This is a genomic window from Polaromonas sp. (assembly GCF_039932935.1).
In the GTDB taxonomy this organism is placed as follows: domain Bacteria; phylum Pseudomonadota; class Gammaproteobacteria; order Burkholderiales; family Burkholderiaceae_C; genus Polaromonas.
The window spans coordinates 55,802-169,480 of the sequence record NZ_JBDTPB010000145.1 but is presented as its reverse complement, the minus strand read 5'-3'; the positions used below and the strand labels follow the sequence as shown (position 1 = coordinate 169,480).

At 61.7% G+C, this 113,679-nt stretch carries 107 protein-coding genes, 1 other RNA gene and 2 pseudogenes (2 of these 110 only partly in view); 52 read left to right on the top strand and 58 right to left on the bottom strand.

The features are described 5' to 3' along the window. The 3 genes from ABI546_RS22510 to pssA form a co-directional block, all read right to left on the bottom strand. A protein-coding gene (locus ABI546_RS22510) for a 2-isopropylmalate synthase (protein WP_348050427.1) crosses the window boundary here: on the bottom strand, positions 1-1,265 show its 5' portion. Its footprint begins 274 nt before the window's first position; 1,265 of the gene's 1,539 nt are visible here — the first part of the coding sequence; its start codon is at positions 1,263-1,265; its stop codon lies off the left edge, out of view. A 20-nt stretch (positions 1,266-1,285) separates the two neighbouring features. Then, positions 1,286-2,986 (bottom strand): 2-isopropylmalate synthase, encoded by a 1,701-nt coding sequence (gene leuA / locus ABI546_RS22505; RefSeq protein WP_348050425.1) that lies wholly within the window; start codon positions 2,984-2,986, stop codon positions 1,286-1,288. A gap of 161 nt (positions 2,987-3,147) precedes the next feature. Further along, complete coding sequence (gene pssA / locus ABI546_RS22500) at positions 3,148-3,960, bottom strand: CDP-diacylglycerol--serine O-phosphatidyltransferase (protein ID WP_348050424.1); 813 nt, start codon at positions 3,958-3,960, stop codon at positions 3,148-3,150. Between the two features lie 57 nt (positions 3,961-4,017). Here pssA and ABI546_RS22495 point away from each other — a divergent pair, with 57 nt between their 5' ends. Further along, the gene (locus ABI546_RS22495; protein WP_348050423.1) at positions 4,018-4,218 is read left to right on the top strand and encodes a hypothetical protein; all 201 of its coding nucleotides are present in this window, start codon (positions 4,018-4,020) and stop codon (positions 4,216-4,218) included. Here the strand turns inward: ABI546_RS22495 and ilvC are convergent. The 3 genes from ilvC to ABI546_RS22480 form a co-directional block, all read right to left on the bottom strand. After that, positions 4,203-5,219, bottom strand: a complete 1,017-nt coding sequence (gene ilvC, locus ABI546_RS22490; RefSeq protein WP_348050421.1) for a ketol-acid reductoisomerase — start codon at positions 5,217-5,219, stop codon at positions 4,203-4,205. The genes ABI546_RS22495 and ilvC overlap by 16 nt on opposite strands. A 127-nt stretch (positions 5,220-5,346) precedes the next feature. Beyond that, entirely contained in the window at positions 5,347-5,838 is a 492-nt protein-coding gene (ilvN, locus tag ABI546_RS22485) for an acetolactate synthase small subunit (RefSeq protein ID WP_011483239.1), read from the bottom strand. A gap of 110 nt (positions 5,839-5,948) precedes the next feature. Further along, the gene (locus ABI546_RS22480) at positions 5,949-7,733 is read right to left on the bottom strand and encodes an acetolactate synthase 3 catalytic subunit (protein ID WP_348050418.1); all 1,785 of its coding nucleotides are present in this window, start codon (positions 7,731-7,733) and stop codon (positions 5,949-5,951) included. Between the two features lie 336 nt (positions 7,734-8,069). On the opposite strand from ABI546_RS22480, the gene ABI546_RS22475 reads away from it, so the two are divergent. The 6 genes from ABI546_RS22475 (at position 8,070) to ABI546_RS22450 (ending at position 11,544) form a co-directional block, all read left to right on the top strand. Then, positions 8,070-8,636 carry an RNA polymerase sigma factor gene (locus ABI546_RS22475; protein WP_348050416.1) on the top strand — a complete coding sequence of 189 codons (567 nt, stop codon included), beginning with the start codon at positions 8,070-8,072 and terminating at the stop codon, positions 8,634-8,636. After that, positions 8,633-9,079: a DUF3619 family protein gene (locus tag ABI546_RS22470; protein WP_348050414.1), complete on the top strand. Its 447-nt coding sequence runs from the start codon at positions 8,633-8,635 to the stop codon at positions 9,077-9,079. Before ABI546_RS22475 ends, ABI546_RS22470 begins: the two co-directional genes overlap by 4 nt. 53 nt (positions 9,080-9,132) lie before the next feature. Next, positions 9,133-9,816, top strand: a complete 684-nt coding sequence (locus tag ABI546_RS22465; RefSeq protein ID WP_348050678.1) for a DUF3106 domain-containing protein — start codon at positions 9,133-9,135, stop codon at positions 9,814-9,816. A gap of 108 nt (positions 9,817-9,924) precedes the next feature. After that, positions 9,925-10,440 (top strand): RDD family protein, encoded by a 516-nt coding sequence (locus ABI546_RS22460; RefSeq protein ID WP_348050676.1) that lies wholly within the window; start codon positions 9,925-9,927, stop codon positions 10,438-10,440. Between the two features lie 46 nt (positions 10,441-10,486). Beyond that, positions 10,487-10,927 (top strand): diacylglycerol kinase, encoded by a 441-nt coding sequence (locus ABI546_RS22455; protein WP_348050412.1) that lies wholly within the window; start codon positions 10,487-10,489, stop codon positions 10,925-10,927. Continuing rightward, positions 10,924-11,544, top strand: coding sequence for a TIGR00730 family Rossman fold protein (locus tag ABI546_RS22450; protein ID WP_348050410.1), 621 nt, complete (start codon positions 10,924-10,926; stop codon positions 11,542-11,544). The genes ABI546_RS22455 and ABI546_RS22450 overlap by 4 nt, the downstream gene beginning before the upstream one ends. A gap of 158 nt (positions 11,545-11,702) precedes the next feature. On the opposite strand, the gene ABI546_RS22445 is transcribed toward ABI546_RS22450, so the two are convergent. Both ABI546_RS22445 and ABI546_RS22440 read right to left on the bottom strand, forming a co-directional pair. Further along, complete coding sequence (locus ABI546_RS22445) at positions 11,703-12,041, bottom strand: P-II family nitrogen regulator (protein ID WP_007869659.1); 339 nt, start codon at positions 12,039-12,041, stop codon at positions 11,703-11,705. A gap of 157 nt (positions 12,042-12,198) precedes the next feature. Further along, a complete protein-coding gene (locus ABI546_RS22440) occupies positions 12,199-13,887 on the bottom strand; it encodes an NAD+ synthase (RefSeq protein WP_348050408.1) in 1,689 nt (562 codons plus the stop codon). A gap of 24 nt (positions 13,888-13,911) precedes the next feature. Here ABI546_RS22440 and ABI546_RS22435 point away from each other — a divergent pair, with 24 nt between their 5' ends. The 3 genes from ABI546_RS22435 to ABI546_RS22425 all read left to right on the top strand — a co-directional run bounded on the left by ABI546_RS22435 (position 13,912) and on the right by ABI546_RS22425 (position 16,829). Further along, positions 13,912-15,246: a GNAT family N-acetyltransferase gene (locus ABI546_RS22435; protein ID WP_348050406.1), complete on the top strand. Its 1,335-nt coding sequence runs from the start codon at positions 13,912-13,914 to the stop codon at positions 15,244-15,246. Positions 15,247-15,442: 196 nt separating this feature from the next. Then, the gene (locus tag ABI546_RS22430; RefSeq protein WP_348050404.1) at positions 15,443-15,784 is read left to right on the top strand and encodes a hypothetical protein; all 342 of its coding nucleotides are present in this window, start codon (positions 15,443-15,445) and stop codon (positions 15,782-15,784) included. 238 nt (positions 15,785-16,022) lie between these two features. Beyond that, positions 16,023-16,829 carry a hypothetical protein gene (locus tag ABI546_RS22425; protein WP_348050402.1) on the top strand — a complete coding sequence of 269 codons (807 nt, stop codon included), beginning with the start codon at positions 16,023-16,025 and terminating at the stop codon, positions 16,827-16,829. Between the two features lie 24 nt (positions 16,830-16,853). Here the strand turns inward: ABI546_RS22425 and ABI546_RS22420 are convergent, their stop codons facing one another. After that, positions 16,854-17,282 (bottom strand): hypothetical protein, encoded by a 429-nt coding sequence (locus ABI546_RS22420; protein WP_348050400.1) that lies wholly within the window; start codon positions 17,280-17,282, stop codon positions 16,854-16,856. A gap of 243 nt (positions 17,283-17,525) precedes the next feature. Between ABI546_RS22420 and ABI546_RS22415 the strand changes: the two genes are divergently transcribed. Both ABI546_RS22415 and ABI546_RS22410 read left to right on the top strand, forming a co-directional pair. Beyond that, positions 17,526-19,166: a wax ester/triacylglycerol synthase family O-acyltransferase gene (locus tag ABI546_RS22415; RefSeq protein ID WP_348050398.1), complete on the top strand. Its 1,641-nt coding sequence runs from the start codon at positions 17,526-17,528 to the stop codon at positions 19,164-19,166. An 83-nt stretch (positions 19,167-19,249) separates the two neighbouring features. Continuing rightward, on the top strand, positions 19,250-20,080 hold the full coding sequence (locus tag ABI546_RS22410) for an alpha/beta hydrolase (protein WP_348050396.1): 831 nt from the start codon (positions 19,250-19,252) through the stop codon (positions 20,078-20,080). Positions 20,081-20,258: 178 nt separating this feature from the next. Here ABI546_RS22410 and ppa read toward each other — a convergent pair whose 3' ends face one another. After that, positions 20,259-20,807 (bottom strand): inorganic diphosphatase, encoded by a 549-nt coding sequence (gene ppa, locus ABI546_RS22405; protein ID WP_348050394.1) that lies wholly within the window; start codon positions 20,805-20,807, stop codon positions 20,259-20,261. A gap of 312 nt (positions 20,808-21,119) precedes the next feature. Between ppa and ABI546_RS22400 the strand changes: the two genes are divergently transcribed. Beyond that, positions 21,120-23,342, top strand: coding sequence for a sodium-translocating pyrophosphatase (locus ABI546_RS22400; protein WP_348050674.1), 2,223 nt, complete (start codon positions 21,120-21,122; stop codon positions 23,340-23,342). A 101-nt stretch (positions 23,343-23,443) separates the two neighbouring features. On the opposite strand, the gene ABI546_RS22395 is transcribed toward ABI546_RS22400, so the two are convergent. Beyond that, positions 23,444-25,594 carry an AAA family ATPase gene (locus ABI546_RS22395; RefSeq protein ID WP_348050392.1) on the bottom strand — a complete coding sequence of 717 codons (2,151 nt, stop codon included), beginning with the start codon at positions 25,592-25,594 and terminating at the stop codon, positions 23,444-23,446. A gap of 328 nt (positions 25,595-25,922) precedes the next feature. Here ABI546_RS22395 and ABI546_RS22390 point away from each other — a divergent pair, with 328 nt between their 5' ends. From ABI546_RS22390 to ABI546_RS22370, 5 genes are all read left to right on the top strand, one after another. Further along, positions 25,923-27,356: an aldehyde dehydrogenase family protein gene (locus ABI546_RS22390; RefSeq protein WP_348050390.1), complete on the top strand. Its 1,434-nt coding sequence runs from the start codon at positions 25,923-25,925 to the stop codon at positions 27,354-27,356. 80 nt (positions 27,357-27,436) lie between these two features. Further along, positions 27,437-28,198 (top strand): SDR family oxidoreductase, encoded by a 762-nt coding sequence (locus ABI546_RS22385; protein WP_348050388.1) that lies wholly within the window; start codon positions 27,437-27,439, stop codon positions 28,196-28,198. Positions 28,199-28,504: 306 nt separating this feature from the next. Continuing rightward, positions 28,505-29,632 (top strand): GTP 3',8-cyclase MoaA, encoded by a 1,128-nt coding sequence (gene moaA, locus ABI546_RS22380; RefSeq protein WP_348050386.1) that lies wholly within the window; start codon positions 28,505-28,507, stop codon positions 29,630-29,632. Positions 29,633-29,879: 247 nt separating this feature from the next. Then, on the top strand, positions 29,880-30,512 hold the full coding sequence (gene mobA, locus ABI546_RS22375) for a molybdenum cofactor guanylyltransferase MobA (protein ID WP_348050384.1): 633 nt from the start codon (positions 29,880-29,882) through the stop codon (positions 30,510-30,512). Continuing rightward, on the top strand, positions 30,509-31,918 hold the full coding sequence (locus ABI546_RS22370) for a molybdopterin molybdotransferase MoeA (protein WP_348050382.1): 1,410 nt from the start codon (positions 30,509-30,511) through the stop codon (positions 31,916-31,918). Before mobA ends, ABI546_RS22370 begins: the two co-directional genes overlap by 4 nt. A 29-nt stretch (positions 31,919-31,947) precedes the next feature. Here the strand turns inward: ABI546_RS22370 and ABI546_RS22365 are convergent, their stop codons facing one another. The 5 genes from ABI546_RS22365 to ABI546_RS22345 all read right to left on the bottom strand — a co-directional run bounded on the left by ABI546_RS22365 (position 31,948) and on the right by ABI546_RS22345 (position 39,451). Then, complete coding sequence (locus ABI546_RS22365; RefSeq protein ID WP_348050380.1) at positions 31,948-33,117, bottom strand: hypothetical protein; 1,170 nt, start codon at positions 33,115-33,117, stop codon at positions 31,948-31,950. Between the two features lie 132 nt (positions 33,118-33,249). Continuing rightward, positions 33,250-36,432: an efflux RND transporter permease subunit gene (locus tag ABI546_RS22360; RefSeq protein WP_348050378.1), complete on the bottom strand. Its 3,183-nt coding sequence runs from the start codon at positions 36,430-36,432 to the stop codon at positions 33,250-33,252. Between the two features lie 57 nt (positions 36,433-36,489). After that, positions 36,490-37,884: an efflux RND transporter periplasmic adaptor subunit gene (locus ABI546_RS22355; RefSeq protein WP_348050376.1), complete on the bottom strand. Its 1,395-nt coding sequence runs from the start codon at positions 37,882-37,884 to the stop codon at positions 36,490-36,492. Positions 37,885-38,078: 194 nt separating this feature from the next. Further along, on the bottom strand, positions 38,079-38,561 hold the full coding sequence (rnhA, locus tag ABI546_RS22350) for a ribonuclease HI (RefSeq protein WP_348050374.1): 483 nt from the start codon (positions 38,559-38,561) through the stop codon (positions 38,079-38,081). A 50-nt stretch (positions 38,562-38,611) separates the two neighbouring features. Next, on the bottom strand, positions 38,612-39,451 hold the full coding sequence (locus ABI546_RS22345) for a methyltransferase domain-containing protein (RefSeq protein WP_348050372.1): 840 nt from the start codon (positions 39,449-39,451) through the stop codon (positions 38,612-38,614). Between the two features lie 12 nt (positions 39,452-39,463). Between ABI546_RS22345 and gloB the strand changes: the two genes are divergently transcribed. Beyond that, positions 39,464-40,234: a hydroxyacylglutathione hydrolase gene (gene gloB, locus ABI546_RS22340; protein WP_348050370.1), complete on the top strand. Its 771-nt coding sequence runs from the start codon at positions 39,464-39,466 to the stop codon at positions 40,232-40,234. A gap of 122 nt (positions 40,235-40,356) precedes the next feature. Continuing rightward, entirely contained in the window at positions 40,357-41,787 is a 1,431-nt protein-coding gene (locus ABI546_RS22335) for a transglycosylase SLT domain-containing protein (RefSeq protein WP_348050673.1), read from the top strand. Between the two features lie 95 nt (positions 41,788-41,882). On the opposite strand, the gene ABI546_RS22330 is transcribed toward ABI546_RS22335, so the two are convergent. The 8 genes from ABI546_RS22330 to dnaX all read right to left on the bottom strand — a co-directional run bounded on the left by ABI546_RS22330 (position 41,883) and on the right by dnaX (position 49,004). Continuing rightward, entirely contained in the window at positions 41,883-42,035 is a 153-nt protein-coding gene (locus ABI546_RS22330; RefSeq protein ID WP_348050368.1) for a DUF3096 domain-containing protein, read from the bottom strand. A gap of 176 nt (positions 42,036-42,211) precedes the next feature. Then, positions 42,212-43,051, bottom strand: a complete 840-nt coding sequence (locus ABI546_RS22325; RefSeq protein WP_348050366.1) for an ABC transporter permease — start codon at positions 43,049-43,051, stop codon at positions 42,212-42,214. 136 nt (positions 43,052-43,187) lie between these two features. Continuing rightward, complete coding sequence (locus tag ABI546_RS22320; protein WP_348050364.1) at positions 43,188-44,015, bottom strand: ABC transporter ATP-binding protein; 828 nt, start codon at positions 44,013-44,015, stop codon at positions 43,188-43,190. A gap of 219 nt (positions 44,016-44,234) precedes the next feature. Next, the gene (locus ABI546_RS22315) at positions 44,235-45,284 is read right to left on the bottom strand and encodes an ABC transporter substrate-binding protein (protein ID WP_348050362.1); all 1,050 of its coding nucleotides are present in this window, start codon (positions 45,282-45,284) and stop codon (positions 44,235-44,237) included. A 130-nt stretch (positions 45,285-45,414) separates the two neighbouring features. Then, entirely contained in the window at positions 45,415-45,828 is a 414-nt protein-coding gene (locus tag ABI546_RS22310; RefSeq protein WP_348050360.1) for an MAPEG family protein, read from the bottom strand. Positions 45,829-45,941: 113 nt separating this feature from the next. Next, a complete protein-coding gene (gene recR / locus ABI546_RS22305) occupies positions 45,942-46,568 on the bottom strand; it encodes a recombination mediator RecR (protein WP_348050358.1) in 627 nt (208 codons plus the stop codon). A gap of 155 nt (positions 46,569-46,723) precedes the next feature. After that, positions 46,724-47,056, bottom strand: a complete 333-nt coding sequence (locus ABI546_RS22300) for a YbaB/EbfC family nucleoid-associated protein (RefSeq protein WP_348050356.1) — start codon at positions 47,054-47,056, stop codon at positions 46,724-46,726. Between the two features lie 94 nt (positions 47,057-47,150). After that, positions 47,151-49,004, bottom strand: coding sequence for a DNA polymerase III subunit gamma/tau (gene dnaX / locus ABI546_RS22295; RefSeq protein WP_348050354.1), 1,854 nt, complete (start codon positions 49,002-49,004; stop codon positions 47,151-47,153). A gap of 201 nt (positions 49,005-49,205) precedes the next feature. Between dnaX and ffs the strand changes: the two genes are divergently transcribed. The 3 genes from ffs to ABI546_RS22280 all read left to right on the top strand — a co-directional run bounded on the left by ffs (position 49,206) and on the right by ABI546_RS22280 (position 51,209). After that, an RNA gene (gene ffs, locus ABI546_RS22290) (signal recognition particle sRNA small type) lies at positions 49,206-49,302 on the top strand. Positions 49,303-49,632: 330 nt separating this feature from the next. Further along, positions 49,633-50,376 (top strand): Abi-alpha family protein, encoded by a 744-nt coding sequence (locus tag ABI546_RS22285; protein ID WP_348050352.1) that lies wholly within the window; start codon positions 49,633-49,635, stop codon positions 50,374-50,376. Further along, a complete protein-coding gene (locus tag ABI546_RS22280; RefSeq protein ID WP_348050350.1) occupies positions 50,373-51,209 on the top strand; it encodes a hypothetical protein in 837 nt (278 codons plus the stop codon). The genes ABI546_RS22285 and ABI546_RS22280 overlap by 4 nt, the downstream gene beginning before the upstream one ends. Before the next feature lie 132 nt (positions 51,210-51,341). On the opposite strand, the gene ABI546_RS22275 is transcribed toward ABI546_RS22280, so the two are convergent. From ABI546_RS22275 to ABI546_RS22250, 6 genes are all read right to left on the bottom strand, one after another. Further along, the gene (locus ABI546_RS22275; protein ID WP_348050348.1) at positions 51,342-51,818 is read right to left on the bottom strand and encodes a low molecular weight protein-tyrosine-phosphatase; all 477 of its coding nucleotides are present in this window, start codon (positions 51,816-51,818) and stop codon (positions 51,342-51,344) included. Positions 51,819-51,826: 8 nt separating this feature from the next. Then, positions 51,827-52,111, bottom strand: a complete 285-nt coding sequence (locus ABI546_RS22270) for a hypothetical protein (protein ID WP_348050346.1) — start codon at positions 52,109-52,111, stop codon at positions 51,827-51,829. Positions 52,112-52,193: 82 nt separating this feature from the next. Then, entirely contained in the window at positions 52,194-53,576 is a 1,383-nt protein-coding gene (locus ABI546_RS22265) for a TIGR03862 family flavoprotein (RefSeq protein ID WP_348050345.1), read from the bottom strand. Between the two features lie 331 nt (positions 53,577-53,907). After that, a complete protein-coding gene (locus ABI546_RS22260; protein ID WP_348050344.1) occupies positions 53,908-54,540 on the bottom strand; it encodes a hypothetical protein in 633 nt (210 codons plus the stop codon). Positions 54,541-54,593: 53 nt separating this feature from the next. After that, positions 54,594-57,875 carry a UvrD-helicase domain-containing protein gene (locus tag ABI546_RS22255; RefSeq protein ID WP_348050343.1) on the bottom strand — a complete coding sequence of 1,094 codons (3,282 nt, stop codon included), beginning with the start codon at positions 57,873-57,875 and terminating at the stop codon, positions 54,594-54,596. 231 nt (positions 57,876-58,106) lie between these two features. After that, on the bottom strand, positions 58,107-60,770 hold the full coding sequence (locus tag ABI546_RS22250; RefSeq protein WP_348050342.1) for a PD-(D/E)XK nuclease family protein: 2,664 nt from the start codon (positions 60,768-60,770) through the stop codon (positions 58,107-58,109). 213 nt (positions 60,771-60,983) lie between these two features. Between ABI546_RS22250 and trxA the strand changes: the two genes are divergently transcribed. The 5 genes from trxA (at position 60,984) to ABI546_RS22225 (ending at position 66,641) form a co-directional block, all read left to right on the top strand. Further along, on the top strand, positions 60,984-61,316 hold the full coding sequence (trxA, locus tag ABI546_RS22245; protein WP_077594529.1) for a thioredoxin TrxA: 333 nt from the start codon (positions 60,984-60,986) through the stop codon (positions 61,314-61,316). 259 nt (positions 61,317-61,575) lie between these two features. Continuing rightward, on the top strand, positions 61,576-62,838 hold the full coding sequence (gene rho / locus ABI546_RS22240) for a transcription termination factor Rho (protein ID WP_348050341.1): 1,263 nt from the start codon (positions 61,576-61,578) through the stop codon (positions 62,836-62,838). 214 nt (positions 62,839-63,052) lie between these two features. Next, positions 63,053-63,334 carry a type B 50S ribosomal protein L31 gene (locus tag ABI546_RS22235; RefSeq protein ID WP_348050339.1) on the top strand — a complete coding sequence of 94 codons (282 nt, stop codon included), beginning with the start codon at positions 63,053-63,055 and terminating at the stop codon, positions 63,332-63,334. A gap of 203 nt (positions 63,335-63,537) precedes the next feature. Continuing rightward, entirely contained in the window at positions 63,538-65,289 is a 1,752-nt protein-coding gene (locus tag ABI546_RS22230; RefSeq protein WP_348050337.1) for a hypothetical protein, read from the top strand. Further along, positions 65,286-66,641, top strand: coding sequence for an MATE family efflux transporter (locus ABI546_RS22225; RefSeq protein ID WP_348050336.1), 1,356 nt, complete (start codon positions 65,286-65,288; stop codon positions 66,639-66,641). The genes ABI546_RS22230 and ABI546_RS22225 overlap by 4 nt, the downstream gene beginning before the upstream one ends. On the opposite strand, the gene phoR is transcribed toward ABI546_RS22225, so the two are convergent. The 7 genes from phoR to pstS form a co-directional block, all read right to left on the bottom strand. After that, positions 66,629-67,951 (bottom strand): phosphate regulon sensor histidine kinase PhoR, encoded by a 1,323-nt coding sequence (gene phoR, locus ABI546_RS22220; RefSeq protein WP_348050672.1) that lies wholly within the window; start codon positions 67,949-67,951, stop codon positions 66,629-66,631. The two genes, ABI546_RS22225 and phoR, sit on opposite strands and share 13 nt — an antisense overlap. A 268-nt stretch (positions 67,952-68,219) precedes the next feature. Beyond that, positions 68,220-68,945 (bottom strand): phosphate regulon transcriptional regulator PhoB, encoded by a 726-nt coding sequence (gene phoB / locus ABI546_RS22215; protein WP_348050335.1) that lies wholly within the window; start codon positions 68,943-68,945, stop codon positions 68,220-68,222. 175 nt (positions 68,946-69,120) lie between these two features. Continuing rightward, positions 69,121-69,822, bottom strand: a complete 702-nt coding sequence (gene phoU, locus ABI546_RS22210; protein WP_348050333.1) for a phosphate signaling complex protein PhoU — start codon at positions 69,820-69,822, stop codon at positions 69,121-69,123. Between the two features lie 143 nt (positions 69,823-69,965). Next, a complete protein-coding gene (gene pstB, locus ABI546_RS22205) occupies positions 69,966-70,748 on the bottom strand; it encodes a phosphate ABC transporter ATP-binding protein PstB (RefSeq protein WP_348050331.1) in 783 nt (260 codons plus the stop codon). A gap of 147 nt (positions 70,749-70,895) precedes the next feature. Beyond that, the gene (gene pstA, locus ABI546_RS22200; RefSeq protein ID WP_348050329.1) at positions 70,896-71,756 is read right to left on the bottom strand and encodes a phosphate ABC transporter permease PstA; all 861 of its coding nucleotides are present in this window, start codon (positions 71,754-71,756) and stop codon (positions 70,896-70,898) included. Beyond that, a complete protein-coding gene (gene pstC, locus ABI546_RS22195; RefSeq protein WP_348050327.1) occupies positions 71,753-72,718 on the bottom strand; it encodes a phosphate ABC transporter permease subunit PstC in 966 nt (321 codons plus the stop codon). The genes pstA and pstC overlap by 4 nt, the downstream gene beginning before the upstream one ends. A 117-nt stretch (positions 72,719-72,835) precedes the next feature. Next, the gene (gene pstS, locus ABI546_RS22190) at positions 72,836-73,843 is read right to left on the bottom strand and encodes a phosphate ABC transporter substrate-binding protein PstS (RefSeq protein ID WP_348050670.1); all 1,008 of its coding nucleotides are present in this window, start codon (positions 73,841-73,843) and stop codon (positions 72,836-72,838) included. Positions 73,844-74,108: 265 nt separating this feature from the next. Here pstS and ABI546_RS22185 point away from each other — a divergent pair, with 265 nt between their 5' ends. The 4 genes from ABI546_RS22185 (at position 74,109) to ABI546_RS22170 (ending at position 78,060) form a co-directional block, all read left to right on the top strand. Further along, positions 74,109-74,591: a fasciclin domain-containing protein gene (locus ABI546_RS22185; protein WP_348050325.1), complete on the top strand. Its 483-nt coding sequence runs from the start codon at positions 74,109-74,111 to the stop codon at positions 74,589-74,591. A gap of 158 nt (positions 74,592-74,749) precedes the next feature. Further along, a complete protein-coding gene (locus tag ABI546_RS22180; protein WP_348050323.1) occupies positions 74,750-75,907 on the top strand; it encodes an ABC transporter substrate-binding protein in 1,158 nt (385 codons plus the stop codon). A 68-nt stretch (positions 75,908-75,975) separates the two neighbouring features. Further along, entirely contained in the window at positions 75,976-77,475 is a 1,500-nt protein-coding gene (gene ppx / locus ABI546_RS22175; protein ID WP_348050321.1) for an exopolyphosphatase, read from the top strand. Positions 77,476-77,595: 120 nt separating this feature from the next. Continuing rightward, positions 77,596-78,060 (top strand): hypothetical protein, encoded by a 465-nt coding sequence (locus tag ABI546_RS22170; protein ID WP_348050319.1) that lies wholly within the window; start codon positions 77,596-77,598, stop codon positions 78,058-78,060. Between the two features lie 94 nt (positions 78,061-78,154). Here the strand turns inward: ABI546_RS22170 and ABI546_RS22165 are convergent, their stop codons facing one another. The 3 genes from ABI546_RS22165 to ABI546_RS22155 all read right to left on the bottom strand — a co-directional run bounded on the left by ABI546_RS22165 (position 78,155) and on the right by ABI546_RS22155 (position 79,288). Then, complete coding sequence (locus ABI546_RS22165; protein ID WP_348050317.1) at positions 78,155-78,421, bottom strand: hypothetical protein; 267 nt, start codon at positions 78,419-78,421, stop codon at positions 78,155-78,157. Beyond that, the gene (locus tag ABI546_RS22160; RefSeq protein ID WP_348050315.1) at positions 78,418-78,900 is read right to left on the bottom strand and encodes a hypothetical protein; all 483 of its coding nucleotides are present in this window, start codon (positions 78,898-78,900) and stop codon (positions 78,418-78,420) included. Before ABI546_RS22160 ends, ABI546_RS22165 begins: the two co-directional genes overlap by 4 nt. 127 nt (positions 78,901-79,027) lie before the next feature. Next, positions 79,028-79,288, bottom strand: coding sequence for a hypothetical protein (locus ABI546_RS22155; protein ID WP_348050313.1), 261 nt, complete (start codon positions 79,286-79,288; stop codon positions 79,028-79,030). 178 nt (positions 79,289-79,466) lie between these two features. Between ABI546_RS22155 and ABI546_RS22150 the strand changes: the two are divergent. Then, a pseudogene (locus tag ABI546_RS22150) lies at positions 79,467-79,624 on the top strand (IS110 family transposase); the annotation flags it as partial. Between the two features lie 113 nt (positions 79,625-79,737). Here ABI546_RS22150 and ABI546_RS22145 read toward each other — a convergent pair. From ABI546_RS22145 to ABI546_RS22115, 7 genes are all read right to left on the bottom strand, one after another. Further along, the gene (locus ABI546_RS22145; protein ID WP_348050311.1) at positions 79,738-80,211 is read right to left on the bottom strand and encodes a histidine phosphatase family protein; all 474 of its coding nucleotides are present in this window, start codon (positions 80,209-80,211) and stop codon (positions 79,738-79,740) included. 1 nt (position 80,212) lies between these two features. After that, on the bottom strand, positions 80,213-82,306 hold the full coding sequence (ppk1, locus tag ABI546_RS22140; RefSeq protein WP_348050309.1) for a polyphosphate kinase 1: 2,094 nt from the start codon (positions 82,304-82,306) through the stop codon (positions 80,213-80,215). A gap of 50 nt (positions 82,307-82,356) precedes the next feature. Next, entirely contained in the window at positions 82,357-83,484 is a 1,128-nt protein-coding gene (locus tag ABI546_RS22135) for a glycosyltransferase family 1 protein (RefSeq protein WP_348050307.1), read from the bottom strand. Continuing rightward, positions 83,481-84,467, bottom strand: a complete 987-nt coding sequence (locus ABI546_RS22130) for a UDP-2,3-diacylglucosamine diphosphatase (RefSeq protein WP_348050305.1) — start codon at positions 84,465-84,467, stop codon at positions 83,481-83,483. The genes ABI546_RS22135 and ABI546_RS22130 overlap by 4 nt, the downstream gene beginning before the upstream one ends. Further along, positions 84,467-85,333, bottom strand: coding sequence for a GNAT family N-acyltransferase (locus ABI546_RS22125; protein WP_348050303.1), 867 nt, complete (start codon positions 85,331-85,333; stop codon positions 84,467-84,469). The genes ABI546_RS22130 and ABI546_RS22125 overlap by 1 nt, the downstream gene beginning before the upstream one ends. Before the next feature lie 85 nt (positions 85,334-85,418). Continuing rightward, positions 85,419-85,679: a hypothetical protein gene (locus ABI546_RS22120; RefSeq protein WP_348050301.1), complete on the bottom strand. Its 261-nt coding sequence runs from the start codon at positions 85,677-85,679 to the stop codon at positions 85,419-85,421. A gap of 147 nt (positions 85,680-85,826) precedes the next feature. Next, complete coding sequence (locus ABI546_RS22115; RefSeq protein WP_348050299.1) at positions 85,827-86,681, bottom strand: LysR family transcriptional regulator; 855 nt, start codon at positions 86,679-86,681, stop codon at positions 85,827-85,829. A 103-nt stretch (positions 86,682-86,784) separates the two neighbouring features. Here ABI546_RS22115 and ABI546_RS22110 point away from each other — a divergent pair, with 103 nt between their 5' ends. Continuing rightward, positions 86,785-87,828, top strand: coding sequence for a zinc-dependent alcohol dehydrogenase family protein (locus ABI546_RS22110; protein ID WP_348050297.1), 1,044 nt, complete (start codon positions 86,785-86,787; stop codon positions 87,826-87,828). A 117-nt stretch (positions 87,829-87,945) separates the two neighbouring features. Then, entirely contained in the window at positions 87,946-88,266 is a 321-nt protein-coding gene (locus ABI546_RS22105) for a plasmid stabilization protein (RefSeq protein WP_348050295.1), read from the top strand. A gap of 403 nt (positions 88,267-88,669) precedes the next feature. Here the strand turns inward: ABI546_RS22105 and ABI546_RS22100 are convergent, their stop codons facing one another. Together ABI546_RS22100 and arsC are read right to left on the bottom strand one after the other, a co-directional pair. Further along, complete coding sequence (locus ABI546_RS22100) at positions 88,670-89,206, bottom strand: hypothetical protein (protein ID WP_348050293.1); 537 nt, start codon at positions 89,204-89,206, stop codon at positions 88,670-88,672. Between the two features lie 4 nt (positions 89,207-89,210). Next, a complete protein-coding gene (arsC, locus tag ABI546_RS22095) occupies positions 89,211-89,645 on the bottom strand; it encodes an arsenate reductase (glutaredoxin) (protein ID WP_348050291.1) in 435 nt (144 codons plus the stop codon). Between the two features lie 64 nt (positions 89,646-89,709). Here arsC and ABI546_RS22090 point away from each other — a divergent pair, with 64 nt between their 5' ends. The 7 genes and pseudogenes from ABI546_RS22090 to ABI546_RS22060 all read left to right on the top strand — a co-directional run bounded on the left by ABI546_RS22090 (position 89,710) and on the right by ABI546_RS22060 (position 94,790). Beyond that, a complete protein-coding gene (locus ABI546_RS22090; protein WP_348050289.1) occupies positions 89,710-90,072 on the top strand; it encodes a metalloregulator ArsR/SmtB family transcription factor in 363 nt (120 codons plus the stop codon). Positions 90,073-90,130: 58 nt separating this feature from the next. Further along, positions 90,131-90,544: pseudogene (locus ABI546_RS22085) on the top strand (ArsI/CadI family heavy metal resistance metalloenzyme); the annotation flags it as partial. A gap of 301 nt (positions 90,545-90,845) precedes the next feature. Further along, the gene (locus ABI546_RS22080) at positions 90,846-91,559 is read left to right on the top strand and encodes an MIP/aquaporin family protein (RefSeq protein ID WP_348050287.1); all 714 of its coding nucleotides are present in this window, start codon (positions 90,846-90,848) and stop codon (positions 91,557-91,559) included. Positions 91,560-91,608: 49 nt separating this feature from the next. Then, positions 91,609-92,844, top strand: coding sequence for an MFS transporter (locus ABI546_RS22075; RefSeq protein WP_348050285.1), 1,236 nt, complete (start codon positions 91,609-91,611; stop codon positions 92,842-92,844). 57 nt (positions 92,845-92,901) lie between these two features. Beyond that, complete coding sequence (locus ABI546_RS22070; RefSeq protein WP_348050283.1) at positions 92,902-93,153, top strand: hypothetical protein; 252 nt, start codon at positions 92,902-92,904, stop codon at positions 93,151-93,153. A gap of 68 nt (positions 93,154-93,221) precedes the next feature. After that, positions 93,222-93,839, top strand: coding sequence for a hypothetical protein (locus ABI546_RS22065; protein WP_348050281.1), 618 nt, complete (start codon positions 93,222-93,224; stop codon positions 93,837-93,839). Between the two features lie 42 nt (positions 93,840-93,881). After that, positions 93,882-94,790, top strand: coding sequence for a trypsin-like serine protease (locus ABI546_RS22060; RefSeq protein WP_348050279.1), 909 nt, complete (start codon positions 93,882-93,884; stop codon positions 94,788-94,790). A 47-nt stretch (positions 94,791-94,837) separates the two neighbouring features. On the opposite strand, the gene ABI546_RS22055 is transcribed toward ABI546_RS22060, so the two are convergent. The 9 genes from ABI546_RS22055 to ABI546_RS22015 form a co-directional block, all read right to left on the bottom strand. After that, entirely contained in the window at positions 94,838-95,023 is a 186-nt protein-coding gene (locus tag ABI546_RS22055) for a GNAT family N-acetyltransferase (protein WP_348050276.1), read from the bottom strand. A gap of 326 nt (positions 95,024-95,349) precedes the next feature. Next, positions 95,350-95,580: a hypothetical protein gene (locus ABI546_RS22050; RefSeq protein ID WP_348050274.1), complete on the bottom strand. Its 231-nt coding sequence runs from the start codon at positions 95,578-95,580 to the stop codon at positions 95,350-95,352. Between the two features lie 423 nt (positions 95,581-96,003). Next, positions 96,004-96,462 carry a hypothetical protein gene (locus ABI546_RS22045; RefSeq protein WP_348050272.1) on the bottom strand — a complete coding sequence of 153 codons (459 nt, stop codon included), beginning with the start codon at positions 96,460-96,462 and terminating at the stop codon, positions 96,004-96,006. Positions 96,463-96,537: 75 nt separating this feature from the next. Beyond that, complete coding sequence (locus tag ABI546_RS22040; protein WP_348050270.1) at positions 96,538-97,050, bottom strand: GNAT family N-acetyltransferase; 513 nt, start codon at positions 97,048-97,050, stop codon at positions 96,538-96,540. 76 nt (positions 97,051-97,126) lie between these two features. After that, positions 97,127-97,963, bottom strand: coding sequence for an amidohydrolase family protein (locus ABI546_RS22035; protein WP_348050268.1), 837 nt, complete (start codon positions 97,961-97,963; stop codon positions 97,127-97,129). Next, positions 97,960-98,970, bottom strand: coding sequence for an aldo/keto reductase (locus tag ABI546_RS22030; protein WP_348050266.1), 1,011 nt, complete (start codon positions 98,968-98,970; stop codon positions 97,960-97,962). The genes ABI546_RS22035 and ABI546_RS22030 overlap by 4 nt, the downstream gene beginning before the upstream one ends. Continuing rightward, complete coding sequence (locus ABI546_RS22025; protein WP_348050264.1) at positions 98,967-100,244, bottom strand: TRAP transporter large permease; 1,278 nt, start codon at positions 100,242-100,244, stop codon at positions 98,967-98,969. The genes ABI546_RS22030 and ABI546_RS22025 overlap by 4 nt, the downstream gene beginning before the upstream one ends. Then, positions 100,241-100,732, bottom strand: a complete 492-nt coding sequence (locus ABI546_RS22020) for a TRAP transporter small permease (protein ID WP_348050262.1) — start codon at positions 100,730-100,732, stop codon at positions 100,241-100,243. The genes ABI546_RS22025 and ABI546_RS22020 overlap by 4 nt, the downstream gene beginning before the upstream one ends. Positions 100,733-100,741: 9 nt before the next feature. Further along, positions 100,742-101,731, bottom strand: coding sequence for a sialic acid TRAP transporter substrate-binding protein SiaP (locus ABI546_RS22015; protein WP_348050260.1), 990 nt, complete (start codon positions 101,729-101,731; stop codon positions 100,742-100,744). 218 nt (positions 101,732-101,949) lie between these two features. Here ABI546_RS22015 and ABI546_RS22010 point away from each other — a divergent pair, with 218 nt between their 5' ends. The 10 genes from ABI546_RS22010 to ABI546_RS21965 all read left to right on the top strand — a co-directional run. Continuing rightward, positions 101,950-102,396, top strand: coding sequence for an RbsD/FucU domain-containing protein (locus ABI546_RS22010; protein ID WP_348050258.1), 447 nt, complete (start codon positions 101,950-101,952; stop codon positions 102,394-102,396). Between the two features lie 7 nt (positions 102,397-102,403). Further along, complete coding sequence (locus tag ABI546_RS22005; RefSeq protein WP_348050256.1) at positions 102,404-103,120, top strand: GntR family transcriptional regulator; 717 nt, start codon at positions 102,404-102,406, stop codon at positions 103,118-103,120. After that, positions 103,117-104,052 carry a dihydrodipicolinate synthase family protein gene (locus tag ABI546_RS22000; protein WP_348050254.1) on the top strand — a complete coding sequence of 312 codons (936 nt, stop codon included), beginning with the start codon at positions 103,117-103,119 and terminating at the stop codon, positions 104,050-104,052. Before ABI546_RS22005 ends, ABI546_RS22000 begins: the two co-directional genes overlap by 4 nt. A 69-nt stretch (positions 104,053-104,121) precedes the next feature. Further along, on the top strand, positions 104,122-105,138 hold the full coding sequence (locus ABI546_RS21995) for a sialic acid TRAP transporter substrate-binding protein SiaP (protein ID WP_348050252.1): 1,017 nt from the start codon (positions 104,122-104,124) through the stop codon (positions 105,136-105,138). Positions 105,139-105,171: 33 nt separating this feature from the next. Then, positions 105,172-105,651 (top strand): TRAP transporter small permease, encoded by a 480-nt coding sequence (locus tag ABI546_RS21990; protein ID WP_348050250.1) that lies wholly within the window; start codon positions 105,172-105,174, stop codon positions 105,649-105,651. Next, complete coding sequence (locus ABI546_RS21985) at positions 105,648-106,940, top strand: TRAP transporter large permease (protein ID WP_348050248.1); 1,293 nt, start codon at positions 105,648-105,650, stop codon at positions 106,938-106,940. Before ABI546_RS21990 ends, ABI546_RS21985 begins: the two co-directional genes overlap by 4 nt. Before the next feature lie 193 nt (positions 106,941-107,133). Beyond that, positions 107,134-108,057, top strand: coding sequence for a ribokinase (locus ABI546_RS21980; RefSeq protein WP_348050246.1), 924 nt, complete (start codon positions 107,134-107,136; stop codon positions 108,055-108,057). Between the two features lie 321 nt (positions 108,058-108,378). Beyond that, positions 108,379-109,968: an efflux RND transporter periplasmic adaptor subunit gene (locus ABI546_RS21975; RefSeq protein ID WP_348050244.1), complete on the top strand. Its 1,590-nt coding sequence runs from the start codon at positions 108,379-108,381 to the stop codon at positions 109,966-109,968. Between the two features lie 146 nt (positions 109,969-110,114). Beyond that, positions 110,115-113,288: an efflux RND transporter permease subunit gene (locus ABI546_RS21970; protein ID WP_348050242.1), complete on the top strand. Its 3,174-nt coding sequence runs from the start codon at positions 110,115-110,117 to the stop codon at positions 113,286-113,288. 379 nt (positions 113,289-113,667) lie between these two features. Further along, positions 113,668-113,679, top strand: partial view of an efflux RND transporter permease subunit gene (locus ABI546_RS21965; protein ID WP_348050240.1) — the 5' end (the start) only. Its footprint extends 3,291 nt past the window's final position; the window shows 12 of its 3,303 coding nt (coding positions 1-12); its start codon is at positions 113,668-113,670; its stop codon lies off the right edge, out of view.

Sequence of the window (113,679 nt, the reverse complement as noted above, 5' to 3'; positions counted from 1 at the left end):
TTGACCTCCTTGCCTGCCACGGTAAAAACAATGTGGGCCTGGGGTCGTTCACCGGTTTCGCTGTGCTGCGACAACGAGACAAAACCGTACTGGTCATTGCTGTGCGAAGCGCTTTCGTCGCTCACCAGCGCCAGAATGTCTTCGTCAAAAATTTCGCTCTTGCGGTCTGCGAGTTCCTTGAACTTGGCGAACGCATTGTTGGTGTCGGCCTCGCTTTCCATGGAAACGCCCAGCTCCTGCAGACGCTGCTTGAATGCATTGCGTCCGCTAAGTTTTCCCAGCACGATCTTGTTGGCGCTCCAGCCCACGTCTTCAGCACGCATGATTTCATAGGTGTCGCGCGCCTTGAGCACGCCGTCCTGGTGAATGCCCGAAGCATGCGCAAACGCATTGGCGCCGACCACGGCCTTGTTCGGTTGCACGACAAATCCGGTGGTCTGACTCACCATGCGGCTGGTGGCAAGAATGTGTTTTGCGTCAATCCCCAGGTCAAGACCAAAATAGTCTTTACGGGTTTTGACCGCCATCACGATTTCTTCCAGCGAGCAATTGCCGGCGCGTTCACCCAAACCATTGATGGTGCACTCGACCTGCCGCGCGCCGCCGATCTTCACACCAGCCAGGGAGTTCGCCACGGCCATGCCCAGGTCGTTGTGGCAGTGCACGGACCAAACCGCCTTGTCGCTGTTGGGAATGCGCTCGCGCAGGTCCTTGATGAAATTGCCGTAGAGCTCCGGAATCGCATAACCCACGGTGTCGGGCACGTTGATGGTCGTGGCGCCCTCATTGATCACCGCCTCCAGTACACGGCACAAAAAGTCCGGGTCGGAGCGATAGCCGTCCTCGGGGCTGAACTCGATGTCGGCCATCAGGTTGCGCGCAAAGCGCACCGAAAGCTTGGCCTGTTCGAACACCTGGTCCGGTGTCATGCGCAGCTTCTTTTCCATGTGCAGCGCACTGGTGGCTAAAAAGAGATGCAGGCGGCCCGACTTGGCAGGTTTCAGGGCTTCCGCGGCGCGCGAGATGTCGCGGTCGTTGGCACGTGCCAGGGAGCAAATGGTCGAGTCCTTGACGACCTCCGCAATCGCTTTAACGCATTCAAAATCGCCATTGGAACTGGCGGCGAAGCCGGCTTCAATCACGTCGACCTTGAGGCGCTCCAGCTGGCGGGCAATTCGCAGCTTTTCGTCTTTGGTCATGGAGGCACCGGGCGATTGTTCGCCATCGCGCAAAGTGGTGTCGAAAATGATGAGTTTGTCGGTCATGGGGAACTCCTGAAAAATTCTTAGGTAGACGATGCCAAGGCGGTGCAAGCCGTATTTTCGCCTGAAGCCTTGCGCACCCGGGCGCGCTGCCATCCGGACAGAATGGCCTTCAGCGAAGCGGAGACGATATTCGCGTCCATCCCGACGCCGAACACCGTGTAGCGCTCGTCGATGCGAAGCTCCAGATAAGCCACCGCGCGCGCGTCGGCGCCAGAGCCAAGCGCATGCTCATGGTAGTCCAGCACGCGCACCGTGCAGCCCAGCGCGGCATTCAGGCCGTTCACAAAGGCCTCAATCGGCCCGGCCCCCTGCCCGGCGATCTCGCGCGTCTGGCCACCCAGTTGCACCTGCGCAGTCAAGGCCACACAGCCGCCGGATACGGTTTGCTGCACCTGGGGTGCGGCGATTCCGGCCACCGCGTACTCGGCTTCAAACAGCTGCCACAAATCCTGCGCAGTCAGCTCCTTGCCGGCGCTGTCCATCACGGCCTGCACCGCCTGGCTGAATTCGATCTGCAGGCGGCGCGGCAATTCGAGGCCATATTCGCTTTCGAGCAGATACGCGATGCCGCCCTTGCCCGACTGACTGTTGACGCGAATCACCGCTTCATAGCTGCGCCCCAGATCTTTGGGGTCGATGGGCAAGTAGGGAACAGCCCAGGCGGCGCCTTCTTTTTGTACCGCGAAGGCTTTTTTGATGGCGTCCTGGTGGGTACCGGAAAACGAGGTGTACACCAGCTCGCCGACATAGGGGTGACGCGGATGCACCGGCAACTGGTTGCAGTGCTCCACGGTCCGGCGGATCTCATCGATGCTGGAGAAGTCAAGCTCAGGCGGCACGCCCTGGGTATACAGATTCAGCGCCACGTTGACGATGTCAAGATTGCCGGTGCGCTCGCCGTTGCCAAACAGACAGCCTTCAACCCGCTGCGCACCGGCCATCAACGCCAGTTCGGCGGCCGCAACGCCGGTGCCCCGATCATTGTGCGGGTGCACCGACAGCACCACTGCGTCGCGCCGTGCAATGTGCCGATGCATCCATTCGATCATGTCGGCAAAAACGTTAGGCGTCGAATGCTCTACCGTGGTGGGCAGGTTGATGATGCACGGGTGCTCGGCCGTAGGCTTCCAGACCTCGGTGACGGCATCGACCACACGCCGCGAAAACGCCAGCTCGGTCCCTGAAAAATGCTCCGGCGAATACTGGAAAGTCCAGCGCGTCGTGGGCTGGGCGCGGGCCAGGTCCTGGATCAGCCGCGCATGGCTGGTGGCCAATTCCACAATCTGGTCCGGGCTCATGCCCAGGACGACCTCACGCATCACTGGAGAGGTGGCGTTATACAGGTGCACGATCACTCGTTTAGCGCCGGCCACGGCTTCCATCGTGCGGCGTATCAACGGCTCTTTGGCCGGCGTCATGACCTGCAAGGTGACATCGTCGGGAACCAGGTCGTTGTCAATCAGGTGACGCACAAAATCAAATTCGACTTGCGACGCAGCGGGAAAACCGACCTCGATCTCCTTGAAGCCAATCCGCAGCAATTGCCCGTACATCCGCAGTTTGCGAGCCATGTCCATAGGCTCAATCAGCGCCTGGTTGCCGTCACGCAGGTCGGTGCTGAGCCAGACAGGCGCTTGCGTCAGAACGGCGTCGGGCCAGGTCCGGTCGCGCAAGGCAATGGGTGCGAAGGCGGGATACTTGCTGGCGGGTTGCTTCAACATGGTTTTCCTCTCAATCAAAAACCAGCAACCCAAAGAAAAACGGCCCGTTGCTGGTGCAAACGGGCCGTTGAATCAGGTGTACGCGTGCGCTACCGTCTCCGCCCGTTGGCAGATAGCAGTAGTGCTAGCGAAATTTTTTTCATCGGGTCAATGTACCACAATTACTTGTGGAGTCCGCGTTCATCAGGTTCGTCGGTCGACGTGGAGATGACGCTGGTCTGCTGGCCCTTGGCCTTGCGCCAGCCGTACAGCACGTAACCGGAGAGGCCATAGAGCACAAACAACCCGAACATCACGGTGGGCGGATGAATGTTGATGACGGCAATGCCCAATGCGATCAGCACAATCGCCGCAAACGGCACGCTGCGCTTCATTTGCACGTCCTTAAAGCTGTAGAACGGCACATTGGTGACCATGGTCAAACCTGCATACAAAGTCAGGCCGAAGGTAATCCACCGCACTTCAAGTCCGCTGATACCCGCATCCGTCATCAGCCAGATAAATCCCGCCACCAGGGCAGCTGCTGCCGGCGATGGCAGACCCTGGAAGAAACGCTTGTCGACCACCGCGGTGTTCACATTGAAGCGCGCCAACCGCAGCGCCGCGCATGCGCAATACACGAAAGCACCTATCCAGCCCCAGCGGCCCAGGCTGGTCAAGGCCCAGACGTAGGCAATCAAGGCAGGTGCAGCACCGAAAGACACCATGTCAGAGAGCGAATCCATCTGCTCGCCAAACGCACTTTGGGTGTTGGTCATGCGGGCGACGCGGCCGTCCAGGCTATCGAGAATCATGGCGCAAAACACGCCTATGGCGGCTTGGTCAAAGCGCCCGTTCATGGCCATCACGATGGCGTAAAAGCCACCAAACAAGGCGGCCAGCGTGAATAAATTGGGCAATATATAAATGCCCTTGCGACGCTTGCGTATCACCACCGCTTCGGTGGGCAACGCCGAATCTTCACCATCATGCATAAAACACTCCTGAGGCACAACTGGTGCGCGCAAACAGCTATCAATTTCATAGCACCCATGGATGCCATCCAAAAGCCGGACTTTCCTCTGCGGAGCAAAGCCATCGACTCGAGCCCCAAGGATACCAAGGTCAGTCTGCTCAACCCTCAACATCCGACCTGTCCAGCATGCACTGAACAGAAAAAAAGCCGCGCAGGACCTTTGCGCGGCTTTTTGCAGGACAAAGCCCTGACGGGCTTCGATCAGTTGCGGGTCTGATCGACCAGCTTGTTTTTGGCGATCCAGGGCATCATGGCGCGCAGCTTTTCGCCCACGATCTCGATCTGGTGCTCCGAATTCAGGCGGCGGCGGCTCAACAGGGTTGGCGCGCCGGCCTGGTTTTCGAGCAAGAAGCTCTTGGCGTATTCGCCGGTCTGAATGTCTTTCAGGCACTTGCGCATCGCGTCCTTCGTGGCCGAAGTCACGATGTTCGGGCCCGTCACGTATTCGCCGTACTCAGCGTTGTTCGAGATCGAGTAGTTCATGTTGGCGATGCCGCCTTCATAAATCAGGTCGACGATCAGCTTGAGCTCGTGCAGGCATTCGAAGTAAGCCATTTCAGGGGCGTAACCGGCCTCCACCAGCGTTTCGAAGCCGGCCTTGATCAGCTCGACAGTGCCGCCGCACAGAACGGCCTGTTCGCCGAACAGGTCGGTTTCGGTTTCTTCGCGGAAGTTGGTTTCAATGATGCCGGCCTTGCCGCCACCGTTGGCCATGGCATAGCTCAGGGCCAGGTCCCGGGCCTTGCCGGACTTGTCCTGGTGCACGGCGACCAGGTGAGGCACACCGCCACCCTGGGCGTAGGTGTTGCGCACCGTGTGGCCAGGGGCCTTCGGGGCGACCATCCAGACGTCGAGGTCGGCGCGTGGAATCACGGCTCCGTAGTGCACGTTGAAACCGTGGGCAAACACCAGGGAAGCGCCCTGCTTGATATGGGGAGCTACGTCGTTCTTGTAGACCGCACCGATTTGTTCGTCGGGCAACAGAATCATGACCACGTCAGCGGCTTTGACCGCGTCGGCGACTTCAGCGACCTTGAGGCCGGCTTTTTCGACCTTGGGCCACGAAGCGCCGCCTTTGCGCAGGCCGACAACCACTTTCACGCCGCTGTCGTTCAGATTTTGCGCGTGGGCATGGCCCTGGCTGCCGTAGCCGATGATGGCGACTGTCTTGCCCTTGATCAGGCTCAAATCACAATCTTTGTCGTAAAAAACTTTCATTTTTCTCTCCAGAATAGGTATTGGCGAAAATGCCCTTCGACAGGCTCAGGGCGAACGGTAAACGCATATCGCCACTCAAAATCCGTTCGCGTTGAGCCTGTCGAAACGCGCGCACGGACAACTTAAATCAAACCCGCAAGATTCGCTCACCGCGGCCGATGCCGCTGGAGCCGGTTCGCACCGTCTCCAGGATCGCACTGCGGTCTATGGCTTCCAGGAAAGCATCGTTTTTGGACTGGTCGCCGGTCAGCTCGATGGTGTAGCTTTTCTCCGTCACGTCGATGATTCGCCCGCGAAATATATCAGCCATGCGCTTCATCTCTTCGCGCTCCTTGCCGACCGCGCGCACCTTGACCATCATGAGCTCGCGCTCGGTGTAGGACCCTTCGGTCAGGTCCACGACCTTGACGACTTCAATCAGGCGGTTCAGGTGTTTGGTGATCTGCTCGATGACGTCGTCGGAGCCGGTGGTCTGGATCGTCATGCGTGAAAGACTGGGGTCTTCCGTCGGAGCGACGGTGAGGCTTTCGATGTTGTAGCCGCGCGCCGAGAACAGGCCGACCACGCGGGAAAGAGCGCCCGGCTCGTTTTCCAGCAAAACTGCAATGATGTGTTTCATAAGAAGATTCCTCTTTTCGCTGCCCTCCCCTGCGCACGGTAATGCGCAGGCTCGGCAGACAATAGATTCGTCAGGGTGACGGTGAATGAATAGGTGTGGTGGCGTGAAGCTTAGAGGTCTTCCGACCCCAGCAGCATCTCGGTAATGCCCTTGCCGGCCTGCACCATCGGGAACACGTTTTCGGTGGGGTCCGTGCGGAAGTCCATGAACACCGTGCGGTCCTTGAGCTTGCGGGCTTCGCGAAGCGCCGGCTCCACGTCCTGCGGCTTTTCGATCAGCATGCCAACGTGGCCGTAGGCTTCGGCAAGCTTCACAAAATTGGGAAGTGCGTCCATGTAGCTGCTGCTGTAACGGCCCTCGTAGTCAATTTCCTGCCACTGGCGAACCATGCCCAAATAGCGGTTGTTCAGCGACACGATCTTGATCGGCGTGTTGTATTGCAGGCAGGTCGACAACTCCTGGATGCACATCTGCACCGAGCCTTCGCCCGTGATACAGAACACTTCCGAATCAGGTTTGGCCAGCTTGATGCCCATGGCATAGGGAATGCCAACGCCCATGGTGCCCAGGCCGCCCGAGTTGATCCAGCGGCGCGGCTCGTCGAACTTGTAGTACTGCGCAGCCCACATCTGGTGCTGGCCCACATCCGACGTGATATAGGTGTCCGCATCCTTGGTCAGCTTCCACAGTGTTTCAACCACGTGCTGGGGCTTGATGACGTCGCCCTTGCCCATGCTGTACTTCATGCAGTCGCGCTTGCGCCAGCCTTCAATGGTGTCCCACCAGCCGCCCAGCGCGTTGGCGTCAGGCTTGAGGCCGGACTCCTTGATCATGGCAATCAATTCGGTCAGCACATCTTTCACGTCGCCCACGATCGGGATGTCGACCTTCACGCGCTTCGAAATGCTGGATGGGTCAATGTCAATGTGGATGATCTTGCGTTCGTTCTGCGCAAAATGCTTTGGGTTGCCAATCACCCGGTCATCAAACCGGGCGCCGACCGCCAGCAACACGTCGCAATGCTGCATCGCGTTGTTGGCTTCAATCGTGCCGTGCATCCCCAGCATGCCGAGGAATTTTTTGTCGCTGGCCGGGTAGGCGCCCAGGCCCATCAAGGTGTTGGTGCAGGGATAACCCAGCATGTCGACCAGCGTGCGCAGCTCCTGTGAGGCGTTGCTGAGCAGCACGCCGCCACCGGTGTAGATGTAGGGCCGCTTGGCCGCCAGCAACAGCTGCAGGGCCTTGCGGATCTGCCCGCCATGGCCTTTGCGAACCGGGTTGTACGAGCGCATCTCAACGGTCTGCGGATAGCCGTTGTAAGGCACCTTGTTGAAGGACACGTCCTTGGGGATGTCAACGACCACGGGGCCAGGCCGGCCGCTGCGGGCGATGTGAAACGCCTTTTTCAGGGTTTCGGCCATGTGCCGCGCGTCCTTGACCAGGAAGTTGTGCTTCACGATGGGCCGGGTTATGCCGACGGTGTCGCACTCCTGGAAGGCATCCAGGCCGATCGCATGGGTAGGGACCTGTCCCGTGATGATGACCATCGGGATGCTGTCCATGTACGCCGTCGCGATACCGGTCACGGCGTTGGTGACGCCCGGGCCGGAAGTGACCAGTGCCACTCCCACTTCGCCGGTGGCGCGGGCATAGCCGTCCGCTGCGTGCACGGCCGCCTGCTCGTGGCGCACGAGGATGTGCTGGATCGAGTCCTGTTTGTAGACAGCGTCGTAAATGTGCAAGACTGCGCCGCCCGGATAACCCCACATGTACTTGACGCCTTCGGCATGAAGGGACTTCATGAGGATTTCCGCGCCGCGGAGCTCTTGGGAATTCGAATTGGTGTGTGCAGACGCAGCTGCTGCGGAAGCGATTTCCGCCTTGGAGATTTCCATGATGAACCTTTGTGAATTTCTCTAACGAAATACCTTGGGTGCCTCTTCGCCCACTCTTGTGAAGCGGCGTTGAGACTTGAGGCCAGAACCATAAGCGGAAACATAAACCGCCGAGCCGTGACCCGTTTGCCTTTTGAATTGCAAGCCGTATTATGGCATTTCGTGTTGCGCGATAACTGCACACGCTGAAAAATCACACCCGCCCAGGCCGGGATGCGATAATTTTCCAGCTGTATCCTTGGGTGACTGCCTTATTGGCCTTTCTAGAGCCACAAACCCTGCGGACACCCCCGCAAATCACCCCTGCAGCGCTGGACGAACCGGAACCCCACACCGTTGGCAACTGAACAAGAACTCTCGGATTTCCTGAAAAGCGTTGAAAAACGGGCTTTCAAGCGCAGCATCTACCACGTGCGGGATGAAGAGGCTGCCCTCGACATCGTCCAGGACAGCATGATGAAACTGGCGCAGCACTACGGCGACAAGCCTGCGGCCGAGCTGCCCATGCTGTTTCAGCGCATCCTGTCCAACACCACGCTGGACTGGTTCCGCCGGCGCAAGACCCGCAACGCGCTTTTCTCCAACATGAGCGACTTTGAATCGCAGGGAGAAGACGGAGATTTCGATCTTCTGGAAACTTTAGAGAGCCTGACCACCTCAGAGGGAACAGAGAGCGCTCAAGACGCCACGGAACGGGCTCAGATATTGCATGAGATCGAACTGCAGGTAAAGGAGTTGCCTGGCCGTCAACGGGAAGCGTTTCTGATGCGTTACTGGGAGGAAATGGATGTCGCTGAAACAGCAGCCGCCATGGGCTGTTCGGAGGGTAGTGTCAAAACACATTGTTCCCGCGCAGTTCACGCTCTCAGTAAAGCCCTGAGTGCCAAAGGTATAAAACTATGACTAACTCACTACAAAAACGCGCCGATATCCTGCAGGACCGCTTTGGTCTGAAGACTGTGTCCTACCTGTCAGCGGGTGCAGCAGACCTGCCATACGATATCTCCGAGCGCCTTCGCGCGGCACGCTTTCAAGCCTTGTCAAAACGGAAAGTAGCCAAAACACAAACCGCCACCAGCGTCATCGGTCTTGGTGCAAGCGCCGCCCTTTCCTGGGGCTCCGATGACGGCTTGAGCTGGTGGGCGCGAATTGGTTCGGTGCTGCCCCTTGTTGCGCTGGTGGTGGGCTTGCTGGCCATCAATTCCATTCAAAACGACAACCGCGCCCAGGAGCTGGCCGAAGTTGATGTGGCTTTGCTCACAGATGAGCTCCCACCTGCCGCTTTTGCCGATCCGGGTTTCGTCCAGTACCTCAAAACCACACGCCAAGCTCCTACGGCCCAATGACCGTCCCCGCAGCTTTCCGACTCCGCCCCCCTTTCGACAGCCGCTCATTGCGGGTGCGACTGCAATACCTGTCGTTCGGGCTGATGGTGGCCAGCCTGCTGGTCTGGCCCGCACTTTGCCCGGCCCAGACCACGCCCAAGCCCGCGGCCCCTGCCAGTGCAGCCGCCAAACCCCCTGCAGCGCCCCTGGCCAAAGCCGTTGTTTCCGAACCAACCTGGGCAAAACTCACGCCCATGCAGCAGCAAGCGCTCAAACCCCTGGCCTCAAGCTGGAACACCACCATCAGCGAACCGCAAAAACGCAAATGGCTTGAGATCTCAAAAAACTACGCTTCGCTTTCAACCGGAGAGCAGGCCACCATGCACAGCCGCATGAACGAATGGGTCACGCTGAGCCCCCAGCAACGGGCTCAGGCACGGCTGAACTTCGCCAGGACCAAGGAACTCTCCAAACAACTGACGCCTGAGGAAAAAAAGGCCAAGTGGGAGACTTACCAGGCCCTGAGCCCCGAAGAAAAACAGAAGCTGGCCGCCAAAGCCAGCCCCAAGCCCACCGGAGCGGCCACGGCCGTAAAACCCGTGGCGCCGCAGAAGCTGGCACCCGTTCCACCACATCAGGCCAAGGCAGCCAGCAAACCTGCCTTTAAAATCGCTCCTTCGCCCCCGGTAGTAGCCGTTCCCGCAGCCTTGCCTGCAAGCGGCGCCGCCGGCGGTCCGGGCGCCACGCCACAGCGTTAAGCGCCGTCGGCGCGCTGCCGGGCCCAACTCATTGGCCCGCTCTGCTGCAGCCCCCTGCCAGCGAGCATTTATAGCGACACACACGTGACAGCCACCGACACCCCTCAAATACCATCCATTCCCCGGCGCATGGCTTGCTGGATGTACGAAGGCATGTTGATGTTCGGCGTGGTTTTTCTGGCCGGCTACCTTTTCAGCACGCTGAGCCAAACCCGCAATGCGCTGGACAACCGCCATGCGCTCCAGGCGTTTGTGTTTGTGATTTTTGGCATCTACTTCGTCTGGTTCTGGGCCAAAGGCCAGACCCTGGCCATGAAAACCTGGAACATCCGTGTGGTTGACGTCCACGGTGCAGCGATTACCCAAAAACGCGCGCTTCTGCGTTACGCGTTGAGCTGGTGCTGGTTTCTGCCGCCCCTGGCCATAAGCTGGGCATTGGCGCTGTCGGGTCGCGAAGGCGCCGTGCTGACGCTGGGATGGGTTGCCATCTGGGCCATCCTCGCGCGCTTTCATCCGCAGAAGCAGTTCTGGCATGACGCGTGGGCGGGCACCCGCTTGATCACCTGGGTAGCCCCCGAAAAACCGGGCCGCAAGGGCAAACGCAAGGCTCTTGCCAGCGACTGATCAGCCCCAACATCAATGTGCCATAAAGCTGCGCGACAATCGCTTCATGTCCGAACAAGTTCCGTTTCCCGCGTCCGTGTCAGCCCCAGACGCCACAGCTGACAATGAGCCCGTCAACCCACAAAAAAACCGCAAAGGCCTGAGCCGCGTCTGGCACGCCACCGGTTACTCCATGGCCGGCCTGCGTGCGGGATGGCATGAGACCGCTTTCCGCCAGGAGGCAATCGCATCAATTGTGCTGGTCCCAGCGGCTTTCTGGCTTGGCCGCAGCTGGGTCGAAACGGTGCTCCTGGCCGGCACCGTCATCCTCATCCTGATCGTCGAACTGCTCAACACCGGTATCGAAACAGCCATCGACCGCATCGGGCCTGAGTGGCACGACCTGTCCAAACGCGCCAAAGACATGGGCAGCGCCGCAGTCCTGCTCAGCCTGCTGCTGTGCGCCGGCACCTGGGCGCTGGCGCTGTTTCAACGATTTTCCGCATGAACGCCGCCATCAACACCGTGACCCCTACTCCGAAACCCGCCTTCTCCCTCTGCGTTTACTGTGGATCCCGCCCCGGCAAGCAGCCTGAATTTGCAGCCATTGCCGCCCTCGTAGGGGCCTGGATTGGCAAGCGCGGCGGTCAACTGGTCTATGGCGGCGGCCGTAACGGCCTGATGGGCATCATGGCCGACGCCACATTGGCAGCGGGTGGCCGGGTTGTGGGGGTGATCCCCAAGGCACTGGTCGAAAAAGAATGGGCGCACACCGGATGCACTGAGCTCCACATCGTCGAAAACATGCATGAGCGCAAACGCATCATGGCCGAGCAAGCGGACGCGTTTTTGGCCTTGCCGGGCGGCATCGGCACGCTCGAAGAGTTCTTTGAAGTCTGGACGTGGCGCCAGCTGGGCTATCACGACAAGCCAGTGGGCCTGCTCAACATGAACGGCTACTACGACGCCCTGCTGGCGTTTCTGGCGTCATCGGTGAAAACCGGCTTTATGGATGAATGGCTGATGGACCTGATCCGCACCGGCAGCGACGCCGAATCACTGCTGGAAACGCTGGTGCAAACCGCCGGCATGGCACCCGCAGCCACCCGGCTGGATCAGATTTAATCACCCAAGAACCGTCGCGCCGCGACGGTTCCCTGCGAGCCAAGGAGGCCCCTCTCTTCTCAAGCAGGGGCCGCGGGACTGGCTCTGCCAGACCGCAGGCGCAGCGGCCCCCTCGGGGGGCAGGGAGCTACACGAAGTGAGCGACCGTGGGGGCTCTATCAGACCGCCGCTTCGTCCTCTTCCCCGGTGCGGATGCGCACCACACGCTCGACGCTCGTGATGAAAATCTTGCCGTCACCGATCTTGCCGGTGCGCGCTGCACGCACGATGGCGTCGACGCAGCGCTCGACGTCTTCGGTTTTCACCACGACCTCGACCTTGACCTTGGGCAGGAAATCAACAACGTACTCGGCGCCGCGGTACAGCTCGGTGTGCCCCTTCTGGCGGCCAAAGCCCTTGACTTCAGTGACGGTCAGGCCAGTCACGCCGCATTCGGCCAAGGCCTCACGGACTTCTTCGAGTTTGAAGGGCTTGAGAACGGCGGTAATTTGTTTCACTGAATATCTCCGTAAGTTCTAAATATCGTCAAAGCGTTGGGGAAGGCCCCTTCCCCTCTCAACCCAGCAGGGGCCGCGGGACTAGCTTAGCCAGACCGCTGGCGCAGCAGCCCCTCGGGGGGCAGCGACCCACACGCAGTGGGGGAGCGTGGGGGCCCTACTGATTAAATTTGCTGGTAATAGGATAGCGCCAATCCTTGCCAAAGCTCCTGTGGGTGACCCTGATACCCACCGGCGCCTGCCGGCGTTTGTACTCGTTGACGCGGATCAGGCGCGCCACGCGCTCGACCACCGCGCGGTCAAAGCCGGCGGCGATGATGCCCTCGGCGCTCTCGTCGTTTTCCATGTAGCGCGACAGGATGGCATCCAGGATTTCGTACGGCGGCAGGCTGTCCTGGTCGGTCTGGTCGGGCCGCAGCTCGGCGCTGGGCGGGCGCGTGATGATGCGGTCGGGAATCGGATTGAGCCCGGTGCCGTAGGGGTCGTTGGCATTGCGCCAGTGCGCCAGGCGAAACACCGTGGTTTTCAGCAAGTCCTTGATGACCGCAAAGCCCCCGGCCATATCGCCGTAGAGCGTGCAGTAGCCGGTTGCCATTTCGCTCTTGTTGCCGGTCGTCAGCACGATGGAGCCGAACTTGTTGGACAGCGCCATCAAAAACACCCCGCGAATGCGTGCCTGGATGTTTTCCTCGGTCGTGTCTTCCGGCAGGCCCTTGAACTCGCCGGCCAGCGAGGCCTTGAAGGCCTCGAACTCGGGCACGATGGAGATTTCGTCGTAGCGCACTTTGACACGCTCGGCCATCTCTCTCGCGTCAATCCACGAGATGTCTGCCGTATAGGGCGACGGCATCATCACTGCGCGCACCTTGTCAGCACCCAGCGCATCCACCGCCACCGCCAGAACCAGGGCCGAATCGATACCGCCCGAAAGGCCCAAAAGAGCGCCCGGAAAACCGTTTTTACCCAGGTAGTCGCGTACGCCCAGCACCAGCGCATCCCACAGGTCAGCCTCGTGGCTGCGCTGCGGCACCGTAGTTGCTATTAAATTAATAGCTGCTTGCGCACGTTCTGCCTGGGCTGTGAACAGATTTTCCTTAAAATTTTCGGCCCGGCCAGCCAGCGTGCCGTCGGCTTGCAGCGCAAAAGACCCGCCTTCAAACACGATCTCGTCCTGCCCGCCCACCAGGTGGGCGTAAATCAGCGGCAGCCCGGTTGCCTGCGCCCGGACCTGCATCATCTGCTCGCGTTCGCCGCCTTTGCCGACGTGAAACGGCGAGGCATTGATGACCGCCAGCAGCTCGGCACCCGCTTCTTTGGCCAGGCGCGCCGGCTCTTCAAACCAGGCGTCTTCGCAAATCAGCAGCCCTATGTTGACGGCGTCATCACCTTCCCCGGCCGGGAAGACGCAGGTGCCCTGCCCCGGCGTGAAATAGCGGCGCTCGTCAAACACCTGGTAGTTGGGCAGCTCGCGTTTGGCATAGGTCTCGATGACGCGGCCCTCGCGCAGCACCCTGGCCGCGTTGTGGCGCTGCTGCACTTCCACGCTTTTGGTGCGCAGGCCCTTGCCGTTGTCGCCGTGGGTGGGCGTGCCCACCACCACCGTCAGGCCTTTTAACCCGGCCAGCTCGCGGGCCACCCGATTCACGGCATCATCACAGGCCTGGATGAACGATGGGCGCAAAAAAAGGTCTTCGGCGGCATAGCCGCAGATGGCCAGCTCGGGCGTCAGCAGCAGCCGGGCGCCGCCCTCATAGGCCGTGCGGGCTGCGTCGATGATCTTTTGCGCATTACCCGGCATATCGCCAACGCAGTAGTTCAATTGGGCAACGCAGATTTTGAGTGGCATGTTGAAGTAAAACCCCGAAAACACGTGAAAAAGAACTCAAACGATTATGTCATTCGCGTGCTGAATTCGCCGCTGGAGGTGAACGCGGCCGAGTGGAACGCCCTGCTGCTGGCGCAACGCCCCGGCGAGCCCGCGAACCCTTTCATGCGCCACGAATACCTGTCTGCGCTGCACGAAAGCGGCAGCGCCATTCCCGCAACTGGCTGGACGCCGCGCTTTGTCACCCTCTGGCAGGGCAAGGCACTTGCAGGCGCCTGCGCGCTCTACCTCAAGGAGCATTCCTACGGTGAATACGTGTTCGACCATGCCTGGGCCAACGCCTACCAGCAGCACGGACTGGCGTACTACCCCAAGGCCGTGGTCGCCGTGCCTTTCACGCCTGTACCCGGCGCCCGCCTGCTGGCCCGCACGACTGAAGAACGCACCCTGCTGGTAAAGGCCCTGCTGGCCTGGTGCGCGGAAGAGGAGCTCTCGTCCCTGCACCTGCTATTTACCGCCGATGAAGACGTCGCCGCCTGCGAAGAAGCCGGCCTCATGCTGCGCCACACGGTCCAGTTCCATTGGACTGGAAATAAGGCCCCCACGCTCCCCACTTCGTGCGGTTCGCTGCCCCCCGAGGGGGCGCATTTCGCCTTGGGGCGGCCCGGCGGCGAAACGGGCCCAGCCACAGGCTACCGCGATTTCGACGACTTCCTGATGTCGCTCAGCCAGGAGAAGCGCAAAAAGATTCGCCAGGAGCGCCGCAAGGTCGCCGAGGCGGACATTACTTTCCGCTGGTCGCTGGGCAAAGACATCAGCAACGCCGACTGGGATTTTTTCTACCGTTGCTATGAGCGCACCTACTACGAGCATGGCAATGCGCCCTATCTCAGCCGTGACTTCTTCCAGCGCATGCAGGACACCATGCCGGAGAACTGGCTGCTGTTTGTGGCGGAGCATGGCGCCGAAGGCCAGCGCCAGCCCATTGCTACAAGTTTGATAGCTGTCAGCGCTCGTTCTGAAAGGACTGCAGGCCTGTTGGCCGAAAAAAACCAGGCTCTGGTCGCTTACGGCCGTTACTGGGGCGCGCTTGCCCGGGTGGACTGCCTGCACTTTGAAGCCTGCTACTACCAGCCGCTGCAGTGGTGCATTGAGCACGGCTACCAGCGCTTTGAAGGTGGCGCGCAGGGCGAGCACAAAATGGCCCGCGCCCTGCTGCCCGTCAAAACCACCAGTGCCCACTGGCTGGCGCATCCTTCGTTTGCCGATGCGGTCGAGCGCTTCCTGGAGCGCGAAGGCGCCGGCATCAACAACTACCTGGAAGACCTGGAGCGCCGCAGCCCGTTCAGGCAGGCTGCTGCACCACCAGCCGAGGCTTAGGCTGCGCTGATTTTGCTACTGTATTGATAGCTGTTCGCGCTCATCCAGATTGGACTGCAAGGTCTTTTCTCGTAAATTTACGATGAAGGTCACGCACAAAGAAGACCTTGTGCGGCCTGCTGCGCAGGTTGCCGCATCCCCACATCCGTTACCAACACCCGGTCTATTTGCTATAAAGCCGTTCAAAGGAATTGTCATGAGCAACAACAACAGCAGCAGCAGCGCAACCGCACGTCCCTATACCGTTAGCCTGGTCGAATGCCCGACCCTGAACGCCGACCAACGTTCTGCCGCCGAGCTGCGCTTTCGCATGGCGCTTGAATTCGCATTGGGCGGCCCTGAGTACGTGCTGCCCTCCCTGCAGGCCTACATGTTGACGCAAACGCTGCACGAAGGCCTCCCGCTGGAAAATGCCTCCGAAGCCGAAGAGCAGGTCATTGCGCTGTGGCAGCACGCCGAAACCGACGCCATTCTGGCGGCGATGCGGCCCTTGGGCGACAACCTGGACAACGCCCGCTTCGAAATCCTCCCGCTCTGACCCCGTAAGCCGCCGCCCGGCGCCCCGCTCCGCTCCGCGCCACACCTCCCAGTGCGCAAGGCGGGCATCCGCTATCGTATTGATAGCTGCTTGCGCCCGCCAGTATTGCGCAAGCAGCCTGTTTCTCTTAAGCCCCGGCTTGATTTAAGCTCTGTCTTTCAAGCCTCTTTTCCAACCGTTTCTCAACCGTTTTTAGGGCTTGCCGCCAACCTGCCTCCGGCCCAGGCCGCTAACTCCCATGAACGCCATCGCGACCGCCACACCCTCAACACCCGCTACACACACCGCAGATCCGACGCCCCCGCTGGGCCGCCCCCATGCCCGGCGCCTGCGGGAGGTCTATCGCTCTGCCGGTTGGCCCTGTCAGGACCTGCTGGAAATCGAACTGCTCGCCACCGGCATGCTGCAGCGCATCGCCGGCCCCGCCGGCCACGAAACCCTGCGCGTGACCGATGCCGGTGTGGCCTATCTGGCCGCCGTGCTGGTGCGCAACCGATCGGCGCTGTCAAAGCATGAGGCGCTGGTCGAGCAGGTTGCCTGCGAAATGGTGCGCGCCGGCCGCATCACCTGGCGGGCCTTAAGCCTGCGCGCCCAGCTGCCGCCAGAAGCAGAAGGCGGCAAGATCCGCTGGTGCATTGCCCGCCCCGACGTGTTCTCCATCCGCAACACCACCGTGCAGGAATACGTCGACCCCATCGTCCATGAGATCAAGGTACACCGCTCCGACCTGCTGGGCGACCTTCGCCGCCCCGAAAAACGCGCCGCCTACCTCGACCTGGGCGGCGAGTGCTGGTACGTACTGGGTTGCGACGCCAAAGGAAAGCCCGTCGGCGACGCCAGCGAAGTTCCGCTGGAATGCGGCGTGATGGTTTCCGAAAATGGCCGCCTCACCGTCGCCCGGGCGGCACCGCGGCGTACCCGGCAGTCACTGCCGCTGGGCGTTTGGATGGCGCTTGCCAAGGCAACGCCGGTGGCGGGGCTCGTCGATGACGAGCAGGGAATGCTAGGAGAGTGTGAGCCGCTTGATGGATCGGTTGGCGATTGAGCTAATTGCGGAAGGCTGATATCGCTATTCAGTCTCAGGTAGAAAGCGCTGCACAACCGTACGAAATGAATTTCCATCGGTTTGAACACGATAGAAATATTTCTTTCCTGGCTTTAGGTCTTGGTCAATGCTGTTGAGCGCATGGGTGTTAAAGGCGTCTGTCGGTATCACACCGAAGATATGCTCTCCGGGCGAAAGAACAAATTCAACTCTCTCCCCCGGATTAAGAGAAGCGGCTTTTTTTCCATCTATAAAAATATGGTGATATACCCCAGAACCCACAAAGCCAACGTCACGAATAAAAACAACGGTTGAATTATTTGACGCGAGTAGATCGCTTTTCAGGAAGACTCGATCAAGCTGAACCGGTTGAGCGTCTTTGTGTGAAATCGAAGAAGTTGCGCATCCTGAAATCATTGTCAAAATCACAAATAAGCAGGCAAGCAATTTCATGGAGTGGTAGAAATTTTCAGATGAGTAGCGGCCAGCAAGGGTCTGAAATCAGTTCTAGCAGCTGTCGGGGAATTTACGGGCATACAGGCATCGTCGCAGTTAAATAAAAATACGTCAAACCGCAACTGATTCAACCCAGCGTTTGGCCGAAATGCTGCAGAAGGCCAAGTGTCCCCGCCCCGGCAAACCCTAGTGCCGCAACCCTCCCCGCTCGGTTAATGTCTGCCTCACGGAGACATAACAATGAAATCCCTGACCGGACTGGACGCGACCTTTCTTTACCTTGAAACCCCCGAGATGCCCATGCATGTGGGCTCGCTCAACCTGTGTGAGCTGCCGGCCGGCTTCAAGGGCAGCTTTCACAAGGCGGTTAAAGAGCACATCGCCAAACGTATGCACCTGGCACCGGTGTTCAGCCGCAAGCTGGTGTTCATGCCGCTGGACCTGGGCCATCCGCTCTGGGTTGAGGCTGATTCGGTCGACATCAGCTTTCACATCCGCCGCGCGGACTCCGCCAGAAAAGGCGCAGCACCGATGACGCTGGCCGAGGTGCACAAGCTGTGCGCGCAGCTGCACAGCGAGGTGATAGACCGCAACTTCCCACTCTGGGAGTTTTATATTTTTGACCGCATCCAGTTGCCTGCATCGCAAGGCGGCAAGGTGGTGGCCGGGTTTTTCTCGAAGATTCACCATGCGGCGCTGGACGGTAAAGGCGGCGTGATGCTGGCCAATGCCCTGCTTGATTTCAGCCCGGTGCCGCGCGAGGTGCCGCCGCCCGACCCGACCCGCCGCCGCAAGACCGAAGCCGACCTGAAGCTGGGCAAGATGATCGGTTCGGTGTTTTCGAGTTCGCTGGGCCAGCTGGCCAAGCTGGCCAAAGCACTGCCGTCTGCAGCCAGCACCTTTGGCAGCACGCTGGCAAGGCAATCCACTGCCAGCTCGGCCACGGGTGTAAAGCCCAAGATGCCGATGAAGCTGGCACCGCAAACGCCATTTAACACAGGCATCACCACGGATCGCGTATTTGTGACGGCCACCTTGCCGCTGGCCGAATGCAAGGCCATGGGCAAAGCCGTGGGCGGCTCATTCAACGACATCGTGCTGTGGATCTGCTCAACTGCGCTGCGCAACTACCTGACGCAGCACCACAGCCTGCCCAAAAAATCCCTGGTGGCGGCCATGCCGGTGTCGCTGCGCGAAGCCGGCGCCACGGATGCCGCCAACCTGGGTAACCAGGTGAGCATGAGCCTGGTTGAGCTCGGCACTCAGCTGGCACACCCGCTCAAACGCATGAACGCCATCATGGCGTCTACCGCCAAGGTCAAGACGTCGATGCAAAGCTTGAAGGGGCTGCTGCCGACCGACTACCCTTCGCTGCTGGCGCCGTGGCTGGTGGGCGGCGCGGCAAAAATGGCGCTGAACGCCTATGGCAAAAGCGGCATGGCCAGCCGCCTGCCCATGGTGGCCAACCTGGCAATTTCCAACGTACCGGGCCCGCCGGTGCCGCTGTACCTGGCGGGCGCAAAGTTTCTGACGTTTCACCCGCTGTCCATCATCCTGCACGGCCTGGCGCTCAACATCACCATCCAGACCTACGCCGGTCACGTGGACTTCGGCATCGTTGCCGACAAGAAAGCCCTGCCGCATGCCAAAGACCTGGCCAAGGCCATTGAGGACGCCTTCACCGAAGCGCAGGCACTGATGGCCAGCGCACCTGCAGTTGCTGCGCCTGCACCGCCCAAGACGGCCAAGACGGCCAACGTCGCGGCAAAGAAAACTACGCGCAAAACCACCAAAGAGCCTGCGGTGAAGAAGCTCCCGGTAAAAACCCGCAAAGCTGCTGTCACGAAAGTGACGAAAACTGCTGTGAAGCGGCCACGTTAGAGGCGCCTCTCTCTGTAAAAAACCGTAGGCGCCCCCATACTCGTTTCTATCGGCACTCTCAAAAGACATTAATGCTCCAAGCCATGGCAAGCCCGTCATCCAAGCGAAATCCTCCCCCGTCACAAGCCTCCGAAAAGCCATCCCTGCATGATGTTCCGCCCAGCGCCTGGCTGCTGGCGCTGGAGTTACGCGCATTCTGGGAGTTTGGCGCCCTGCTCCCTGCCTGGCCCTTGCTGGCGCGCGCGCCGCGCGGCGACGGCCATGCCGTCATGGTGTTTCCAGGCCTCTCTGCCAATGACGCCAGCACCGTGCCGCTGCGCCACTACCTGCAGTCGCTGAACTACAAAACCTGGGGTTGGGATCAAGGCTTTAATTTTGGCCCGCGTGCCGGCGTGCTGGAAGAAGCCCGCGACAAGCTGGTGCGCACGTTTGAAGCCACCGGCCGCAAGGTCAGCCTGATCGGCTGGAGCCTGGGCGGTGTGTATGCGCGTGAGTTGGCCAAAGAACTTCCAGACATGGTCAGGGGCGTCATCACGCTAGGCACGCCCTTCGCGGGTTCGCACAAGGCCACCAATGCCTGGCGTATTTACGAACTCACCAGCGGCCGCAATGTCGAGCGCGAATCGGAAAACTACGACCTGCCGGCCGCGCCGCCCGTGCCGACCACCAGCATCTATTCGCGCAGCGACGGCGTGGTGGCCTGGCAGGCCAGCATCCAGGCGCCGAGCGCGGCCAACCCCAAAACGGAAAACATTGAAGTGCTGGCCAGCCATATCGGCCTGGGGGTCAACCCCAGCGCCTGGTGGGCCGTGGCGGACCGGCTGGCCCAGCCCGAAGGGGGCTGGAGGCCGTTTCCGCGCGAAGACAGGGGACGGCTGCACGGGCTGGTCTACCCTGACCCTGCTCGGTCCTAGCCTCACCGGCGGCGAAAACAAAAAGTAAAAAGCAAAAAGCAAAAAACGCCTGAAGGATTAGTCCTTCAGGCGCTTTTTTAATGCTTCTTCGCCACAAGGTTTGCTATGTTTTCAATAGCTGGTGGCGCACGATCAGCAAGGGCTACAACCCTTAATTGCTTGAAATCTCGGGCCCTGTTCAGGCTTTCGCGTCTTTGGCGTCTTTGGCGTAGTTGGCAATGCCGTCGGTGATTTCTTTTTTGGCCGCTTCCGGTCCTTCCCAGCCCTGCACCTTGACCCACTTGCCGTCTTCCAGGTCTTTGTAGTGCTCAAAGAAGTGCGCAATCGTCTTCAGGCGCAGTGGGTTCATGTCTTCCGGTTTTTGCCACTGCGTGTACAGCGAGCATTTCTTGTCGATGGGCACCGCCAGCACCTTGCCGTCTTCACCGGCTTCGTCGGTCATTTTCAGGATGCCGATGGCGCGGCAGGTCACCACCACGCCGGGGATCAGCGGCACCGGGGTGATCACCAGCACGTCAACCGGGTCGCCATCACCGCTGATGGTTTTCGGCACATAGCCGTAGTTAGTCGGGTAGTGCATGGACGTGCTCATGAAGCGGTCCACAAAAATCGCGCCGGACTCCTTGTCCACTTCGTACTTCACCGGGTCGGCGTTCATCGGGATTTCGATGATGACGTTAAAAGATTCGGGGACGTTTTTACCAGGGGAAACTTTATCGAGGGACATGGTCGCTGGAGTCTTTATTGAAGGAGAAAGGAAGGAAAGAAAAAAAGGGAGGGAAAAATTCTTAAAACACATGGGCTACCTGCGCAGCCATGATGCAGGCCAACTGCTCGGTATTTACCCTCATTTTACTGATTCACACCTTACGGTTCTTCAAGTTGTCATGTTTTGGCGTTAAATTTCGCCAGTTGGCCAATCGTCTCTGCGCATGTTGAAGAGCAACGAGGAAGCAACGCAGCGGGGGTCAGACACCATTTGCTAGCGTTGAAACCCCCTCCAAGCGAAAAACAACGTAGGAGATTTCACATGTCATCCATGACAGGCAACTCAGCGCTCATTCTTGCGCTGGTCTGCGGACTGATCGCCGTGGGGTACGGCATCTGGGCACGCAGCTGGATTCTTTCCCAGGACGCAGGCAATGCGCGAATGCAGGAAATTGCAGCCGCCATACAGACCGGCGCCGCCGCTTACCTTGCGCGGCAATACAAAACCATCGCCATCGTCGGTGTCATCCTCGCGGTGCTCATCGGCTTCTTTCTTGACGGCAAAACCGCCATCGGCTTCGTGGTCGGCGCAGTGCTCTCGGGCGCTTGCGGCTTTATCGGCATGAATGTGTCGGTACGCGCCAATGTGCGCACCGCGCAGGCCGCCACCAAGGGCATTGGCCCCGCCCTGGACGTCGCCTTCCGCGGCGGCGCCATCACCGGCATGCTGGTCGTGGGCCTGGGCCTGCTGGGCGTGACCGGCTTTTACTGGTTCCTGGTGGGCAACGGCAATTACACGCCCGACCTGAAACTGGCCAATCTGCTCAACCCGCTGATCGGCTTTGCCTTCGGCTCTTCGCTGATTTCCATCTTCGCCCGTCTGGGCGGGGGCATCTTCACCAAGGGCGCCGACGTCGGCGCCGACCTGGTGGGCAAGGTCGAAGCCGGCATTCCCGAAGACGACCCGCGCAACCCCGCCGTGATTGCCGACAACGTCGGCGACAACGTGGGCGACTGCGCCGGCATGGCCGCCGACCTGTTTGAAACCTATGCGGTGACCTTGATCGCCACCATGGTGCTGGGTGCCTTGCTTCTGTCCGGAGCGGGCGCCACCGCCGCGGTGTATCCGCTGGCGCTGGGTGGCGTGTCCATCATCGCGTCGATCATCGGCTGCTTCTTCGTCAAGGCCTCGCCCGGCATGAAGAACGTGATGCCGGCCCTGTACAAAGGGCTGGCCATTGCGGGCGTGCTGTCGCTGATCGCGTTTTACTTCGTCACGATGTGGCTGATGCCCGACAACGCCGTGACGGCCACGGGCACGCAGATGCGCCTTTTCGGCGCCTGCGCGGTCGGCCTGGTGTTGACCGGCGCGCTCTGCTGGGTCACCGAGTACTACACCGGCACGCAATACAAGCCCGTGCAGCACATTGCTCAAGCTTCCACCACCGGCCACGGCACCAACATCATTGCCGGCCTGGGCGTCTCCATGCGCTCTACTGCCTGGCCAGTGATCTTTGTCTGCATCGCCATCCTGGTGGCCTTCAAGCTGGCCGGCCTGTATGGCATCGCGATTGCAGCGACGTCCATGCTGAGCATGGCCGGCATCGTCGTCGCGCTGGACGCCTACGGCCCCATCACCGACAACGCCGGGGGCATTGCCGAGATGGCCGACATGCCACCCGAGGTGCGTGCCGTGACCGACCCGCTGGACGCCGTGGGCAACACGACCAAGGCGGTGACCAAGGGCTATGCCATCGGCTCGGCAGGCCTGGCAGCGCTGGTGCTGTTTGCCGACTACACGCACAAGCTCGACGCCTATGGCACCGCCATCAGCTTCGACCTGAGCAACCCGCTCGTCATCGTCGGCCTCTTCATCGGCGGTCTGATTCCCTACTTGTTCGGCGCCATGGCCATGGAAGCCGTAGGCCGCGCAGCCGGGGCCGTGGTGGTTGAAGTGCGCCGCCAGTTCCGCGACATCAAGGGCATCATGGACGGCACGGGCAAGCCCGAATACGACACCGCGGTGGACATGCTGACCACAGCCGCCATCAAGGAAATGATGATTCCGTCGCTGCTGCCCGTGGTCGTGCCCATCGTGGTCGGCCTGGCACTGGGCCCCCAGGCCCTGGGCGGTCTGCTGATGGGCACCATCGTGACCGGCCTCTTCGTCGCCATCTCGATGTGCACGGGCGGCGGCGCATGGGACAACGCCAAAAAGTACATTGAAGACGGCAACCATGGCGGCAAAGGCTCAGAGGCGCACAAAGCCGCCGTGACCGGCGACACCGTAGGCGACCCCTACAAGGACACCGCCGGCCCGGCTGTCAACCCGCTGATCAAGATCATCAACATCGTGGCATTGCTGATCGTGCCGCTGGTGATGAAGTTCCATGGCGGGACTGCGCAAGCGGCGCCCAGCATGCCTGTAGCAGAGCCCGCCGCTATCAGCGCACCGGCCGCTACCCCCACGGCGCCGGCCATGCCGGCCCCCGCGCCTACGCAGGCCCCTAATGCGGCCGCGACTCCAACACCGGCCGCACCTGCCTCACGGTAAGCCAGCCATCCATGCAAAAAGCCCTGCACTGCAGGGCTTTTTTGTTTGTGCGTGAAAGCGCGGGTCGCCGCGGTTGGCCCGCGCCTGCATGACCGTCAATATCAGGCAGACGCCAGCCGGTCAAAGCCCTGCCCTGGCAACGCCAGCGTCAACGCCGACACCACTGGCTGGTTTTCAAAGCGTCGAATCTCATCAAGCGCTTGGCTCAACGTCATTTCACCAGCCTGTAACAGGCAGCCCGTCAGGTGCTCCGTCAAGGCGGTGTACTGCGCCAGGGTGGCCTTGGTTTCGCTGTAAAGCCGCTCGCTCTGGGCCTCCATGATGCTGCGGGTTTCTTCGTCCGGCGGTGCGCTGCTGCCGTCCTTGATAAGCGCGGCATAGTTCAATCGGGTCTTGCGGTACATGCCCATCTCGGCCACGGCGTGGTGCAGCAGCCGCGTGACGCGGGTGATGTCGTTGTGGGCGCCACCGGTGGTACCGTCCTCGCCGAAGAAGAGTTCTTCGTTCGCCATCCCGCCCAGCAGCACTCGCACCTCGTGCTCCATGTCGCCTTTGGTCTTGAGGAGGTTGCCGTCCTGCTTGTGCAGCACAAAGCCGAGCGCGTTGTTGCGCGGATTGGCTTTCAACGAAATTTTGATGGTGGTCATGTCGGCCAGTAACGCGTCCCAGTTGTTACCGGCCAGCTTGCGCCGGTGCTGAAAATCCATCAGGAAATGACCCCACTCATGCACGGCGATGATGCGGCGGTCCCGGTCGCGTTCCTTGGTGGTGTTGTCGTTGACATTGCCCACCAGCACGCGCTCGGCGGCCTGCATCAGGGTGTGCGCACCAATCATCTGGCCTGATTGCACCGCAAGGATGCCGGCCTGGTTCACCATGGTCTCGAGGTCCGCCGGGCTACAGCCTTCAGTGAGCTCGACAAAATGACGCAGGTCCATGCCGGGCAGCACCTTGTCGGCACGTTGGCTGAGGTAGTGGCCCGTGATGGCCAGACGCTCTTGCTGGTTGGGCATGCGGAAGTCGACCTTCATCTGGAAACGGCGCAGCATGGCCTCATCCATCTGCAGGTTGGCCGAGTTGAAGTTGGACGCCACGATCCAGATGATTTCTGCATCCGACTTGGTCCGCACGCCATCGAGTATGGCCAGCAGCATGTTCTGGGTGTCGTCGTCGTACTTGCGATTGCCGCCGCGCCGCATGAAAAGGTCTTGCGCCTCGTCCAGGAACACAATGCAACGCTTGCGCCGCTTGGCCAACGCAAGAATGCGCGACAAGGTATTGGAGCCGCCGGCCACATAGCCGGTTTCAAGATTGGCGGCCGAATGGAAAAGAATGGGCAAATTCAGCTCTTTGGCGAGGTAGCTGGCCAGCTTGGTCTTGCCCGTACCCGCCGGGCCGCTGAACATCACGTTAAAGGGCTTGTTCACGCCGTAAGCGGCGTATTCGAGGCGGCGCTCGTACTGGTCGCGAATTTGCGCCACTTCGGCCTTGATGTCGTCCATGCCGACCAGGTCGTCCAGGCCTCCACTGATCTGCGTTGGAGAAATGAACTTGAGGGACTTGCGCTGGCCGCCCGTCTGGTACCAGAGAAAAGCAATGAGCCCCAGCGTCAGGGTGGCTGAGACCAGTGCGCTGGCGCCGCCCTTCCAGGCGTCCTGTTCGGACTGGGGGCGTGCCTCGCCGAACCGTTGCTCAAGACGGGCCAGCATGTCATTGCTGGCGCCGTCAAGCGCGCCGCGCGGCACAAACATGAGCTTGCCGCCCCACGGTGCCGTGACAGCCTTGTCGGCCAGTATTTTGGTTTCCATGTCGGAGGGGTAATAGGCGTATTGCCGGCCCTCGGATTCCACCAGCACAAAGCGCTCGGAGACGGTCCAGAGAATGGGCCGATAGATGATGGTGATGCGCGCAACCGGATGGGCTTCGAGAAAGCTCAGCACGGACCCGTTCCCAAAGACCACGGGCAACGCGGTGTTGTAGGTCCAGGCGGCTTCAACACCCTGCCCCGCTGCGGCCATGGCTTTGACCTCCAAAGCCATTTTTTCCTGGCGTTCCAGGGTCGCCCAGGCGTAGTAGCCGCTGGCCGGAATCATCAATGCCACCAGAAGCACCACGAACCGCATGCCAAACGTCTGGATCGACAGCCAGTCGCGCAAGCGCGCAAGCGAGGCTTTGACCCAGACAAACAAGTTGGCGGCGGGCGCGTCGTCGCCGGAAGGAATATCGGCGGGGCTTTTGGTGGGTTCAGTCATTGCGGTTTGCGTAAAGAATGCGCCCCGCAGTTGCCGGCTGCTTGCGCTGTTATCACGCCCCAAACGGCCAGGCCGATGTGCGTAACGCGGTGCACCGTTCCCTTGTAGGAATTGGCGAGGTGCTGACGTAGGCTTAATCCTACAGAGGAATAATTCCGTGTGCTGTGAGGGTTTTGCCAATTACCCGGCCCGCAACACCCGAGGCGTGAAAAACGCACGTTTTCCCGTGTCGTTACTTTTAGGGGCGCTGCGCTGCGCCGTTTCTCCGCGCTGGCGCGATCGTAACCAGCCTCGGCACCCCCAACACCAAATTCAGCACAATAGCGCCATGCAACTCAACTACATCGCCAATACGTCCGTCGCCTCGTCATCGGGCAAAACCATCCCGGTCATTGACCCGTCGGACGGCCAGGTATTCGATGAAATCCAGCGCAGCAATGCGCACGACATCGATGCCGCCGTGCGCAGCGCCCAGGAATGCCTGGGACTGGTGTGGAGCCGCTTCAACGCAGCCGAACGCGGGCGCCTTCTGATGCGGCTTTCCGTCAAGGTGTCCGAGCATGCCGAAGAGCTGGCCATGATCGAGCAGCGCGATTGCGGCAAGCCCACCAAACAGGCGCGCGCCGACGCGGCGGCCCTGGCGCGGTACTTTGAGTTTTATGCCGGCGCCTGCGACAAATTGCATGGCGACACCATTCCCTACCTGGACGGCTACAGCGTGATGACCTGGCGCGAACCGCACGGCGTGACCGGCCATGTCATCCCCTGGAACTACCCGATGCAGATATTCGGCCGCAGCGTGGGCGGCGCGCTGGCCGCGGGCAATGTCTGCGTCGTCAAGCCAGCCGAAGACGCCTGCCTGTCCTTGATCCGCGTGGCACAGCTGGCCGCCGAGGTCGGCTTTCCTGCCGGCGCCATCAACATCGTGACCGGCTACGGCCACGAGGTGGGCGATGCGCTGGCCCGCCACAAGGGCATAGACCACATCAGTTTTACCGGCAGCCCCACGGTGGGCACACTGATCCAGCAGGTGGCGGCGGAACGCCACTGCCCCGTCACGCTGGAGCTGGGCGGCAAAAGCCCGCAGATCGTATTTGCCGATGCTGATCTGGATGCCGCGATTCCCGCCATCATCAACGCCATCGTGCAAAACGCCGGCCAAACCTGTTCGGCGGGTTCCCGCCTGTTGGTGGAGCAGGCGATTTACGAGCCACTGCTGCAGCGCCTGGGCGAGGCATTCGAGAATCTGCGCGTGGGCCCTGCCGCCATGGACCTGGATGTAGGCCCGCTGATCCGCCAAAGCCAGCAGCAGCGCGTATGGGACTTTTTAAGCGACGCCCAGGTTGCCAACATTGCCATGGTGGCCCAGGGACAGATCGTGGATGAGGCGCCCGACACCGGCTTCTACCAGGCTCCTACACTGCTACGCGACGTGCCCGTGACGCACCGGCTGGCGCAGGACGAAGTGTTCGGGCCCGTGCTGTGCGCCATGAGCTTCAAGAACGAAGACCACGCGGTCGAACTGGCCAACGCCACGCAGTTCGGCCTGGTAGCAGGCATCTGGACGCGCGACGGCGCGCGCCAGTTCCGCATGGCCAAACGCGTCAAAAGCGGCCAGGTGTTCATCAACAACTACGGCGCTGGCGGCGGCGTGGAGCTACCCTTCGGCGGCGTGAAGTCTTCTGGCTACGGGCGCGAAAAAGGCTTTGAGGCGCTGTATGGTTTTACGACGCTGAAGACGGTCGCGGTTCGCCACGGCTGAGGGCCGCCGGCCGGCCGGGGCCGAAGATGTAATAAGCTCACGTAGTAGTTTCAAAACCCAAAATAACTGGAGACAAGCCCATGCGGGTCCAAGACAAATCCATCATCGTCACCGGCTCGGGCGGCGGGATTGGTGAAGGCATCGCCAAACGGCTGGCGGCCGAAGGCGCCAAGGTCATCGTCAACGACATCAATGTGGTCTTGGGCGAAAAAGTCGTAGCCGCCATCGTCAAAGCCGGCGGTACGGCCTCATTCTTCGCAGCTGACGTGACGAAGTCCGCAGAGGTCAAGGCCTTGGTCGACGCCGCCGTGCAGCGTTACGGCCGGCTGGACGTGATGGTGAACAACGCCGGCTGGACGCACCGCAACCAGCCCGCGCTTGCCGTGAGCGAAGACGACTTCGACAAGTGCTACGCCATCAACGTCAAAAGCATCTACCTCGCCACCATTCACGCCACCCCTGTGTTTCGCAGTCTGGGCGGCGGCAGCTTTATCAACATTGCCTCCACCGCCGGCGTGCGCCCTCGCCCGGGTTTGACCTGGTACAACGGCTCCAAAGGGGCCGTTATCACCACGTCCAAGTCGCTGGCAGCCGAGCTTGGCCCCGACAACATCCGGGTCAACTGCATCAACCCGGTGTTCAACCCCGACACGGGCCTGTCAGCCGAATTTGCCGGTGGGCCGCTGGACGAGGAACGCAAGGCCCGGTTCCGCGCCAGCATCCCGTTGGGACGGTTTTCCACCGCTCTGGACGTGGCCAACGCGGCGCTTTACCTGGCCAGCGACGAAGCCGATTTCATCAGCGGGGTCTGCATTGAGGTTGATGGCGCTAGGTGTGTCTGAATAAGGCCCCCACGGTCGCTCACTTCGTGTAGCTCCCTGCCCCCCGAGGGGGCCGCTGTGCCTGCGGCCCGGCAAAGCCGGTTCCGCGGCCCCGGCTTGGTTTAAGAGCCCCACGCTCGTCACTTCGTGTACTTCGCTGCCCCCCGAGGGGGTGCTGCGCCTGCGAACTGGCGAAGCCAGTTCCGCGGCCCCGACTGGTGGGGAGAGTCCTGCTATTGAGGCAATAACGCGCTGCGTCTGGGGATAAGGCCGCCAATTTGCCGTCCAGGCGAGCCAATGGAGTAAATTCTCCCTCTGGGCCCCACGATGACCATAGACAAAGTAATTCCACTCGCAGACATTCGCTACGCAAGCCGCGTGCCGCATATCCCTGCGCGGTTGACGGCGCCGACGGGCCTTTTGAGTGACACCTTGGGCCGGCCGCTGCGGGATTTGCGCATCAGCGTGACGGACCGCTGCAATTTCCGGTGCAGCTACTGCATGCCGCGTGAGGTGTTCGACAAGGACTACGCCTTCCTGCCGCAAACCTCGTTGCTGAGTTTTGAGGAAATTACCCGGCTGGCGAAGGTTTTCGTGGCGCATGGGGTCGAAAAGATTCGGTTGACCGGCGGCGAGCCGCTGCTGCGCAAGCACCTTGAAGTGCTGATCGAGATGCTGGCGAAGCTGCAAACGCCGCAAGGCAAGCCGCTGGACATCACGCTCACCACCAACGCGTCGCTGCTGGCCAAAAAGGCCCAGTCACTCAAGGATGCCGGCCTGCAGCGCGTCACTGTGAGCCTCGATGCTTTGGACGATGCCATCTTCCGCCGCATGAACGATGTGGACTTTCCGGTGGCCGATGTGCTCAAGGGCATCGAAGTGGCGCAGAAAGTAGGCCTGGCGCCGCTGAAGGTCAACATGGTGGTCAAGCGCGGTACCAACGACGCCGAGATCGTGCCCATGGCCCGGCATTTCCGCCACAGCGGAGCGGTGCTGCGCTTTATTGAATACATGGATGTGGGCGCCACCAATGGCTGGCGCATGGACGAGGTGCTGCCTTCCGCCCAGGTGGTGGAGCGCCTGGGTGCCGAATTCCCCCTCGTGGCCATAGACCCGAACTACAGCGGCGAAACCGCCGAGCGCTGGCGCTATGCCGACGGTGCGGGCGAGATCGGCGTGATCAGCAGCGTGACCCAGGCTTTTTGCAGCGACTGCAACCGGGCACGGCTGTCGACTGAAGGCAAGCTGTTCTTGTGCCTTTTTGCCAGCCAGGGCCAGGATTTGCGCGCCCTGCTGCGCGGCGGCTACGCCGACGACCAGATCGCGGCGGCCGTGGCCCATATCTGGCAGGGGCGTGATGACCGCTACTCGGAGCTGCGCGCTGCGATACCGGCTGACACCAGCGCACCCGATTCAAACGCCAAGCGCGTTGAGATGAGCTATATCGGGGGATGAGTATGACCCCCACGCTTTTCACTGCGTGTAATGCGCTGCCCCCCGAGGGGGCTAATTTTTCTTGGGGCGGCCCGGCGAAAAATATGGCCCCCACGTTCGCCCACTGCGTGTGGCTCTCTGCCCCCCGAGGGGGCGCTGCGCCTGCGGTCTGGCCAAGCCAGTCCCGCGGCCCCGGCTGGCGTGGGAACCGCACTACCCCTGAGTTAGCCAAGAGTGAGCCCAGGAACCTGTTTTGAAAGACTCTCACATGCCGATCCTCATCCATGCCGAAGCCATCACCGGCGTCATTCTTGCCGGAGGCCGTGGTTCGCGCATGGGTGGGGTCGACAAAGGCCTGCAGAACTTCAACGGTATTCCGCTGGCGCTGCATACGTTGATGCGCTTGTCGCCGCAGGTCGGCGAGGTGATGATCAATGCCAACCGCAACCTGGCGGCCTATGAGTCGTTTGGCGTGCCGGTCTGGCCCGACAGTACGGGCTTGGGGGAGTTTGCCGGGCCTCTGGCGGGATTCCTGACAGGCCTTGAGCGCTGCGAAACCCCGTATCTGCTGACCGTGCCGTGCGACACGCCGCTCTTTCCGCAAGATCTGGTGGCCCGTCTTGCCGAAGCCCTGGCGCGCGGCGATGTCGACTTTGCCGTCGCGGCCGCACCTGAAGAAGATGGGCAGCTCAGGCCACAGCCGGTGTTCTGCCTCATGGGCACGCACATGCTGGAAAGCCTGGTGCAATTTACTCACGGCGGCGGCCGCAAGATAGACGCCTGGACCGCGCAGCACCGCACCGTCACGGTTCCGTTTGACAAACCCGACGACGACGGCCGGAGCTTTTTCAACGCCAACACGCTGGCCGAACTGCACCAACTGGAATCCCGCCTGCCGTGAAAACACTCGACCAGATTGCGGCGGAACTGCAGGGCTACGACCCGCAGGCCTTGTCAGCAGACCAGGTACTGGATTTCCTGTCCAGGCTCGTCACTCCGGTGCAAGACACGCTCGAACTGCCCTTGATGCAGGCCTTGGGACGGGTGCTGGCCCAGGATGTGGTCTCGCCTTTTGACGTGCCGCCTCACGACAACTCGGCCATGGACGGCTATGCCTTCGACGGCGCGCAGCTGGTGGCCGGCAAGGTGCTTGAACTGCGCGTGGCGGACGGCACAGCGCTGGCGGGCAAGGCCTGGCAAGGCAGCGCCGGGCCCGGCCAATGCGTCAAGATCATGACCGGCGCCATCATGCCGATGGGGCTGGACACCGTGGTGCCGCAGGAGTTTGTCACGGTGCAGCCTGATGGCCAGGGCACACGCATCAGCATCCCGGCCGGTTTGCTCAGGCCCGGCGACAACCGCCGCCTGCGTGGTGAAGACCTCATGCAAGGTCGGCCTGCGCTCCTAAAAGGAGAGCTGGTTACGCCCGCCAGGCTTGGCCTGGCAGCCTCTTTGGGGCTTAAAACGCTGTCGACCTGGCGGCCGTTGCGGGTGGCCTACTTCTCCACCGGTGACGAAATTCTTTCGCTGGGCGAAGCGCCGCGCGAAGGCGCGGTGTACGACAGCAACCGCTACACCGTCTTTGGCATGCTCAGCCGCCTGGGCTGCGAAGTGATTGACATGGGCGTGGTGCGCGATGACCCGCCGCTTTTGGAGGCTGCATTCAAACGCGCGGCAGCAGAGGCCGATGCCATCATCACCTCTGGCGGTGTCAGCGTCGGCGAAGCGGACTTCACCAAGGCCATGATGAAAAAACTGGGCGACGTGGCCTTCTGGCGCATCGCGATGCGGCCGGGCCGGCCCATGGCCGTGGGGCGCATTTCAACGGACAAATCGGGCTCTAGCCAAATCGGGACGAGCGCAAGCAGCTATGAAAACAATAGCGCACCGGGAGACGGCGGCCGTTTCACCGCCGGGCCGCCCCAAGGCGAAACAGCCCCTTCGGGGAGCGCGGGAGCTGTCCTTTTTGGCTTGCCCGGCAATCCCGTCGCAGTGATGGTGACTTTCCTGGCCTTTGTGCGCCCCGCCCTGTTGCAAATGATGGGGGCCAAGCCGGTGCGCGCGCCCCTGCTCAAGGCCCAAAGCCTGGAGCCCATCCGCAAGAAACCGGGCCGTACCGAATACCAGCGCGGCTGGGTGTCCACCGCGGCCGATGGCTCGCTGCAAGTTAAAACCACCGGTAACCAGGGTTCAGGCGTGCTGCGCTCCATGGCCGAAGCCAACGGCCTGATGGTGCTTCACCACGCCCAAGGCAATGTCGCCGCAGGGGACCTTGTTGACGTCCTCATGTTTGAGGGCGCCCTGTAGCGCCAGTGAATGCGCGGCGACGACAAGCCCTAATCGTTGCGGGGCCCTGGTAGCGCAGGCAGGTCTTCATAGCCGAAAAAATAGGGCATGACGCGAAAGCCCATCAGCAAGCCGCCTTGTTCGGGCGTGGCATTCAGGCGCTCATAGTCGTGCGCGGCCAGGTGCTGTATTTTGTCGGCGTCGCGCTGCCGGCTGAAAACATCATGACGCCACTGATAGACCTCACTGAGTTTTTCGCCGTAGGTGTAGTGATGGCGGTTCTCGTTGTCGTTGTAATAGTCGTCAAACCGGTTGCCGCCCAGGTAGATGGCGTTCGAGCCTTCATACCCCGTCTTCTGGCTGGTGCGCACGTCGGTGTTCAGCAAATACGCCCAATCGCCCGGAACAAAGTTGCCGGCGGCAACACCGCCCACCATGCGCAAGACCTTGCCTGGCCGATCAAGCTCAAGCGGATCAAAATCAGTTTCAAAGCTCCACATGCGGCCGGGTTCCAGGTCGACCAGCGGCTCTCCGCCGGACAGCAAGCGCTGCTCCACACTGCGTGCCTTGCCGGCATCCCGTTTGACGCGGCGAAAGTAATCAAGCGCACCTTGGGCGAACACCACCTTGGTCGCGGCGTAGCAGCCTATGTGGTATTTCCCCTGGTCAAAAAACATGTCATTGAGGGCCGTATGCAAGGGGGTGCGGAGTTTGGGCGTTCCCTTGACCCAATAACGGTTATTCCATTTTGAGGGGCCGCCCTCAGGCCAACCCCATTCCAGAACTTCGGCCCAGACAACGGTGTTCTGGCGAATACCCACATGGTCGGCCAGGGCCTCTACATCGCAGGCCTTGCCCTTGAATTCAGTCAAGCGGCCCGGGTGCAGCAAGGCCAGCAGGATTTCTTTTTTTGAAACAGTCTTGAGCTTGCGCGTCTTGTTGTTTTTCACAGGCACAAGCACCACCTCGTCCTTGATCGCCAGCTCCGGGCGTTGCGCCAAAAACAGGGTGCTCACGACCGCGCCTGAACCCAGCAGGGAATACGTCACGGCGCCCCGGGGCTTGTCGAAGGTTTCCTGAACCAGGCGGGCTGGAATGCCGAGCCGCAGGAGATAGCGAAACATGTCGGGACTGAGCTGCGCCAGCTGGGATGACGAACAGACGAACTGCACACCATAGGTGCCAACGGCGGGTGTTTCCTGGGGTTGCGCAGAAGCCATATGGGCCACTGCAAACAGGAACGGAATCAGAGAAGAAGCTGCTGTACGGATTCGGCCCGCAGGGTTTGCGGTCAAAACAGCTTTCTCAGCAGCATGCCAAGGGCCTTGCCCGACATGCAGGGGGCCTCTTTGTCACTTGGCCACGTACTCTGGATGCTCAAGGTGTTCATCGGGCTGCTCCCTGGCAATGGCCTTGTTGGCGCCAGGGACTGCCTTGCGGGCAAACAGCGTGTACATGGTGGGCACCACGAACACGGTGAGCAAGGTGCCCAGCGACATGCCACCCACAATAACCCAGCCGATCTGCGCGCGGCTTTCCGCGCCCGCACCGTGGGCCAGCGCCAGGGGCAAAGCCCCCAGCACCATGGCGCCCGTTGTCATCATGATCGGGCGAAGGCGCTGCGATGCCGCCTTGACCAGTGCGTCGATCATTTCCATGCCTTGCCCGCGAAGCTGATTGGTGAACTCCACAATCAGGATGCCGTGCTTGGTGATCAGGCCGACCAGCGTGATCAGGCCGATTTGCGAATAGACATTGAGCGAGCCGCCGCTCCACTTCAGCGCCAGCAGCGCACCAATCATCGACAACGGCACCGACAGCATGATGACCAACGGGTCCACAAAACTTTCAAACTGCGCAGCCAGCACCAGGAAAATAAACACCAGGGCCAGCACAAACACGATGGCCAGCGCGCCCTGGGAGTTCTTGAACTCGCGCGAGGTGCCGTTCAGGTCGGTGCTGTAACCGGTTTTGAGAACCTTGGCAGCCGTGCGGTCCATGAAGCGCAAGGCCTCACCCAATGAGTAGTCACCGGCCAGGCTCGCCGTGATGGATACGGAACGGCGCTGCCCGAAATGGTTCAGTTCGCGCGGAGAAACGCTTTCACGCACCTTGACCAGCGCCGACAGCGGAATCATCGCGTCGTTGCGGCCCCGCACATAGATGCGGTCAATGTCGTCGGGCGTGGTGCGGCCACTGGCCGCCGTCTGCACGATCACATCGTATTGTTCGGCATCGCGCTTGTAACGGGTCACGTTTCGGCCACCCAGCAGCGTCTCGATCGCCTTGGCCACCACCTCAACACTGACGCCGAGGTCGGCGGCCTTGTCGCGCTCCACCTCGATGCGCAGCTCAGGCTTGTTCAAACGCAAGTCGACATCGGGCGAGACGATGCCGGGATTCTTGGCAATCTCGTCCAGTATCTGGCGCACCACTGTATTGAGGTTCTGGTAGCTGTCGGACGTCTGGATCACGAAGTTGAGCGGGCGTTCCCGAAAGCCCTGGCCCAGCGAAGGCGGCGTGATGGGAAATGCCGTGACGCCCGGCAAGGCGTTGAATTTGGGCTGCAGCTCCCGCGCCATGTCCATGGTGGACCGCTTTCGTTCATCCCAATCGACGGTGCGGTACACCACACTGGCCTGCGCCACCGTCGGGTTGCCCACATTGGCAAAAATACGGTCGAATTCCTTGTACGGTTCGCCCATCGTTTCGAGGGCCTTGGCGTAGCGATTGGTGTAGTCCAGCGTGGCGCCATCCGGTGCATTGACGTTGGCAAGAATAACCCCCCGGTCTTCCATGGGGGACAGCTCCTGCTTCATCGACGGAAATACCAGAGCGATGGCCAGGGCGCTGAGCACCATGACGCCAATCACGATCCAGCGGGCCTGAAGAATCAGCCCCTTGAACCGCTGACCGGCGCTGCTCCGCGGCGCCGTCGCGTCACCGGAAACCGGCGCCGTATAGCGTGCCGTGACCACCCAGCGCAGGGCGGTGCCGTATCGGTCGGACGCCGATGTCAGCAGCCGCTCCATGAAACGGTCGAAGCGATTGGGCTTGGGATTGTGCTTGAGGAGCTTCGTGCACATCATGGGCGTCAGGGTCAAAGCGACAAAGCCCGAGACCACCACCGCCCCGGCCAGCGCCAGGGCAAATTCGACAAAAAGACGCCCTGTGCGGCCCGGCGTGAACGCCAGCGGCGCGTACACCGCCACCAGCGTGGCGGTCATGGTGACCACTGCAAACCCGATTTCACGCGCCCCCTTGATGCCCGCGGAAAACGGGTCCATGCCCTCTTCAATGTGCCGGAAGATGTTCTCCAGCATCACGATGGCGTCGTCCACCACCAGGCCAATGGCCAGCACCAGGGCCAGCAGGGTCAGCGTGTTGATGGTGAAACCTGCCAGCGCCATCATGGCGAACGTGCCGATCAGGCTGACGGGAATCGTGATGATCGGAATGATGGATGCGCGCAGCGTGCGCAAAAACACAAAAATCACCAGTGCCACCAGCAGGATTGCCTCCGCAATGGTGCGGTAAACGTTCTTGACGGAGCGATCAATGAACACCGAGTTGTCATTGGCAATATCGATCAGGACATCAGGCGGCAGGTCGGCCTTGAGCTTGGGAAGCACATCGCGCACCCCCTTGGACAGGTCCAACGGGTTGGCCGTGGCCTGGCGGATCACGCCCACAGCGACGGCAGACCGGCCATTGAGCCGCACGGCAGTACGCTCGTCGGCGGCCCCTTCCTGCACGCGGGCGACGTCCTTGACCTTGACGCTGAACCCGTTCACGTTCTTGATGACGATCTCGCCGAACTGGGCCGGCCGGACCAGATCGGTTTGCGACGTCACGCTGAATTCACGCTGCTGCGACTCAATGCGCCCGGCAGGCAGCTCCAGGTTGCTGCGGCGAATGGCATCTTCCACGTCCTGCGTGGTCAAGCGGTAAGAGGCGAGCCGGTCGGTGTCCAGCCACACCCGCATGGCATATTTGCGCTCACCGAAGATACGGACGTCCGCCACGCCGGTCACGGTTTGCAGGCGGGGCTTGACGATGCGATTGACCAGGTCGTTGATCTGCAGGGGCGTCAGTGATTCGCTGGAAAAGGCAATCTGGATCACAGGGAAGGCATCGGCTTCGACCTTGGCGATCACCGGTTCTTCAATGGCCTGAGGCAGCCTGTTGCGCACGCGCGAGGTCCTGTCGCGAACCTCGGCGGCGGCGGAATCGGCGTCCTTTTCAAGCCTGAAACGCACGCTGATCTGCGCCTGGTCGGCGCGGCTGATGGAAGTGATCACGTCGACGGCATCAATGCCTGCGATGGAATCCTCCAGCGGTTTGGTTACCTGCGTTTCAATGACTTCTGCCGACGCGCCGGCATAGCGCACGCTCACCGTGACCACAGGCTCATCGATTTTGGGATATTCGCGCACCGCCAGGCGGTTAAAGCTCACGGCCCCCACCAGAATGATGAGCAGGGAGAGCACGGTGGCAAAGACCGGGCGGCGTATGGAGACTTCAGCGAGTTGCATGAGCGGCGTTTACTTCACTGTTGACGTCAATCCGGTCCGTGAGCTGCAGGGCCTTTGTCACGCCGGGTCGCGCACTGCCGGAGCAGCACGGTGTTCGGGGGCGATGGCACCCTTGGCCGGAACCATTGCCGGGCTTGCTTCCGACACCACCACACCGCACGGGTTAGGCCCCGACGATGCGGCGGATGCCTGCGGCGCCACCTTTGCCGGAGCGGATTCCGTCTTCACGCTGGCCCCGCCGGCCACCGGTGCGGCCTCGGTTTTCCCCGCGGAGGCAGCAGGCGCAGACGCCGCGGCAGATCGCTCCGCAGGCGCCCGCCCAGCGCGCGCCGCCGTCAGGTCCACCACGGTGGCCAGGGTGCCGTCGCGCTGAACGCGTTGCTGGCCGGTGGTGACTACCGTCTCGCCCGGCTCAAGCCCTTCGAGGATCTCGACCTTGCCCGGCGTGCGCAAGCCAACTTTGACCTCGACGCGTTTGCTGGTTTTGGTTTGTTCATCAGGGCCGTCAAGCAGCTTGATCACAAATTGCTTGCCCCCCTGCGGGACGATGGCCTCTTCCGGGATGACGCGTGCGTTGTCGCGCGAGCCAAACACCGTGTTGACGCGGGCAAACATACCGGGCCGAAGCTGTAACAGCCGGTTGTCGATGCAGCCCCGGATACCAACGGAGCGGCCGTTCGCGTCGATCAGAGGGTCAATAGCCTGGATTTGCGCGGCGTATTGGCGTCCCGGCAGCGCGTCTATGTCGAGCGTGGCGGTTTGCCCGCGCCTGACCTTGTTTTGAAAGCGCTCCGGCAGGCGAAAGTCGACAAAAATGGCCTCGATGTCTTCGATATTGACAATGTCGGCCCCGTCCTTGAGGTAGTCGCCCACGTTGACCTGCCGGATACCCACAATGCCGTCAAACGGCGCAAGGATCTTCAGGCGTGCGGCCGTGGCTTTGGCGAGCGAGAGCTTGGCCTGGGCCACCTGAAGATTGGCGGCGCTTTCGTCCAGCGATCGCTGGCTGATGAAGTTCTGCGCGACCAGTTCCTGGTTACGCTTCTGGTTGGCCTGGGCGATGGAGAGTTCGGCCTGGCTTTGCTGCACTTGTGCCTGAGGCAACTGATCATCAAACTGAACCAGCACCTGCCCTTTACGGACGCGCTGGCCATCGGTGAAATTAAGCTGGGTAATGCGTCCGCTGATCTCCGGACGCAACACCACGCCACGGCGTGAACGCAGGCTGCCCACCGCCTGTGTGCCGTCCGTGATCTTTGCCACTTCCACTTTTGCAGCTTCAACCGTTGGGGGTTTTCCGCTGGCGGCTGCGTTGCCGCCTGACGTGGAGGCAGCCGCGGTGCTCGCGGTAGCAGCGTCATTGCCCTTGGGTTTCTGGAGCCACCAAGCCGCGCCCGAAGCTGCGGAGATACCCGCTATGGCCACCACCGTATAAATTACTTTTGAAGCCATGAAAGAAGTGGGGGAAGAACTTGTTAGAAAACGAAACAAAGTTCCAATGTAGCAGGACAGCCCGGCCCACGCACTGCTTTTAGGGCGTCGTCGTGGGGGCTCTTCATCAGCTTTACAACGGCTTTACCAAACCTGTTGGAAAAGCCGTCCAACAGCGACGCTATGTACGCTTATGGTGCGGCTCACGCCGGTTGTTACAGACGACCCAGCGCGCGTTCCACGCCCTTGTTGGCCAGCGCGTCAGCCCGCTCGTTACCAGGGTCGCCCGCGTGGCCCTTGACCCAGCGCCAGTCAATTTTGTGACCGCTGGACACGATCAGTGCGTCGAGGCGCTGCCAGAGGTCCACATTCTTGACGGGTGCTTTCGCCGCTGTGCGCCAGCCGCGGGCTTTCCAGCCATGGATCCACTCGGTAATGCCCTTGCGCACGTATTCGCTGTCCAGGTAAAGCGTCACGCTGCAGGGTCGCTTCAGCGCCGCCAACGCCTCGATGACCGCCGTCATTTCCATGCGGTTGTTGGTGGTGCCGAGCTCGCCGCCAAATAGCTCTTTTTCGGTGCCCCCCATGGCCAGCAGCGCCCCCCAGCCTCCGGGGCCGGGGTTTCCCTTGCATGCTCCGTCGGTATAGATCACGACGTGTTGTGGTTGTTGGGGTGTGTCTGTCAGTGGGTCGGTCATGAAGGATGAATGCTTCCAGGGCCTTGACGGCCGCTGGTGGTTAAAGAAAATCAGGTGGGCGGATGCAGGCGCGATGACCGGGTGAGCGGCTCTTTGTTCGCGATGGCGGCAGGCGCCGTTGCAGGCGCCCTTCTCGCTTTCCAGGCGGGCTCCAGCAGGCGGACACCCCGCACGCGCTTGACTGCCGCCACAAAATAAACCGCCCCAAAAATAGGCCACCAGCGTTCACCTGCCGCGTCCATCCACTCAAAACGGTCCAGCCAGGCTTGACTCGTGAGCGCCGGCCGGTAACAGCCGAAGCGCCCCGACTCTACCTCAAAGTCGAGCAGCCTCAACCAGTCGCGAAGGCGCCAGTAGCCAATGAACTCGCCTGTTTTGGGCAGAAAAAGATTGTCGTATCCCCAGCGCTGGTAAAGATGCGCGCGGCGCTGGCGCAAACCCCACAAACTGGTCGGATTGAAGCCGCTGATGACCACCCGTCCCTCGGGAACGAGTACACGGCTGACCTCACGCAGAGTCGCGTGTGGGTCGCTGCTGAGTTCAAGCGTATGCGGCAGTACCACGAGGTCCAGGCTGTTTTCGGGAAACGGAAGCGCGCCCGCATCGGTCACAAGCGCTGCACGCGGGGAACTTGCTGGCGGCCGAACGCTCGTATCGTGAGTCGGGGCCTTGTTCGGCGCAGGCGGCAACGGAAGCGAATCCAGCGCCAGCCATTTGTGCGGCATGCGATTGGCTTGGAGGGCGTCGAGCTCCGGCAGGCCCAATTGCAGCGCGTGGTAGCCAAAGACGTCGCTGACGGCCTGGTCAAATTGCGTGCGTTCCCAATCCAGAAGATAGCCGCCGGGTGGGGTCTTCAACCAGTCCGTCAAACCTATAATTTCAGAGCTCATTGAGACCACTGTATGTATTTGCTTCCCATTCCTGCCTTCGACGACAACTACCTCTGGTTGTTGCATGACGGCAGGCGCGCCCTGGTCGTGGACCCGGGAGATGCCGGGCCGGTGCAACACGCCCTGGAAAAGCACGCATTGCAACTGGAGTCGATTCTAGTCACGCATCATCATGCAGACCATACCGGTGGCGTGGCGGCGCTGCGCGAGACCTGGGGAGCTACAGTCTACGGCCCCGCCACGGAATCCATTCCACAGCCCTACACCCCACTCAGGGGCGGCGACAGCGTCACGGCGCTCGGCCTCGATTTTCAGGTGATCGACGTACCCGGTCACACTGCGGGTCACATCGCCTTCTACACACCCGAGCTTGACAACAGGCCCTTGCTGTTTTGCGGCGACACCTTGTTTTCCGGCGGGTGCGGCCGGCTTTTTGAAGGGACCCCGGCGCAAATGCTGACCTCGCTCGACAAGCTGGCGGCGCTGCCAGGCAATACCGTGGTGTGCTGCACCCACGAATACACGCTGAGCAACCTGCGCTTTGCCATGGCCGTTGAGCCGGCCAACGCCAAGCTCGCGGCATACCAGGCGCAATGCGTTGCGCTTCGCGCCCAAGACAAACCGACCTTGCCGACCTCCATAGCCCAGGAGCTGCAGGTCAACCCCTTTCTGCGAACCCGCCAACCCACTATCATGGCTGCTGCCCGCCGCTTTGACGCGTCGGCCCATGACGACAACACCGTATTTGCCGCCATCAGGCAGTGGAAAAACCAATTCAAATGACGCCACACGACCAAACCACTGCAGCGACTTCACTCTCCAACCTCACCCGCTTTCGCATCCTTCTACCGGCGTTCGTGCTTGTTACGGCATTCCTTGCAGGCTGCGCCACACAGCCACCAGGCATGCCGGGTGATCCGGTTCTGGTGGCCAATCCAGGCTCCGCCGCCAAATCGCAAGTACCGGGAGGCCCGCTTCAGGCGATCACGCCGGGCCAGATCAACTCGCACACCATCGCTTCGACAGAGCCCCCCAAAGAATTGTGGGACCGCATTCGGCGTGGCTTCGCCATGCCCGACCTGCAAAACGAGCTCGTGACTGATCGTGAGCAGTGGTACGCAAGCCGGCCAGACTACATCCAGCGCATGACCGAGCGCTCCAGCAAATACCTTTTCCACATCGTCGAAGAACTCGAACGCCGGCAGATGCCGACCGAGCTGGCCCTGCTGCCGTTCATCGAAAGCGCCTTCAATCCGCAGGCCGTGTCGAGCGCCAAGGCCGCCGGCATGTGGCAGTTCATGCCGGCCACCGGCAAGTACTTCGACCTGAAGCAAAACGCTTTCCGCGACGACCGGCGCGACGTACTTGCCTCAACCCGCGCCGCGCTGGACTATCTGCAAAAACTCTACGGCATGTTTGGCGACTGGCACCTGGCGCTGGCCGCCTATAACTGGGGCGAAGGCAGCGTAGGCCGTGCCATTGCCAAAAACCGGAAAGCGGGGCTCGGCACCAGCTACGCCGACCTGAACATGCCAGCAGAAACCCGGCTCTACGTGCCCAAGCTGCAAGCAGTCAAGAACATTGTGGCCAACCCGCAAGCCTTTCGCACCGAGCTGCCGCTGATCGAAAACCACCCGTATTTTCAGCAGGTCTTGATCACACGCGACATTGATGTCGCCCTGGCTGCGCGCCTGGCCGACGTCAAGATTGAAGATTTCAAGGCACTCAACCCCTCGGCGCATCGCCCGGTCATCATCGCGGCCGGCACGCCGCTGATTCTGCTGCCCTGGGACAACGCCACGGTGTTCCAGCGCAACTTTGAGGCCTATACGCAAGGGCAATATGCCAGCTGGACGGCCTGGACTGCGCCCAGCACCATGAACCCCGCCGAAGCGGCGCGACGCACTGGCATGAACGAAGCCGACCTGCGCGGCGTCAACAGCATACCGCCGCGCATGCTCATCAAGGCCGGCTCCACCCTGCTGGTGCCGCGTTCAGCCAAGGTTGAAGACGACGTCACCAGCCACGTTGCAGACACTGCCCAGATCTCGTTTTCCCCCGAAGTCGTGACGCGCCGCACCACCGTCAAGGCCCGCAAGGGCGAGTCGGTCGCAACGATTGCCAAGCGCTACGGCCTGAGCGCCGCGAGCGTTGCCGAATGGAATAACGTCAGCACCTCAAGCCCGTTCAAGCCAGGGCACCAGGTGGTGGTGTTTCTTCCGGTCAAAAATGCTCCCAAGGCTTCCAGCCGGAGCCACGGCCGCAGCAGCGCCGCGACCAAAGCCGTCAAGCGCAGCAGCGCAAAAAAACCGGTCGCCAAATCCAAAAAGCGCTAGAGGGTTTTTGATCGGAGCCCGGAGGGAATCGACCCAGCCTTTTTTTGCCTCTTTCCCCGCGCGTTTGATTGCTCCGGGGATCGCAGCGACAGCGGCTACAGCTTGAACGAACCGCTGCCGAACAAACCGATCAGGCCGATCACGATCAGGTAAATTGCCACGATGTAATTGAGCAGTCGCGGTATCAGCAAAATGAGAATGCCCGCGATCAGGGACACGATAGGGCCGATGCTGAGTGAAAGATTCATGATGCGTCCTTGGAGTTGAAGCGGCCACCGCGCGGCGCCGGGGGCGAAGCGGGGCTGACCAGCCATGACTGTAAAGAGACGCTCGGCTAAAAGCTGTAGGACGACAGGTGAATTGCCGGGAGGGCTAGGGCCTGTTGATGCAGTGGGTGCTGTAGATGCTGTGTTGCACAACCAACCTAGAGCTTTTCCGTTTCGCCGGTGCGCGGTTGCCACTTCATGAGCCGCTTTTCGAGCTTGCCCACGATGCCGTCAAGCACCAGGGCGAACGCCGTCAGCACCACGATGCCGGCAAACACCGTGTTGACGTCAAACGTCCCCTCAGCCTGGAGGATCAGGTAGCCCACACCGCGCGCCGAGCCCAGGTATTCGCCCACGACCGCCCCGACAAAAGCCAGCCCCACGGATGTATGCAAACTGGAAAACACCCAGCTCGTTGCGCTGGGCAGGTAAACCGTGCGCAGCAGCTGCCGCTGGTTGGCGCCCAGCATGCGCGCATTGGCCAGCACCACCGGGCTGACCTCTTTGACGCCCTGGTACACATTGAAGAACACAATGAAGAACACCAGCGTGACCGCAAGCGCCACCTTGCTCCAGATGCCCAGGCCCAGCCACAGCGAAAAGATAGGCGCCAGGATCACGCGTGGCATCGAGTTGGCGGCCTTGATGTACGGGTCCAGGATGGCGCTGGCCGTGGGCGCCAATGCCAGCCACAGGCCGAAAGCCAGGCCCAGCACGGTGCCTATGCCGAAGGCCAGCACGGTCTCCAGCAGCGTGGTGCCCAGGTGGATATAAATGTCGGCATTACCCGCAAGCCCATCGGGAAACAGGCGGCTCGGGCCGAAGCCGAACGGCATGAACCAGCTCCAGACACGGCCAGCCACCTTGATGGGCTCACCCAGAAAGAAAGCGATCTGCTGGTCGCGCGAAACCAGATGCCAACCCAGCAAAATGAACACCAGCAGGCCGACTTGCCATGCGCGTAAATTGTTTTCAGACGGTTTGATATGGCGCCACATGTCAGGCACTCTTTCTGAAGGACCCGAGGAACTCGCACAACGCATAGACGCGCAGCGAAGGGCCGCCCCGAGCAAGCGACGGCCCCCTAGGGGGGCAGAGCGCTACACGCAGTGAGCGAACGTGGGGGCCCATATTTCAAGCGGCCTTCTTCAATTGCTGCGCGTAGCCTTTAAGCACTTCGTCGCGCAGCACATTCCATATCTGCGTATGCAACTCGACAAACCGCGGCTGGCTGCGCACTTCGGCCACATCGCGCGGGCGCGGCAGGTCAATCGAAAATTCACCGATGGGGTGCGTTCCGGGGCCTGCCGACAGCACCACCACCCTGTCGCTCATGGCGATGGCCTCATCCAGGTCGTGCGTGATGAACAGCACCGCCTTCTTTTTGGCGGCCCAAAGATCCAGCACTTCGTTTTCCATGAGCTGGCGCGTCTGGATATCGAGTGCGCTGAATGGCTCGTCCATCAGGATGATGTCGGGGTCCAGTGCCAGCACCTGGGCCAGCGCGGTGCGCTTGCGCATGCCGCCAGAAAGTTGGTGCGGATAACGGTCGCCGAACTCGCCCAACCCCACGCGCTCCAGCCAGGCCTGTGCCTGGCGGCGCGCCTCGGTATCCGGAACACCTCGGTATTGCAAACCCATCATGACGTTGGCGATGGCGCTACGCCAGGGCATGAGCGCTTCGGTCTGGAACATGTAGCCGGCGCGGGTGTTGATGCCGCTCAGAGGCTGGCCAAATACCCGCACTTGACCTGAGGAAGGCTCCAGCAGGCCGGCGCCTATGTTGAGCAAGGTGGACTTGCCGCAGCCCGTGGGCCCCACGACCGACACGAACTCACCTGCGTTGATGCGCAACGTGGTGTTGCTGACGGCTGTGTAGCGTTGGCCCGCATCGTCGCGAGAGCGAAACGTGCAGCTGATGTCGATCAGCTCCAGGGCATGAGCGTTGTCAGGTTCAGGCATGGCGGGAGCTTACAGCAAGCTGCTTGCGCGGAGATAGGCCCCCACGCTTTTCACTTCGCCTTCGGCTTCGTGTAATGCGCTGCCCCCGAGGGGGCGCTGCGCCTGCGGTCTGGCAAAGCCAGTCCCGCGGCCCCTGCTGGCGAAGACAGGCCCCGAGCTTTTCGCTTCGTGTATTTTCGACAGAAGCCCGGGCGGCCTCTACCACCAGCAAGGGCGGGGCTAGGCCTTGAAGCGATCCTTCGCGCGCCGCGCAAACTCGTTGGTGTAGGTTTTGGCAATATCAATTTTGTCGGACTTGATGCTCGGGTCAAAACTGGCAAGAGCCTTGAGCGCCGTGCGTGCGCCGTCGTCCGGAATGATGCCGTCAAGGGAAATAGACTCGCGCACCTTGTTGAACGACGCCAGGTACAGCGCGCGGTCACCCAGAAGGTAACTTTCGGGCACGGTCTTGATGATGTCGCCCGGGCCCGCCGTTTGCAGCCATTTGAGGCCATGCACGATGGCGTTGGCCAGCGCCTGACAGGTGTTGGGGTTTTTCTGGACGAATTCCAGGGGTGCATACAGGCAGGCCGCCGGCATGGCGCCACCAAAAACCTCGATCGTGCCCTTGAGGGTGCGCGTGTCGCTGATGATTTTCACCTCGCCCTTTTGTTCGAGCATGGTCATGACCGGGTCGGTATTGCTCATGGCGTCGATCTGGCCCGACCGCAACGCGGTGAGTGCACCTGCCGCCGTGCCGACGCCGATAAAGCTCACATCGCTGGGCTTGAGGCCTGCGCGCGACAGCACCAGGTTGGCCATCATGTTGGTGGATGAACCCGGCGCCGACACACCGATCCTCTTGCCCTTGAGGTCGGCAACTGTCTTGTAGTTCGGCATGTTTTTGGTCGAAACGCCGAAAGCGATTTGCGGCGCCCTGCCCTGCAGCACGAAGGCCTGGAACATCTGGTTCTTGGACTGCAAGTTGATGGTGTGCTCGAAAGCACCCGAACACACATCGGCGGACCCACCAACGACAGCCTGCAGCGCACGCGCACCGCCGGCGAAGTCGCTGATTTCAATATCAAGGCCTTCCGCCTTGAAATAGCCAAGTTGCTCGGAAATGGTCAGCGGCAGGTAATAAAACGCGGCCTTGCCGCCCACAGACAGCGCAATTTTTGTTTTCTCGAGCTTGGACTGCGCGCGAAGCGCCGGCAATGCCAGCGTGGCCGCAGCCAGTGCGGTGCCGCTGGCAAAAGTACGGCGGGAAATCAGGGGTTGGCGAATCATGCAGGCCTCTCTTTTTTTGATGTCACAAGCTTATCGAGGCGTAAAAAAACCCGCATCGGGGTCATCCCGTGCGGGTTTTTACCGAAGGCTGTTGCGTTACCAACGGTAACTTCAACACCCGCAGCACGCGTCAGCGATAGCCGGAAAAGAGAATGATGACGTTGATGAAAAGTGCCGCGGCCCAAATGGCGGACCGCGCCTTGGGCAGGTCAGCGATGTACATCATCACGTACGCAATGCGCAACACAATAAAGAGAAGCGCGAGGATGTCCAGCCGGGTTTGCCCTGCCTGCAGGATGTGCGCAATGATGACGGCCGCAAAGAAAAAAGGCAGCGCTTCGAATGTGTTGGCCTGGGCGGCATTGGCCCGAGCGCGCCAGTCGGTTTGCCGCGCCAGCCAGCCTCGCGGATTGTTGTTGTCAAATCCGCCGTCGCGCCGCGGCGTGCCCATCGTGCCGTATTTGGCAATGCCGGCACACACAATCGGCATCAGGGCAGCGATGAGAACACACCAGTAGGCAATGGTGAAGCGTGCGAATGTCATGGTGTTTTCCTCCTAGAGCTGCCCAACGCGGGCGTTAAATTTATAGAAATAAAGCTGCCAAAAATAGAGCTGGCAAGACAAGCTGGCAATCTAAACCGGCAGACGCGAGGCCCTCACCTGCGGTCTACCAGTGCATGGGCAATGGTGCCCAGGTCTACATACTCAAGTTCGCTGCCCACCGGCACACCACGGGCCAGGCGCGTCACCTGCACGCCTCGGCTCTTGAGCGCCTGGGCAATCACATGCGCCGTGGCCTCGCCTTCGGCTGTGAAATTGGTCGCCAGAATCACTTCCTGGACTTCACGCTCGCTGACGGGCAATGCCTCACCCTGCCCGTCCTTCGGCACCACGCGGTCAAACAGTTTTTGCAAGCCGATGTCGTTGGGGCCGATTCCATCCAGCGGGCTGAGCTTGCCCATGAGCACAAAGTAGAGGCCCTTGTAGGCCAGCGTGCGTTCAAGCGCCGCCTGGTCGGCCGGCGTTTCCACCACGCACAGTTTGCTGCGGTCGCGCTGCGGATTGGCGCAGGTCACGCAAACTTCCTGCTCGGTCAGCGTGTTGCACAGGGTGCAATGCCGCACGCTGTTCACGGCATGCTCCATCGCACGGGCAATCTGGAGTGCGCCGGCTTTGTCATGCTGCAGCAGATGAAACGCCATGCGCGCAGCCGACTTCGCGCCCACACCCGGCAGCTTGCGCAGCGCCTGTGTCAGGCCTTCGAGAGCGTTGGAGTCAGCCATGTGGTGGAAAATGCAGCTTTAAGAATATGAAGAACAAGGCGTAGCGAGCGGGTTCAGGGCAAGGCGCGGGTGTCAGGTCACCGGAATGCACTTAAGGTGCATGAGGATGACCTGATCGGGACCCGCAACGCGGCCATGAGCCCGCGCAGTAGCCGTTAGAACGGAAGCTTCATGCCGCCGGGAAGCCCGGGCATTCCGGCCGTGAGTTTTCCCATCTTTTCCTGGCTGACTTCTTCGGCCTTGCGCACAGCGGCATTGAAAGCGGCCGCCACCAGGTCTTCCAGCATGTCCTTGTCGTCGGCCAGCAAGCTGGGGTCAATTTCAATGCGTTTGACGTCGTGCTTGCAGGTCATAGTGACCTTTACCAAGCCAGCGCCAGCTTCAGCCGTGACTTCCACAAACGCCAGCTCTTCCTGGGCCTTCTTGAGGTTGTCCTGCATCGCCTGCGCCTGCTTCATGAGGCCTGCGAGTTGTCCTTTGTTGAACATGGGTGTTTCCTTTAAAACTTGAATCGGATGATGTTTTTGCGTCGAAAGCGTCGAAATTTGGGGCCGAAATTTGCGTCTTAAAGACTGGCTTTGATCATATCGATTTAGAAGCCAGCGGCCGGATGCTGCCGGGGACAATTTTGGCGCCCCAATCGCGAATCATGTCCTGCACAAACGGGTCGTTCTGGATCATCTCTTCGGCGGCACGCTGACGCTCAGCCTGCGCCGCCGCGTTGCGCCGCGCCGGCGTATCGGTCACGGGCCCGACTTCCACTGCAAGCCGCAGCGCAGCATCGCCCAGATGCGCCTGCAGGGCCGCTTGCAGCTTTTCGCGTGCGGCGACCTGGTTCAGCGATTCGCGCTCCACCCGCAGTGTCCACAGCCCCTCGGCCTGGCTGCGCAGTTCAGACTGCAAACCCAGCTCACGCGTCAGCGCCGCCACGGCTTCCGCGGCCACCAGCTGGTTAACCGTCTGGCTCCAGCCTTCCCCCAGCGGAACAGGCACCAGCGGCGCGACGGCCGCCGCGGATGCGCCAGGTTGAGGGCGCTGCGGCGGCGCTTGCCGCTCTGGCAGGGGCACAGACGATGCTACTGAATTGATAGCTGGTTGCGCACGCTCTGCCTGGGCTGCAGGCTGTTTTTGTTCAAAATTCTGGCGCGCGGCCGGTTCGGGCGCAGCTGGTCGGGCCGACGGCTCGGGCTCGCGCTGCGCGGGTTCAGGCGCAATGGCAGGCGCTGCCACAGGTCGCGCGGGCGGCACGGGCACATTCGCGCGCGTCGCCTCAGAGTGAGGCTTTTTTCCAGGCTCGGCGGCACTCCCCAGCTTGGCGGCGGCCGAAGCCTGGGGTTTAAAGGCCAGCAGGCGCAACAGCACCATGGTCAGGCCCGCATATTCGTCGGGCGCCAGGCCCAGCTCGCCGCGGCCGTGCAGGCACAGGCTGTAAAGCAGCTGGGTTTCATCGGCGGGCAATGCTTGCGCCAGCCGGGCCGTTTCGGCGATATCCGGATCAGCGCCGTCGTCGCCCGCGCCCATCTCGGGTACGGCCTGCAACACCGCCATGCGCTGCAGCACCGTGGTCATTTCTTCCAGCGTGGAGGCCGCGCTCAGGCCATTCAGCCGCAGCGCCTCTGATGTCTCCACCACCGTCTTGCCGTCGCCACGCGCCAGCGCGTCGAGCAAGCGGTACACATAGCTGCGGTCCACGCTGCCCAGCATGGTGCGCACGCTGGCTTCGTCCAGCGAACCCGAGCCAAAGGCGATGGCCTGGTCGGTCAGCGAAAGGGCGTCACGCATGGAACCGCGTGCCGCGCGCGCCAGCAGGCGCAGCGCCTGCTGCTCGGCCGGAACGTTTTCTATGCCAAGCACCTGCGTCAAATGCTCCAGCACGGTCTCGGGCGCCATGGGCCGCAGGTTGAACTGCAGGCAGCGCGACAGCACCGTGGCCGGCACCTTCTGCGGGTCGGTCGTGGCCAGCACAAACTTCAGGTACTCAGGGGGCTCTTCCAGCGTCTTGAGCATGGCGTTGAACGCCGTGTTCGTGAGCATGTGCACCTCATCGATCATGAAGACCTTGAAGCGGCCGACGACGGGTTTGTAAACGGCTTGCTCCAGCAGCTGGGCAATCTCATCGACACCGCGGTTGGACGCTGCGTCCAGCTCCGTGTAATCCACAAAGCGGCCGCTGTCGATATCGGTACAGGCTTGGCACACACCGCAGGGCGTCGCCGTGATGCCGCCCTGCCCGTCCGGGCCCAGGCAATTGAGCGATTTGGCCAGGATGCGCGAAATCGTCGTCTTGCCCACGCCCCGCGTGCCGGTGAACAAATAAGCATGGTGCAAGCGCTGGGTGGCCAGCGCATTGCCAAGCGCCTGCACCACATGCGACTGGCCCACCATTTCAGAGAAATTTTTGGGACGGTATTTGCGGGCAAGAACGAGATAGGACATCCACACATTCTAATTTGACCAGATGTGGCCCCCACGCTTTTCACTTCGTGTAATGCGCTGCCCCCCGAGGGGGCCGCTGCGCCTGCGGTCTGGCAAAGCCAGTCCCGCGGCCCCTGCTTGGCTGAAGAGCCCCTGCGCCGCCATTTCCCAAATGGGGACTATTGCGGAGGGGTCATTCCCAAGTCATTTACAATCGTGCGTGACGGGCCTTCCCGCATGGTAAAGCGGCCAACCGGGTCAGGTGGGGAACCAAGCAGCCCTAACTGTGGAGTCAGTGCCGGGGTCAAGGCTCGTCACCTTATTCATCTCAAATCCGCGTTTCTTGCGGGGTTTTTAAGCCTAGAGCGGCTTCCCGCTGCGCCTTTGTATCGCTTGAGTGTGTCACTTCATTAATTTATGAAGAAAAAAAGACACCAGTAAATACCCTGAAGCGGGCCGAATGACTTGGTGCATTCGAGGCAAAACGGCGGATGCCACCTTGCCGCTTCTTAACGTCACCTGTCGCCGCCTTCACCAGGATCTGCGTATCGGAGGTAGCTCGTTGCAGGGGCATAGTGGCATGACCAGCCGACGCCCACCGGTTCTCCTTTCCTCAAGCAAAATGAGATGAGGCAAAACGGGAGTACACATGAACAATCCGGCAACAGAAGGTGCAAAAGCAGTGCAGGAAGTGGCTAAGACCTCGGGGAAAGCAATCGATGCTGCGAGGGAAGCTGGCGGCTTCATCGCCAAGTTCATTCAAGGCCCGTTAGAACAAGCAGCGGGCATCTGGACCGATAAACTCAAATATGTCAGATGGGAGCAACAGGTAGACCTGATGAATCGGGTCAATACCAAGATGGCTGAAGTAGGCCTCAACACGCCCTCTCGGCCACTCCCGCTAAAGCTCGCCATCCCAATTCTCCAAGAGGGATCAATGGAGGATGAAGAGTTTCTGCGAGATCGTTGGGCGAACTTGCTTGTGAACGCGGCCAACGGCAGCAGCAGTATAAAGGTTCAACCGATGTTTGTGAGCATGTTGAAAGACATGACCAGTCTTGACATCCAAAACCTCACAGCGATTTATGCAGTTCCCATACCTGCCGACGCGGTGGACGTATATGTGTGGCCTGGAGACCTACCGTCCTCCGCCCGCGTGATGGATACCGCCAATGACAAGGCTGATGCCGCCGTCAATTCCATGAATGAAGCGGTGATCCTATCGCTTGCAAATCTGATGCGACTGGGTTGCATTACGACGGGGCTGATGTACTCAGGCGGCCGCCTTGATGTGGGCTGTCTTGTTACCTTGCCGCTTGGACGTGCATTCGTGGATGCCTGCACGCTTCAAGGTAAGCGAACTAATGTGAGGTCCGACGAGAGTATGCGATGAGAAAAATTATAGATAGCAACCGTCTGCGCTCCGATGAGCTTCGCTCTTTTCTTGCGGCATCCTCAAGGAACATTGCCGTACTCACTGACTTCGTAGGAATGGAAGCCTATAAGGCTGATAGCCTTTCAACCTTGTACAAGTCCATGGAGGTTCTAGCGACTTTCCCCCGTCAAGTCCAGATACTGAAGGGCACGGCAAAGGTATGTGCAATGAGCGGGCGAGCTGCGGGATTGCAACGTAGGCTCATAGACGAGGACCAAACATCCGGATTCCCTGATTTTGTAAAGCACCTCGAACTCGCTCGATTAGGAAATGAGCATCTGGAAAAGCAGCTATTAGAAAACGTCGAGTCCGCGCGAGGACACCTCGACGTACAAATGCTGGGAGACGCGGCAACCCTGGGAGCCACTTTTGACACTTTAGCGATGGAGTACTCTAAGGAAGAAAGAGCCATTCTTCGACGCGGCGATCCATATACGCCGTCGATGATTCGACGCCTGATGGAAACTCTTTTGCAGTTGAGTGTGCAATCCTTTAGGGTTGCTCCGGGAGGCCTCCGCATGCCCATACGGGGAGAGTTACCGAACACCTTTATTTTTCGTGTCTCGCTTTGCACTTATCTCCTTGCGCTTCGAGGAGGCGTAGCCGGGGGGTTAACAAACTCTGCCCCAGCCAAGATACGGAATCACATGGTTGATATGGTCCTCGCAGCTTACGCAACTTTCTTTGATGGCCTACTGTCTGCGGACACTATGCTAAACGACGTGCATACTGAAGCGCGGATGATGCTCGGCTACTGCTTTAATGCGGATGTACCTGGGATACAAAAATAGGCGTTCGCCATGTAGCATCGAGGGGATCTAAAACTTCAGGCACTAGCGCCTTGCCGGACACGCATCGTGATTTGTATCAGGCGCGAATGGCCGCGCTGGCCTAGCACGCGTTCGAGTTCATGCCTTTACGCGCTACAGCCGCAGCTCAACATACCGCATCAACCCCTCACACGCATCCTCCACAAGGTCCAGCACATGCTCAAAGCCGTCCTTGCCGCCGTAGTAAGGATCGGGTACCACCGGGCTGTCGTGCTTCAAACAAAACTCCGTGAGCCTGCGCACTTTGTGAAGATGCTCGGCGGGACATTCTTCTTTGATCAAGACCAGGTTGTCCCAGTCCATCGCCAGAATCAAATCGTAGCGCTCGAAATCGGCGTCCGAAATCTGCCGGGCTCTCAGGCTTGAGAGGTCATAGCCGCGCTTGAATGCGTGCGCCTGTGAACGCTCGTCGGGTGGGTTGCCGGGGTGGTAGTTGTGCGTGCCGGCCGAGTCGACTTGCACTTGATCTGCAAGGCCCCGGTCCATAACCATTTTCTGAAATATGCCGTGGGCTGTTGGGCTGCGGCAGATGTTGCCCATGCAGACAAAGAGGATGGAATACGGCTTCATACGATGGTCTAGCCCCGGCTAACTTCCTCAACCGCCTCGGCAGTCTGCAATGCATGCATGGCGATCTGCGCGGACATGAGCGCCAGTGACGCGAGCGGGTAGGTGCCGCTGATGATGCCCCGGAAGGCGACTTCTGCGGCGACGGCATCCTGGCCCAGGCCTTCGGTGGCGGCGATGATGCACTCTTCGATCCCGCCCAACCCTGCGTCTCCGAACAGGTCTTCGCCTTCGTAGGTCACACGGTATTCGTACTGGGTTTTGTCAAAGGAGTCGATGTTAAAACGGACGATCATGGCGGGCCTTTCGCTCAACGGCGGATGGTTCGGTCAATTATTGCTACGAAATCAATAGCTGCTTGCGCTCGCCCCCATTGGGCTACAGGCCAAAATGGCTTAAAACGCCCTGCCCGGCAGCACGGCCGCTGGCAAAGCAGGCCGTGAGCAGGTAGCCGCCTGTGGGCGCTTCCCAGTCGAGCATTTCACCGGCGCAAAACACCGGCTGGCTGACGCCATTGAGCGGCTGCAACTGCAGCTGCCCGCTCATGCCCTCAAACATCACGCCGCCCGCGGTGCTGATGGCTTCGTCAAGGGGCCTGGCGGCGGTGACCCGCACCGGCAAGGCCTTGATGCCGGCGGCCAGGCGCACTGGGTCGGCGATGGCGTCTTTGCTCAGCAGCTCGTACAGCATCGCGGCCTTGATGCCGTCGAGGTTGAGGCGGCTTTTGAGGTGGCTGGACAGCGAGCGTGAGCCGCGCGGGTGGCGCACTTCCACCAGCACCTGCTCGGGCGATTTGTCCGGCAATAAATCGAGCATGAAGGTGGCGCTGCCGTGGGCGGCAATTTCGTCGCGCAGCAGGCTGGAGGCGGCGTAAACCAGGCTGCCTTCCACGCCCGTGGCGGTGGCAATGAATTCGCCCTTGCGGCTAAAGCTGCGGCCGCGTGAATCGGTGAAGTGGATGGCGACGGACTTGAAGGGCTGGCCGGCAAAACGGCTGGAGAAGTGTTCCGTCCAGCCGGCCTTGGCCTGCGGGCCTTTACCGGTATTTTTGCCGATGATCTCCTGCAAGAATTCGCGGCGGGTCTCGCCGGGTTCGGCTGCGGCTGCCTCAAGCTGCGCGGGGCTGTCCGGCTGCGCTGCCATGTCAAAGCCGCAGTTGGACGGCTGGAGCGGCGCGACCGCTGCGCCGCGGCTGGCCAGCAAAGGCGCCCAGGCGCCGTCTGACCCCAGCCGTGCCCAGCTGCCGCCGCCCAATGCCAGCACCACGGCGTCGGTTTGCACCTGCACTTCGCCGGCGGATGTAGAGAACTTGAGCGCGCCGTCATCGGCCCAGCCCAGCCAGCGGTGGCGCATGGAAAACCGCACGCCCGCCACGCGCAGGCGGTGCAACCAGGCGCGGAGCAACGGTGCGGCCTTCATGTCTTTGGGAAACACGCGGCCCGAGCTGCCGACGAAGGTTTCCACACCCAGCGCTTCCGCCCAGCTGCGCAGCTGTGTCGGGCCGAACGTGGCCAGCAACGGCTGCAGCTGCGCGGCGCGCTCGCCGTAGCGGCTCAAAAATGCCTCGGGCGCTTCTGAATGCGTGAGGTTGAGCCCGCCAATCCCGGCCAGCAAAAACTTGCGCCCCACCGAAGGCATGGCGTCATAGACCTCAATCTGCACGGCCGCACCGGCCCCCGCCAACACTTCGGCAGCCATCAGGCCGGCGGGCCCACCGCCTATGACGGCAATGCGCAAAGGGCCGGCAGGCGGTGATTTCATGGGAGAGGCTGAATCGGTCAAAAGGGGTTCCGTCTGCTCGCGGCGGCGAGAAATAGTGAATGTGAATGAATCTGAGTGAATCTGAGTGAACTGAATCAACTGAAGGAACGTGGCGGGGTGAAAGGCAAACCGCCTGCGTTTTTTTTGAAAAGCCGTGGTGAGACGCTACTTTTCAGGCGGCCTTATTTGCTCTCATTTTAATAGCTGCTTGCGCTCGTCCCTATTGGGCTAGAGGGCTATAAAGCCAACAATACGGTGCGGGTGCAGCGGCAAGCCGTTGCGCGGCGAGCGTCAATTATCACAGCCCGCACCCTTTCAGCACGCGGCAGGCTTACATCGGGGGCGCAAAACCGTTGCGGCCAACGATGACGCGCAGCGCGGTTGGCTTGCCGGCTTTTTCCTGCGCGGTGATCATGACTTTGGCGCCGGGCACCAGCAGCACGTTTTCATCGGCCTTGCCGGGCTTGAACGACACCACCGGCACATCATGCGGAACGATTACGGTTTTCTCGCCGTCCTTGTAGCGCAACGTGAGCTTCTGGCCACCCGGAACGGACGACGGTGCCGCGGCCAGGTCGGCCACAGTGGCGTTGGTCATGGTGCTGTCCGGCCGCAAATCCCAGGGGCGATGGCCCTCACCGGCGCCGCGCGCTGCTTCGGGGAACACCAGCACCTCCAGCGCGAGCTGGGTGCCATCGGCCTGCGGCATGCCCGCGGTGCCGATATAGCTGCCGGGCTTGATGTCGGCCAATGCCAGCGGGTACACCTCGGACACGTCCATCTCGGCCGGCCGTACCAGCGTGATCACTTCGCCGCTGCGCTCCCTGACAGTGAGGCTGGTCGCATCGACTTTTTCAATCGTGGCGCGCAGGCGCACCGTGGGGTTGGCGGGCGCGGCGGTTTGCGCCCACGCCAGAGGCAGCGTGGCCAGAAGGACCAGCGAGGCGGCAAGTTGTTTGAACATGGTTGTGTCTTTCTTGAATCTTGAAGTCAGGAGATGACCCGGGCTGTGTGAGATCAATCCACCTCGACCACAGTTCCCCGGCCCGTCAGGAAAGCTGCTTTGACCGGTGCGCCGGGGTAAATCAGCTGCACCGCCGCGCGGTAGGCCTGCAGCTGCGTCACCAGCGCAGGCTGCAGCTCCGGCGCTACGGCGGATTTGTAGTCAAGCACCCACCAGTGGCCTTCGTGGCCGGTGTCCTTGCGCTGCACCAGGCGGTCCAGCCGCAAATCTTTCCCGGCATAGACCAGGCCGACTTCGTTGCCCTGCCAGGCCACGGCGTCATCGCTCCAGGCCCAGGCGCCCTCGCCCGCCAGAATGCGCCTGGCCAGTGCAGCAGCCTCGGCCGCCTGCGCCGGACTCAAGCGAAACTCGCGCGCCGCCGCCGTGACCTGCGGCGCCGACAAGGCACCGCCCCACTCCAGCAGGCGGTGCATGGCCTTGCCGATGCGCGCCTTCAGCGAATCTTCATCCACCCGCTCCACGGCAGGCACAGCGGGCGCCAGGGCTTCGGGCAAGGCCGGCAACTCGGGCAGGTAAAAAATGCCGGTGTCCACCAGGTCCGGCCGCGCCGCGGCGGATTCGTCGGCCACCGGCGCGGGCAGCTCGCCCACCAGTGCGTACAGGCGCTGCCACCAGCTTTCGGTGGTCACGCGGTGCGGCTCGATGGAAGAGATCACCAGCGTATGGCGGGCGCGTGTCAGCGCCACATACAGGGCGTTGAGTTCTTCGCGCTTGCGCGCGGCCTGCTCACTGGCCAGCGTCTCGGCAGCGCAGGCCGGCGGCCGGCTTTCGCTAACCAGAAAGACGAACTTGCGCGGCTCGGTCGCCTCGCCGGGCCAGTCGACCAGCACGCCCATGCTGTCGGCGTTGCGCTCCACCGTGTCGGTGTCCAGCAGCAGCACGGCCTCTGCCTCCAAGCCCTTGGCCCCGTGAATTGTCAGCAACCGGACGGCCTCGCTGCTGACTGCTGCCGGCGCCTGCGTTCCGCCGGCCTTGAGCGCGCGCACAAAACCATAGGGCGTGGCGTAACGCCCGCCGTCCAGCGCCAGCGACACACCGAGCAGCGCGCGCAGATTGGCCAGCACCGCGCTGCGCTGCGCCGCCGGAGCCGCGGCGCCAAAACGCGCCAGCACGTCGCCGTCGTCGTAAATGCCCTGCAGCGCATCGTGCGGCGGCAGGCGGTCCAGCCAGCGCTTCCATTTGGCAAAAATAGCCCCCAGCCCTTTCAGGACGGGCGCAAGCAGCTCCTCTTTTTGTAGCAAGCTGTACCACGGCAGGTGGTGCTCGCGCTGCAGCAGGGCCAATTCCACCAGGCTTTCGTCGGCCAGGCCAAACAGCGGCGAGCGCAGTGCGCGCGCCAAAGAAAGGTCATGCTGCGGCGACACCAGCACGTCGAGCAGCGCCACGATGTCCAGCACTTCACAGCAGTCGATCAGCTCGGTTTTTTCGCCCACCTGCGCAGGGATATGCAGTGCGCGCAGCTCGTCTTGCAGCGGCAGCAGACCAGCGCGTTTGCGCGAGAGCACCATCACATCCTGCGGCCGCAAGCCGGCGGCGATTTGTTCGGATATCCACGCTGCGGCCTGCCGGGCTTCGCGCGTGCGCAGGGTTTCTTCGGGCAGCTCGCGCGGCATGGTCAGACTGTCACGCCAGCCTGCGGCCAGCGGCGAAGCTTCTTCTTCGTCCTTGTTGCGCGCAATGGGCGGCAGGCGGCCGACAGCGCCGGCCAGGCCCGAGGCCGTGGTGTGCTCGCGAAATCCGTCATAGCCGTCGGCCTCGCGCGCCACGGCCATGGCCGAATTGACGGTGTCGATCACCGCTTCGGCGTTGCGGCGCGTGTGGTCGCAACTGAGCAAATCACCGCCCAGACCGTGCACCACAAAAGCCTGCGCGGCGCGGAACACCTGCGGCTCGGCGCGGCGAAAGCGGTAAATACTTTGTTTGGGGTCGCCCACCAGGAACACGCTGGGCGCCGTACCCGCACCGGAGTAGCCGATGAGCCAGGCATACAGGGCCTGCCACTGCAGCGGATTGGTGTCCTGGAACTCGTCGATCATCAGGTGGCGGATGCGCGCGTCCAGCCGCTCCTGCACCCAGCCCGACAACACCGGGTCGGCCAGCATCAGCAGCGCGGCACGCTCGACGTCGTTCATGTCGACCCAGCCGCGGTCACGCTTCAAGGCGGTGAACTGGGCGATCAGCACACGTGTGAGCCGCGCCATGCGTTGCTGGTACAGCCAGGCATCGTGCTGCTGGCGGGCCGCCACCACGCGCAGCACCAGGTCCTGGGCAATGCGCACCTGCTCAATACCGACGATTTTTTCGCTGAACTTGCGTGGTGCGCCTTTGGTCAAAAGAGCCGCAAATGCCGCCGGGAAGTCGCCGGCTGGCAGCGCCTGTTCGAGCTCCACACCCTTGGCCGAAAAAGTCGGCGCGCTCGCACGGCCTAGTGCCAGTGCGGCGTCCCTCAGCGTTTGCCGGTGAAAGCGGTTGGTGCTGAGCAGCTCTTCCGGTTCGTCAAGGCCGCCAAATTCGGTGAACTGCGCGCTGAAGGCTTGCACCGAGGCGTCGATCACGCCTTTTTCGTCGGCCAGCGTGAATTCGGTGCGCTTGTCGAGCGCAGCCTGCAAGGCCTTGTCGGCCTGGAAACGCCCGTACATCAGCACCACCGCTTCAAAGTCGGCCTTGAGCGAGGCATCAGCCGAAACTGCCGCATAAAAACGCCGCCATACCAGCGCGCGCGCCGGTGCGTCGTCTTCCAGCAGCTCGTAGTTCACCGGCAGCTCCAGGCGCTGAAGCACCGCCACTGGCGCGCTGCGCAGCAAGGCCGCAAACCAGCTGTGGAAGGTGCGGATCTGCACCGAGCGGCCGCTGGCCAAAATGGAGCGGTATAAATTTGATAGCTGCTCGCGCACGGCCTGTGCGGACTTCAGACCTTTTTGGCTTGCAAAATCGACGCTGACGCCGCGCATTTCGAGTTCGCGCTGCAGGGTCTCGTCGTCGGCATGGGCAAAGGCCTTGAGCCAGTCGTCCAGCCGCTCGCGCATTTCGCCGGCAGCTTTTTTAGTGAACGTGATGGCCAGGATCTCATGCGGCAAGACCTGCTGCCCCGGCACGGCCGTGGCCCCGTCAAGCAAGGCCCGCACGATGCGCGACACCAGCATCCAGGTTTTGCCCGCGCCTGCGCAGGCCTCAACCGCCACACTGCGCCGCGGGTCACAGGCAATGGCGTAAAACGCTTCGGCGGAGACCGGCTCGCCGTTGCATTCATAGGCGGCGGTGTGGGCGATCTTCATCGTCCACCACTCCTTGCAAGCGCACGGATCCCATTCAAGCAGGGGCCGCGGGTCCGGCTTTGCCGGCCCGCAGGCGCAGCGGCCCCCTCGGGGGGCAGGGAGCTACACGCAGTGAGCGACCGTGGGGGCTCTTCACCCCAGCCGGGGCCGCGGGACTGGCTTTGCCAGACCGCAGGCGCAGCGGCCCCCTCGGGGGGCAGCGAACCACACGAAGTGGGGAGCGTGGGGGCCTTATTCATCCAGATTCCAGAAATCCTTGCGGCACAAGCCGCGGGCCGCGCAGTAATCGCAGGCTTTGCCTTCGCCCAGCGCCGGCAGTTTGGCGCCGCGTGCTATGCGCGCCATGTCGGTCACGATGCTGTCGATCAGTTCGTCGCGCAGGCCGACGATGTCGGGCTGCTCGTAGGTTTTGGTGGGCTCTTTTTCGCCCAGGTTGACATACGCCGCGCCCAGCGTGTCGTCGCTCATCAGCGCGGCATAAAACGCCAGTTGCGTGTCTTCCTGGCCGTTCTTGATGCGCTCGGCCGTGGTGGTGCGCGGCTCGGCCTTGTAGTCGATCACCAGGGCGTGCCCGTCGGGCTGGCGGTCGATGCGGTCCAGCTTGCCGAGCAGCGTGAGCGTGCCGACGGGCACTTCGCGCCAGACTTCGGCTTCGTCAAATACCGCGCCGGTGGCTTCATGGTCGGCCAGCCATTTCAGGTAGCCCTCGCGCACGCCGGGCCAGGCCGCGGCAAAGGGCAAAAACTCGCTGTCGCTGAGCGCCAGCTCCTGCGTGGCACGCTCGGCCGCTGCATTGATCATCTCTATGCGCCTTTGCAGGTCTTGGGCTGGAGCCCGCTCCGCCGCCGGGCCGCCCCAAGGCGGAGCAGCCCCCTCGGGGGGCAGCGCAGCACACGAAGTGGCAAGCGTGGGGGCGTTCTTTAATGCTTCGTGGAAATACCGCAGCAGGCTGTGCAGCCAATTGCCAAAGTCGCGCTTGCCCAGCTCGCTTTCAAGCTCTTCGGGCTCCTGCAGCCGGAGCTGGCGCAGCGCAAAAAAGCGGTAGGGGCAACGCCGCAGGTCTTCGTAAGCGCTGGCCGAAAGACGGTTGACGGGCAAGGCCTCGCCGGTTGGAAAAGGATGTGGCGTGGGCTGCGTGGCCACGGCGCGCAGGCTGCGCGGGTCGGCGGCCATGCCGGGCGCAGCATCCCCGCCCTGGTCATGATTCTGGTTCAGCAGCAGTTCCTGCACGAAGCCGCTGGGGATCAGGTGCTCGCCGGATTCACTGGTGCGCCACAGCACATCGAGATGCGGCATTTGCAAGGTATAGCGCCAGGCCTGGCGCTGGGCGGCGGCAAGTACTTCCCGCGACGGCAAGCCCAGCAGTTCGCGCTGGCTAGGCGTCCAGGGGCCGGCAGGTTCCGGCGACACCGGCAGGCGGATTTCATCGCAACCGGGGAGCACCACGGCCTGCATGGGGCGGCCGAGCAGCTGCGCCAGCGGCAGGATGACCACCTGTTCCGCGGGCGGATGCACCGGGGAAAACTTGCCGCCTTCGAGCGCCTGGTTGGCCCACTGCGTGAAGTCATGCTGCCGCATCACCGGCGAGGATTCAAATTCGGTCTCGGCGCCTTCGTGCAGGCGCAGCACGTCCAGCACGGTCTGCCCGGCCTCGTCCTGCGCCAGCGCGTCCCACTGTCCGGCCGATTGCAGGAGGCTGCGCAGGTCGCGCAGCCACATCGCCAACGGGCGGGCACGGCCGAATGGGCTGCGCAATGCGTTCACTTCGCGCGCCAGTGGGCCGGTTGCCGCAAATGCGGGCGGCAAAATGTCTTCTTCTGGAAAGTCCGGCAGGTCGCGCCAGGCGCGCACACCGGTCTTGCGCAGTTCGGTTTCTGCAGCGGTTACCAGCGCGGCATCAAATGCCGGCGCGTTTTTCAGCCAGTCCAGCACGGCATCGGTTGACGCATCCCAGGGCATGGCGCGCAGCAGGCTCATCAGGCTGGCGGCGGCGCGCGTGGTCGAAAGCTTCCAGCCGGTTTCATCGCGCATGGCAATGCCGCGCTCTGCCAGCATGGCGCCGACACGGCGCGTGAGCTGCCGGTCCTGCGCAATCAACGCGACCGGGCTGCGGCCTTGCGCCAGGTGCGCCAGCACGCAGGCAGCGGCGCGGCCGGCTTCGTCTTCGGCGTCCTGCGCGGCGTGCAGCGCTGGCGGCGGCACGGTGCCCTCAAAGGAAAAGGTCAGTGGAATGGCGACCGCGCGATCACCGAAATGCGCCTTGAGGGCTTCGGTGAGCGGATCGGCCTGAAAGCCCTCGAGCACAGCCAACAGCTGCGGTTTTGCCTGAAAAAGGCGGTCTGTCGGATAGGCTGAAGCCGCCGCCCAGGCCAGCGCAATGCGCCCCACGGCAGCCTCGAGTGCCAGCACCGGCGAATCCAGACCCGCGCCAAGCGTCAGCGCCAACCGCTCGCTCCAGGCCCGGCGCCCGGCCGGCACGACGCCAGCGGCAACACCGGCCAGGCTCCAGGCCGCTTCGACCAGCCGGCCGGACAGTGCATCCTGCTGCGCCCCCAGGCCCGCACGGCCCAGCAGCGATGCGGCCGTCAGCATGTCGACCGCCACATCCATGCGCAGGTCGTCGCCCGAAGGCACATGCAGACCCAGCGTACCGCCCAGGCCGCTGGCCCAGTTCATGGTGGTTTCAAAGCGGGGAACAAAAAAAGTCTCGCCCGCCTGCGCAGCCCAGGCACGGCGCGCCTGCTGGATCAGTTGGGCATAGGGGAGCAAAACCACGGTTTCCGCAGGGTGAACACCCCGCGCCTGCAAAACAGCCGCCAGCCGGCCGATGGCCCGATGCCAGCACAGCGCGTCGGGCGTGGGCAATGGAGCATCAGCGTTCGGGGGAGTTGGCATAAAGGCTGGGAAGACGTTCGCAGGAAAGGAATATCAGGTCGGAGTGAAATAGGGAAGCCGGCGAAGAGACGGTGCGAAGGCGGCCATTTGAATAATCGCTATCGGGGCCATAGCCCCTGCCCGCCTGACCCGGCCACTTGCTTTCTGCCACAATGACTGCAACTTCAGCCCTGTACCGTATCGTACCCATCCTAACCAGACAAAGGAGCCGCCATGGCAAGCGAACTGATCAAACATACCACCGATGCCACCTTCGAAGCCGACGTGCTGCAAGCCTCCAAACCCGTGCTGGTGGACTACTGGGCTGAATGGTGCGGCCCATGCAAGATGATCGCGCCGATTCTGGACGAAGTGGCCACCGGTTACGACGGCCGTCTGCAAATCGCCAAGATGAACGTGGACGAAAACCGCGACATCCCCGCCAAGTTCGGCATCCGCGGCATCCCCACGCTGATGCTGTTCAAGGACGGCCAGCTGGCCGCCACCAAGGTCGGCGCCATGAGCAAGGCCCAATTGACCGCTTTCATCGACCAGCAACTGGCCTGAACTTTTTGGGCACCGGAAAGGAAGCACGGCACCTTGCCGCTTCCTGACCGGCCCGGCCCCTGTGGCGGCCCGATCTGACGCGCAAATATCCACCCGCTTTTTTGCCTGGATTTCTGCCTGAATTTCCTGTCATAATGTGCTTTATTCACCGGCTGGCCCCCTGCCATCCGGTTCGAGTTCCCGGTTTGTAAGCCATCTTCTGCGGCTTCTTTTCAAACCTCCCCCGTTTCCATCAATGAACTCCGCAAGGAGTAATTCCATGCACTTAAACGAACTCAAGGCACTGCACGTGTCTGAAGTCCTCAAGCAGGCCGAAGCCCTTGAGATCGAAAACGTCGGCCGTATGCGCAAGCAGGAGCTGATGTTCGCCATCATCAAAAAACGTGCAAAAACCGGCGAGACCATCGTGGCCGACGGCGTGCTGGAAGTGCTTCCCGATGGTTTCGGTTTCCTGCGTGCACCGGACTCGAGCTACACCGCCTCGACCGACGACATCTACATCAGCCCCAGCCAAATCCGCCGCTTCAACCTGCATACCGGCGACATGATTGAAGGCGAAGTGCGTACCCCCAAAGACGGCGAGCGCTACTTTGCCCTGAACAAGCTCGACAAGGTCAACGACGGCCTGCCTGAAGACAACAAGCACAAGGTCATGTTCGAGAACTTGACCCCGCTGTTCCCGCGCGAGCAGTTCAAGCTCGAGCGCGACATCAAGGGCGAAGAGAACCTGACCAGCCGCATCATCGACATCGTCGCCCCCATCGGCAAGGGCCAGCGCGCCCTGCTGGTGGCGCCGCCCAAGTCCGGCAAGACCGTGATGATGCAGAACATCGCCCACGCCATCACCGCCAACTACCCCGAAGTGGTCATGATGGTGCTGCTGGTGGATGAGCGCCCTGAAGAAGTGACCGAAATGCAGCGCAGCGTGCGCGGCGAAGTCATCTCGTCAACGTTTGACGAACCTGCCGCACGCCACGTGCACGTGGCCGAAATGGTGATCGAACGCGCCAAGCGCCTGGTCGAACTCGGCAAGGATGTGGTCATCTTGCTGGACTCCATCACCCGCCTGGCGCGCGCCTACAACAACGTGCTGCCCTCCTCCGGCAAAGTGCTGACCGGCGGTGTGGACGCCAATGCATTGCAACGTCCCAAGCGCTTTTTCGGTGCAGCCCGCAATATTGAAGAAGGCGGCAGCCTTACCATCATTGGCACCGCCCTGGTCGACACCGGTAGCCGCATGGACGAAGTGATCTTTGAAGAATTCAAGGGCACCGGCAACTGCGAAATCCATCTGGACCGCCGCCTTTACGAAAAACGCGTGTTCCCGGCCATTCACCTGAACCGCAGCGGCACCCGCAAGGAAGAACTGCTACTTGCACCCGAAATCCTCCAAAAATCGCGGATTTTGCGTCAATTCATGTACAACATGGATGAAATCGAGTCCATGGAGCTCATGCTCAAGAACATGAAAGCCACCAAAAACAACCACGAATTCTTCGACATGATGCGAAGGGGTGGCTAAGACATAGCCCCCACGGTCGCTCACTTCGTGTAGCTTCCTGCCCCCCGAGGGGGCCGCTGCGCCTGCGGTCTGGCAAAGCCAGTCCCGCGGCCCCGGCTGGTATAAAACCCGACGAAACTACGCTAAGTGGTTGATTTCATGTCATAATAGCTGGCTTAGCGGAAAGTGCCCAGGACTGGCTTGGAGTGGCTCCCGCAACGAATAAGGAAAGATCATGAAAGAAGGCATTCACCCCAATTACCGCGAAGTTTGTTTTGTGGACCTGTCCAACAACTTCAAGTTCGTCACCCGCTCCTGCGTGAACACCAAAGAAATGGTGAAGATGGACGACGGTCGCGAACTGCCCCTGTACAAGCTCGATACGTCCAGCGAATCGCACCCCTTCTACACCGGCACGCAAAAATCCGTGGACAACATGGGCGGCCGCGTTGAGAAATTCCGCAACCGTTTCGGCAAGACCGCTGCCAAAGAGGCTGCACCCGAAGCTGCGAAGTAAGCTGCCGGATACGCTGCGAAATAACTTTCGCCAGCCCGCCAAAAAGCAGCCTGAATTTCAGGCTGCTTTTTTTTCGGCAAAATTTGCCGGTGCCGTCTGATGCCCACGCAGCTGGTTTAACGCAGAATCAGCCGTAACCCGCGTTGACCCTTGACGTCACCGCGACCTTTTACCGCTCCCCTGATCGACCGGACCCAACCGTTTTGAACAAACCGTCTCCCGCCATCATTGCCCAGTCCGCAGTGCGCCGCCTGCCGCGGCTCGCCCTGTTGCTGTTTTGCGCGGCCTATGTGTTGCCCGGCTTTCTGGGGCGTGGACCCTGGAAAAACGAAGACATTGCCGCGTTCGGTGTGATGCGCGAACTCGCTTCGATGGCCGGCAACTGGCTGCGTCCCCAGCTGCTGGGCCAGTTCACAGAGTTCGACGCACTGGCACCCTATTGGCTGGGTGCCGTCGCCATCAAGATCTTTCCTTTTCTGGACCCTGCCCTGGCCGTCCGCATTCCATTTGTGACGCTGCTCGTATTGACGATGCTCGCAACCTGGTATGCCGTCTACTACCTTGCCCGCAGCCCCCAGGCGCAACCAGTGGCTTTTGCCTTTGGCGGTGAGGCGAGCCCGGTCGACTACGCCCGCGCCATCGCCGATACTGCCTTGCTGGCCTTGATCGCCAGTCTTGGCCTGGCGCAGCTTTCCCACGAAACCACACCGGCCCTGGCACAACTGGGTTTCACAGCGCTGGCGTTTTACGCCATGGCGGCAAGCCCTTACCGCCCGGCAACCAAAATCCTGGGCCCGGCATTTGGCTTGCTGATCGGGCTGGCCGGACTGGCGCTGAGCGGCGCCCCGACATTGGCGTTGTTGTTCGGCGTAGGTGGAGCGTTGGTGGAATGGACGCACATGCGCTGGGGCGCCGACCAGTCCGATCCCGCGGCCCGGCAACAGTCCTGGCACTGGGTGCTGTTGATCACCGGCATTACGCTGCTGGTAGTGCTGCTCGCCTATGGGCTGAACCTATGGCGCTGGAGAATCCACCTGCCGGGTACCGATGCCCAATCTGCCTTGAAAGACTGGCGCAGCCTGGGGCGGCTGCTGCTGTGGTTTACCTGGCCAGCCTGGCCGCTGGCGATGTGGACGCTCTTTCGCTGGCGCAGGCAGCTGGCCAGCCGCCACGTGGCCCTGCCGCTGTGGTTTGCTGCGATGGCCGTGGCCGCCACGCTGACCACCACGGCTTCCGACCGCAGCCTGTTGCTCAGCCTGCCCCCCCTTGCGGCGCTGGCAGCCTTTGCGCTTCCCACGCTCAAGCGCAGCGTGGCTTCATTGATTGACTGGTTCACGCTGCTGTTTTTCACCGGCTGCGGCGTCGTCATCTGGGTGGTCTGGATCGCCATGCAGACAGGGGTTCCGCGTCAACCCGCAGCCAATGTTGCGAAACTTGCGCCGGGCTTTGAACCGAGTTTTTCATGGCTGGCTTTTTTGGCCGCCCTGTTGGCAACCCTGGCCTGGGCCTGGCTTGTCAAATGGCGCGCCGGTGCGCAGCGCGCAGCTATCTGGAAGTCGCTGGTATTGCCGGCCGGCGGCGCGACCCTGTGCTGGCTGCTGCTGATGACACTGTGGCTGCCGCTGCTTGACTATGCCCGCAGCCTCGCACCGCTTTCCCGCCAGATTGCCCATCTTGTCGATAAGAACGCCTGTGTCGAAATCTACGGCTTAGGCAGCGCGCAAGCCGCCGCACTGCAATACCACGGCGGGCTTGAACTCCGGCAGGCCGGGCCAAAAGCAAGCTGCCCGTACCTGATTGTGGATGTCGAAGCCCAGTCCAAACTCAGCGGTACCGTCAATTTGCCCGACTGGGCGTTCCAGGCAACGGTGCGCCGCCCCACAGACAAGACTGAAAACGTCCTGCTGTTCAAGCGCGTGAGCCTTTCCCCTTCCCCGCCAAAAACCAGCCCTTGAGCGAACTCAAGATCATCAGCCAGCACGCGGGCACCGTGCTTGTCGGGCAGCTGGCCGTCATGGCCTTCGGCGTGGCCGACACGGTCATCGCCGGCCGCTACAGCGATGAGGCCCTGGCCGCCCTGTCGGTCGGTTCGGCCTTGTACGTCAGCGTGTATGTCGGCCTGATCGGCATCGTGCAGGCGCTTTTGCCGATCTGGGCCGAAATGCTGGGCGCACGCCGGCACGAAGCGGTGGGAGCTTCATTGCGCCAAAGCATGTACCTCTGCGTTTTCATCGTGGCGGTGGGCATGGCCGCGATGCTGTTTCCCGGCCCCCTGCTGCGCTGGGCTCAGGTGCCCGAGCTGATGCGGGATGAAGTACAACACTACCTCGCGGTGCTGGCGTTCGCATTCGCACCCTCGCTGCTCTTTCGCATTTACAGCACCTTCAACCAGTCGCTCGGCAAACCGCGGCTGGTCACCTGGTTGCAGGTCGGCGCCTTGATGGTCAAGATTCCGCTGTCGATCTGGCTCGTGGCTGGCGGCGCCGGTGTCGACCCCATGGGCGCCGTCGGCTGCGCGTGGGCTACATTGATCGTCAACTATCTACTCCTGGCGCTGGCCATCCTGATGCTGCGCACGCAGACGCTTTATCTGCCGTATCGCATCTGGCAGCGCATGGAACGGCCGGATTGGCGGCAAATTGGCCATTTCGCCAGACTCGGCATTCCGGGGGGACTCGCCTACCTGGTCGAGGTAACCTCGTTCACGCTGATGGCGCTGTTCATCGCGCGCCTGGGCACCGTGGCCTCTGCCAGCCACCAGATTGCTTCCAGTGTGGCGGCGGTGCTCTACATGATGCCGCTGTCCATGGCGATTGCCTGCAGTGCCCGCGTCTCCTTCTGGATGGGCGCCGGGCGTCCGGATTACGCCAAACGCGTGGTCTTGCTGGGCCTCAAGCTCACAGTGCTCGCGGCGCTGGCACTGGCGGCCATGGTGTCAATGGCCGGCCCTCTGCTGACGGGCTGGTACTCCGGCAATCCAGAGATCGTCGCACTGGCCTCCTCTCTGCTGGTCTGGGTGGCGTTCTATCACGTGGCAGATGCCACGCAAGCATTGACCGCCTTTTTACTGCGCTGCTACCGCATCACGATTGCGCCGCTGGCCCTTTATGGCGTACTGCTCTGGGGGCTTGGGCTTCTGGGTGGCTACCGCCTGACCTACGACGGCATTGCGGGCCGGGCAGCAACGCAGTCCGCCAGCAGCTTTTGGGCCGCCAGTACGCTCGCCATCGGCCTGGTCGCGGCATGCCTGCTGGTTCTGTTATGGCTTGCGGTCAGGCGCAGCCTGAAACCTGCTCAACCCGCCTGAATACGGCGAACCCGCGCCGCGGGGAAAATAATGGAGAAGCAGGAGCCCTGCCCCGGCTCGCTCTGAATGTTGAGCTCAGCACCGTGGCGCTGCGCCACATGCTTGACGATGGCAAGGCCCAGGCCGGTGCCGCCGGTTTCGCGCGACCGGCTGCGGTCTATCCGATAGAAGCGCTCCGTCAGTCGCGGAAGGTGCTCAGCCGCGATGCCAGGGCCGGAATCCCTGACCTTGAACTCCCCCCGACCATCTTCCAGCAGTTTCCAGCTCACGCGGACCACGCCGCCCTCCGGGGTGTAGCGCACCGCATTGGTGACAAGATTGGACATGGCGCTGTAAAGCTCGGTCTGCACACCGGCAATTTCAGAGACAGGGCCCAGGTCAAATTCCAGCCGGTGTCCCTGCGGCGCAATCACCAACGACAAGGCCCTGGCCTCCTGTTCGCACTGCGCCAGCAAGGCGCTGAGCGTCATCCAGTCATTGGCGCCCGGAAATGGGCTGCCTTCGAGGCGTGACAAGGTCAACAGGTCGCTGACCAGCGTCTGCATTCGCTGCGACTGCTGCGCCATCAGTGCCAGGTAGCGGGCGCGCTCCGCCTCCTTGATCGGCAGGGTTTGCAGCGTCTCAATAAAGCCGGACAGCACGGTCAGCGGCGTGCGTATCTCGTGCGATACGTTGGCCACAAAATCGCGGCGCATGGCCTCCGCCAGTTCGACAGCCGTGATGTCACGAGACAGCAGCAGCTTGCGATTTTTACCGTACGAATGCACATGCACCGACAGTTTCACGGGCCGGGCCGGCGTGCTGAAACTGCCGGGAATTACCACGTCCTGTGAGTAGTCGCCTGCCGCCATATAGGCATTAAAGGCCGGTGCCCGGACCAGGTTCGCAATGTGCTGCAACACGTCGCGCTGGGCGTCAAAGCCGAAATGCTGCGTCGCCATCTGGTTGCACCACTCGATGCGGCCCTGGGCATCGAGCAGCACCACACCGCTCGGAGAGGCCTGCATGGCGGCCAGGAATTCGTCGAGGCGAGCCTGGCTTTCACGCAGCTGCTGGTCGCGGTTTTTCAGCAGCCTGCGGGTTCGGTCTGCCACCTCGCCCCACACCCCTGGCAAGCTGGGCGCGGTACCGGCTGTCACAGCCGGCGTATCGTTGTTTTGCTCGGCGCGCAACCAGTTCAAAAGGCGGGCCGCATGAAGACTGTCAATGAGCAGCCACACCAGCGCACCCACGGCGAGCCCAATGCCCAACCCGAAGGTCAACCCGTTGGCAGTTCTTGCCCAAAAGCCCAAACCGCCCCCTGCAAGCATGCAGGCGGCAAAAATGACCCAGCGGTTAATCATCCTGGAAACAGCCGTTGACCGCGTGTAAACACTCAAAAACCCGCATGCGCATTGACGTTTGCCTCTTCGTTCGAAATCACCTTGGGGGTGCCAGCGCTATGTACCCGATTGCACCGTGCGCAGTGCGCCATGCGGCGTTGCTCCGCCTTGTGGGCAGCAGCCCAATGCGTTGTCGCGCCTTGCCTGGCACCCCACGCACGGCACGCTCGGGCACATCCAACGACTGTTCCCAGGATCATGCGCTGGATTGTGCAGCAACCACCGGGTTGTTGGCGGGCATCGCCGTCAAACGGTAGCCCGCGCCGCGAACGGTTTCCACCATGGCGCCCGCAGCGCCCAAGGCCTCCCGCAGACGCTTGACATGGACATCGACCGTACGCTCTTCAATGAACACGTGGTCGCCCCAAACCTTGTCGAGCAGTGCGCTGCGGCTGTGTACCCGCTCGGCGTGCTTCATCAGATAGTGCAGGAGCTTGAACTCGGTGGGGCCCAGCTTGAGCTCCTGACCCTGGTGAGAGATGCGGTGCGTGGCCGCATCCAGAACCAGGGCACCCACGGTGACGCTGTCATTGACCGACTCGGGTGCACGGCGACGCAGTACCGCACGAATGCGGGCCAGCAGTTCCTGGGTGGAAAAAGGCTTGGTGATGTAGTCGTCCGCGCCGGCATCAAGCCCCGCGACCTTGTCTGGCTCGTCGCCTCGCGCAGTCAGCATCAGGATCGGGATACTCTTGGTACGCGCCTGCTTGCGCCAGTGGCGAGCCAATGCCAGGCCGCTTTGTCCCGGCAACATCCAGTCCAGCAGAATCACGTCCGGCAGCACGGCATCCAGCTCCCGCTGGGCCGACACACTGTCTTCCGCCACCACAGGGTCAAAGCCACCATGCCGCAAGTTGACGGCAATCAACTCGGCAATGGCCGGCTCGTCTTCAACAATCAGTACGCGTGGCAGATGTTTCATGATGAAAATTCGTTCTTGAAATACAGAGGCCCAAGCCACCATACAGTAGAAGCGTCCCCCGGCTGCCGACAATTCTCCATCCAAGCAGGGGCCGCGGGACTGGCTTCGCCAGACCGCAGGCGCAGCGGCCCCCTCGGGGGGCAGGAAGCGACACGTAGTGCGCGACCGTGGGGGCTCATTTCACCGCAGACTCAATCTGTTCCATAGGGGTGTGGCGCACATCGGCCCCTTTGACAATATAGATGATGAATTCGGCGATGTTTTTGGCGTGGTCACCTACCCGCTCAATGGCCTTGGCGACGAACAGCAGGTCCAGGCTTGGCGAAATGGTACGCGGATCTTCCATCATGTAAGTGATCAGCTTGCGCACAAAGCCGTCGAACTCCTGGTCAATCTGGTCGTCCTCTTTGAGGATGGAGACCGCCACGGCGGTGTCAAGCCTGGCGAACGCGTCAAGCGCCTTTCGCAACAGGCCAGAGGCCAGCTCGGCGGCGACACGCAGGTCGGACGAAGGCAGAGCCCGCGCAGAGCCGCTCTCAATGATGGACTTGACCATGCGTGCGATTTTCTCGGCCTCGTCACCGGCGCGCTCCAGGTTGGCCGTCGTCTTGGAAATGGCGATTAGTAGGCGCAGATCGCGCGCCGTGGGCTGGCGCCGCGCGATGATGGACGACAACTCGCGGTCGATATCGATTTCCATCGCATTGACGCGCGTTTCAGTTTCGATCACCTGGTTCGCGCTTTCGGCGCTGAACTGGGACAAGGCGTAGATGGCCAAGCGAATCTGTGACTCGACCAGGCCGCCCAATTCCATGACGCGCGAAGATACGCCGTTGAGTTCGCTGTCAAACTGGGTCGATAGGTGTTTATCAGGCATATGTTTCCCTTATATCTGTCAATAACAAGGCTGGTCGCACTGCGCTCCAGGCCAGTAACAGCGTGGAACCGGCTTTGCCGGGCCCACTGCTGTTGCCCCCTGCAAGGGGGGATCCGGCTACACGCAGTGAGCCGAGACGGGGGTCAGCCGAATCTGCCGGTAATGTAGTCTTCGGTCTCTTTGCGCTTGGGCTTGAAAAATATGTCTTCCGTGACACCAAACTCCACCAGATCGCCCAGGTACATATAGGCGGTGTAGTCGCTGCAGCGGGCTGCCTGCTGCATGTTGTGCGTCACGATGACCACCGTGTACTCGTTCTTCAGCTCGGCAATCAGCTCCTCCACTTTGGCGGTGGAGATCGGGTCCAGCGCCGAGCAGGGTTCGTCCAGCAACAGCACTTCAGGTTTGATGGCAATGCCGCGTGCGATGCACAGGCGCTGCTGCTGGCCGCCCGAAAGGCTGGAGCCGCTCTGGTTCAGCTTGTCCTTGACTTCAGTCCAGAGCGCGGCCTTGCGCAAAGCCCACTCCACACGCTCGTCCATGTCCGAGGCGTTGAGGCTTTCAAACAACTTCACGCCGAAAGCGATGTTGTCGTAGATCGACATCGGAAACGGCGTCGGCTTCTGAAACACCATGCCGACCTTGGAGCGGATCAGCGCCACGTCCTTCTTTGACTTCAGCAGGTTTTCGCCGTCGAACATGATTTCGCCTTCGGCGCGCTGCTCGGGGTAAAGCTCATACATGCGGTTGAAAATACGCAACAGCGTGGACTTGCCGCAGCCCGAAGGGCCGATGAAAGCCGTGACTTTCTTCTCTGGAATTTCCAGATTGATGTTTTTGAGGGCGTGGAACTTGCCGTAGTAAAAATCGAGGTTCTTGACCGAAATTTTCGATTGCGAAACAGGAGCGGAGAGGGTCTCGACCATGGGGTCAACCTTTCGATGTTGTGGAACCGCAGGCGCGGCAATCGGAGTCTGTTCGGGAAACACCGCAGAACCGGCTTTGCCGGACTGCAGGTGTTGCCCCCTTGAGGGGGGAGGCGACTACACGAAGTGAACTCGCAACAGGGGTGTTCATGATTTCCCGCGGGTCAGTACGCGCGCCAGGATATTCAGGCCAAGCACGGCCATGGTGATCAGGAACACGCCCGCCCACGCCAGTTGCTGCCAGTTCTCATAAGGGCTGAGCGCAAATTTGAAGATCGTTACGGGCAGACTGGCCATGGGCTGACTCAAGTCGGACGTCCAGAACTGGTTGTTCAGCGCGGTGAAGAGCAACGGAGCCGTTTCACCCGCAATCCGCGCCACGGCCAGCAAAATGCCCGTCGTGACGCCGGCGCGCGCAGCACGCAGCGTGATGCTGGTAATGACTTTCCATTTCGGCGCGCCCAATGCATAGGCTGCCTCCCGCAGGCCTGGCGGCACCAGCTGCAGCATGTTTTCCGTCGTGCGTATCACCACGGGAATCACGATCAGCGCCAGCGCCAGAACGCCTGCCCAGCCTGAGTAGCCCTTGAACTGCGACACCACGACGGTGTAGACAAACAGGCCGATCACGATGGACGGTGCGGACAGCAGGATGTCATTGACGAAGCGCGTCACCGAAGCCAGCATGCCCTTGGTGTTGTACTCAGCCAGGTAAATGCCCGCCATGATGCCAATCGGCGTGCCCACAAACGTGGCCAGCAACACCATCAGGAAGGAGCCGTAAATCGCGTTGGCGATACCGCCCTCTTCGTTCGGCGCCGGTGTCATCTGGGTAAGCGTGGCCATCGAGAGGCCACCCACGCCCAGGCGAATGGTTTCCCAAAGAATCCATGCCAGCCAGAACAGACCGAACGACATGGCCGCCAGCGACAGGACCAGCGCGATCCGGTTAACCCGCTTGCGGCGGGCAAACTTGGCCAGGCGCGCCTCATGCACCGCGGTACTCATGTTTTCACCCCTTCACTTTTTCGCAGTTGGGCCAGTAGCAGCTTGGACAGCGACAGCACGACGAACGTGATGAAGAACAGCACCAGCCCCAGATAAATCAGTGCCGCCTGGTGCAGGCCTTCGCCTGCTTCAGCGAACTCGTTGGCCAGCGCCGACGTGATGCTGTTGGCCGCCTGAAAGAGGCTCAGCGAATCCAGCTGGTTGAAATTGCCGATGACGAAGGTGACCGCCATGGTCTCGCCCAGGGCCCGGCCCAAACCCAGCATGATGCCGCCGACCACGCCAGCCTTGGTGTAGGGCAGCACGACTTTGGAGACAACTTCCCAGGTGGTGGAGCCCAACCCATAGGCCGACTCTTTGAGCAGCACAGGCGTGACTTCAAACACGTCCCGCATTACCGACGCGATGAAGGGAATGATCATGATGGCCAGGATGATGCCGGCCGACAAAATGCCGATGCCCACGGGAGGGCCAGACACCAGCGCACCGAGATACGGCACGCCGCTGAGAATGCTTTGCAGCGGCTGCTGGACGTAAGTGGCAAGGATAGGACCGAACACCAGCAAACCCCACATGCCGTAAACAATGGACGGCACGGCGGCCAGTAGCTCGATGGCGGTGCCCAGCGGCCTTTTGAGCCAGGCGGGCGACAGCTCTGTCAGGAACAGCGCAATGCCGAAGCTGACCGGCACCGCGATGAGCAGCGCGATCAACGACGTGGCAATCGTGCCGTAAATCATGACCAGCCCGCCGTACTCGTTTTTGACGGGGTCCCAGACGCTGCTGGTCAGAAAGCCGAGGCCGTATTTGCTGATCGCCGGCCACGCGCCAATGACGAGGGATACCAGGATACCGGCCAGCAGGGCCAGCGTCAGCCAGGCCGCGCCTTGTGCAGCCCAGCCGAAAAGCCGGTCTGCCATAGGGCTTCTGCGCACAGCGCCGCCAGGAGGAGGATTGGTCATATCGCGTCCGGTCGCTTTGGCCGGGTGGTCAAAAGCGGCCCGGCTAGCCGGAAGTGTAGAGGACACGTGAGAAACCCCTATGGTGTGTAACGACTGTGAAAAATCGGCAGGCTGTGCTTACTTGTAGGCAACCGTCTTGCCCGATGCATCCTTGATGTCGCCCCAGGCTTTTTCGATGATGGTCTTCACTGCGGCAGGCATGGGCACATAGTCCAGGTCATCGGCGGTCTTGTCACCGTTTTTGTAAGCCCACTCAAAAAACTTGAGCGAAGCGGCCGCCTGGGCAGGCTTGTCCTGGACTTTTTGCATCAGGATGAAAGTCGCGCCGGTGATGGGCCACGAATCCTTGCCAGGCTGCTCGGTCAGAATTTGGTAGAAGCTCTTGGACCACTCTGCACCAGCGGCAGCGGCCTTGAAGGCATTGTCTTCCGGCGACACGAAGTTGCCGGCGGCGTTCTTCAGCTGGGCAAAGGTCATCTTGTTTTGCTTGACGTAGGCGTATTCCACGTAGCCGATCGAATTGGGCAGACGGCCGACGAATGCCGCCACGCCTTCATTGCCCTTGCCGCCGGCGCCTACTGGCCAGTTCACCGCTGTGCCCTCGCCCACTTTGGACTTCCACTCGGCGTTCACCTTGCTCAGGTAGTTGGTGAAGATAAAGCTGGTGCCGGAACCGTCGGCGCGGCGAACCGGTGCAATGGCGGCGTCAGGCAGTGCCAGCGTGGGGTTCAGGGCCTTGATGGCGGGGTCGGTCCATTTGGTGATCTTGCCGAGGTAGATGTCGCCCAGCACCTGGCCGCTCAGCTTGAGCTGGCCGGCAGCGATGCCTTTGATGTTGACCACGGGAATGACACCGCCGATGACGGTGGGGAACTGCATCAGCCCCTTCTTGGCCAGTTCTTCGTCCTTCAGGGGAGCGTCAGAAGCACCGAAGTCGACCGTTTTGGCTTCAATCTGGCGCAAACCAGCACCTGAGCCAACCGACTGGTAATTGATCTTGATGCTGGTGGCCTTGTTGTAATCAGCAGCCCATTTGGAATACAGGGGGGCCGGGAAGCTGGCGCCGGCGCCGGTGACGTCCTGGGCGGCAGCCAGCGTGGCGAACGATACGAAGGCAAGGCCCATCGCGGCGGTCAGGGAAGCTTTGAAAGACTGGTTCATCGAAACACCTCTTGGTTTGAAATCAGGTTGAAATAGCTGGACTGACAGGGAAGATGCATCGACTGTAGAAATTTTGTGTGACAGAGGCATGACAAAAAAGCCGCGAAGTTTGGCCGCTGTCATGTGGGGTTTTGGCATGTCCCGTCACAAAAACTTCAAATTTCCGTCACGGATCTGTCATGTCACCTGCCTACGCTTGGACCCTGTCTTACACAGGAGTACCCAGAACATGTTCAATCGCCGTATTTTGTTTGTCGCTGCCACTGTTGCAGCCCTCGCTGGCTGCGCCACGACCTCATCCACCCCGGTCTCGGTGGCCGACACCCTCGCTGCCCAGTCGCGGCTGAGCACGCTCAACAGCCTGGTCGCAAAAGCCGGGCTCACCGACACCCTGAAAGGCACGGGCCCCTACACCGTCTTTGCGCCCACCAACGAGGCGTTTGCCAAAGTGCCGGCCAAAACCATGGACGAGCTCGGCAAAAACCCGGCCAAACTCAAGGCCCTTCTGACATACCACGTCCTGCCAGGCACGGTTATGGCTGCGAGTGTCAAAAACGGCAACAGCAAGACCGTCAACGGTGCCAACGTCGCCCTGTCGCGCGCCGGTGAATTCGTAACAGTTGAAGATGCCCTGGTCCAGACGCCCGATATCGTCGCCACCAACGGTGTGGTGCATGTCATCGACAGCGTCCTGATTCCGCCAGCGAAATAAGTACGCCTGCACCGCAGCGGGTCAAACCGGAGAGGTTTGGCCCGTTTTTCGTTTAATGACTCCCATTTCAGACTGCAGCCCTTTATAGACGGGCGCAAGCAGCTACAAATTTCATAGCAAATGACGCAGGCAAACCTGCCGAACGGGGAGCCACCACCATGCCATTTCACACGCCCACCCCCAGCCGTCGTCAGCTGTTGCAACGCGCCGGCCTCATGGCAGCCACAGCCGCCACAGCCGCCGCAATACCGGCATGGGCGCAACCCGGCAAGGCGGCATCGTCCCGTGGTGTGGTCATCGCCCAGGTCGTTGATTTTTCGCAAGGCCAGCAGGACGTCTCCAAGGACTTTCTGATCGGCTCACGGGCGGCCTGGCAAGACATCAACCTGCGCGGCGGCATTCGCGGCAAGCAGGTCCAGCACCTGGCACTGGAAACAGACGGCAGCCCCGCCAGCGTGCACACAGCCCTGGATTCGGTCAAGGACAACCCGTCGTGCATAGTCCTCTCCGGCAGCGTGGGCGACCCCGTGGCCAGCCAGATCGTGGCACTGTCCCGCCAGGGTGCACTGGGCATTCCCCACGCCGCCCCATGGCTGCAAAATTCCAGCCTCGAGATTGACGACAAGACATTTCCCATCTTCGCCGCGCGCCAGGAACAAATTACCTATGCGCTTAAAAGCCTCTCATCCATGGGCCTGAAGGAGTTGGGTGCGATTTACGCCACAGCGCAGGACTATGCGGCCTATCACGCAGATGTCGCGCGCATTGCCGTAGACATGCAACTGAAGCTGCAACCCTTCAAGGGGACGGGCGACTTGCGCGCGCTGGGCCAGAAGCTCACGCCCAGCACACCTGCCGTCCTGCTGTTTGTAGGCGGAACCCCAGAGCTGGCCGAATTCACGCAAGGCATCGAAAAGCAGGCCCGCCAGCGGTACATCGTGGCCCTGGCCGACGTGAACCTGCAGACCATGCTGCAGATGGGTGCGGCACGCAACACGCCCGTGATCGCCACCCAGCCAGTGCCCCTGGTAAACGCCAGCCTCCCGGTGGTCAGAAACTACCGCGAAACGCTCGCGCGCCTTTTTGACGAGCCGCCCACACCCCTGAGCCTGGCCGGATTTATTGCCGCGCGCTACACCTGGGAAGTGCTGAACGAGGTCGACGGCCCGCTGAGCCGCCAGAGCGCCCTGGCCGCCTTTCAGCGCCGTGAAAAATTCGATATGGGCGGATTCAGCATCAGCTTTAATGCCCAGCGCAGGAGCGGAAACTACGTAACCCAGAGCATGATGACCGTCGATGGCCGACTCATTGGTTGACGGACTACAGCATGCTCATGAGCATCCCGCGTGAATGCTATGCTGAGCCCCGAAAAAGAAACTCAGACATGCAAAATGGAACGCTGCTCGCCGCTGTAGACCTCGGGTCCAACAGCTTTCGCCTTGAAATCGGCCGCTTTGATGCGGGCCAGATCCATCGCACCGAATACCTCAAGGAAACCGTTCGCCAGGGTAACGGGCTCGATGCAGACCGCAACCTGACCCCTGAAGCCATGCAGCGCGGCTGGGACTGTCTGGCTCGCTTCGGTGAAAGGCTGGCCGGTTTCAAAAAACACCAGGTCCGCGCCGTCGCCACCCAGACCCTGCGCGAAGCGCGCAACCGCGAAGAGTTTCTCGCACGCGCCCACAAAATCCTCGGTTTTCCCATCGACGTCATTCCGGGCCGCGAAGAAGCCCGGTTGATTTACCAGGGTGTGGCGCACTTGCTGCCGCAGTCTGACGAACGCCGGCTGGTGGTGGACATCGGCGGGCGCTCCACCGAAATGATCCTCGGCAAGGGGCTGGACGCGCGCACCATGGAGTCCTACCGTGTCGGCAGCGTGGCGTGGTCGATGAAATACTTTCCGGACGGGCAGTTCACCCCGCGCGCCTTCCAGACTGCCGAAGTGGCTGCCAAAGCGGTTCTTGACGAGGCCGTCAACGCCTACCGGGTCGACGCATGGGACACCGCCTATGGCTCCTCCGGCACGATTGGCGCGGTCAGCGATGTACTGACCGCATCAGGTTGGCCTGCGGGCCTGGTCACGCGGGAAGGCCTCGACTGGCTGCTGGACCGTCTGCTCAAGGCACAAAGCGCCGACCGCCTCAAGATCGAGGGCATGAAAGACGACCGGCGTGCCGTCATAGGCGGCGGTGTCAGTGTCCTGAGAGCCGTGTTCGACCTGCTGGGCATTTCGCAGATGGAAGCCGCGCAAGGCGCTTTACGCCACGGCGTGCTGTACGACCTGCTCGACCGTGAGCAAGACCTGACCGACCTGCGATCCACCACCGTGCAGCGTCTGGCCAGCAAATTCAACACCGATGCCGGACAGGCGCAACGCGTCAACAAAGTCGCCAGGCAGCTGTTCGTCATGGCCTGCAAGGGCATGCCTGCGGCAGAGTCTGACCGCTTGCAGCGCAAACTGGAATGGGCGGCGCAACTTCACGAAATCGGCAGCCAGATCTCACACAGCGACTACCACAAGCACGGCGCCTACATCCTGGACAACGCCGACGCCCCGGGCTTTGCCCTGCCCGAGCTGCATCGCCTGAGCCTGCTGGTGTTGGGCCACCGCGGCAAGCTGCGCAAGCTGGAAGTCAATTTTGAAGACCGGGTGTTCATCCAGCAGCTGCTGTGCCTGCGCCTGGCGGTCATCCTCTGCCACGCGCGGCGCGACCCCGACCTCAAGGGCTTGCAGCTTGAGAGCAGCGCCGAGCCCGGACGCATTTTTGTGCTGAACTGCCGCGCCGGCTGGGCGCAGGCCTTTCCGCAGTCGGCCCACCTGCTGCAGGAAGAAGTGCTGGCTTGGCAAAAGACGCCGTGGACGCTGGTCGTTCCAACTGCCTGAACCCCTCCACCCCTCCGTGCGCGCATGGCCGCCGCGGTCGCACGACTTGACCGTTTTTAATCAAACCGTATAAACTATATATACGGTTTATTTGACCGCATACAAAAACAGGACTAATCCATGGCAACCCGCAAAAAAGCAACTGCAAAGACCATCGCAAAGGCCGCCATACCGGCAACCCCCAAAGCTCCCGTGAAAACCGCGGCCAAGCCTGCCCCGAAAAAGGCGTCCACCGTCAAGGCCCCTACCGGCAAAGGCGTAATCAAGAAAGCCATCGTGAAAAAGGCCGCGACCAAGAAGCCGGCAGCCAAGCCCCAGGCAAGCGCCAAACCGGTGAAGGCCGCAAAACCCGAGAAAACCAAAAAGCCCAAGCTGGTGCGCGACAGTTTCACCATTCCCAAGACCGAATACGTGGTGCTCGACGATCTCAAGCAACGCGCCACCAAACTGACCCGCCCGGCCAAGAAAAGTGAACTGCTGCGCGCAGGCATCAAGCTGCTGGCCAGCCTGTCCGATGCGGCCTTCCTGACGGCGCTTGAACAGGTCCCTGCAATCAAGACCGGTCGGCCCACGCTCGGCTCTTAAACCACGCAAAGGCAAGCTCCAGCACCCGTATGGGTGCTGAGTTGCTCATGACTGAGCCTGCCACGATTGAAATATCAGGGCGTTAGCGGGCAACTCATCGGGCTGCCTTCTGCCTGGCTTTAAACGCCAGGTAGACGCTGGTTCCCATCAACAAGACAAACACTGCAAGCGCCATGACTTCCAAGGGGGCAATGGTCCCCAGGAATGCCGTGCCCACCCATCTCACGGGATACAACGGAAAAAACGCAAGCGCGATCAAGGTCGGGAAATGCGCGTGCGGCGGCTGTAACGCCAGCAGAAAAGAAGTGGCAAGCAAGCTCGCGAGCAAATATCCAATGACGAAAAAAAACGCGGTCTTCATTGCAGTCCAAGGTTCGACGCAATGGAGTTGTCAGTCCGAGGCGCCAAATACAAAGCCGCAAACATGCTGCAAGCGAACGCGATTAAAACGGCCAGGGCGAACCTGATGGGGAAGATATTGATCAATCCCGGGTCTGGAACTGGATTCCACTCCGCGGCACCGAACTGAAAGGTGAAGCAGGCGCAAAAAGCCAGAACGGCAGCAAGATTTGAAACCAGCGTGACACGTAATTTTGACTTGACGGCGCGGTGAGACACAAAAAAAACAGCCCACCACGAAATGAAAATAATGATGACAAGCGGAATCCCGGTCGGGAAGGAAATAGAGGTATCTGACACGCTGCCCGGAATCTTTCTTGCCGCGGCCCATACAAGACCTGTTGAAAGCATCCACGTGAATGGAACTGCGAACGAAATAAACAGGGCGACAGATGAGGCGATCCGCGAGCTTGTGGTACTTGGAATAAATTTTTTGGTCATACTGATTCGGAGGCCTGACGGCTTGGCTGACGCCTTGGTTATGCCGCGCCACGAAGCGGCGTCGGCCTGGACGAATTGTTAGGCCTCACAGCCGCTGTTGCCTGACTTGACGATTAACACGCCTGGCCTAAGCCTTTGGAAAGAACACCTGCCACAGGATAAAAAAAACGACGCCAAGGACGAGGCCGCCTACTCCCATGACGCCAAGCGCGCCCTTGCGGAACTTCCCCGATGCCTCCCCTAGCAGGTTTTCATCCGGATCCCCCAGGATGCTTAGAACAAGAAAAAAAGGAACTAGCGCGACAATCACGACCCATTTCGGAGCATCAAACTCTGCAGCCGCCCAAGGCGGCATTGCAAGTATCACTAACCAGACGTACTTAAGCATGTTTGACTTTACGGGGTAGGCATGATGCCCGACGCGGGAGAGCGGGGCCTAGTGAATGAAAGGGCTTCCCGGCCCCCTGAGCGAACCGCGAGTCGAACGACTGGCGGCATGGCATGCCGAGTACCTAGATGGAGAGTTCAAACTTTTCATCAACTCGCCCGGAACGGAAATCAGGGCTATCGTAACCGTTGAAATTGACCTCGCCAAGAGCGCCTTTGCGGTGCATGGCGTAGATGAAACTGGCAAGCCCGCACTCGTGCGCCCGGTCGTCAAACGCGTCGCCTGCTCAAACCGATGGCCAAATTCCCGCGGCATCTCATCGGCTGGGAGGGTTGTGTTCCATCACGCAGACTCGGTCCGGCTGCCGGTTTGAATAAAAGAAATTCGTGGTTCGTTTCCACCGCCGCGTAGCTCAGCGGACCGCGGCCCTTGCGGCCTCGTACCTCGACTCAGAGAACTTCAGGCGATTGCACCGTGACCACGACCGTCTGGCTTTGCCCGTCGCGGTCGCGGTTGCGAAGCCACCAGAGCGCGCCTTTCTTGACGGGGCACTCGGCTTCTTGCAGTCCCAGCAGCTGCGCAATGGTTTCGCCCAACAATGGCTGATGGCCCACCACCAAAATCGGTGCTTTGGCCGTCGGCCATTGCACCAGTTCCAGCAGTTGTTCAACCGTGGCATCAGGCGCCAGTTCGTTGCGGACCTTGTACTTGCGCCCCAGCGCCAACGCGGTCTGCTCGCAGCGCCGTGCAGGGCTCACAAAAATGCGTGCGCCTTCGGGCAATTGGCGGTCCAGCCAGTGGGCCATGCGGGCCGCCTGCTTCTCGCCCCGGCCGGTCAGCGATCGTTCGAGATCACTGCCGCCCTGCGGGTCACCTTCGGGCCAGTCTTCTGCCTCTGCATGACGCCACAGAATAAGGTCCATGTCATTTTTCCTGTTGTTGAGGGGGCGAATAACGGGCCATCAGGGCTGCCTGCGCGCCGTGGCGCGGATGTTCGCCATCTGCAGTGACCCTGAGGTAGGAACCGTCAGGCTGCAAATCCCAGGCATCTCGGCCGTCGTGCAGATAAGCCACCAGGCATTCGTCGATGATGCGCTGGCGAATCACCGGGTCGGTCACCGGCCAGGCCAGCTCCACCCGGCGCAGCATGTTGCGGTTCATCCAGTCGGCGCTGGAGAGCAGCAAGGTCTCTTCTTCCGCGCAGCGGAAATAAAATACCCGTGAATGCTCCAGGAAGCGGCCGATGATGGATCGCACACGGATGTTGTCCGTCACTCCGGGCACCTGTGCCGGCAGCATGCAGGCCCCGCGCACGATCAGGTCGATCTTCACGCCGCGTTGCCCGGCCCTCACCAGCGCCAGCATCAGGTCTTCGTCGGTCAGCGCGTTCATCTTGGCCACAATGCGCGTGTCTTCTCCGTGCAAGGCAGCCTCGCCGAGCGCGTCGATTTTCTCGATCAGCTTGCGGTGCAGCTGGAACGGCGCCAGCAGCAAATGGTGCAGCTTGGGCAGGCGACTCTGGCTGGCCAGGTGCACAAACACGTTGTCGATGTCGGCCGTCATGAGGGCATCGGCCGTCAGGTAGCTCAGGTCGGTATACAGGCGCGCCGTGCGCGGGTTGTAGTTGCCGGTCGAAAGATGGGCGTAGCGCACCAGGTGCTTGCCCTCGCGCCGCGTCACCAGCAGCATCTTGGCGTGGGTTTTCAGGCCCACCACGCCGTACACCACCTGGGCGCCGATGGACTCCAGCATTTCCGCCCAGTTAATGTTCGCTTCTTCATCGAAGCGCGCCTTGAGCTCCACCACCACAGTCACTTCCTTGCCGCGCCGCACGGCTTCGCGCAGCAGCACCATCAGTTCGGAGTCGGCACCGGTGCGGTAAATGGTTTGCTTGATCGCCAGCACCTGGGGGTCGTTGACCGCCTCCCGCAAAAAGGCGAGTACGCCGTCGAAGCTTTCAAAAGGCTGGTGAATCGACACGTCACCCTCTTTGAGCCGCTCAAAGAACGACTGCCCGGGCTGCAGCTGCGTCGGGTAACAGGCGCTGTAGCCGGGGAACAGCAGCTTGGGGTCATTGACCAGGTCTACCAGCTGCGTCAGTCTCACCAGGTTCACCGGGCCGTGCACGCGGTACAGCGCAGGCGACGGCAAGTTGAACTGCTTGAGCAAAAAGCTCGCCAGGTGCTCGGAACACCCCGCAGAGACCTCCAGCCGTACGGCCTGGCCGTAATGCCGCTGCTCCAGGCCCTGGCGCAGGGCGGTACGCAGGTTTTTGACATCGTCTTCATCGACGGCCAAATCGGAATGGCGTGTGACACGGAACTGCGAAAACTGGCCCACGTCACGGCCGGGGAACAGCTCCGTCAGGTGTGCGCGGATGACGCTGGAGAGCGACACGAAGAGACGGCTCTTGTCTTTGCCATGCGCCGGCATGTGAATGAACCGCGGCAACACCCGCGGTATCTTGACGATGGCAATGTCGTTCTCGCGCCCGAAGGCGTCGTGCCCACTCAAGCGCACAATGAAGTTGAGTGACTTGTTCGCCACCTGGGGAAATGGATGGGAAGGGTCCAGCCCCACCGGGATCAACAAGGGCCGCACTTCCCTTTCGAAGTATTCCTTCACCCAGCGCCGCTGGGCCGCATTGCGCTCGCCATGCGAGACGATGCGTATGCCCTGCCGTTCAAAGGCCGGCAGCAGGTCGTCGTTATAGAGCGAATATTGGCGCGCCACCATGTCATGCGCGGCGGCAGACAGGGCCTTGAACGACTCGACCGAATAAAGGCCTTTCGAATCGTTGGCCTGGGCGGCCGTCAGATGCGGCGCGGTGCGCACCTCAAAAAATTCGTCCAGGTTGGAAGAAACGATGCAGAGATACCTCAGCCGCTCCAATAGCGGCACGTCCGGGCGCTTGGCCCAGTCCAACACCCGCTCATTAAAGGCAAGGATGCTGTGGTCGCGATCCAGGAACTGGACGGGTGGCGCAGCGGCCGCCACCGAAGCGGGTGAAGTGGGCATCAACAAAGCATGTAGGTGTCATTAAACGTAAGTCAGAGTGTTGACGGTTTTCATGACAGTGGCGTGACAGTACTTTTAACTGATGTTGCCCTCCTGTGAAGGGGCTGACAAGCACTGTCCTTGGCGCCATCAAGGTTGCCTTGTGCGTTGTTTTGCACGGCGTTGACGAGATAAGACGCAAAAAGCTGCGCTGCATGGCCCCAGCTGAAGTCCAGTGCACGCATGCGGGCCTCATGGCGCGGCACGGCCAGCGCGCTGTAACACGCCTGTTGCAAATCTTCATTCATGACACCACCGTGACAACTTCCGTCAGGCTTGCCAAGCACTTCCAGCGGACCATCAACGGGGTATGCCGCCACCGGCGTGCCTGTCGCCATGGATTCCAGCATCACCAGACCGAAGGTTTCCGAGCGGCTGGGAAACACGAACACGTCGGCGGCCGCATACACCTTGGCCAATTCGTCCCGGGGCAGCACGCCCATCCAACGCACTTGCGGGTAACGCTCTTTCAGCGAGGCCTCCAGCGGCCCCACGCCGCACACCACCTTGGTTCCGGGAATGTCCAGCTTCAGGAAGGCATCGATGTTTTTCTCGTACGACACCCGGCCCACAAACAACGAGACGGGGCGGGTCAAGGTGCCCATGGGCGGGTACAGACGCGGCTGCGCTTCAAAACCGAACAGCTGCGTATCCACGCCATGCGTCCAATTTCGCAGGTTGCGAAAACCCCGCTGCTCCAGCATGCGCAGCACGCCGTGGGTCGGCACCATCACACCCGACGATGGCTTGTGAAAATGGCGAAACAGGGCGTAACCCCATGAAAGCGGAATCTTCAGCGCCGCATGCAAGATTTCCGGGAATTTGGTGTGAAACGCTGTCGTGAAACGCAGGCCACGCGTGAGGCAATAGCCACGCGCTGCCCATCCCAGCGGGCCTTCAGTCGCAATGTGAATAGCCTCAGGCCCAAACGCGTCCAGTTTTTCCGTCAACCCGCGTTTGGGTCGGACTGCCAGGTCAATGCCCGCATACCCCGGGCACGGCCGCGTCTTGAAGAGGCCCGGGTGCACCACGTTCACCTCATGGCCCAGTGCTTCAAGCTCACGCACCAGTTCCACCAGCGTGGTGACGACGCCGTTGACTTGCGGCTGCCAGGCGTCAGTGATCAGGGCGACCTTCATGCTTGTACCTCGCCCCCACGGTTGCTCACTTCGTGTAGCGCCCTGCCCCCGGAGGGGGCCGCTGCGCCTGCGGCCTGGCCAAGCCAGTTCCGCGGCCCCGGCTCGAGCAGAGGAGAGTCTTCTCTGCTGCCAAGGTTTTGCAGCGGCTCGGTGCGACGGTTTTCGTTCGAAGGCGCCCAGTGCAGCAGTTCCAGCGTGCCGTCGTAGTTCTCTACCAGCGCAGTGCGGCTTTCTACCCAATCGCCGTCGTTGCAGTACAGCACGCCGTTGATGGTGCGCATCTCGGCGCGGTGGATATGCCCGCAGACCACGCCCTGGTGGCCGCGCCGGCGCGCTTCGTTGGCGACAGCCACTTCAAAATCGGTGACGTAGTTAAGTGCGCTCTTGACCTTTTGCTTCAGGTAGGCCGACAACGACCAGTACGGCAGCCCCATTCGCGCACGCAGGCTGTTCAGGTGACGGTTGAGTTTGAGCGTGAATTCATACAGGTTGTCGCCCACATAGGCGAGCCATTTGGCGCACTGCACCACCGCGTCGAAGTAGTCGCCGTGGATGATCCACAACTGGCGGCCGTCGGCGGTGGTGTGCACGGCTTCATCGATCACTTCGATGCCGCCGAACTGGTTACCAATAAATTCACGCGCAAACTCATCATGGTTGCCGGGCACATACACAATGCGGCAGCCTTTGCGGGCACGGCGCAGCAGCTTTTGCACCACGTCGTTGTGCGACTGCGGCCAGTACCAGCGCCGGCGCAGTTGCCAGCCGTCTACGATGTCGCCCACCAGATACAGGTTGTCGCTTGGATGGGCCTTGAGAAAATCCAGCAGCGCAGCCGCCTGGCAACCGGGCGTACCCAGGTGGATGTCAGAGATAAAAATGGTGCGGTAGCGCTTGCGCAGCGAATCGTCATCGTCGTGGTCGTCGCCACCGCCGCCGAATCCGTTGCCCAGCGCCCCCATGGCGTCAAACATGCTTCGCATCAGGCCTCCGATGGGTTGCCCGGCACCGGTTTGCCCGAGAAATGCTTCAGGTAGCGTGGCGGCAAATCGGCGATGCGCATCATCATGGGCAGGTCGGCCGAGTTGAAGTCCGGGTCCCAGGCCGGCGCGCCCAGCACCTTGGCACCCAGGCGCAAATAGCCTTTAATCAATGCGGGCGGCTCCACGTCCAGCGTGTCGTCCAGCCGCTCCACCGGCAACGCCAGGCGCGGCGTGACGCGGTATTCAATCGCGGCCAGATGCGTTTGCCGCACCTGGCGCCAGATGCTGGCGGCCGCATGGCCGCTGGACACCCCGTTGTGCTGCATCGGGATGCTGGCGCAGCCGATCATGGTGTCGAGCTGGTTGCGCGCCATGAACTCGGCCAGCGCACCCCACAGCGCCAGGATGACGCCGCCGTGCCGGTGGTCGGCATGCACGCAGCTGCGGCCCAGCTCGACCATGCGCTCGCGCAAGGCGCGCAGGCGGGTCAGGTCGAACTCGGTGTCGCTATAGGTGCTGCCCACGCGTTTGGCCTGGGTCGGCGTGAGTACGCGGTAGGTACCGATCACGTCCTGGCTGGCTTCGTCGCGCACCAGCAGGTGTTCGCAGTAGTCGTCAAACAAATCCACGTCGTGGCCGGGCAGCACTTTGGAAAGGTTCGCGCCCATCTCGAGCGCAAAGACCTGGTACCTCAGACGCTGCGCCTGCCGGACCTCGTCCTGGTGCCGGGCCCAGCTGACCGTGATTTTCCCCACGGCAGGCCTTTGAACAACGGCGGGAATGACAGCATGACCGCTTTGATGAAGTGACCCCCGTGGCATTGCGACTGGCGACAATGCAAAGGTGGGATTGGGCAGTTCTTTCATGGCTAACTCCTTGTTCCTTGTGTCTCAACAACTCGGCAAATTCAGATCGCGCTGTAAAAAAGCCCCAAAAAAGGGGCTTCGACTTTCAATCACCGGCGGCCAGCGAAACCGCCTTGTCACGTCGCCCCAAACCAGCAGCCAGCATGGGCCGCGCGTTTGACAAACCCTCCAGCCATGGCCGTGTACCCGCCTTGAAGCGCAAGCCGCCAGGGCTGTTTGCCAAGGCCTCTGCGGTGCAACGCAAAATGCGCAGGCACTGCTTGTTAAGGTCCTGAATGCCGGCGCTCAAACTGCGGCTGGCGGCGTTCGACTCCGGTCCCATCGGGTGCTCTGTCATGCTGGTCATGACGTGATTCTGGGAGTGGGGGGTGACGTGTTCGTGTCAGTTCAATGGCAGTTGTGTGACACGGGAAAATACGCGGCAGGCGTGGCGGTGCAACCACCGCAACCCGCGTGGCGCGGGATCGTCCTCGTACTTAACGGCCAGGCGCGGTCAGTCGGCCGGCACTGCCTCGACCGTGAATTCCAGAAGGCGGCGCAGGCGGGTCAAGCGCCGCAGGTCCTGGTGAAAGCCCACCCACACGTCGCGGCCGGGCGGCGCCTCTCCGAGGTCGGCGCGCACCAGGCCCGGCGCGCGGTCGCCGAGCTGCACGGGCAGCACGGCCCAACCGCGGCCAGCTACACACATCGCTGTCTGTACCTCGCGGTTGTTGCTGCGCATGACGGTGCGAGCGTTCGGCAGCAGGCGCTGGAGCCAGCGCACGTCGGGCATGGTGCTGAAGGCACTGTTCATCGTGATAAGCGGCGTGCCCTGCCCATCGCCCGCCCGCGGCTTCTCCAGCTGCGATGCGCCATACAACGCATAGTGGACGGTCGTGAGCCGCCGCTGCACCACGTCGGCCTCTTCGAACGGCCGGATGCGAAACACCAGGTCCGCTTCGCGGCGCGCCAGGCTCAGCAGCCGCGACTCGGTGATGAGATCAATGCTCACGCGTGGATGCTTCTCCTGGAAGCGCGCAAACACCGGCGCCAGCACATGCAGCCCGAACCAGTCCGATGCGGACACACGCAGCAGGCCCTCCAGCTCCGTTTCCCCGCCTTCCAGCGTTCGTTCAAACGCCAGCGCCTCCTGCTCCATGCGCTCGGCGGTGGACATGACGGAGGCGCCCTCGTCGGTCAGCGCAAAACCCTCGCTGCTGCGCTGGAACAGCGCCACCCCCAGCTTCTCTTCGAACGCTCGAAGGCGGCGTCCCATCGTCGGTTGCGTCTGGCCCAGCGCGTTTGCCGCACCGCCCAGCGAGCCTGCCCTGGCGATGGCCAAAAACACCTTGATGTCGTCCCAATCCATCCCGCCATCATACAAAAATGCATGGGTACCGTGCGGGTTTTGTAGTTCTCATTCAATTTCGTTTGAATCAAACTGAACTCCTCATTCATCCAAGGAGTTCAACATGACTGTTCTTGCTAACGTTCCTGCCAATGTTCCTGCGACTGTTCCGGCCACCATGCGAGCCATGACCGTCGAGGCCACGGGCGGCGATTTTGTATTGAAAAAACTGCCTGTGCCGGCGCCGCAAGCAGGCCAGGTGCTGGTGCGCATTGTGGCCAGCGGCGTCAACCCGCTGGACACCAAAATCCGCGCCGGCCAGGCCGCGCATGCACAACAGCCTTTGCCGGCCGGCCTTGGCCTGGACCTGGCCGGCGTGGTGGTCGCCGTGGGCACGGGCGTGAGCACCTTTCGGCCCGGCGATGAGGTCTACGGCGCGGCCGGCGGCGTGGGCGGGCTGCAAGGCACACTGGCTGAATACGCAGCGGTGGATGCGCGCCTCGTCGCGCTGAAGCCGCAAAACCTCACCATGCGCGAAGCGGCCGCCCTGCCCCTGGTCGCCATCACGGCCTGGGAAGGCCTGGTGGACCGCGCCAACGTCGCTCAAGGCGACAAGGTGCTGGTGCATGGCGGCGCAGGCGGCGTGGGGCATATCGCCGTGCAACTCGCGCGCGCCCGCGGCGCCCAGGTGTTCACCACCGTCGCCCAGGAACAGTTCGCCATCGCCGAACGCTTCGGGGCCGTGCCCATCGACTACCGCAGCAGCACCATCGAGGACTATGTCGCGCGCCACACCGGCGGCGCCGGCTTTGACGTCGTCTTCGACACGGTGGGTGGCGCCACGCTGGACGCCTCCTTCAGCGCCGCGCGGCATTATGGCGGCCATGTGCTCAGCATCCTCGGATGGGGCAGCCACAAACTCGCGCCGCTGTCCTTCCGCTCGGCGACTTATTCGGGCGTGTTCACTCTGTACCCGATGATTTCAGGCCAGGGCCGCGAGCATCACGGCGACATCCTGCGTGAGGCCGCAAAACTCGTGGAGGCCGGCCGGCTCATGCCCCTGCTCGACAGCCAGCGCTTTGACCTGGGCTCCGCGCTGGCCGCGCATCAGCGGGTGGAGTCCGGCGTTGCGCACGGCAAAGTGGTGGTGGATATCGCCGCAGGCTGAACACAGCGTAGGAGAGCGCCGACCTCTTCTTGGGAATGCCGCGTGCAAAAATGCGGCGCGGTGCGCGCTACTTTCAGGGCTCCAGCATCAAGGCTCGTGCAGCCAGAGAGAACCGACATGCCCAGAGGCGACAAATCCGCCTACAGCGACAAGCAAAAGCGCAAGGCCGAACACATTGAGGACGGCTATGAAGACCGTGGCGTTGGCAAGGAAGAAGCTGAACGCCGCGCCTGGGCCACCGTCAACAAGGAAACCGGCGGCGGCAAAAAGTCCGGCTCGGGACGTGGCAAGGCTGAAAACCATGCGCCATCCCGCAAGGGTGGAGAGCGCGGCGGCGCAGCGGCGGCTTCCCGCACTGCCGAAGAACGGTCGGCTTCCGCTAAAAAAGCGGCCGCCACCCGCAAGCGCAACGCCGCCCAACAAAAGCGCGGGGCGTGACGGGCCAGTCGGTCGGCGAATTGCCGCTCTGGCAAATCGACCCGATACGGGGTGCCTGCGTGCACACCCTGGCGCTACGTTTTTGATAGCTGCTTGCGCAAGCAGTTATTGGGCTGGAGGCCAATAACACCTAAAAAAATGCCCTGCAGAGCCTCGAAAACCGCGTGAAGCGAGAAAAAAAAGTCGATACAGCACTGAATATCAGCAGTTTTGACTCGTTTTTAGGCATTCAATCGCCTTCAAGCCCAATAAGGGCGAGCGCAAGCAGCTATATAAAAGATAGCAATCAAAATTTGGAGGCACGTCCGCCTGAGCCATTCCGGCGCATTTCCTCTGGCTACCGAGCAGCCACCATGCAAGGCCTTCAGACCCAGGTCACGTTGACGAAAGTCGAGCTATCAGCCTAAAGATAAGCATTGATCTCAGCCGCCATCCGACGCTCGCGCTCACGGCCCCAATAGATGAAATGTGGCGCCTCGATAATTTTCATGGGCCAGTCGACATGCATCTCCGTCACCGCCGTTACAGCGCTGGCGCCTGCACAGAGGGCAACCCTTGGTCGGACTGCCCGTAAGAGATACGCCAATACTTCGGTTGTGCGGTCTTTGACTGCGAGCTGGCCAAGGCGGGCGGTCTGTTTAGCGTGCGCGTTCAGCTCGATGACTTGGGCGTTCACCAACGGCAAGAAGCGTTCGATCGCGGCGCGCGACCGACCATAACCGCCGTGTTGTTGGCGGTATGCCTGCAACCAAGCTTCTTTGTCCACACCGTTCGCATCCGTCCAAGACGGCCAGAAAGGAGTCGCCGAGCCTGGATTTGCACCCACAAGCGCTACTTTGCAATCAAAAGGATTGCCACTACAGAGGAGCGGTCGGATGCCCGCTGCGTCGCCAACCATGCCCCTCAGATCGGACGAGAACGCTGCCAAGTCTTTTGTCATCGTGCTAGCGGCCGGCCACACGCTCTCCCCGTTCGTTGGTCACCTGCTCGCCATCCTCCTTGGCAAAGGCGCCGCGCTGCGGCAGCGGCAGGATGTCGAGCACGGCTTCCGACGGCCGGCACAGGCGTGTGCCCAAAGGCGTGACCACAATGGGCCGATTGATCAGGATGGGATGAGCTGCCATGGCGGCTATCAAGGCCTCGTCGCTCAGCGCGGGATCATCCAGCCCCAGCGCTTGATAGATCGCCTCTTTTTGCCGGATCACCTCGCGCACCGGCACGCCCATTTGGGCAATCAAGGCCTTCAGCGTGGCTGCTGTGGGCGGGGTTTCAAGGTATTTGACGACCTCGGGTTCGACGCCGGTATTGCGGATCAGCGCCAGCACATTGCGTGAAGTGCCGCATTGGGGGTTGTGGTAAATCGTGATGGCGGTCGGCATGCGTTGGGCTCCTGAAAAAATGGGCGGGGTTGCTTCGATTCAACAATTCAATTATATTTGAATTATGAAAGCATTAACCCAAAACCTCAATTTTCCACCGCTCGATGAGGGTGCCGCCGTGAAGGCGCTGGCAGCACTGGCTCAGGCCCAGCGCCTGCGTGCTTTCCGCGCCCTCGTCGTCGCCGGACCTGAGGGGCTGACGCCAGGGGCCATGGCCGATCAACTGGGCGTGGCGCCCAGCGCGCTGTCTTTTCACCTCAAAGAACTCTCGCACTCCGGCCTTGTCAGCAGCGAGGCACGCGGGCGCAACCTGATTTACCGCGCCAACTTCGGGCAAATGAACGCACTGCTGGGCTACTTGAGCGAGCACTGCTGCGAAGGCACAAGCTGCGAAGCCACCGCGCCCGCTGGCTGTGCCGCCTGCTGACACATCGACATCCGCCTCACCCCACCCCACCCCACCCACCACTCGCCCGGAGAACGCCATGAAACGCTTCCATGTTCACGTCCACGTGACAGACCTCGCCAAAAATATCGCCTTTTATTCGGCCATGTTTGAGCAACAGCCTGCGCGCACCGAAGCCGACTACGCCAAGTGGATGCTGAGCGATCCGCCCGTCAACTTCGCCATCTCCACACGTGGAAATGCAACGGGCGTAGATCATCTGGGCATTCAGGTCGACAAACCCGAAGAACTGGCCGCCCTGAAAGCCAGCGCCAGCCGTGCCGACATGGCCTTGCTCGATGAAGGCCCCACGACCTGCTGCTACGCCCGCAGCGACAAATACTGGGTGACCGACCCGCAAGGCATTGCCTGGGAACAGTTCCATACGCTGGACAGCATTCCGGTGTTCAGTGAGGCACAAGCGCCCGCACAGGCCGAGGCTTCGGCGTGCTGTGCCGCACCCGCCGCGGTCAAAGTGGCAGTGCCGCTTACCCCCGGCGCTGTCCGGCGCTTGGGCGCCGTGCTGCGGGATCCGCAAACCCTCGGCGTCCTTGCGTTGGGCGCGATGGTCATATTTGGCTTCATGGGCGTACGCAGCCTGCCGCTGATGGCCCAGCTACAGAATCGATCTGCGCCTGCGCTGGCAGATACCCGCGAAGCATCGTCACCGCTGGCAGCGGCCAGCGCCGGCACCACCCCCGCATGTTGCTGAGGCCCCCCGTGGTGATGCAACTGCTGACAAGCCTGGCGTGCGCATGAGCCAGGCGGAAGATTTCACGCCTGCGCAAGCAGGCAAGCCTCTGGCGCGGCAGCTCCTCGCGGAATTTGTAGGCACGGCCGCCCTGCTCTGCGCCGTCATCGGCTCGGGCATCATGGCCGAGCGCCTTTCGGCCGGCAACATGGGCGTCGCCTTGCTCGCCAACACCCTGGCCACCGTGTTTGCGCTCTACGTGTTGATCGAGCTGCTGGGCCCGGTCAGCGGCGCGCACTTCAACCCGCTTGTCACCCTTGTTTTGGCATTCAAAAGCCCTCCATCCCAGAAGGGACGAGCGCAAGCAGCTATTCTTTTCATAGCATGCCAGCTGCTGGGCGCCGTGGCGGGGGCGTGGCTGGCCAATGCCATGTTCGACATGAGCGTGCTGCAGTTCAGCGCCAAGGTGCGCAGCGGCTGGGGCCAATGGCTGGCTGAAGCCGTGGCCACCGCCGGGCTGATACTTGTCGTGCTGCGGGCTCCGGCCGCCAAGGCGGCTGGACTGGTGGCCTGCTATATCGGCGCGGCCTACTGGTTCACCGCCAGCACCTCGTTCGCCAACCCGGCTGCCGTGCTGGGGCGCATGCTCTCGGACAGCTTCGCCGGAATCGCGCCGGCAAGCGCCGCCGGCTTTGTGCTGGCCCAGACCGCGGGTGCGCTGATGGGCGTGCTACTGCACAGCGCATTGGGCGTGCGACAGGCGCAAACCCAAGGCTGATGCGGCAGAGCCGGCAGGCTGCCCGGCTTTTCTTGCTACTCTTGCTGCCGTGACTTCAACAAGCCGCGCCGCCACCATCGTCCAGCTGGGCATTGCCCAAACGCTGGCCTGGGCTTCCAGCTACTACCTGCCGGCCATCCTCGCGGCGCCGATGGCGCGAGATCTCGGCGTCAGCACTCCCACGGTATTTGCCGCCTTCTCGGCCGCGCTGGTGGTGTCCGCCCTGTTGGGGCCGGCTGCGGGCAAGACCATAGACCGGCACGGCGGCCGGCCGGTGCTGGCTGCCAACAGCGTGATCTTTGCCGCCGGGCTCGTCACGCTGGCGCTCGCGCAGGGGCCGGTCGGCTTGTTTGCCGGTTGGGTGATCCTGGGCGTGGCCATGGCGGCGGGCCTTTATGAAGCGGCCTTTGCCGCGCTGGTGCACCTGTACGGCAAAGACGCGCGCGGGGCCATCACCGGCATCACGCTGTTCGCCGGTTTTGCCAGCACCGTCGGTTGGCCCTTGTCGACCTGGCTCGAGCTGGAATGGGGTTGGCGCGCAACCTGCCTGGCCTGGGCAGCGCTGCATTTGCTGCTGGGCCTGCCACTGAATTGGCGGCTGCCGGCATCGCCCACGGCAGGCCTTCCCGCCGACGCTCACCCCAATGCGGGCCAGCCCGAAGTATCCGCACCGCCCGCTGAATCCACACCACCAGCCTCCGCCTCTTCCACTTCTTCCACCACCCGCACTGCATCCTTGCTGGCGCTGGTCTTTGCCGTCACGTGGTTCATCAGCACCGCCATGGCCGCGCACCTGCCCCGGCTGCTGCAGGCTCACGGCGTGCCACTGGCCACGGCCCTCGTTTTTGCCGGACTGGTTGGCCCCGCGCAGGTTGCCGGCCGGTTGCTCGAATACGGCCTGCTGCGCAACATCCACCCCCTGGTGTCGGCGCGGGTGGCCGGCAGCCTGCACACGCTGGGCGCAATGGTGTTCCTGTTTTTTGGGATCCCGGCAGGCGCGGTGTTCACGGTGCTGCACGGAGCCGGCAACGGCGTGCTGACGATTGCCAAAGGCACGCTGCCGCTGGTGCTGTTTGGCGTGCGCGACTACGGTGCCCGCCAGGGCCTGCTGATGGTTCCGGCCCGCTTTGCGCAGGCAACGGCGCCTTGGCTGTTTGGCCTGGCCATTGATCGCTTTGGCGCGAACGCGCTGTGGTTTTCAGCGGCGTTGGGCTTGGTGGCTTTTGCTGCGTTGATGCTGCTGCGTGATGCTTCCTCCAAAAGGCGTTCAGATGGTGGCCGATGATCTCCGCAGCGAACCTGATGGCGTCTATGCTGTGGCTTCCATAACAGGGGGAATCGCATGCAAATTGCTGGAGAAACTACGCAAGCCCGAAGCGGCAAGGTGATCAGCTATCGGGTTGAGTACGAACGAGACGGAACCACCGGCCGCTGGACTGGTCAAGTCCTGCTTCGACATGGGAAATGGTTTGACCTCAAAGGAGGCAACTTGATCGACGTAGGCCACGGCTCGATCGCGCCGGCAGTCATTCAGGCATTCCACGGCGAGCTGGAGTCTTTGGACTTTGAACAGCTCAATAGTCAAATGGGCTGAGAGAATGGGCCGCTGGCTCCCTGCGTTCAGCTGGAGTACTCTGAGGCCTTTGACTCAGGGGCGGAAGTATGGCTTACGAGATATTGGATACCTGCATGCTTGTGCCGGGAGTCAGCGCAGCAAATTGCGCTGGATGGGTACAGGCGTGGGGTTCGCTGATTGCTGTAGCCATAGCGATATGGATTCCGTTGGCTATTCGGCAGGCAGATCAGCTGGCCAGAAAAGCTGAAGCCGCTACAGCGGCGCGCCTCGTGGCGGAGGATGTCTATTTGATGCTCGAACCTGCCATCGGATACCTGAATTCCATTCGCGACGACCGCCAGGCAGTACCTGCGGGGGAGCACAGATCGGGAATGGCCGCCTTATACCTAAAGGTCATTAATGCAACTGCCCTCCCGACCGGCGGGCAGCTGTTGGCCTTGTCTGCACTTGATCCAGTCATAGCTCCAGCGCTCGCGCGGGCTAGCAGCTACGTTGTTCAGCTTCGCTCGATGCTGGGCGTTCTTGTCCTTCAAGATGAGATTGGCGCTCCGCCACTGGACGGACAGCTTAGGATTTTGACCATTTGCTGCACCCGAGGGGCTGATGCTTTCAACCAGGCCAGGCTTGTGCTCAAGGAAATTATTGGTCCGATAACGGATGCCGGCGAGGCGAGTGCAGTATCGGACCCCACACCTGGCGCCTAAAAAGGGATGGCGTCCGTTCATGCTGCGGGAGAAGCTTAAGCAATGGAGACTGAATTCGGTTTAGTGAGCGATACGAATGAGTTCGTGCCGGAGTACATGCCCGCCTTCATTCGCATAGATCGTGGAAATGGAGTTGACGATATTGAACGCGTCACTTGGGTGGGCACGGTGTTTGTTGTTGGGGTGCAGATGCTTTTTACTGCGAAGCATGTCGCAGAGCAGCTTTTACGCGATGATCCGGCCCTGAACCAAGGGGTTCCCAGTCGCGTGCACTACGCCGTCATTCAAGTCTTAAAGGGCCTGCAGCAGGCCGTACTGTGGCATGTCCATTCAATTGGCATGATTGATAACTGCGATATCGCCTTGCTTACGTTGGCCCCTGCACATGAAGGCGCCAACTACCTACACTGGAAAGGACTTCCTCTAACCTTTATTCCTCCTCGCGTGGGTGATCGTGTGTTTGGTAGTGGGATACACAAAATTCACATCAACAGTGCACGGCTAGAAGGTGATAATTTTTTTTGCGACATTGATGTGCAACGCGCTTTCTCAATAGGAGTCGTAAGGGACGTTCATTTCGAATGCAGAGATAAAGGTATGTATTCATTTCCCTGTATCCAAGTGAATGCACAGTTCGATGCCGGAATGAGCGGCGGATATGTACTTAACGAGCGCAACGAGGTCTGTGGAGTCATATCGGGCAGTTTGCCTGCATGTTCTCCAGACGAGGAACATGCCTCTTATGCGGCACTACTATGGCCTGTTGTTAGCCTGCCGGTTCCTCATCCTTGGATTGCAAACGCAAACCCTGATGCCAGCTATTCCTTATGGCACTACTATCAGCAAGAGCAAGTTAAACCCATTGGCTTGGAGCGAGTTAGCTACTCCAATAAATTGGAAGCCCATGGTTGTATTACCTCTACCTATACTGATCCGCCGACATCTTCTTGAGTACGCTTTCCGGGCGCATCACTCCGCCCACTTCTGAAAAAAGCGCGTCAGCCCCATCGCGGGGGTCTAGCTGCCCCCAAACCTATTCGTTCATAAAGCTTGATGGCGCCAACGTTGCCCTGCAAGGATTCCAGCGTCAGCTTGCAGGCGCCGCGTTTAAGCGCAATCGCTTCCACCAGTGCAAGCAACTTCTCGCCGATGCGCTGGCCGCAACGACTGGGCCGTGCGGACACGTCATGGATGTTGCCTAGCGGGCGGCAGGCGAAGGTGGAAAACCTTCAATACAGTTGATGAGACCAACAGCCCGCACACCGGTGAACGCAATCACGCTGAAGGCCTGCGGGCCTGCGGGCCTGCGGGCCTGCGGCGAGTCTTTTTGACGAAGTTGTCTTTGGCGAAATCACTGAGGGATGATCACCGCCTGCCGGGTCACGCGCGCACACATCAAGCAGGTCTACGAGCGCGGCAGCATGCACAGGGTCGGCGTAGTCGGCACGGCAGACGCGCATGGAGGAAGAGGATGGCATTCGGTCATCTGGCACAACTCAGGTCGATGCGATCACAAGCCGTTTTGCCGCCGGACCGCCATCGCCACAACCGCCACACCGGCAGCAACAATCAGCGCGTCCTCAATCAAACCGCTTCGGGTCTGGCCCATGCGTGCCATGGCGCGCTTGCGGCCTGCAAGCGTTATGTAGGCAAGCGGTACGGCGGTTGCAACCGCGGTTAAAGCGCCAGCCTGCTCGCGGCCACGGGGCGCCAATGCAGCGCCTGCGATGCCTGCGCTCATTACGCGCGCCAGGAGTCGCAAAAACCGTACGGTCAGGCGCGGTCTTCATCTTGTCACCGAACAGTTCACCCACACCCATGGCCAAGGCGCCGTTACTGAACAGCGGGCGATCCAGCAAGGCAAGCCGCCCCGGCGTGCGATGGCCTAACAGTCGTGCCACCGCGATGGTGGCCATTGGCGTCATGGAACGCGCACTGGCGACCGCGCCGATGAGGGCGGAGAAGATCAAACCGTCAAGTTTCATGTTCCATTCCGTGGCTAAGACTAAAAAGCCATCGTGCTTGGGCCGGCTTCCTGAAAGAAGGAGAAAAACAAGCGAACTGCCGTAAGAGCGAGCGAAGGTTCGTCTCCGCGAAGGTGAGTCTGTAGTCAGCGGAAAAAGAAGGCTGCTTGGGCTCTAAGCGGACATCGCGATAGCACGACCTAGCGAGCTTCGTAAGCATCAATAATGGAGTACAGCCGCTGAAGTTCAGTTTTGGATTCAGACTGCCCCTCAAGCACGTCTACCTCGTGGCGTATCCGATAGAACTCTGCTTCGGTCCGAATTTTTCCTCTTTCGATCACCTTTTGCAGTCGCTGCTGCTCCGTAGCCAGAAATTCCGGATACGCAAGTGACGTGGCGTCGCGCCACGCCTTGAAAACCAAAAGCCTCCACTCGGCACCCACTTCTTGAATCAGCTCTGGGGTTTCACGCCACCCTTGTTCCAAGCCTGCAGCGATTTGTGATGGGGTGGGCTTCGGGGTATTTTTTTGCGCGTTGGCTACAAACTCTCGGACACCCATGCTCATCTCGCATAGGTTCTTCACTTTGTCGTCTGGAACGGCGGCAATTGCCTGACCAAACCGCTCATATGCCTCACATAGCTTCTCGATTTTTGACATGGATTGAATGTCCGTTTTTCGCCGACGGAGGGATTTTATTGAGCCAGAAGGTCGCGATCGAGGTCCTAAGTACGCTCACTCCAGCCACTTCTGAAAAAACTGCGCCTGACCCATGGCCGGGTCCAGCTGGTAGCCGGCAAAACCGATACGTTCATAGAGCTTGATGGCGCTGCGGTTGCCTTGCAGCACCTCCAGTGTCAGCTTGCAGGCGCCGCGTGCGCGTGAAATTTCGTCTACCAGCGCGAGCATCTTCTCGCCGATACGCTGGCCACGGTGGCCGGGCAGCACGGCCACATCGTGGATGTTGACGAGCGGGCGGCAGGCGAAAGTGGAAAAACCTTCAATGCAGTTAATGAGGCCGACAGCCTCGTCGCCGATGAAAGCCAGCACGCTGAAGGCATGCGGGCGTGCGGCGAGTTCCTTGACGAGATGTGTCGTTGCGAAGTCGCTGAGCGGCTTGCCGCCGCCGGCCGGGTCTTGCGCATAGGCGTCGAGCAATTGCACAACAGCGGCTGCGTGCACCGGGTTGCCATAGTCGGCCCGGCAAACCTGCAGCGGACTGTGAGAAGGGTTGGAGGATTCGGTCACGCGATGCTCTTTTCAGGGACAACAATCGGCTGATTCTAAAGACCGCGCGCAAAGACAGAGTTCAAAGCCAGCGGCTTTAAAGCCAGTACAACTCCCTGGCGTTGCCGCCCATGACCGCCGCCCGATCCACCACATCGAGCGTTGCCAGAAGAGCTTGCGTTTCGTCCCACCACTGCGCATAGCTGCCGGCCAGCTCCAGCACGGGCCAGTCGCTTCCCCACACCACGCGGCGCGCGCCGAAGGTTTTGAGCACCCGCTTGCCCCAGCGCGTGACAGCGCCGGCAACCGGATTCGGCCCGGCCTCGGTCATCAGGCCCGACAGTTTGCAATAGGCCTGTGTTTCACCGGCAACGCGCAGCATGTCGTCCGCCCAGGGCTGCCATTGGCCCGCGGCGATGTCGGGTTTGGCGGCGTGGTCTATCACCAAGCGTAAATCGGGGTGCCGCTGCGCCAGCGTCACGATATGCGGCAGGTGCACCGGCTTGACCAGTGCATCGAACACCAGGCCGCACTCCACCATCGCATGCAGGGCCGGCGCCAGTTCGGGCTGCAATATCCATTGCGCATCGGCAATGTCCTGCAGCATCGGGCGCAAGCCCTTGAGGCGGGGATGGCGCGCCAGCGCCTCGATGCGGGCAGGTGCATCGGGCGCCAGCATGTCCACCCAGCCGACCACGCCCAGCACGCGGGGGTTCGCATCGGCCTGGGTCAGCAAAAAATGCGTTTCCGCTTCGGTGGCTGCCGCCTGCACCAGCACGCCGCCCTGTACACCATGCGGCGCAGACTGCCCCTGCCAGTCATTCACCGCCACATCGCGGTAGATCGGCGCCAGTGCCGGGGTCAGCCAGCCGTAGTCATTGCGCGCAAGCTGCCAGCAATGAAAGTGCGCGTCGATCGGGGGGAACGAGGTCATGGCGTCAGCACCTCAGCGGGCAACAGGCCTTGCGTGCGCAACGCATTCCAGAACTCCGGCGGAATGTCGTAGTGCATCATGGCCACGGCATCGGTCCATTCGCTGGCTTTGCGCGCACCCAGCATCACACTGTGCACAGCCGGGTGGGCCAGCGGAAACTGCAGGGCCGCAGCCCGCAACGGCACGCCAAATGCATCGCAAACCGATTCAATTTTTGCGGTCCGCTCCAGCCACTCGCGCTCAGCCGGCGCGTAGTTGAATGTTGCCCTGCCGCCGCGTGCGCCGGTGGCAAGAATGCCCGAGTTAAAGGCGCCGCCCAACGCAATACGCACGCCGCGTGCCAGGCATTGCGGCAACAACTCGGGCAGCGCGCTATGGTCCAGCAGGCTGTAGCGGCCGGCCAGCATCAGCACATCCAGCTCGGCTTCACGCAGTACGTCCAGCACGATGTTGACGTCATTGGTGCCCAGCCCGATAGCGCGGATCAGTCCTTCTCGCTTCAGCTGCTGCAGCGCAGGCAGCGTTTCATCAATCAACTGGCGCAACACCGCGCCGGCGTTGGCGCCATGGGTCTGCGCGTCGGGGTCGTGGACGTAGACGCTGTCGAGCCGCGACACGCCCAGCCGCTGAAGGCTGTCTTCCACGCTGCGACGCGTACCTGCGGTGCTGAAGTCCCAATGCTGGTTGAAAGGCAGGATGTCGACATAGCCGTGCTGGGCCGTTGCAGCATGCCCGTCGGGGGTCAGGATGCGGCCCACCTTGCTGGAAAGCGTGAAGCTGTCCCGCGGCCGCCCGCGCAGCGCATCCCCCATCCGCCGCTCCGACAGGCCATGGCCGTAATGCGGTGCGGTGTCAAAACTGCGGCATCCGCCGGCCCAGGCGGCATCGACCAGCGCCCTCGCCGCCTCGTCGCTGACGGGTGAAAACAAATTGCCCAGCGGCGCGCCGCCGAGCCCGAGCCTAAGCGGTGTGAGGTTGGGTGTGTGAGAGGAAGACGTGGAGGTCATTTCATCAGTGCCGGCAAGGCGGTAGTCAGTGAGGGCCAGACGATGATCGCCAGCAGCACCGCCACCAGCGGGATCAGGAAAGGCATGGTCGCTCGGCACACCCGCTCAAAAGGCAGGTCCGCCACCCGCGCCGTGACGAACAACACGATGCCGACGGGTGGCGTGATGGTGCCTATCATGAGCGTCAGCACCACCACCAGCCCGAACTGGATCGGGTCTATGCCCAGCGCGATGGCCGGCGGCACCAGGATGGGGATCAGGATCAGCATGGCCGAGATCGCCTCCATGAAGCAGCCGACGATCAGCAGCAGCACCGCCACCATCAGCATGTAGACCAGGCCCGAATCCGTCCACGTAATCAGCATCGCGCCAAAAGCTTGCGGCAGGCGGGACAGCGACAGCGCATACGCCAGCAGTGACGCGGCCATCACCAGCGCCATCAACACGCCAGTCGTCTCTACTGTGTCCAGCAGGATGCGGGGAATATCGCGCACCTTGAAGTCGGCATAAAAGAGGCCGACCACCAGGGCGTACACGGCCGCCACCGCGGCGGATTCGGTCGCGGTGAAAAAGCCGGTCATCATGCCGCCGAACAACACCACCGGCGCCATCAGCGCCCAGAAAGCGCCCCTGAAAGCCGCGCCCACTTCGGCCAGATCCGGAAACGGCACGCGCGGCAGATTCTTGCGGATGGCAATGGCGCGCACCATGACCATCAGGGCCACCGCCATTAACAGGCCGGGAACGACCCCGCCCAGAAACAGGCCGCCAATGGACGTTTCAGCGGAAACGCCATAAATAATCATCGGCAGCGAGGGCGGAATAATGGGGCCGATTGTGGCTGAAGCCGCGGTAATGGCCGCAGCCGTTTCACCGTCGTAACCCGCATCGCGCATGGCCTTGATCTCGATGATGCCGATGCCGCCTGCATCCGCCACAGCCGAGCCGGACATACCGGCAAAAATCACGCTGCCCAGGATGTTGGCATGGCACAACCCGCCCTTCCACCAACCCACGCATACCGTGGCAAAACGGAAGATTCGCACGGTGATGCCCGAGGAATTCATCAGGCTGCCCATGAGGATGTACATGGGTGCTGCCAGCAGCGGAAAACTGTCAGCCGCCTTGGTGATTTTTTGCGGAATGGCGATGGGGTTGATGCCCGCCACATACACAAAGGCAGCGCCGGCCAGCGCCATCGAAAGGTAGATGGGCATGCCGGTAAAAAGCGACACAAACCAGATGCCCAGAATGATCAGCATGGCGGTGATCACAGCAGCACCTCCACGGCTTCGTTATGGCCTTGCAGCCGGCGACGCAGGCTGCCGAGCGAGATCAGCACCATCATCAGGCCGCTAAAAGGCACCACGGCATACACCACGGCGTAGTTGAAAAAGAGAGTCACGGTTTCCACGTCGGTGTTGTTGTTCACAAGCTGCGTGCCGTACCACATCAAAATGCCCGCCAGCAAGATGGTGGCCACCTCCGAAAAACAGCCCAGCACGGTGCGCACCAGCGGCGATGCGCGATCAGCCGCAAACATGACCGCCACATGTGAGCGTTTTCGGCAGGCAATTGTCCAGCCCAGGAAAGACACCCAGATAAAGACATAGCGAGCCAGCTCTTCGCTCCACACCAGGGGCTCGAAGAATTTGCGCATGACCACCTGGGCCAGCACCAGGCCGCACATGCCCGCAAAAAGCACAATGGCGGTGGTGTCGAGCGCCCGCTCCAGCAGCCGGGTCTTGTTGAGAGAAATCATTCCGCCGCCTTACTTCATATTGGCGATGGACTCGTAGGTGCCCTTGCCCCACTTGGCTTCAAACTTTGGCGGCACCACGGCCAGCGTGGCTTTACGAAAGGCTGCGGTGTCGGGCTCGATGATGGTGACGCCCGCCGTGCGGAACTCATCAAGCAGTGATTTTTCCTGCGCCTGGATCTGCTCATCAGCCCAGCTCATGCCGGCCTTCAGGGCTTCTTCCACGGCCTTGCGGTCGGCTGCAGGAATCTTCTGCCAGGCGGCATCGTTGACCACGATGAGACGCGGCGTCATCACATGGCCTGTCAGCACGATGTACTTCTGCACTTCGCCAAATTTTCCGGCCTTGATGGTGGGCAGCGGATTTTCCTGCCCGTCCACCACGCCGGTTTTCAGCGCCAGGTACAGCTCATTGAAGTTCATGGGCGTGGGTTTGGCGCCCCAGCTCTCGGCCATGGCCTTGAAGACATCGTTCTCGGGCACGCGGATCTTCATGCCCTTCACGTCCGCCAGCGTCTTGACCGGCTTGTCGGTGGTCGTCAGGTGCCGCGTTCCGTAGTACACCGCGCCCAGGATGCGCATGCCGCGGGCCTTGACCAGCTGTTCGTTGTAGCTCGCCATGAGCGGACCATTGAGCGCCTTGATCAGGTGCTGCGGGTCGCGCCAGATGTAAGGCGCTTCCGTCACGGAGATCGAGGGAATCCACGCGCCGAAGTTGGCAGCGCCTTCGGTCACCAGTTGCTGCGAGCCGTTGGCCACGGCTTCGATCATGTCGCGCGAGCTGCCAAGCTGGCCGTTAGCGAAGGACTGGATCTCGACACGGCCAGCAGTGCGCTTCTTCACATCAGCCGCGACCTTGTCCATCATGAGCACCTGGGGATGGCTGCCTCCGACGACATCGCCCCAACGCAGGATGGTTTGCGCCTGCGCGGCCAGGCCGAACAACAGCGCGGCGGAAAAGGCGGTGGCAGTGCGTATGCACGGTAGAAGTGTTTTTGTCATGGCATGTCTCCTGGTAGTTATGGCGTCGATCAATTGGCGGGGCAAAAGGTAAACGGGGGAAAAAGGCAGGCTTCTCTTCCCGATTCCGGGTAAACACTGATAAAAGTTCAGCAATGTTATAGCTAACATGTCAGTTATCAAACCCGGAGAAACCCGCAGCCTGAAAAGCCGGGCGGATCCGGGCCGTTCATGACCCGATTGGTACCGGCAGTCCCCATATGCTCAAAAATATTCCATCACTGCTCACACCCGATGCGCTGCACGGGCTCGCCAGCATGGGCCACGGAGATGACGTGGCCATCGTCGACGCCAACTTTCCGGCGACGGCCGTGGCGGCCCGCAGCGGCGCCCGTCTGGTGCAGCTGGCCGCTGCCACGTCGCCGCAGGCGCTACAGGCCGTGCTGCAACTTCTGACGCTGGACAGCTATGCGCCCGACGCGGCGTGGACGATGCAGGTGGTCGGTGATGCCGGTGCCGTACCGGCCGCGGTCGCCGAATTTTCCGCGCTGCTTGGCCAGGCCGGCGAGCGGCCCGCCGCAACGCTGGAGCGCTTTGAGTTTTATGCGCGCGCCCAAGCCGCCTTCCTGATCGTGCAGACGGGCGAGCAGCGCAAATACGGCAACATCCTGTTGCGCAAGGGCGTTATTTCAAGTGACGCAAGCTAAAGACACCATGAGCAGCACGGCGCCGGCGTCCCACAGCCCACCCATCAGCCTGCGCGCGCAGGCCTATGAGAGCTTTCAGCAGCAAATTGTCGATGCCAACATTCGCCCTGGGCAGTTTGTCTCGCAGCGCGAGTTGATGCAGCTGCTGGGCATGCCATTGGGTGCCGTTCGCGAACTGATTCCGCGCCTGGAAGCCGAGGGCCTGCTCAAAACCGTGCCGCAACGCGGCCTGCAGGTCGCGCATGTAGACCTCAAGCTTATCAACAACGCTTTTCAGCTGCGCCGCCTGCTTGAGCGGGAGGCTGCGAGCCGTTTTGTCACCACGGTCTCGGACGCCGACCTCGCAGCCATCGAACAGGCGCACCTGAGCATCGTCAAGCGTGCCCGGAAAAAAGCCATCGACGCGAGCCTGCTCAAGGACGCCACTGCCGTGGACTGGGGCTTGCACGACCTGATGATCGACGCACTGGGCAACGAGCTGATCTCCGAGGTGTACCGCATCAACAGCCTGCGTGTGCGCCTGATCAAGCTCGAAGGCTCAACCCTGTCACCCGATGTACTGATTCCGGCCATGGAAGAGCACCTCTGGTTTATTGAAGCCCTCAAGCGGCGCGACGCGCCTGCCGTGATCGAACGCCTGAGCCACCACATTGAAAGCGCGCACCGACGTGTGCTAGGACTGCCGCGGCCCGATATGCCGTGGTCTTTGGAGAACCTTGAATGACGATTTCCCCCGCCGCAGCCTCTAAGGCCGCATTTCGCGGCATCTGGCCTGCCCTGCTCACGCCGCTCAATGCCGACCTGAGCATTGACCACGCCAAATTCGCCACCCACTGCAAGCAATTGATTGCCAGCGGCTGCCCCGGCGTCACGGCTTTTGGCACCACCGGCGAAGGCCCGTCTTTCTCGTTGGCTGAACGCAAGGAAGCCATTGACCAGCTCATCAAGAACGGCATCGCGGCCGCGCAAATCATGGTTTCGACCAGCTGCGCCGCCTTGCCCGAAACGCTGGAGTTGACGCGCCATGCCGTCAAGGCCGGGGTGCACGGCTGCCTGATGCTGCCGCCGTTTTTCCTCAAGGGCGTGTCCGACCAGGGCATCATCGACTGCTACCGCTATGTGATTGACGGCATGGCCGGCACACCCTTCAAGCTGTACCTGTATCACATCCCTCAGGTCACGGGCGTTCCGCTGTCGCACCACGTGATCAGCACGCTCAAGAAACAATACCCCGACACTATCGTCGGCATCAAGGACAGCGCCTGCAACACCGAGCACTCGGTGGGTCTGGCCAATGCCTTCATGAAAGACATCACGGTGTACGTCGGCTTTGAGCCCGACCTTCCAGAAATGGGCCGCCGCGGCAGCACCGGCGCCATCAGCGGCCTGGCCAACTTCATGCCGCGCCTGGTCAAGCGGCTGGTCACGGAGCCCGACGCAGCGGCAACGCCCGCCGAACGCGAACGCGTGGTCGAGCTGATCGGCCTGCTGTCTCCTTATTCGCTGATGCCCGCACTCAAGGGAATCATGGCCATGTTGAGCGGCGACAAAACCTGGCTGCGCGTACGCGCTCCGCTGGTGGCTTTAACGCCTGATGAATACACCGCACTGGAAAAAACCATCGGCACTTTCGGGATTAATACAAAATCCGAGTGACGCCGCGCCGGGCTTTGTCCCGGCATGGCTTCCAAAATTTCACGCGACTTAACGACAACAGGAGACAACATGACAGCTTCCCTCAAAGGTATTTTCCGCCGCAGCCTGCTGGCTAGCGCTTCCGCCGTGCTGCTGATGGGCGCCCTGCTCCCCGCGGCGCAGGCCCAGAACAAGGTGCTGCTGCGCATCTCAACGCCGGCCGTGCCGGACGACTGGCACGCCAAGATGTGGACCGTCTTCAAGGAGAGCCTTGAAAAGAGCGCGCCCGGCGAATTCGATGTGCAGATCAACCTGAACGCATCGCTCTTCAAGCAGGGCACCGAGCCCGCCGCCATGGCGCGCGGCAATCTGGAGTTGTCGTCGATTTCCGCTTTTGACATTGCCAAGCTGATTCCCGAGTTCTCCATCTTCACCGCCGGCTACATCATGCGCGACCCTGATCACCAGCAAAAGGTGTTCAACGGACCTATCGGCACGGAAATGTTCAAGCTGGTCGCCGACAAGATGGAGGTGACACCGCTGTCCACCGTGTACCTCGGCACGCGCCAGGTCAATCTGCGTGAAGTGCGCGACGTCAAGGTTCCCGCCGACCTCAAAGGCGTCAAGCTGCGCATGCCCGGCTCCAAGGAATGGCTGTTTCTGGGTGAAGCCCTGGGCGCCACACCCACGCCGCTGGCCTTTGGCGAGGTTTACCTCGGCCTGAAGACCGGCACTATCGACGGCCAGGACAATCCCCTGCCCTCCGTGCGCGCAGCCAAGTTTTATGAAGTGACCAAGCAGATCGTGCTGACCAGCCACCTGGTGGACGGCATCTTCATTGCCATTTCCAACAAGGCCTACAACGCCATGAACGCGGCGCAAAAAACCAAGGTCAAGGCGGCCGCACAGGCTGCCGCAGCCTACAACAACGAAAACCGCATCAAGGAAGAAGGCCAGCTGGTCGAGTTTTTCAAGAAAGAGGGCCTGACAGTCACGACGCCGGATGTGGATGCTTTCCGCAAGACGGTGCAAACAACTTACCAGAACTCGGAATACGCCAAGGCCTGGCCCAAGGGCCTGCTTGAGCGCATCAACAGCACCAAGTAAGTCAAACAGAGTGCCCTGAACCCTGAAAGAACCATGAAAAGCTGGCTCCAAAAAACCGCCAATCTGATTGGCGGTGGACTCTTCCTGACCCTGTTCATCGTGTTCGTGATCCAGATCACGGCACGCTTTGCCTTCAACAAGCCTCTGGCCTGGACGGACGAAGCAGCCGTGATCCTCTATGTCTGGGTCATCCTGTGGGCGGCCGCCGTGGTGGTGCCGGAGCGCGAGCACGTGGTGTTCGACCTGGTCTGGAACAGCATGCCCTACCGCGGCCGGCAGGTCATGGCCATCACCGGCAACCTGCTCGTGGGCGGCCTTGCGGCATGGGGCATCCCGGGCTGTTGGGACTACGTTCACTTCATGGCCCGTGAGGGAACACCCGTGCTGGGCGTGTCCTTCCAGTGGGTCTTCATGCCTTTTGTGCTGCTGCTCGCCGCCCTGGCGGTGCGCTCGGCCTGGGCGATCTGGAATGCGATCCGGGGTGTGGGTCTTGAAGCGGAGTTGCGCATATGACGAGCGGTATCTGGGTATTGGTTTTTGTGCTGGCGGGCGGCATGCTGCTGCGCATGCCCATCGGCTTTTCGATGATCGCGGCGGGCATCGGCTACCTCGCAGTCAAGGGCCAGGACATCGGCCTGGTGGCCGAACAGATCGGCAACGGTCTCTACAACAGTTATGTGCTGCTGGCCGTGCCGCTTTTTGTGTTCGCCGCCAACATCATGAATGCGGGCACAGTGAGCGAGCGGATTTTTGACTTCTGCCGCATCCTGGTGGGCCGCTTCCGCGGCGGCCTGGCGCAGGTGGACATCCTGGTCAGCGTGATTTTCTCGGGCATGAGCGGCAGCGCGATTGCCGATGCGGCCGGCCCCGGCCTGGTCACGATCCGCCAGATGCTGAAGAAACCGGAATACACGCGCGGCTTTGCCGGTGCCGTTGTGGTGGCCAGCGCCACGCTGGGCCCCATCATTCCGCCGTCGATTCCCATGGTGATCTACGCGCTGGTGTCGGGCGCTTCGGTAGGCGCGCTCTTTCTGGGCGGCGTGGTGCCGGGCTTCCTGATGGCCGGGCTGATGATGGGCGTAGTCGCAGTCATTGCAAAAAAACGCAACATGCCGCGCGACGAGCCAGTGCCCCGCTCGGAATGGGCCGGCCTGATCTTTCGCGGTGCGCTGCCACTGTCCATGCCCATCGTGTTGCTGGGCGGCATTTATTCGGGCATCTTCACGCCGACAGAAGCCGCCGCCGTGGCCGCACTGCATGCCTTGATCCTGGCAGCGCTGGCGTTCCGCGCATTGACCTGGCGCAGCTTCTGGGTTGTGGTGATGGAATCGACGCGCGCCAGTGCGGTGATCACCATGATCCTGGCCGGCTCCTTCATGCTCAACTACGCCTTCACGGCCGAGGGTGTGCCGCAGTCCATGGCCACGTGGGTCGACAGCATGCACTTCTCGCAAATCGGCTTTTTGCTGATGGTCAACGTCATGTTCCTGGTGCTGGGCTGCTTCCTGGACGTGTCAGTGCTGCTGCTGGTGTTTGTGCCCATGCTGCTGCCCGCCGCAAAGCTGCTGGGCGTGGACCTGGTGCACTTCGGTGTGCTGGTGGTGCTCAACATGATGATCGGGCTGATCCATCCGCCCTTCGGCATGCTGCTTTTCGTCACCAAGGCCCTCACCGGCATCCCCATCGGTGAAATGATGAAAGAAGGCTGGCCTTTCCTGGTCATGCTCCTGCTGCTGCTGCTGGCCATGACTTGTTTCCCCCAAATTGTGCTGTGGTTGCCGCAAACCATGGGGTACAAGTAGCTCCCCCGTAGCGCCTGCGGCGCTTCCCCCTCGAGGGGGCGGCGCCAGCGGCCCGGCAAAGCCGGTTCCGCGGCAAAATGACTCTCCCCCCGAAACGCCTGCGGCGCCTCCCCCTCGAGGGGCGACGCTAGCGGCCCGGCAAAGCCGGTTCCGCGGCGTCTGCTTGACCTGATGTTTCCCGGATGCCACTCATATGAACGACCGCGTGAATGCCGATGTTGTCTGCGTTGCCAGCTGGAACGCTGACCTGATCTCGCGCGTGCAGCGGCCCATCGCGCGCGGTGAAACGCTGATGGCCGCCGATTTCAACATCAGCCCCGGCGGCAAGGGCAGCAACGCAGCCGTTGCTGCCGCGCGCCAGGGCGCGCGCGTGGCGCTGATTGCCCGCATCGGAGACGACGACTTCGGGCATATGGGCATGAAGCTCTGGGAGCGCGAAGGCATCGTGACCACGCACGTCGAGCAGGCTGCGGGCGAACGCAGCGGCGTGGCGCAGATTCTTGTCTACGAGGACGGAGACAACAGCATTGCCGTGTACCCCGGCGCCGGAACGGGCCTGACCGCGCGGCATGCGCGGGCAGCGCAGCAGATGCTGGCGGGCTGCCGCGTCGTGATGGCCTCATGCGAAGTGCCCGCCGAAGCAACACTGGAAGCCTTCCGGCTGGCCCGCGATGCCGGGGCCATCACCCTGCTCAACCCCGCACCCGCACGGCCGCTGTCGGACGAGCTGCTTGCGCTGGTCGACGTGCTCACGCCCAACGAAAGCGAGTTGTGCCTGCTGGCCGGCGCGGCGCATGCCGGCTCGGTAGACGGTGCAGCCCAGCAGTTGCTCAGCAGCGGCGTGCGCGCCGTGCTGGTCACGCTGGGCGCCGCAGGCTGCAGGCTTTTCCAGACAGACAAGCCCCCTGTTTCACTGCCGGGTCGCACCATGGCTGTGCGCGACACCATAGGCGCGGGCGATACCTTCACCGGCGCGCTGGCAGCCGCACTGGCACGCGGGGAGATGCTGCCTGTTGCGATGCAGTGGGCCAACGCGGCAGCCGCGCTGTCGGTCACGCAGCACGGCGCCATCGACGGCATGCCGTCGAGTGCCGAAACGGTCACGCTGCTGGGTTGACCCAGAAAATCTAACAAAAACCGTCTGCAGCCCAATCAAATAGGGCGCCAGCAGCTATCAAATAGATAGCGCATCGCAAAACCCGGATCAACATCCCGCCGCGCCTGCGGCCGTGTAGGTCAATTGCCGCTTTACCGGATATTTACGCGCAGCTTTCAGGCGGTTTATCAGCGCCCTGAGGGCTTGCAGTGATAATTATTGGGCGCAGACAGACGGACGACACACGGACTCGATGGCTCTGTCTTTCAGCGCGTGAATCCCCATCAAACACAAAAATAGCTGCACCAGCCCGCCTGGTGCGGCGGGCAACAAGGACAGCTGATGGACCCGAAAGTCGAAATGCCGGAACGCGGCTTATCTATCCCACCCCGGAAACGACTGAGCCGCCGCGCGTCCATCATTGGCAGCGTGATTGCCCTGCTGGCCCTCGCGGGCACCGGCTGGCTGGCATGGCACCTGACCCATCCTTCCGCAGATCCCACGGCCGGCGGCCCGGGTGGCGCCCCTGGTGCCTTCAGGCGCGGTGCCCCGGCCACAACGGTCGGTGTTGCCACCGCCGAAAAAACCAGCATTCCGATTGTTCTGGAAGCCCTGGGCACCGTCACGCCGCAGGCCACCGTTCGGGTACGCCCGCAGGTTTCCGGCGTGATGGAAAAGGTTTTGTTCAAGGAGGGCCAGATGGTCAAGGCCGGCGAGCTGCTGGCCACCATCGACCCGCGCCAGTTTGAAATGGCGTTGATGCAGGCCGTCGGCCAGCGCCAGCGCGACGAGGCACAGCTGGACAGCGCCCGCGTGACGCTGCAGCGCTTCAAGACCCTGCTGGAGCAGGACTCGATTGCGCGGCAGGAAGTTGACACGCAGGCAGCGCTCGTCAAGCAGCTTGAAGGCACAGTCGTCATCGACAAGGCCAACGAAGGCACGGCGCGACTCAACCTGGGCTACACCCGTGTGGTGGCGCCTATCAGCGGGCGTGTGGGCCTGCGCACCGTGGACGTCGGCAATGTCGTGAGCAACAGCGACGCCAACGGCGTTGCGCTGATCACCCAGGTCAGCCCCATCGATGTGGTCTTTTCCATTCCGCAAGACCGGGCCGGCGAGCTGCAGCAAAACGCCGGCGGCAGCACGGCCATGAAGGTCGTCGCGCTGGACCGCACCCGCACGAGCGTGCTGGACACCGGCGTGTTTGCTTCGCTCGACAACCAGGTCGACACGACGACCGGAACCGTCAGGGCCAAGGCGCGCTTTGCCAACAGCAAGCTCACCTTGTTCCCGAGCCAGTTCGTCAATGTGCAGTTGCAGGTCAAAACGCTGGAAGACGCCGTGGTGGTGCCCGTCACCGCCGTGCGCCTGGGCAGCACCGGCGACTATGTGTATGTGCTCAATGCCGACCGCACTGTCTCGCTGCGGCCTGTGCAGCGCGGCCAGGCCACCGCCGAAAAAATCGTCATCACCTCCGGCCTGAAAGCGGGCGAACGCGTCATCACCGAAGGCGCCGACCGCCTGAAAGATGGCGCCAGCGTGGTGCTGCCGGGCGATGCGCCAGGCGCGGGCATGGGCGGCAGGCGCCGTGGTGCCAGCGCACCGGGTGCCGGCGCTTCCGCAGCGGGGCGCCACCGTGCGGCTTCCGACGCCGCTACTCCCGCACCCGCAGCCGCACCGGCCACAGGTTCGGCTCCGGCATCTTCCGCGCCCGCTCCCGCAGCGCTGCAGTCCAATGCCGCGCCGCCTTCCATCGCCGGACCCACGGCCGAACAGCACCAGCGAATGCTCGACCAGGTCAAGGACGACCCGGCGGCGCTGGAACGCCGCAAGCGCTTCCTGGAGCAGATTGACAAGGGTGACCCGACCGCCTTGGCGCGCTGGCAAGGCATGAAGGACAACCGGGGCCAAGCCCAACGGCCGGCGCAATGACCGCACGGCAGAATTGCTTCGCATGAGTCACCGGGCCGCTCCCAAGACGAATAGCGCTGTAGTGCGCAGCACGAAGGTTTTCTTATGAGCCGCCGGGCCGCTCCCAAGGCGAATAGCACCGCAGTGCGAAGCACGAAGGTTTCCTTATGAGCCCCTCACGCCCCTTTATCCTGCGCCCGGTAGCGACCTCGCTGCTGATGGTGGCCATCGTCCTGGCCGGTCTCGTCGGGTTCAAGTTTTTGCCGCTGTCGGCGCTGCCGCAGGTCGACTACCCCACCATCCAGGTGCAGACCTTGTACCCCGGCGCCAGCCCCGAAGTCATGGCGCAAACCGTGACCGCGCCGCTGGAACGCCAGTTCGGCCAGATGGCCGGCCTCTCGCGCATGAGCTCCACCAGTGCGGCTGGCGTCTCCATCGTCACGCTGCAGTTCGGCCTTGGCCTGGCGCTGGACGTAGCCGAGCAGCAGGTGCAGGCCGCCATCAACGCAGGCGGCTCGCTGCTGCCAGCCGACCTGCCAGCCCCGCCTGTTTATGCCAAGGTCAATCCGGCCGATGCGCCGGTGCTGACCCTGGCGATCACCTCCGACACCATGCCACTGACGGAAGTGCAAAACATCGTCAACACCCGGCTGGCCCTGAAGATCAGCCAGGTCAACGGCGTGGGCCTGGTGTCGCTCAGCGGTGGGCAACGCCCTGCCGTGCGCATCCAGGCCGACACGCGTGCGCTGGCCTCTTACGGCCTCGGGCTGGACTCATTGCGCACCGCCATCTCGGCCGCCAATGCCAATGGCGCCAAGGGCAGCATCGACGGACCCACGCGCTCCTATTCGATCAACTCCAACGACCAGCTGGTTGCCGCAGCCGACTATAAGAATCTCATCATTGCCTTTCGCAACGGCGCTGCGGTGCGAGTCTCAGATGTGGCACAGGTCGTCGACAGCGCGGAAAACATCAAGCTCGGCGCCTGGTCCAGCCTGAAACCGGCCATCATCCTCAATGTGCAGCGCCAGCCAGGCGCCAATGTCATTGCCACGGTCGATGCCATCAAGGCACGCCTGCCCGAGCTGCAAGCCGGCCTGCCGACGGCCCTGAAGGTGGACGTGCTGAGCGACCGCACCACCGGCATACGGGCTTCGGTGATGCATGTCGAGATTGAGCTGATGCTGGCCGTGCTGCTGGTCGTACTGGTGATCTTTGCGTTTTTACACAGCCTGCGCGCCACCGTGATCGCCAGCCTGGCTGTACCGATATCACTGGTCGGCACCTGCGGCCTGATGTACCTGCTGGGCTACAGCCTCAACAACCTGAGCCTGATGGCACTCACGATCGCCACCGGTTTCGTGGTGGACGATGCCATCGTGATGATCGAAAACATCTCGCGCTACATCGAAGAAGGCGAAGAGCCCATGGCCGCAGCCCTCAAGGGTGCGACGCAGATCGGCTTCACCATCATTTCGCTGACGGTGTCGCTGATCGCGGTGCTGATTCCGTTGCTCTTCATGGGCGATGTGGTCGGCCGCTTGTTTCGCGAATTCGCCATCACGCTGGCCATCACCATCCTGATTTCCGCCGTTGTCTCGCTCACCCTGGTGCCCATGATGTCTGCCCGCTGGCTAAGAAGAGCCCCCACGCTCCCCGCTTCGCGTGGTTCGCTGCCCCCCGAGGGGGCCGCTGCGCCTGCGGCCCGGCAAAGCCGGTTCCGCGGCTCTGGCTCGACTGGAGATCATTCGCCTGCACTGGGTGCGCGGCTGCAGCGGTTTTTTGACGGGGTCATTGCCCGCTATGACGTATGGCTCACGTGGGTGCTCAAGCGCCAGGGCGCCACGTTGCTGGTGGCGCTGGGCACGCTGCTGCTCACCGTACTGCTGTATGTGTTGATTCCCAAAGGCCTGTTCCCGACGCAGGACACCGGCCAGTTGCAGGCTCGCGTGGAAACCACACAATCGGTGTCCTACGATCGTATGGCCACACTGCAACAGGCCACGGCCAAAGCCATCCTCGAAGACCCGGACGTCGAAACGCTGAGTTCATTCATCGGTGTGGACGCGGCCAACAACACCATGCTGCACACCGGCCGCATGCTGATCAACCTGAAAAAAGAGCGCACTGGCAGCCAGCAGGAAACCATGGACCGCCTGCAGCGCCGCGCCGCCGCAGTGGCCGGGGTGACGCTGTACCTGCAGCCCACGCAAGACCTGACCATCGACGCCGAAACCGGGCCCACGCAATTTCGCGTGTCGCTTGAAGGCTCCAACAATGCCACCGTGGTGGAATGGGCCAACAAACTCACGCAGCGCATGCGGCAGCTCGAAAGCCTGCGCAATGTGTCGTCCGATGCTGGTTCGACAGGCGCCGGCGCCTATATCACGGTAGACCGCGACACCGCCTCGCGCCTGGCCATCACCACTTCGTCGATTGACGATGCGCTGTACAGCGCGTTCGGCCAGCGCATTGTCTCGACCATCTTCACCGAGACCAACCAGTACCGCGTGATCCTCGAGGCCATGCCCGACCAGTTGCGTACGCCGGCATCGCTGGGCGGGCTGCAGCTTAAAACGGGTTCGGGCACGCCGACACCACTGTCGGCCATCGCCACCATCACCGAGCAGGCAGCTCCGCTGCAGGTCACCCGCGTGGCCCAGTACCCGGCCACCACGCTGGGCTTTGACACCGCACCCGGTGTTTCGCTCGGCAAGGCGGTCGACGAGATCAAGCAGGCCGCAAAAGACATCGCCATGCCGGCCAGCGTGACCATGACCTTTCTGGGTGCGGCGGGCGCCTACCAGGCGTCGCTGTCCAACCAGCTGTGGCTCATTCTGGCAGCCGTAATTTGCGTCTACATCGTGCTGGGCGTACTGTATGAAAGCTACATCCACCCGCTGACGATTCTTTCGACCCTGCCTTCGGCCGGCGTAGGCGCGCTGCTGGCGCTCATGATCAGCGGATCGGGCCTCGGGGTGATCGGCATCATCGGCATCATCCTGCTGATCGGCATCGTGAAGAAGAACGCCATCATGATGATCGACTTTGCGATCGACGCCGAACGCAACCAGGGCAAGTCACCGCAGGATGCCATTCACCAGGCCGCGCTGCTGCGCTTTCGGCCCATCCTGATGACCACGCTGGCCGCGCTGTTTGCGGCTGTTCCCTTGATGCTGGGCTGGGGTGAAGGGGCTGAGTTGCGGCGGCCTCTGGGCTTGGCAATTTTTGGCGGCTTGATTGTGAGCCAGGTGTTGACCTTGTTTACGACGCCGGTGATTTATTTGGCGTTTGATCGGTTGGGGCAGAGGTTTGGGCGCAAGAAGGAGGTTCTCGCGTGAGGAGCCTTCCTTGCTTTCACGCCGAGCGCTCTCTGCTGAGGGTGGCTGGCCGGGGGTTGCCCGGCGGCAACTCACTTTTCTTTGCTTCGCCAAAAGAAAGTAAGCAAAGAAAAGGCGACACCGCAGGTTGCCTGAAGCGAAGCGTAAGGACCCAGACTGCGGGTCGCCTTTCTTTTGGTGACTTTTCTTTGGCGAAGCAAAGAAAAGTTACTTGCCGCCGGGCACCCCCCGGCCAGAAGGACTCAGCAAAGAGCCCCACGCCAGAACAAGCAAGGCTTCGACAAGCTCAGCCTGAACGGAGGGAGGAAAGGCTTCGATACCTCAGCCCGAACGGCTACGGGCATGGGCTACTCAGTAAGGGCGGGGGAGGCCCCCCCCCATGAACCTCTCC

Bases quoted from the DNA above. Each gene is read 5' to 3' on its own strand.
- ABI546_RS22120 (WP_348050301.1), bottom strand. From the start codon at position 85,679: ATGACCAGCATGACAGAGCACCCGATGGGACCGGAGTCGAACGCCGCC.
- ABI546_RS22480 (WP_348050418.1), bottom strand. From the start codon at position 7,733: ATGGAAATCTCCAAGGCGGAAATCGCTTCCGCAGCAGCTGCGTCTGCA.
- ABI546_RS22170 (WP_348050319.1), top strand. From the start codon at position 77,596: ATGGCAACCCGCAAAAAAGCAACTGCAAAGACCATCGCAAAGGCCGCC.
- ABI546_RS22355 (WP_348050376.1), bottom strand. From the start codon at position 37,884: ATGGCTTCAAAAGTAATTTATACGGTGGTGGCCATAGCGGGTATCTCC.
- ABI546_RS22415 (WP_348050398.1), top strand. From the start codon at position 17,526: ATGAAATCCCTGACCGGACTGGACGCGACCTTTCTTTACCTTGAAACC.
- ABI546_RS22185 (WP_348050325.1), top strand. From the start codon at position 74,109: ATGTTCAATCGCCGTATTTTGTTTGTCGCTGCCACTGTTGCAGCCCTC.
- ABI546_RS22045 (WP_348050272.1), bottom strand. From the start codon at position 96,462: ATGTCAAAAATCGAGAAGCTATGTGAGGCATATGAGCGGTTTGGTCAG.
- ABI546_RS22335 (WP_348050673.1), top strand. From the start codon at position 40,357: ATGCCGGGTGATCCGGTTCTGGTGGCCAATCCAGGCTCCGCCGCCAAA.
- ABI546_RS22250 (WP_348050342.1), bottom strand. From the start codon at position 60,770: ATGCCAACTCCCCCGAACGCTGATGCTCCATTGCCCACGCCCGACGCG.
- gloB (WP_348050370.1), top strand. From the start codon at position 39,464: ATGTATTTGCTTCCCATTCCTGCCTTCGACGACAACTACCTCTGGTTG.
- ABI546_RS22450 (WP_348050410.1), top strand. From the start codon at position 10,924: ATGAACGCCGCCATCAACACCGTGACCCCTACTCCGAAACCCGCCTTC.
- ABI546_RS22390 (WP_348050390.1), top strand. From the start codon at position 25,923: ATGCAACTCAACTACATCGCCAATACGTCCGTCGCCTCGTCATCGGGC.
- ABI546_RS22320 (WP_348050364.1), bottom strand. From the start codon at position 44,015: ATGCCTGAACCTGACAACGCTCATGCCCTGGAGCTGATCGACATCAGC.
- ABI546_RS22065 (WP_348050281.1), top strand. From the start codon at position 93,222: ATGGCTTACGAGATATTGGATACCTGCATGCTTGTGCCGGGAGTCAGC.
- ABI546_RS22135 (WP_348050307.1), bottom strand. From the start codon at position 83,484: ATGAAGGTCGCCCTGATCACTGACGCCTGGCAGCCGCAAGTCAACGGC.
- ABI546_RS22110 (WP_348050297.1), top strand. From the start codon at position 86,785: ATGACTGTTCTTGCTAACGTTCCTGCCAATGTTCCTGCGACTGTTCCG.
- pssA (WP_348050424.1), bottom strand. From the start codon at position 3,960: ATGCATGATGGTGAAGATTCGGCGTTGCCCACCGAAGCGGTGGTGATA.
- pstB (WP_348050331.1), bottom strand. From the start codon at position 70,748: ATGGTCGAGACCCTCTCCGCTCCTGTTTCGCAATCGAAAATTTCGGTC.
- rho (WP_348050341.1), top strand. From the start codon at position 61,576: ATGCACTTAAACGAACTCAAGGCACTGCACGTGTCTGAAGTCCTCAAG.
- ppx (WP_348050321.1), top strand. From the start codon at position 75,976: ATGCAAAATGGAACGCTGCTCGCCGCTGTAGACCTCGGGTCCAACAGC.
- ABI546_RS22400 (WP_348050674.1), top strand. From the start codon at position 21,120: ATGACAGGCAACTCAGCGCTCATTCTTGCGCTGGTCTGCGGACTGATC.
- pstS (WP_348050670.1), bottom strand. From the start codon at position 73,843: ATGGGCCTTGCCTTCGTATCGTTCGCCACGCTGGCTGCCGCCCAGGAC.
- ABI546_RS22165 (WP_348050317.1), bottom strand. From the start codon at position 78,421: ATGAAGACCGCGTTTTTTTTCGTCATTGGATATTTGCTCGCGAGCTTG.
- ABI546_RS22325 (WP_348050366.1), bottom strand. From the start codon at position 43,051: ATGTGGCGCCATATCAAACCGTCTGAAAACAATTTACGCGCATGGCAA.
- phoB (WP_348050335.1), bottom strand. From the start codon at position 68,945: ATGAAACATCTGCCACGCGTACTGATTGTTGAAGACGAGCCGGCCATT.
- ABI546_RS22270 (WP_348050346.1), bottom strand. From the start codon at position 52,111: ATGATCGTCCGTTTTAACATCGACTCCTTTGACAAAACCCAGTACGAA.
- ABI546_RS22115 (WP_348050299.1), bottom strand. From the start codon at position 86,681: ATGGATTGGGACGACATCAAGGTGTTTTTGGCCATCGCCAGGGCAGGC.
- phoU (WP_348050333.1), bottom strand. From the start codon at position 69,822: ATGCCTGATAAACACCTATCGACCCAGTTTGACAGCGAACTCAACGGC.
- phoR (WP_348050672.1), bottom strand. From the start codon at position 67,951: ATGCTTGCAGGGGGCGGTTTGGGCTTTTGGGCAAGAACTGCCAACGGG.
- ABI546_RS22275 (WP_348050348.1), bottom strand. From the start codon at position 51,818: ATGAAGCCGTATTCCATCCTCTTTGTCTGCATGGGCAACATCTGCCGC.
- ABI546_RS22130 (WP_348050305.1), bottom strand. From the start codon at position 84,467: ATGCGAAGCATGTTTGACGCCATGGGGGCGCTGGGCAACGGATTCGGC.
- ABI546_RS22080 (WP_348050287.1), top strand. From the start codon at position 90,846: ATGAGCCAGGCGGAAGATTTCACGCCTGCGCAAGCAGGCAAGCCTCTG.
- ABI546_RS21995 (WP_348050252.1), top strand. From the start codon at position 104,122: ATGACAGCTTCCCTCAAAGGTATTTTCCGCCGCAGCCTGCTGGCTAGC.
- ABI546_RS22035 (WP_348050268.1), bottom strand. From the start codon at position 97,963: ATGACCTCGTTCCCCCCGATCGACGCGCACTTTCATTGCTGGCAGCTT.
- ilvC (WP_348050421.1), bottom strand. From the start codon at position 5,219: ATGAAAGTTTTTTACGACAAAGATTGTGATTTGAGCCTGATCAAGGGC.
- ABI546_RS22100 (WP_348050293.1), bottom strand. From the start codon at position 89,206: ATGACAAAAGACTTGGCAGCGTTCTCGTCCGATCTGAGGGGCATGGTT.
- pstA (WP_348050329.1), bottom strand. From the start codon at position 71,756: ATGAGTACCGCGGTGCATGAGGCGCGCCTGGCCAAGTTTGCCCGCCGC.
- ABI546_RS22420 (WP_348050400.1), bottom strand. From the start codon at position 17,282: ATGAAATTGCTTGCCTGCTTATTTGTGATTTTGACAATGATTTCAGGA.
- ABI546_RS22385 (WP_348050388.1), top strand. From the start codon at position 27,437: ATGCGGGTCCAAGACAAATCCATCATCGTCACCGGCTCGGGCGGCGGG.
- ABI546_RS22310 (WP_348050360.1), bottom strand. From the start codon at position 45,828: ATGACATTCGCACGCTTCACCATTGCCTACTGGTGTGTTCTCATCGCT.
- ABI546_RS22090 (WP_348050289.1), top strand. From the start codon at position 89,710: ATGAAAGCATTAACCCAAAACCTCAATTTTCCACCGCTCGATGAGGGT.
- ABI546_RS22050 (WP_348050274.1), bottom strand. From the start codon at position 95,580: ATGAGCGCAGGCATCGCAGGCGCTGCATTGGCGCCCCGTGGCCGCGAG.
- ABI546_RS22020 (WP_348050262.1), bottom strand. From the start codon at position 100,732: ATGATTTCTCTCAACAAGACCCGGCTGCTGGAGCGGGCGCTCGACACC.
- ABI546_RS21975 (WP_348050244.1), top strand. From the start codon at position 108,379: ATGGACCCGAAAGTCGAAATGCCGGAACGCGGCTTATCTATCCCACCC.
- ABI546_RS22060 (WP_348050279.1), top strand. From the start codon at position 93,882: ATGGAGACTGAATTCGGTTTAGTGAGCGATACGAATGAGTTCGTGCCG.
- ABI546_RS22125 (WP_348050303.1), bottom strand. From the start codon at position 85,333: ATGAAAGAACTGCCCAATCCCACCTTTGCATTGTCGCCAGTCGCAATG.
- recR (WP_348050358.1), bottom strand. From the start codon at position 46,568: ATGGCTGACTCCAACGCTCTCGAAGGCCTGACACAGGCGCTGCGCAAG.
- ABI546_RS22105 (WP_348050295.1), top strand. From the start codon at position 87,946: ATGCCCAGAGGCGACAAATCCGCCTACAGCGACAAGCAAAAGCGCAAG.
- ppk1 (WP_348050309.1), bottom strand. From the start codon at position 82,306: ATGCCCACTTCACCCGCTTCGGTGGCGGCCGCTGCGCCACCCGTCCAG.
- ABI546_RS22425 (WP_348050402.1), top strand. From the start codon at position 16,023: ATGAACGCCATCGCGACCGCCACACCCTCAACACCCGCTACACACACC.
- ABI546_RS22015 (WP_348050260.1), bottom strand. From the start codon at position 101,731: ATGACAAAAACACTTCTACCGTGCATACGCACTGCCACCGCCTTTTCC.
- ABI546_RS22440 (WP_348050408.1), bottom strand. From the start codon at position 13,887: ATGCCACTCAAAATCTGCGTTGCCCAATTGAACTACTGCGTTGGCGAT.
- ABI546_RS22330 (WP_348050368.1), bottom strand. From the start codon at position 42,035: ATGAATCTTTCACTCAGCATCGGCCCTATCGTGTCCCTGATCGCGGGC.
- ABI546_RS22070 (WP_348050283.1), top strand. From the start codon at position 92,902: ATGCAAATTGCTGGAGAAACTACGCAAGCCCGAAGCGGCAAGGTGATC.
- ABI546_RS22280 (WP_348050350.1), top strand. From the start codon at position 50,373: ATGAGAAAAATTATAGATAGCAACCGTCTGCGCTCCGATGAGCTTCGC.
- dnaX (WP_348050354.1), bottom strand. From the start codon at position 49,004: ATGTCCTATCTCGTTCTTGCCCGCAAATACCGTCCCAAAAATTTCTCT.
- ABI546_RS22495 (WP_348050423.1), top strand. From the start codon at position 4,018: ATGGATGCCATCCAAAAGCCGGACTTTCCTCTGCGGAGCAAAGCCATC.
- ABI546_RS22145 (WP_348050311.1), bottom strand. From the start codon at position 80,211: ATGGACCTTATTCTGTGGCGTCATGCAGAGGCAGAAGACTGGCCCGAA.
- ABI546_RS21980 (WP_348050246.1), top strand. From the start codon at position 107,134: ATGAACGACCGCGTGAATGCCGATGTTGTCTGCGTTGCCAGCTGGAAC.
- ABI546_RS22300 (WP_348050356.1), bottom strand. From the start codon at position 47,056: ATGTTCAACAAAGGACAACTCGCAGGCCTCATGAAGCAGGCGCAGGCG.
- ABI546_RS21970 (WP_348050242.1), top strand. From the start codon at position 110,115: ATGAGCCCCTCACGCCCCTTTATCCTGCGCCCGGTAGCGACCTCGCTG.
- ABI546_RS22395 (WP_348050392.1), bottom strand. From the start codon at position 25,594: ATGACTGAACCCACCAAAAGCCCCGCCGATATTCCTTCCGGCGACGAC.
- ppa (WP_348050394.1), bottom strand. From the start codon at position 20,807: ATGTCCCTCGATAAAGTTTCCCCTGGTAAAAACGTCCCCGAATCTTTT.
- mobA (WP_348050384.1), top strand. From the start codon at position 29,880: ATGCCGATCCTCATCCATGCCGAAGCCATCACCGGCGTCATTCTTGCC.
- ABI546_RS22360 (WP_348050378.1), bottom strand. From the start codon at position 36,432: ATGCAACTCGCTGAAGTCTCCATACGCCGCCCGGTCTTTGCCACCGTG.
- ABI546_RS22160 (WP_348050315.1), bottom strand. From the start codon at position 78,900: ATGACCAAAAAATTTATTCCAAGTACCACAAGCTCGCGGATCGCCTCA.
- ABI546_RS22285 (WP_348050352.1), top strand. From the start codon at position 49,633: ATGAACAATCCGGCAACAGAAGGTGCAAAAGCAGTGCAGGAAGTGGCT.
- ABI546_RS22265 (WP_348050345.1), bottom strand. From the start codon at position 53,576: ATGAAATCACCGCCTGCCGGCCCTTTGCGCATTGCCGTCATAGGCGGT.
- arsC (WP_348050291.1), bottom strand. From the start codon at position 89,645: ATGCCGACCGCCATCACGATTTACCACAACCCCCAATGCGGCACTTCA.
- ABI546_RS22180 (WP_348050323.1), top strand. From the start codon at position 74,750: ATGCCATTTCACACGCCCACCCCCAGCCGTCGTCAGCTGTTGCAACGC.
- ABI546_RS22155 (WP_348050313.1), bottom strand. From the start codon at position 79,288: ATGCTTAAGTACGTCTGGTTAGTGATACTTGCAATGCCGCCTTGGGCG.
- ABI546_RS22255 (WP_348050343.1), bottom strand. From the start codon at position 57,875: ATGAAGATCGCCCACACCGCCGCCTATGAATGCAACGGCGAGCCGGTC.
- rnhA (WP_348050374.1), bottom strand. From the start codon at position 38,561: ATGACCGACCCACTGACAGACACACCCCAACAACCACAACACGTCGTG.
- ABI546_RS22000 (WP_348050254.1), top strand. From the start codon at position 103,117: ATGACGATTTCCCCCGCCGCAGCCTCTAAGGCCGCATTTCGCGGCATC.
- ilvN (WP_011483239.1), bottom strand. From the start codon at position 5,838: ATGAAACACATCATTGCAGTTTTGCTGGAAAACGAGCCGGGCGCTCTT.
- ABI546_RS22315 (WP_348050362.1), bottom strand. From the start codon at position 45,284: ATGATTCGCCAACCCCTGATTTCCCGCCGTACTTTTGCCAGCGGCACC.
- ABI546_RS22470 (WP_348050414.1), top strand. From the start codon at position 8,633: ATGACTAACTCACTACAAAAACGCGCCGATATCCTGCAGGACCGCTTT.
- ABI546_RS22455 (WP_348050412.1), top strand. From the start codon at position 10,487: ATGTCCGAACAAGTTCCGTTTCCCGCGTCCGTGTCAGCCCCAGACGCC.
- ABI546_RS22010 (WP_348050258.1), top strand. From the start codon at position 101,950: ATGCTCAAAAATATTCCATCACTGCTCACACCCGATGCGCTGCACGGG.
- ABI546_RS21990 (WP_348050250.1), top strand. From the start codon at position 105,172: ATGAAAAGCTGGCTCCAAAAAACCGCCAATCTGATTGGCGGTGGACTC.
- ABI546_RS22005 (WP_348050256.1), top strand. From the start codon at position 102,404: ATGAGCAGCACGGCGCCGGCGTCCCACAGCCCACCCATCAGCCTGCGC.
- ABI546_RS22030 (WP_348050266.1), bottom strand. From the start codon at position 98,970: ATGACCTCCACGTCTTCCTCTCACACACCCAACCTCACACCGCTTAGG.
- ABI546_RS22410 (WP_348050396.1), top strand. From the start codon at position 19,250: ATGGCAAGCCCGTCATCCAAGCGAAATCCTCCCCCGTCACAAGCCTCC.
- ABI546_RS22365 (WP_348050380.1), bottom strand. From the start codon at position 33,117: ATGGCTTCTGCGCAACCCCAGGAAACACCCGCCGTTGGCACCTATGGT.
- leuA (WP_348050425.1), bottom strand. From the start codon at position 2,986: ATGTTGAAGCAACCCGCCAGCAAGTATCCCGCCTTCGCACCCATTGCC.
- trxA (WP_077594529.1), top strand. From the start codon at position 60,984: ATGGCAAGCGAACTGATCAAACATACCACCGATGCCACCTTCGAAGCC.
- ABI546_RS22430 (WP_348050404.1), top strand. From the start codon at position 15,443: ATGAGCAACAACAACAGCAGCAGCAGCGCAACCGCACGTCCCTATACC.
- ABI546_RS22260 (WP_348050344.1), bottom strand. From the start codon at position 54,540: ATGTTCAAACAACTTGCCGCCTCGCTGGTCCTTCTGGCCACGCTGCCT.
- ABI546_RS21985 (WP_348050248.1), top strand. From the start codon at position 105,648: ATGACGAGCGGTATCTGGGTATTGGTTTTTGTGCTGGCGGGCGGCATG.
- ABI546_RS22235 (WP_348050339.1), top strand. From the start codon at position 63,053: ATGAAAGAAGGCATTCACCCCAATTACCGCGAAGTTTGTTTTGTGGAC.
- pstC (WP_348050327.1), bottom strand. From the start codon at position 72,718: ATGACCAATCCTCCTCCTGGCGGCGCTGTGCGCAGAAGCCCTATGGCA.
- moaA (WP_348050386.1), top strand. From the start codon at position 28,505: ATGACCATAGACAAAGTAATTCCACTCGCAGACATTCGCTACGCAAGC.
- ABI546_RS22345 (WP_348050372.1), bottom strand. From the start codon at position 39,451: ATGAGCTCTGAAATTATAGGTTTGACGGACTGGTTGAAGACCCCACCC.